This is a genomic window from Leifsonia sp. PARNA 1/14 (assembly GCF_055720965.1).
Window position 1 is genome coordinate 65083 of sequence record NZ_JBVQSP010000001.1, and the last position, 86383, is coordinate 151465.

Genomic DNA, 86383 nt, shown 5'->3' on the forward strand with positions numbered 1-86383 from the left:
ATCGCTTCACGAGGCGCGACGGGTCCTGGAACATCCGCCACACCCACTCCAGCCCCATCCGGCGCATCAGGTGGGGTGCACGGGGGAAGTGCCCCGTGTTCATCTGCGCGGCGGCCCCTGCCCCGATGAAGACGATGCCGTCGCTGTGCCGTCTGCGCAGCTCCAGGATCAGACGCTCCTGCTTCGGAAAGCCCAGGCAGACGAACAGCAGCTGGGGCCGGACTCGCTCGATGAATGCACTCGCGGCGTCGATCAAGGCCGGGCTGCCCGGTTCGGCGAACGGGAGGTCGGCCCCGTGCACGTGCTCGTGGCCGCGCGCGCGGTAGTACATCTGTGCCTCGGCCGCGGCCGCGCCGACGATGCCGACGCGCAGGTCCGCCGCCGCGGGGTGCTCGATGACGGCGTTCATGAGGTCCGTCCCGGTGACGCGCGGGAACCGTCCCTTTCCGGCGATCCGCAGCAGCCAGGTGAGCGGGACACCGTCCACCGTCCAGAATGATGTCTCCCTCTCGAGCTCGGGGAGGCCGACCGTGCGCAGGTGCCGCGAGATCGATACGTTCGAGGTGACGACGATCCCGCCGTCGGCGCGGGCGAGGTCGATGATGTGGCGGCTGGACTCGTCGAGGTCGGCCCGATCGAGTTTGAGGCCGCCGAGGACAGCGCGTTCGAAAGTCTGCACCCGGTCAGGGTGGCATATGTATAGTGAATGTCAGATGCCGGTAGCGGCCTGACCGCCTCCGGCGCCGCACATCGCGTCCGCAAGCATCACCCGGGACTTCACCGGGGGTCGGTGCCGCCGGGCACGATCGCCGATCACACCGGGATCTGCACGCGGGTGAACGACCCCTTGTGGATGTACATCCCACGCCCGGGCGGGAACTCCGACCGGTTCAAGCGCGGCAGCGGCGTCTTGAGCAGCAGGTCGCCCTCGATCGAGTCCGGCTGGAGGAGGAGGCCTCGCCTGCCGTTCTTGACCTCGCCGAGGAGCGGCCAGGACGATCCCCAGGCGCTGGTCTCGGCCTCGGCGACGACCAGGTGATCGCTGCGTCGGGCGGCGCGGACGAGTTCGACGATCGCGGAGTCCGCCGGGGTCTGCAGGAAGTCGCCGATGCTCTCCACGAACACCGCGATCCGGCCCTCGGTGTCGGGGTCGGCCACCGCGACGGCCAGATCCTTGGCCAGCTCCGCGGCGCTCGCCGGCGTCACGGCGGTGTCGGTCCACAGGGGAGACGATGCCAGCGCAGATCGCGCCGAACCGAGGTAGTACAGCCGCGTCTCCGGGTCGAAACGCGCCAGCGATGCGGCGAGCGAGGCGAGAGCAGTGCTCCGGCCGCTCGCGGGAGGCCCGGCGACGAGGAGCGTCCCGCTCGGTTCGAAGCCGTACGGCCCGAGGTCGATGTCGCTGACGCCGAGCACCGGCGCGTCGGCGTGCGCCTCGGGGAGCGCGCTCAGTGCCACCTCCTTGGGAAGCGAGCCGATCATGGGGGCCGCCAGCACGTTCGCCCGCAACATCGCCTCCGCGAGCCTGCGCACGGCCTCGGACTGGTCCGCCACCGCCCGCGATCCGCCCAGCACGGCGATCTGCGTCTCGAACCCGTCGACGATCGCGCGTCCGGGAGGCGACGCCGGCGAGAGGATGTCGCTCGGCACGTCGAGCATCCCGTAGCCGTCCTCCGCGAGGCGCAGCACGACTCGGCGCTGCACGAGCGAGCCGATCGCGGTGGGCACGGCGCCGGCGCGGTCGCCGGTGAGCGCGATGTGCATCCCGAGCCGTCGGCCGTCGGCCAGGATGTCGCGGAAGACGTCGTACCACTGCGAGCGTCCTGCGGGGATCTCGAAGTCCTCGCGGAAGCTCGGGAACCCGTCGATCAGCAGCAGGATGCGCGGCTCGTCCAGCCGACCGGTCAGCGCGCGGTACTCGCTGATGCTGGAGGCGTTCGCCTCCGCGTAGCGCGGACCGCGGTCTTCGAGCGTCTGCTTCAGCGTGCGGAACAACCGGATGATCCGCTCCGCGTCGTCGCCCGGGATGATCGAGCCGACATGGGGAAGCTTCTCCAGCATCCGGAGGCTGCCCGCCCCGAAGTCGAGTCCGTAGACGTGCACCGGTCCGCCGCGCGGGGTGATCGCTGCGGCCGATGCGAGCGTGCGGAGCACCGTGGACTTACCCGAGCCTCCCGTGCCGTAGATTGCGAGGTTCCCGTCGATGTCCGGCCGGAAGTAGACCGGCCGCTGCTCCTGGCGGTCGGGAATGTCGGAGACGCCGAGCAGCAACTCGGCGTCGGTCCGCTGCCGGAGGAGCCCCAGATCGTAACCCGCCGCCAGCTCGTCGAGCCACGGCCGTCGCGGCGCGGGGATCCGCGCCGACGTCTGCGCCTGCACGATCGCGGCCACGAGCCGCTGCTGGTCGGTCGGACCCAGGTCGCGCTCCGGCTCCTGCCGACCGCTGCGCTCCTCCTCCCAGCGCACCTCGCCGCCGAATCGCAGCTCCGCCACCTCGATGCCGGCGCGCTCCGGTTCGCGCGTGGTCCAGCCGCCTCCGTATGCCGACTGGAACGTCATCAGACGCCCGGGGCCCGTCTTCGCCAGGCCGCGCCCGGGCAGGCCGGGATCGAAGTGCGCCGCGTCCGCGACGCCCACCACGTCCTGGCTGTCCGACTCGTCGGCCATGCGCAGTGCGATCCGCAGGTTGGTGTTCGCGCGGAGGTTGTCCTTGATGACACCTGCGGGGCGTTGCGTCGCCATGATGAGGTGGATGCCGAGCGACCGGCCGCGCTGCGCGATGTCGACGACACCGTCGACGAACTCCGGCACCTCGCCGACGAGCGCGGCGAACTCGTCGATGACGAGCACCAGGGCGGGCGGGCTCTCCGGGTCGCCGCGCTTCTCGAGCTCGAGGAGGTCCTTCGCCTTCTTCCGGTTGAGCAGGTGCTCGCGGTGGTGAAGTTCCGCGCGCAGGCTCGTCAGCGCCCGGCGGACGAGGTGCGGCGAGAGGTCGGTCACGAGGCCGACGCAGTGCGGGAGGCTGACGCAGTCCGCGAACGCCGAACCGCCCTTGTAGTCGACGAAGAGGAACGTGACCCGGTCCGGGCTGTACTCGGCCGCCATCCCGAGCACCCACGCCTGGAGGAACTCGCTCTTGCCCGCGCCGGTCGTGCCGCCGACCAGGGCGTGGGGGCCCTGGGTGCGCAGATCGAGGTGCATCGGGTCGACGCCCGACGAGCCGACGGTGGCGCGCAGCGTGCCGGGGCGCCGCTTGGCGGGCCGGGCCCCCGCGGCTCGATCGTGGATGGAGGCGTTCTGCCGCCAGCGGTCGACCACGGCGGACGACGACTCGGCGAGATCGTGGCCGAGCAGCGTCACCAGCGAGACGGCGCGCGGGAGGTCGCTCGCGTCGGCGACGAGAGCACCGGCGTCGATCACCGGCGCCATCCTCCGGGCGAAGTCGAGCGCGGTCGCGGACGACACCGGCTCGGTCACGACGTCTGCGACCATCTCGCCGGTGCGCACGAACCCGGCGCTCGCTCGGTGCGGCTGGTCGGTGTGCTCGAGGTACGTGCGGCAGACAGCCGGCAGACCCGCGAGATCGTCCGCGATCCAGACCGGGAAGACGCCGGCGTCGGCGGCGACCTCGGCGAACTGCACGAGGCGTGCGCGGTCGAGAGCCACGTCGGCGGAGATCACGACCACCACCGCGGGCAGCGGCGACGGCGTCCCCTCGCCGGTCCGGCCGTCGCCGACCGCCGAACCGCGCTCCTGTGCTGCGCGCTCCTGCGCCATCGCGCCGCGGCGTTGCGCGCCTTTCCTGCTCGCCGCGAGCCGCTCCTCCACGAGGCCTTCGAGTGCGCTGAGCACCGCGGCGGCGCTGGAGGCGCTGTCGGCCAGGTGGCCTCCGGTGACCGGGCTGTGCGGCGACGACGTGTGCGGCATCCATTTGAGCCATCCCAGCTCGGCCGACCAGCGCGGCGACACCAGTGCCGCGATGACGAGTTCGGCGGGCGAGTGCAGGGCGGTCAGTTGCACGAGCACCGAGTTCACGGAACCGGCGGCGAATTCGGCCGGCCCGGCGATCCCGAGCGCGCCCGACTCGTACAGGTTGTCGAGCACGGGCACGTCCTCGACGCGCTCGTGCGCGCGCATGACCGCGTCGAGGCGTTCCTGGAACTCGGGGATCAATTCGCCGCGTTCGGTCGCCTGCACACTGGTGCGCGACGTCATCGATCCGCGACCGAGCTGGAGGTTGAGGAACGACCAGTGCTCGGGCCGGCGCGTCCACAGCAGCGGCTCACGACGCACCGCCTGCGCGAGCGCGTCCGCCGTCGTCGGCGTCTCGGCCCGGCGGAGCTCGCCCTCGAGCCGGCCCTCCTCGTCGAGCCGGGAGCTCAGCGCGTCGAGCCGCTGCTCGAACACCGCGATCTGCTTCGCGAGCTTGCGCTTGCCGCGGGTGCGGTTGGCGAAGAAGTTGCCGGCGAGCATCACGGGGGAGAGCAGGACGAACAGCAGCGTCGTCGGCTGGCGGGTGAGCGCGAACATCGCGCCGCCGAGCAGCAGGGGAGTGATCATCGCGAGCAGCGGGAAGGGCGGGTCGTCCTTCTCCGCCGGCACCTCCGGAGCCTGGAGCACCTGCCCCGCGTAGCGCCGCTCCACCCGCGGCGACCGGTTGAAGAACACCGGCCCCGCCGTCGGCGCCGCCGCCGGCAGCGTCTCCGAGCCGGCCGCGACGGACAGCTCCACCTCGGTGTCGCCGATCAGGAGGGTCTCCGAGCGTCGCACCGTGAACCGGGTGACCAGGCCGCCGTCGACGACGACGCCGTTCGCCGAGCCGAGGTCGACGACTTCGACGCCGTCGCCCGCCTCGAAGCGCACGTGCCGCTTCGACACCAGGGGGTCCCGCAGCACGATGTCGCACTCCTCGTCGCGCCCGAGCACCGTGGAACCGGAACGCAGTGCGAACTCGCGTCCGGCCTCCGGCCCGCTCAGCACCCGGAGCGTGGCGAGCACGGGTGCCTCGCCGAGCTCCGGGGGCGCGTAGTGCAGCCCGGCGTCGGCCAGCGCGACCGTCGCGCCGCTGCCGATCCACGCTTCGCCGACCGGCGCGTCCGGTGGGAGGATCAGCGGCTCCGCCTGCCCGGGCAGCTGCGCTCGCAACGTGAGCGAGTCGCTGTCCGCCACCGGCCCGGTGCGCTTCGGGTCGATCCGGGCGATCGTCGCGGCGACCTCCGAGATGCTCGCGGCCGCGTCGGCGGTGACGACGATGTCGTCGGTGGTCCCCGCGGAGCGGGCGAGGGTCAGTTTCAGGCGCACGATACGCACCCTACCCACGCGCGCGAGCGCGGCCGATGGGGACCGCTCCCCATCGTCCCCCGCGCGGCCCGGCGGTAGCGTGCAGAACGCCCGACCAGAATGACTGCCCGCGAAGGGGGAGACGTGTCCGACCTCGTTCTCAAACTGGATGAGCTCATCCGGCTGCGCGACGACCTCGACGCCGTGGTGCGCGAGTTCCACGACGCCGACGACTTCAGCGACTCGGTCGCAGCCGCCACCGGCCATGACGGCCTCGAGGGTCACGTGCGCGACTTCGCGCACAAGTGGAACGAGAAGCGCAAGAGCATGACCGAGAACGTGGAGAACGTCCAGAAGGTCATCGCGGCCGTCGCCGACAACTTCACCAAGGTCGACGGCGACCTGGCGAAGGCCGTGGAGGGCAAGAAGTGAGCGACAAGGAGTTCCAGCCACTGGCGGGCGACCCCGACCTGCTCGAGACGAAGGCCAAGCACTACCAGGCGATCGGGGAGGCCATCCAGCGCGCCTCGAAGGAGCTGAACAAGATCCACGACCTCGACGGTTACACGTCGCAGGCCGTCTCCAAGCTCCAGGAGATGTCGAAGGACACCGCCGACGACATCTCCAAGGCGAAGGACCGCTACGCCAAGACGGCGACTGCGCTGCTCGCCTACGCCTCCACTCTGCGGGAGGCCAAGGACGACGCCGACAAGGCCATCACGCTCATCCACCAGAAACAGGGCGACGCCGACGCCGCGGCCAAGGCGGCGACGACCGCGCACACCACCGCCCAGGACGCCAAGCCCGAGGACGCGTCGACGGCGAACAAGTCCGCGAGCGATGCAGACGACGCCTCCCGCAGTGCGAACGCCGCCCTCCACGCCGCCCACCAGGCGTGGTACGACGCACGGGACAAGAAGGATGCCGCGGCGCAGAAGGCCATCGATGCGATCGTCGATGTCGTCGACCACCACAACAACGGCCTCAAGAATCCAGGTTTCTGGGACAAGGTGATGGACGTCATCAGCACGATCGGCGACATCGCCGGCGTCCTGGCGATCTTCCTGGCCTGGGTGCCCATCCTCGGGCAGGTCCTGGTGGTGATCGCGCTGGTGGCCTCGGTGATCAAACTCGTGGACTCCATCGTCAAGTTCGCCAACGGCGAGGGCAGCTTCCTCGACATCGTCGGCGCGGCCGTCGGCGTCGCGCTCAGCCTGTTCGGCGGCCGGATCTTCGCCTTCCTCGGCAAGGCGGCCCGCATCAAGGCGCTGGCCCGCGTGCCGCGCCTTGTCGGCGGTGTCCGCACGAGCCCCAACGCGATGCTCAAGATGCAGATCGGCAAGCGCCTCATGAGGTCCGCCACCACGAAGCTCTTCGACAAGCCGCTGAACGACGTCAACCCCCTCAAGATCTGGCAGGCGGCGGGCGATTCCGCAGCGGGCCAGCGGGCGGCGTACAAGGCTCTGTTCACCGACGGCGCCGACAAGATGAAGGCCATGCGCACGCTTCTCGGGGTCGATCAGAACATCACCAAGGCCATTTCGCACGACCTCCGCGCCAAGGAGTTCAACCCGCTGACAGCCGTCGCCGCGTACCATCAGGGCAGCGCGCTCTTCAACAAGGGCGTCGACCTGGTGAACGCGCCGGGCAAGGTCGACGGCCTGGTCGACAAGGTCACGGGAGGCCCGAGCCACTCCGACCTCCCGAAGCTGCCGAGTCTCGACCTGACGAAGTTCGCGCTCGACAACGCCGACAAGTACGCGCCCACTTACAAGAGCAACAACGTCTGGGGAGGCTGAGCACCGTGTCCCTGCTCGGACCGCGCGACATCGTCGACATCGCGTTCGACGCGCCCGACGGCTGGTACGACGTCGAGCTGCTGGGCGAGCCCGGCTCCGACGACTGGCCGGAGCGGCTGGCCGGCACCGTGGACGCCGGGCCGATCGTCCCGCAGCTGCGCGTCCTGCAGCAGGTGCTGCACGCGGAGGACCCCACAGGGGCGACCCGGGCCCGGGTCTTCGTGCCCGTGCCGTCGGCGGGCGTGATCAACGCCTACCAGACCTACGAGCTGCTGCAGCTGGAGGTCGACGACACCCCCGAGAGCTACCTCGCCGCGACCGATGCCGAGTCGGGCCACCGCGTGCCGGGTTACGAGGTGATCGGCTACCGCTCCTGGCGCACCGCGCATCCGCTGGGCGAGCTCGTCGGCTTCACGCACCTCACCGCGCTCGCCGAAGACGGCGACGACGACGCACTCCTCGAGCAGCGTGTGGTGTTCGCGATCTTCCCCGTCGGCTCCGCGCAGGTGTTCCACACGGTGTTCCGCTCCGGCTTCATCGGCGGCTTCGACGACATGGTCGCCGACACCCAGGCGATCGCCGACTCGGTGCGCGTGACGCTGGGGGAGGCCGCATGAACGACGTGCGCTTCGTGCGGATCGAGGACGAGCTCACCATCGTCTTCCCCGGCACCTGGGCGATGATCCCGCTGCACGACGAGGCCGCCGCCGCGAAGCGGATCAACCGCCTGGTGGCCGAACGCGTGGGGCGCGCCGACCGGCTGGCCCGCGTGCGGCGGACGGCCAAGTCCGAGCTCGAGAAGCTGGTGGCCCTCGCCGACGCGTCCGACGCGTTCGCGCTGGCGATGTCGATGGAGATCCTGCCCGGGGTGCCGTTTCCGGCCTCCATCGTGATGGCGCGGGAGCCGCTGCCGGCCGCACAGGGCCACGACGGCATCGCAGAACGACTCGAACGCGCCTTCCCCGACGGGGACCCGCTGACGTTCTCGTTCGGCCCGGTCCGCCGCCGTTCCGCCGTGCGCCGGACGACGTACGACGAGGAGTCCGCTCCCGAGCTCGTCGTCGACTACCGGTTCGCCGCGCCCGACGGTGATCGGCTCCTCCACCTGCGGGTGAACGCGCCGATGGCCACCGATCCGGAGCTCTACCTGGAGCTCTTCGACGCGATCGTCGACTCGATCACCTTCCGCCTTTCGCTGCCGCAGCCGTAGGGCTCTGGAAGGCGCGCACCACGAAGAACACCGTGAGCGCGACCAGGGCGAGCGTCACGACCGACCAGACGACGGCGGCGACGGCGCCGACGGGCCAGAGCAGCCAGCCCGCGAGCAGGAACGACGCGAGCCCGTACGGGATGCCCGCGAGCAGGACGGCCCTGCTGGGCCGCCAGCCGAGGAACATCAGCCGCACCCAGAACTCCGTCCACGGCGTGAGCCGCGCAGGCAGCAGCGACATCGCCGTCGGCGCGACCGTGATCGGACCCATGACATCGCGCGACCAGCCCGTGCTCGAGAGGCGCTCGCCGGCGTACCGCGGCGAGAGGCTCCGCACGACGTACGTCCACGACAGCACCGCGAGCGGTACGGTGCCCAGCGCCAGCGCCACGAAGGCGTACCCGAGCAGGGGCACGAGCACGATGTCCGCGAACGCGAGGAAGAGGATCAGGACACCGACGTCCGACCCCCGGAAGAAGCCCGCGGTGGTGAAGTCCGGGTTGGAGGTCGCCAGCCCGACCGTCAGAGCGAGCGGCAGCGCGAGGACCACCGTTGCGAGCACTGTCCACACCGCCGCGACCAGCAGATAGCCGAACGGTCGGCACACCCGTTCGGCTCCGGAGGGCGGGGTGCCCGCGCGATCCGAGCGGGAGCGGGAGCGGGACGCGGCACGGGCAGCGGGTGAGGCCGAGTTGGGCTTCATCGGGCTGTAGGAGGGCATGCGACTCAGGCTAGACCGCCGGGTCTGCTCGGGCCAGGCGAGGGCATGGGGAGTCCTCCCCATTCCGTCCTCGCCGGGCCGCTGGTTAGGTGGGAGTCACACACCGAAGGGACACCACACTCATGGCCAACATGAACGTCACGTACGGCGAGATGACCGATGCGGCCAACCGCCTCACCGCGGGCAAGGACGACATCACCGCCAAGCTGCACGAGCTCCAGAACCTCGTGAACGGCCTCGTCAACGGCGGGTTCGTCACAGACCAGGCGTCGGGCGCGTTCCACACCTCGTACGAGCAGTTCACCAAGGGCACGACCGACGCGGTCAACGGCCTCGACGGGATGTCGCAGTTCCTGACCAAGGCTGCGGACGCCCTTCAGAACGTCGACAGCGAGCTCGCCAAGGGCATCGGCGGCTGAGGCTCCCGGCTTCGTTTCAGGGGCGGCATCCCGGTTCGGGAGGCCGCCCTTTCGCTGTGCGCGGAAACCGGCCTAGCACGCCTTCGTTCATTTGACCCCCTACCGCGCGGACGATAGTATTTATCGGGTGTGCGCTCTGTCGCGCGCTTGTTCCATGCCTGGTGACAGGCACCCTCACGGGGAAACAGGCGAGCCGGCACGTACTCATCCGATGGGCAAGGGAACCGCACGGAACCCTGGCCCCCACGGCATATCGGCCATCGGTCCGATACTCCTCACTTCCCGAGCGACCCGCGGAGCGGGTGGATCGGGGTGCGGGGAAAAAGCTACAACTGTCACCGTGCAGTCCATAAAAGGAGAAGTTCAGTGCCAACCATTCAGCAGTTGGTTCGGAAGGGCCGGACGCCGAAGGTCACCAAGACCAAGGCTCCCGCTCTGAAGTCCAACCCCCAGCAGCGCGGCGTGTGCACCCGTGTCTACACCACCACCCCCAAGAAGCCGAACTCGGCGCTCCGCAAGGTCGCGCGTGTCAAGCTCTCGAACGGGACCGAGGTCACCGCGTACATCCCCGGTGAGGGCCACAACCTGCAGGAGCACTCGATGGTGCTCGTCCGCGGCGGCCGTGTGAAGGACCTGCCCGGCGTCCGCTACAAGATCGTCCGCGGCGCCCTCGACACCCAGGCCGTCAAGAACCGCAAGCAGGCTCGCAGCCGCTACGGCGCGAAGATGGAGAAGAAGTAATGCCTCGCAAGGGTCCCGCTCCGAAGCGCCCCGTCGTCGCCGACCCGGTGTACGGCGCGCCGGTCGTCAGCCAGCTCGTCAACAAGATCCTCCTCGACGGCAAGAAGGGTCTCGCCGAGCGCATCGTCTACGACGCGCTCGAGGGCGTCGCCTCCAAGTCCGGCCAGGACGCGGTCGTCACGCTCAAGAAGGCGCTCGACAACATCCGCCCGACCCTCGAGGTCCGCAGCCGCCGCGTCGGCGGCTCGACCTACCAGGTTCCGGTCGAGGTCAAGCCGCACCGCGCGAACACCCTCGCGCTGCGCTGGCTCACCAGCTACGCCAAGGGTCGTCGCGAGAAGACGATGACCGAGCGTCTCACCAACGAGATCCTCGACGCGTCGAACGGTCTGGGCGCCGCGGTCAAGCGCCGCGAGGACACCCACAAGATGGCTGAGTCGAACAAGGCCTTCGCCCACTACCGCTGGTAACACTTTTCGTCGTCCGGGCGTTGCACTCCTCAGGAGTGCTCCGCCCGGGCGGCACCCCTTCCACTCTCTACTTTTCGGAGGAACCCCTGTGGCACAGGACGTGCTCACCGACCTCAAGAAGGTCCGCAACATCGGCATCATGGCCCACATCGATGCCGGCAAGACCACCACGACCGAGCGCATCCTGTTCTACACGGGCGTCAACCACAAGATCGGTGAGACCCACGACGGTGCGTCGACCACCGACTGGATGGAGCAGGAGAAGGAGCGCGGCATCACCATCACGTCCGCGGCCGTGACCTGCTTCTGGAACAAGAACCAGATCAACATCATCGACACCCCCGGACACGTCGACTTCACCGTCGAGGTGGAGCGCTCGCTCCGCGTGCTCGACGGTGCCGTCGCGGTCTTCGACGCGAAGGAGGGCGTCGAGCCCCAGTCGGAGACCGTGTGGCGTCAGGCCGACAAGTACGTCGTCCCGCGCATCTGCTTCGTCAACAAGATGGACAAGCTGGGCGCCGACTTCTACTTCACCGTCGACACCATCGTCTCCCGCCTCGGCGCCAAGCCGCTGGTGATGCAGCTCCCGATCGGTTCCGAGTCCGACTTCGTCGGCGTCGTCGACCTGATCGAGATGCGCGCGCTGGTCTGGCCGGGCGACGCCAAGGGCGACGTGACCATGGGCGCCAAGTACGAGGTCCAGGAGATCCCCGCCGACCTTCAGGAGAAGGCCGAGGAGTACCGCAACCGTCTCCTCGAGACCGTCGCCGAGACCGACGACGTCCTGCTCGAGAAGTTCTTCGGCGGCGAGGAGATCACCGTTCCGGAGATCAAGGCGGCCATCCGCAAGCTCACCGTGAACAACGAGATCTACCCGGTCCTCTGCGGTTCCGCGTTCAAGAACCGTGGCGTGCAGCCGATGCTCGACGCCGTGATCGACTACCTCCCGTCGCCGCTCGACGTGCCGGCCATCGAGGCGCACAACCCGCGCGACGAGGAGCAGGTCATCCTCCGTCACGCCGACGCCACCGAGCCGTTCTCGGCTCTCGCGTTCAAGGTCGCCGTCCACCCGTTCTTCGGTCGTCTGACCTACGTGCGCGTGTACTCGGGCCGTGTCGACTCCGGTGCCGCGGTCGTGAACTCGACCAAGGGCAAGAAGGAGCGCATCGGCAAGATCTTCCAGATGCACGCCAACAAGGAGAACCCGGTCGACTACGTCACCGCCGGCAACATCTACGCGGTGATCGGCCTCAAGGACACCACCACCGGTGACACCCTGAGCGACCCGGACAACCAGGTCGTGCTCGAGTCGATGACCTTCCCGGAGCCCGTGATCGAGGTGGCCATCGAGCCGAAGACCAAGGCCGACCAGGAGAAGCTGGGCACCGCGATCCAGAAGCTGGCCGAAGAGGACCCGACGTTCCGCACCGAGCAGAACCAGGAGACCGGCCAGACCGTCATCAAGGGAATGGGCGAGCTCCACCTCGACATCCTCGTCGACCGCATGAAGCGCGAGTTCAACGTCGAGGCCAACGTGGGCAAGCCCCAGGTGGCCTACCGCGAGACGATCCGCCGCACGGTCGAGAAGTACGACTACACCCACAAGAAGCAGACCGGTGGTTCCGGTCAGTTCGCAAAGGTGCAGATCAGCCTGGAGCCGATGGAGGTCACCCCGGAGACCTCGTACGAGTTCGTGAACGCCGTCACCGGTGGTCGCGTTCCGCGCGAGTACATCCCCTCGGTCGACGCCGGAATCCAGGACGCGATGCAGGTCGGCGTGCTCGCCGGCTTCCCGACGGTGGGCGTCAAGGCGACGCTCGTCGACGGTGCCTCGCACGACGTCGACTCCTCGGAGATGGCGTTCAAGATCGCCGGCTCGATGGCCTACAAGGAGGCTGCTCGCAAGGCGAACCCGGTGCTCCTCGAGCCGCTCATGGCGGTGGAGGTGCGTACGCCGGAGGAGTACATGGGCGACGTCATCGGCGACCTCAACTCCCGCCGTGGACAGATCCAGTCCATGGAGGACGCGAGCGGCGTCAAGGTCGTGCGCGCCAACGTCCCGCTGTCCGAGATGTTCGGCTACATCGGTGACCTGCGGTCCAAGACCTCGGGTCGCGCGGTGTACTCGATGCAGTTCGACAGCTACGCGGAGGTCCCGAAGGCTGTCGCCGACGAGATCGTCCAGAAGAGCAAGGGCGAGTGACCTCGGTCACTGCTCCCAGGCAACATCCCGTAACATAAGAAACCAATCCCGTAGACCCTCCGGTCGAAATCCGTCGACCGGGGTGTCTGCACGAGAGTCCTGAGGAGGACCACAGTGGCTAAGGCCAAGTTCGAGCGGACTAAGCCGCACGTGAACATCGGAACCATCGGTCACGTCGACCACGGCAAGACGACGCTCACCGCGGCGATCTCCAAGGTGCTTGCTGACAAGTACCCGTCGGCGACCAACGTGCAGCGCGACTTCGCGTCGATCGACTCGGCTCCGGAAGAGCGTCAGCGTGGTATCACGATCAACATCTCGCACGTCGAGTACGAGACGCCGAAGCGCCACTACGCGCACGTCGACGCCCCGGGTCACGCCGACTACATCAAGAACATGATCACCGGTGCTGCCCAGATGGACGGCGCGATCCTCGTGGTCGCCGCCACCGACGGCCCGATGGCTCAGACCCGCGAGCACGTGCTGCTGGCCAAGCAGGTCGGCGTGCCGTACCTGCTCGTCGCGCTGAACAAGTCCGACATGGTCGACGACGAGGAGATCCTGGAGCTCGTCGAGCTCGAGGTCCGTGAGCTGCTCTCCAGCCAGGACTTCGACGGCGACAACGCCCCGGTCGTGCGCGTCTCGGGCCTCAAGGCTCTCGAGGGTGACGAGAAGTGGGTCCAGTCGGTCCTCGACCTCATGGACGCCGTCGACGAGTCCATCCCGGACCCGGTGCGCGACAAGGACAAGCCGTTCCTGATGCCGATCGAGGACGTCTTCACGATCACCGGTCGTGGCACCGTCGTCACCGGTCGCGCCGAGCGTGGAACCCTCGCCATCAACTCCGAGGTCGAGATCGTCGGCATCCGCCCGACGCAGAAGACCACGGTCACGGGTATCGAGATGTTCCACAAGCAGCTCGACGAGGCCTGGGCCGGCGAGAACTGTGGTCTGCTCCTCCGTGGCACCAAGCGCGAGGACGTGGAGCGCGGCCAGGTCGTCGTGAAGCCGGGTTCGGTTACGCCGCACACCAACTTCGAGGGCACCGCCTACATCCTCTCGAAGGAGGAGGGTGGCCGTCACAACCCCTTCTACACGAACTACCGTCCGCAGTTCTACTTCCGTACCACCGACGTCACCGGCGTCATCTCGCTGCCCGAGGGCACCGAGATGGTCATGCCCGGCGACACCACCGACATGTCGGTCGAGCTCATCCAGCCGATCGCCATGGAGGAGGGCCTCGGCTTCGCCATCCGTGAGGGTGGCCGCACCGTGGGCGCCGGTACGGTGACCAAGATCAACAAGTAAGTCATCCGCTCGGGCTACCGAGCAGACTCACTCGGCAGGGGCCGGATCCGCAAGGATCCGGCCCTTCGTCGTTCGCCCTCATGCGAGCGGATGATGCTCGAGGGGTTTACCTCTCGGCCGGTCGGGCGCAGAATTGTCCCACCGTTTCAACCGAACGGATCCGTCGACGAAGGGAGAGTGCCTATGGTGAGCATGGACCTCGCAAACCAGACCAAGCCGCTGACCGGATCACGGATGAATAGTTCGGACACCGCGTAAGCGGACTTGGAACCACGAGAGCGGCGGCGCGAGGCGCCGTTCGGGGCGGGATCGGTTACTCCGGTCCCGCTTTTCCGTGCGCGCGACCGCGCCTCGCCGGTACGTCTGCGCCTGCTCGAGCAGGCGCACACGTACCAGCGGGGCGCACTCGCTCGGCGCGTGGGAAGCCTCCACAGGGTGGGCGGCGCTGGCGCGGTATCCACAGAACGCGGCTGGTGTCCGGGCACGGGTGAGCGCGCAGGTAGATCTGGGTGCATGTTCATCGACCGTGCGGTTCCCGAAGTCACCATCGTCAGCGAGTTGAGAGATCGCTCGAACACCCGCCACCAGCACGCTCGTGCCGCGGTGCGCGGCAGCGAGGTGCGCATCGGTCGAGGCGCCTACGTCGACCGTGCCGCCTGGCAGTCGCTCGACGACCTCGCGCGACACCGCACCCGGATGGCGGCGTTCGCGCGCACGCGCGAGGTCTCCCCGGTCTTCTCGCACTGGTCCGCCGCCATCTGGCACAGGCTGCCGATCGTCGGCCCACTGCCCGATGTCGTGCACATCACTGTGGGCCGGACGCGTGGAGGCCGTTCGGGCTCTGAGGTGCGCGCCCACTCGACGAGAGTGCCGTCGGCAGACATCGTCGAGCTCGACGGGCTTCGGGTCACGTCGGCGGCGCGCACCATCGTGGACATCGCGGCCGTCGCTCCGGCACCGGCCGCCGTCGCGATGGCCGACCACCTGCTGCGTGCGGGCATTCCACGCAGAGGCACGACCGGCAGCGAGCCGGATCGGGACGCCCTCCACGCTGCCTGGGACCGCGCGCTGCCGTTCCGTGGGCATCAGCGCGCTCGAGAGGTGGTGGAGTTCGCTGACGGTCGTGCGGACTCGCCGTTGGAATCCATCAGCCGGGTCGCGATGCGCTCCGCCGGCTTCCCGTGCCCTGACCTCCAGGCTCCGTACTTCGACCGCGACGGGCTCATCGGATACGTGGACTTCGCCTGGCCTGACCATGGCGTGGTCGGGGAGGCCGACGGCGACGCCAAGTACCTCGACGAGAGCGTCAGGGGAGCCCGCTCGGCGCAGCAGGTGGTGCTCGACGAGAAGGTCCGGGAGGACCGGCTCCGAGCGCTCGGCCTCCGCGTCGTGCGCTGGCGATGGGATGTCGCATCCGACCCCCGAAGACTCGCGCGCGCGCTGGTCGACGCCGGTATCCTGCCCTCACGATCACATGTTTGACGACGTGCGATGCGTGTGCGCCTGCGCGAGCACGCGCACACGTACCGAGGGGGTGCAGACGCGTTCACGGGAGGCGCGACACGCCCGGGTTGCAGCATTGCCGCGCATCTGGCAAACTTGTCTAGTTCAACATTTCGGAACGAGCGCGTTCACGTGCGCTCCGAACGGATCACTGCCAGGCAGTGCATAACCCACCGCGGGAGTCTTCGGACCGGCGGTCGTGGGGTTAGGCCGCAGGTAGCAGGACATGCTCACAATCGACATCCTCGAGAAACAGGCCACAGGTCTGTGCTCAGGGCGGTGCGTGAGTTGACAGAAGAATAGTGGCGTTCCCCACGCGTACGTCGCACTGCGTCCAATGCGAGGAACGGTTCGTGAGAACCGTCTCGTACGACGCCATAACAAGAGAGAGAGTCAGACATGGCGGGACAGAAGATCCGCATTCGGCTTAAGTCGTATGACCACGAGGTCATCGACACCTCGGCGCGCAAGATCGTCGACACGGTGACCCGTGCCGGCGCGACCGTCGTCGGCCCGGTGCCGCTTCCCACCGAGAAGAACGTGGTGTGCGTCATCCGTTCGCCCCACAAGTACAAGGACAGCCGCGAGCACTTCGAGATGCGCACGCACAAGCGGCTGATCGACATCATCGACCCGACGCCGAAGGCCGTCGACTCGCTCATGCGTCTCGACCTGCCCGCCGACGTCAACATCGAGATCAAGCTCTAAGGGGGAGTGCCGCTATGTCCAACATCGACACCAAGACCTCCAAGGGCCTCCTGGGCAAGAAGCTCGGCATGACCCAGGTCTGGGACGAGAACAACAAGCTCATCCCCGTGACCGTCATCGAGATCACTCCGAACGTCGTGACCCAGGTCCGCACCCCCGAGGTCGACGGCTACAACGCCGTCCAGATCGCGTACGGCCAGATCGACCCGCGCAAGGTGAACAAGCCGGCCGCCGGCCACTTCGACAAGGCGGGCGTCACGCCGCGCCGTCACCTCACCGAGGTCCGCACCGCCGACGCCGCCGAGTACTCGGCCGGGCAGGAGCTCACCGTGGACGCCACCTTCGAGGCCGGCCAGCTGGTCGACGTCGTCGGCACCTCCAAGGGCAAGGGCTTCGCCGGTGTCATGAAGCGCCACAACTTCCAGGGTGTCTCCGCTTCGCACGGTGCGCACCGCAACCACCGCAAGCCGGGTTCCATCGGTGCCTCCTCGACCCCGAGCCGTGTCTTCAAGGGCATGCGCATGGCCGGTCGCATGGGTGGCGAGCGCGTGACCGTCCTGAACCTCAAGGTCCAGGCCGTCGACGCCGAGAAGGGCCTGCTGCTCGTCAAGGGTGCCGTTCCCGGCGCTCGTGGCCGCATCGTTTTCGTCCGCAACGCAGTGAAGGGGGCCTAAGTAAATGGCTACCTCGATTGACGTCGTCGACCTCAAGGGCAAGAAGGCCGGCTCCGTTGAGCTTCCCGACTCCCTGTTCGACGTTCAGACCAACATTCCGCTGATCCACCAGGTCGTCACCGCCCAGCTCGCCGCCGCGCGTCAGGGCACCCACAAGACGAAGAACCGTGGTGAGGTCTCCGGTGCCGGTCGCAAGCCGTTCAAGCAGAAGGGAACCGGCCGCGCTCGTCAGGGCTCGATCCGCGCCCCTCAGATGACCGGTGGTGGCATCGTCCACGGACCGACCCCGCGCGACTACTCGCAGCGCACCCCGAAGAAGATGATCGCCGCTGCCCTGCTCGGCGCTCTCTCGGACCGCGCCCGCGGCAGCCGCATCCACGCCGTGCAGGCGTTCACCGCAGGCGAGGCCCCCTCGACCAAGGCCGTCGTCGACCTGCTCTCGGGTGTCGCGACCTCCCGGCACGTCCTCGTCGTGCTCGAGCGCGACGACGAGCTGGCCTTCAAGAGCGTGCGCAACGTCCCGTCCGTGCACGTGCTGACCTACGACCAGCTGAACGCCTACGACGTCCTGGTGAGCGACGACATCGTCTTCTCGCAGGCCGCCCTCGAGGGCTTCATCGAGTCCAAGTCCAAGAAGGAAGAGGTGTCTGCCTGATGGCCGCCGTCAACAAGGACCCGCGCGACATCATCATCGCTCCGGTCGTCTCCGAGAAGAGCTACGGCCTGATCGACGAAGGCAAGTACACCTTCCTCGTCGACACCCGCTCGAACAAGACCGAGATCAAGCTCGCCATCGAGTCGATCTTCAAGGTCGAGGTCGCGTCGGTGAACACCCTGAACCGTCAGGGCAAGACCCGCCGCACCAAGTTCGGCACCGGCAAGCGCAAGGACACGAAGCGTGCCATCGTCACGCTGAAGTCCGGTTCCATCGACATCTTCACGGCCGTCGGCTGAGCGAAGGACTAGAGGAAAACAGACATGGCTATTCGTAATTACAAGCCCACGACCCCCGGTCGTCGCGGCTCCTCGGTCGCCGACTTCGCCGAGATCACCCGTTCGACGCCGGAGAAGTCCCTTCTCCGTCCGCTGTCGAAGACCGGTGGCCGCAACAACCAGGGCCGCATCACGACCCGTCACATCGGTGGTGGCCACAAGCGCCAGTACCGCGTGATCGACTTCCGTCGCAACGACAAGGACGGCGTCAACGCCAAGGTCGCGCACATCGAGTACGACCCCAACCGCACCGCGCGCATCGCGCTGCTCCACTTCGTGGACGGCACCAAGCGCTACATCCTGGCTCCGGCCGGGCTGAAGCAGGGCGACGTGGTCGAGTCGGGCGCCGGCTCGGACATCAAGCCCGGCAACAACCTGCCGCTGCGCAACATCCCGACCGGTACCGTCGTGCACGCCATCGAGCTGAAGCCGGGTGGAGGCGCCAAGCTGGCGCGTTCCGCCGGCGCCTCGGTGCGTCTCGTCGCGAAGGACGGCCCGTACGCCCAGCTGCGCCTCCCCTCGGGCGAGGTCCGCAACGTCGACGCGCGCTGCCGCGCGACGATCGGCGAGGTCGGCAACGCCGAGCAGTCGAACATCAACTGGGGCAAGGCCGGCCGCATGCGCTGGAAGGGCGTCCGCCCGACTGTCCGCGGTGTCGCGATGAACCCGATCGACCACCCGCACGGTGGTGGTGAGGGCAAGACATCCGGTGGTCGTCACCCGGTCAGCCCGTGGGGTCAGAAGGAAGGCCGTACGCGCCACCCCAACAAGGAAAGCGACAAGCTCATCGTCCGCCGCCGTAACGCCGGCAAGAAGCGTAAGTAGGAGTTCGAGAAGATGCCACGCAGTCTCAAGAAGGGCCCCTTCGTCGACGAGCACCTGTTTCGCAAGGTGGTCGCCGCGAACGAGGCCAACAGCAAGAACGTGATCAAGACCTGGTCGCGCCGCTCGATGATCGTCCCGGCCATGCTGGGTCACACCATCGCGGTGCACGACGGTCGCAAGCACATCCCGGTGTTCGTCACCGAGACCATGGTCGGTCACAAGCTGGGCGAGTTCGCGCCCACCCGCACCTTCCGTGGTCACGTGAAGGACGACAAGAAGGGTCGCCGCCGCTAACGCGGTGGCGTAAGGAGGAGAGAAATGGTGGAGTCGATCGCACGCGTGCGTCACATCCGCGTCACCCCCATGAAGGCCCGCCGCGTCGTCAACCTGATCCGCGGCAAGCAGGCCCAGGAGGCTCTGGCCATCCTGAAGTTCGCCCCGCAGAGCGCGAGCGAGCCGGTCTACAAGCTCGTCGCCTCGGCGATCGCCAACGCGCGCGTCAAGGCCGACCAGAGCAACACCTACCTGGACGAGCAGGACCTGTACGTGAGCCGCGCCTTCGTGGACGAGGGTACGACCCTCAAGCGGTTCCAGCCGCGTGCACAGGGCCGAGCCTTCCGCATCAATAAGCGCACCAGCCACATCACGATCGTCCTCGCGACGCCGGATGAGGTTCAGGACGCCAAGGCTACGAAGAAGGCGAGCAACTAATGGGTCAGAAAGTCAACCCGTACGGCTTCCGTCTGGGAATCACCACCGACCACGTGTCGCGCTGGTTCTCCGACAGCACGAAGAAGGGTCAGCGTTACAGCGACTACCTCGCTGAGGACGTCAAGATCCGCACGCTGCTGAAGACGTCGCTCGACCGCGCGGGAGTGTCCCGCATCGAGATCGAGCGCACCCGCGACCGCGTCCGCGTCGACATCCACACCGCCCGCCCGGGCATCGTGATCGGTCGTCGTGGCGCCGAGGCCGAGCGCATCCGCGCCGACCTCGAGAAGCTCTCGGGCAAGCAGATCCAGCTGAACATCCTCGAGGTCAAGAACCCCGAGGCAGACGCCCAGCTCGTCGCGCAGGGCATCGCCGAGCAGCTCGCTGCCCGCGTGGCGTTCCGACGCGCGATGCGCAAGGGCCTGCAGGGCGCTCAGCGCGCCGGTGCCAAGGGTGTCCGCATCCAGGTGTCCGGCCGTCTCGGCGGCGCCGAGATGAGCCGCTCGGAGTTCTACCGCGAGGGCCGTGTGCCGCTGCACACGCTTCGCGCCAACATCGACTACGGCTTCTACGAGGCCAAGACCACCTTCGGTCGCATCGGTGTCAAGGTGTGGATCTACAAGGGCGACATCACGAACAAGGAGCTTGCCCGCGAGCAGGCCAACCAGAAGCCGTCGCGCGAGCGCAACGACCGTGACCGTCCGCGTCGCGGCGGTGGCCGGGGCAACGCTCCCGCCGCCGAGTCCGCGCCGGCCGCAGCAGGAGTTGAGGCATAACCATGTTGATCCCACGCAGAGTCAAGCACCGCAAGCAGCACCACCCCGGCCGTAGCGGCCAGGCGACCGGTGGCACGAAGGTCTCGTTCGGCGAGTTCGGAATCCAGGCCCTGACCCCCGCTTATGTGACCAACCGTCAGATCGAGTCCGCTCGTATCGCCATGACGCGTCACATCAAGCGCGGCGGCAAGGTGTGGATCAACATCTACCCGGACCGTCCGCTCACGAAGAAGCCCGCCGAGACCCGAATGGGTTCCGGTAAGGGTTCCCCCGAGTGGTGGGTCGCCAACGTCAAGCCGGGTCGGGTCCTCTTCGAGGTCTCCGGCGTCTCCGAGGAACTCGCTCGCGAGGCCATGACCCGTGCAATCCACAAGCTGCCCCTCAAGGCACGCATCATCAAGCGCGAGGAGGGCGACGCGTAATGGCGATCGGCACCAAGGAGCTCGCTCCCAGCGAGCTCGACACCTTTGAAGACGAGCGTCTGATCGACGAGCTGAAGAAGGCCAAGGAAGAGCTGTTCAACCTGCGCTTCCAGTCGGCCACCGGTCAGCTCGAGAGCCACGGCCGCCTGCGTGCGGTCAAGCGCGACATCGCTCGTATCTACACCGTGATCCGTGAGCGCGAGCTCGGGATCCGGGCGACCCCGGCTCCGGCCGAGGTGGCGCCTGCCAAGGCAGAGAAGAAGAGCAAGGCGAAGAAGGAGGCCCCCGAGGCCGCCGAGGTCGCCGAGACCGAGACTGAGGAGGCCAAGTAATGGCTGAGACCACCAAGGCTGCGGCCGCGGAGTCGGCGGCCGACGAGGCCATCGTCCGTGGTTACCGCAAGGCCCGTCGCGGGTACGTCGTCAGCGACAAGATGGACAAGACCATCGTCGTCGAGGTCGAGGACCGCGTGAAGCACCCCCTGTACGGCAAGGTCCTCCGCCGCACCTCCAAGGTGAAGGCGCACGATGAGAACAACACCGCCGGCATCGGCGACCTCGTTCTCATCAACGAGACCCGTCCGCTGAGCGCCTCCAAGCGGTGGCGCCTGGTTGAGATTCTGGAGAAGGCCAAGTGATTCAGCAGGAATCCCGACTCAAGGTCGCCGACAACACCGGCGCCAAGGAGCTTCTCGCCATCCGCGTCCTCGGCGGCTCGAGCCGTCGTTACGCCGGCCTCGGTGACGTGATCGTCGCCACGGTCAAGGACGCGATCCCCGGCGGCAACGTCAAGAAGGGCGATGTCGTCAAGGCCGTCGTCGTGCGCGTGCGGAAGAACACCCGCCGCCCGGACGGCTCCTACATCAAGTTCGACGAGAACGCCGCCGTGATCCTGAAGAACGACGGTGACCCCCGTGGCACCCGTATCTTCGGCCCGGTCGGCCGTGAGCTTCGCGACAAGAAGTTCATGAAGATCATCTCGCTGGCCCCGGAGGTGCTGTAACCCATGGCGAACATCAAGAAGGGCGACCTGGTCCAGGTCATCTCGGGCCGTTCGCAGGCCCGCGGTGGCGACCGTGGCAAGCAGGGTCGCGTCATCGAGGTCCTCGTCGAGAAGAACCGCGTGATCGTCGAGGGCGTCAACTTCGTGACCAAGCACGTGCGCGTCGGCCAGACGCAGCGTGGCACGAAGACCGGCGGTATCGAGACGCACGAGGCTCCGATCCACGTGTCCAACGTGGCGCTCGTCGACCCCGAGACCAAGAAGCCGACCCGCGTCGGCTTCCGCAACGAGACCGTTACGAAGGACGGCGTCACCAAGACGGTCCGCGTTCGTTACGCCAAGAAGTCTGGTAAGGACCTGTAATGACGGACACTGCAACGAGTGCTGGCAAAATCCAGCCTCGCCTGAAGCAGAAGTACAAGACCGAGATCTCGGCCCAGCTCAAGGACGACTTCGGCTTCACGAACGTGCACCAGGTGCCCGGTCTCGTGAAGATCGTGGTCAACATGGGTGTCGGCGAGGCTGCTCGTGACGGCAAGGTGATCGACGGGGCCGTCAACGACCTCACCCTGATCACCGGCCAGAAGCCGCAGGTCACCAAGGCCCGCAAGTCCATCGCGCAGTTCAAGCTGCGCGAGGGTCAGCCGATCGGCGCACACGTCACGCTGCGAGGCGACCGCATGTGGGAGTTCCTCGACCGCCTGCTCTCGCTCGCGCTGCCCCGTATCCGGGACTTCCGCGGCCTGAGCGACAAGCAGTTCGACGGCAACGGCAACTACACCTTCGGTCTCACGGAGCAGTCGATGTTCCACGAGATCAACCAGGACCGGATCGACCGTGTCCGCGGTATGGACATCACGGTCGTGACCACCGCCAAGAACGACGACGAGGGCCGCGCGCTGCTCAAGCAGCTCGGCTTCCCGTTCCGTTCGAACGAGACGACCAACTGAACCTAGTAGTCTTGTCTCTTTGTGGGCCGGCCACCCGGCCGGCCCACTTCCACCACAGGTCGTCAGTCGTGTAACGGCTGAACGAAACCTGGTGAACAAAGGAAAACCGCAATGACGATGACAGATCCGGTCGCAGACATGCTGACCAGACTGCGCAACGCGAACTCGGCGCACCACGACACCGTGTCGATGCCGCACTCCAAGCTCAAGGCCCACATCGCCGAGATCCTCACCTCTGAGGGCTACATCTCCGGCTGGGAGGTCTCGGACGCCCGTGTCGGACAGACCCTGACGCTCAACCTCAAGTTCGGTCCGAACCGTGAGCGCTCCATCGCCGGCATCAAGCGCGTCTCCAAGCCCGGCCTCCGCGTCTACGCGAAGTCCACGGAGCTCCCCAAGGTCCTCGGCGGCCTCGGTGTCGCCATCCTGTCCACCTCCTCGGGGCTCCTCACGGACCGCCAGGCTGAGAAGAAGGGCGTGGGTGGGGAAGTCCTCGCCTACGTGTGGTGACCCTGCCATGTCGCGTATTGGAAGACTGCCCATCGACATCCCCGCTGGGGTCGATGTGAAGATCGACGGCCAGACCGTCACTGTCAAGGGCCCGAAGGGCGAGCTCACGCTCACCGTCGCGAGCCCGATCGAGGCGAAGCTGGAGGAGGGCCAGGTCCTGGTCACCCGTCCGGACGACGAGCGCGCATCGCGTTCGCTCCACGGCCTCACCCGCACGCTCATCAACAACAACATCATCGGCGTCACCCAGGGCTATTCGAAGGGCCTGGAGATCGTCGGCACCGGTTACCGCGTCGCACAGAAGGGCGCGGGCGTCGAGTTCGCACTCGGCTTCTCGCACCCGGTCAACGTCGAGCCGCCGGCCGGCATCACCTTCACGGTGGAGGGCAACAACAAGGTCACCGTGAGCGGGATCGACAAGCAGGCTGTGGGCGAGGTCGCCGCGAACATCCGCAAGATCCGCAAGCCCGAGCCGTACAAGGGCAAGGGCGTGCGTTACGCCGGCGAGGTCGTTCGTCGCAAGGCCGGAAAGGCTGGTAAGTAATCATGGCTCTGGGTACCAGAGGAAAGAGCAAGGCGGCCGCTCGCGACCGTCGTCACACCCGACTTCGCAAGAAGATCGAGGGCACCGCGCTTCGTCCGCGCCTGGTCGTCACCCGGTCGGCCCGTCACGTCTTCGTGCAGGTCGTCGACGACGCCCAGGGTCACACCGTGGCCTCCGCGTCGACCATGGAGGCCGACCTCCGCAGCTTCGACGGCGACAAGACCGCCAAGGCCCGCAAGGTCGGTGAGCTGGTCGCCGAGCGCGCGAAGAGCGCCGGCGTCGAGGCCGTGGTCTTCGACCGTGGCGGCAGCAAGTACGCCGGTCGCGTTGCGGCCGTCGCCGAAGGCGCTCGTGAAGGTGGGCTGAACCTGTGAGCGACGAGAACAACAAGGAGCAGACCGTGGCCGCTGAGGTAACGGAGACCGCGCAGCCGGTCGAGACCGCTGCGTCGACCGACAACAACCGTGAGCGCGAGCCGCGCCGCGGTGGCCGGGAGCGCAACCCCAACCGCGATCGCGGCAGCCGTGACGCCGACAAGAGCCAGTTCCTGGAGCGCGTCGTCACCATCAACCGCGTCTCCAAGGTCGTGAAGGGTGGTCGTCGCTTCAGCTTCACCGCTCTCGTGGTCGTCGGTGACGGCAACGGCCTGGTGGGCGTCGGCTACGGCAAGGCCCGCGAGGTGCCGCTGGCGATCTCGAAGGGCGTCGAGGAGGCGAAGAAGAACTTCTTCCGCGTCCCGCGCGTCGGAAACACCATCCCGCACCCGGTGCAGGGTGAGGCCGCCGCCGGCGTCGTCCTCCTGCGTCCGGCTGCCGCCGGTACCGGTGTCATCGCCGGTGGTCCGGTGCGCGCCGTCCTGGAGTGCGCCGGTATCCACGACGTGCTGAGCAAGTCGCTCGGCTCGTCCAACACGATCAACATCGTGCACGCGACCGTCGAGGCGCTGCAGCAGCTCGAGGAGCCCCGCGCCGTCGCAGCTCGCCGTGGTCTCGACTACGACCAGGTCGCGCCTGCGCGCCTGCTGCGTGCCGAGGCCGAGGCGGCCGAGGCCGCTGCTGCCGCCAAGAAGGCAGAGAAGGTAGGTGCCTGATGGCCGCGCGCCTGAAGATCACGCAGATCAAGTCGAAAGTGAGCGAGAAGCAGTACCAGCGCGACACGCTGCGCAGTCTGGGACTGAAGCGGATCGGTGACGTCGTCGTCCGCGACGACAACTCGCAGAACCGCGGGTACGTCAAGACCGTCGCTCACCTGGTGAAGGTTGAGGAGATCGACTAATGGCTGACGACAAGCCCACTACTGAGGTTGCCGACAAGCCGGCCGCCGCCAAGAAGCCCGCCTCGAAGGCTGCCGCCGACAAGCCGGCCGCCGAGAAGAAGGCTCCGGCCAAGAAGGCTCCGGCGAAGGCCGCTGCCGACAAGGCCGCCGCTTCAACGAAGGACGAGACCGTCGCCGCCCCGGCGAAGAAGTCCTCGGCCAAGAAGGACGTCGCGGAGCCCCGCGAGCAGGTCCTGAAGGTGCACCACCTCCGTCCCGCCGCGGGCGCCAAGAAGGACCGGACCCGCGTCGGACGCGGTGAGGGTTCCAAGGGCAAGACCGCGGGCCGTGGCACGAAGGGCACCAAGGCCCGCTACCAGGTCCGCCCGGGCTTCCAGGGTGGTCAGCTGCCTTTCCACATGCGCTCCCCGAAGCTGCGCGGGTTCAAGAACCCGTTCCGCGTCGAGTACCAGGTGGTCAACCTCGAGAAGCTGGCCGAGCTGTACCCGGCCGGTGGCGATGTCACCATCGCCGACCTCGTCGCCAAGGGCGCCGTTCGCAAGAACGAGAAGGTCAAGGTTCTCGGTAACGGTGACATTGCGGTTAAGCTGAACGTTGCGGTCGACAAGGTCTCCGGCTCTGCCGAGCAGAAGATCGTCGCCGCTGGTGGCTCCGTCAAGTAGCCGCCCGTAAAGCAGCGCAGTCGGGTGGCCGGGCAACCGGTCACCCGACTGACTCTTACAGGAAAGCAGGACGCACTTTTGTTTAGCGCCGTCGCGCGGATCTTCCGCACCCCGGACCTCCGCCGGAAGATCTTCTTCACGCTGGGGATCATCGCCCTGTTCCGGCTGGGCTCCTTCATCCCCGCGCCGTTCGTCGACTTCGGCAACGTGCAGACCTGTCTGAACGCCAACCAGGACACGTCCGGCCTCTACTCGCTGGTCAACCTGTTCTCCGGCGGCGCACTCCTCAAGCTCTCGATCTTCGCACTCGGCATCATGCCGTACATCACCGCGTCGATCATCGTGCAGCTCCTCCGCGTGGTCATCCCGCGTTTCGAGACCCTCTACAAAGAGGGCCAGGCGGGCCAGGCGAAGCTCACGCAGTACACGCGCTATCTCACGATCGCGCTGGGCGTCCTCCAGTCGACGACCCTCATCACCGTCGCCCGTTCGGGCGCCCTCTTCGGCACCACGGCCGTCTCGCAGTGCACGCAGCTGATCACGGACGACTCCTGGTACGCCATCATGCTCATGGTCATCACGATGACCGCCGGCACCGGCCTCATCATGTGGATGGGCGAGCTCGTCACCGAGCGCGGCATCGGCAACGGCATGTCCCTCCTGATCTTCACCTCGATCGCGGCGCAGTTCCCGAGCTCGCTCTGGGCCATCGGCCAGTCGCAGAGCATCGAGATCATGCTGGTCGTCATCGCCATCGGACTGCTGATCGTGGCCGCCGTCGTGTTCGTCGAGCAGTCGCAACGTCGCATCCCGGTGCAGTACGCCAAACGAATGGTCGGTCGCCGCACGTACGGCGGCAACAACACGTACATCCCGATCAAGGTGAACATGGCGGGTGTCGTGCCGGTCATCTTCGCGTCCTCGCTGCTGTACCTGCCTGCTCTGATCGCGCAGTTCAACCAGCCGGCCGCGGGCAAGGCCCCCGCGCCCTGGGTGACCTGGATCACGAACTATCTGACCAAGGGCGACCACCCGCTCTACATGCTCCTGTACTTCCTCCTGATCGTCGGCTTCACGTACTTCTACGTGGCCATCACGTTCAACCCCGAGGAAGTCGCGGACAACATGAAGAAGTACGGTGGCTTCATCCCCGGCATCCGCGCCGGTCGCCCGACGGCGGAGTACCTCGACTACGTCCTGACGCGCGTGACACTGCCGGGCTCGATCTACCTCGGTATCATCGCGCTGATCCCCTTGGTCGCCTTCGCGTTGCTCGGCGCCAGTCAGAACTTCATGTTCGGCGGCACGTCCATCCTCATCATCGTCGGTGTCGGACTGGAGACGGTCAAGCAGATCGACTCGCAGCTCCAGCAGCGTCACTACGAAGGGCTTCTGCGTTGACCCGTATGTTGATCGTCGGACCTCCCGGGGCGGGCAAGGGCACTCAGGCCTCCCGCATCACCACCGCGTACGGGATCCCCGACATCTCCACGGGCGACATCTTCCGGGCGAACATCAAGAACGAGACTCCGCTCGGCAAAGAGGTCAAGGCGATCGTCGATGCAGGCGACTACGTGCCGGACAGCCTGACCAACAAGCTGGTCACCGACCGTCTGGCCGAGGAAGACGCCCAGGGCGGCTTTCTGCTCGACGGTTACCCCCGCACGCTCGACCAGGTGACGTACCTCGACGAGATGCTCGCCTCGCACGGCCAGGAGCTCGCTGCGGTGATCCAGCTGGTCGCCGACCAGGACGAGATCGTGGCCCGGCTCACGAAGCGCGCACAGGAGCAGGGTCGCGCCGACGACTCCGAGGAAGCCATCCGGCACCGCCAGGAGGTCTACGTGCGCGAGACGTCTCCGCTCATCGACGTGTACCGCGATCGCGGTCTGCTGGTCGAGGTCGACGGCCTCGGGGCTGTGGACGATGTGGCGGCCCGCATCCGTTCGGCTCTCGCCGAGCGCGGCATCCACCCCCTCGCCGGGGCCGACGAGCCCGTCGCGTAACGACCGTGGCCTTCAAGCGGACGATCTACAAGACGCCCGCCCAGTTGCGCCAGATGGTCGCGCCCGGGCGAGCGACCGCGGCGTCTCTGGACGCCGTGGCGGAGGCCGTGTCCGCGGGCATGTCCACGCTTCAGCTCGACGAGATCGCCGAGGCGGCGATCGAGCGGGCGGGCGGCCGTTCGAACTTCAAGCTCGAGGCGGGTTACCATCACACCATCTGCGCGTCGGTGAACGACGAGGTCGTCCATGGCATCCCGGGGTCTCGCATCCTGCTGCCCGGTGACATCGTGTCGATCGACAGCGGCGCGATCGTCACGGGCGCCGACGGCGCCGGCTGGAACGGCGACGCTGCGCGCTCGTTCGTCCTGCCCGACCCCGCCCATCCGGAGCGGGTGGCCGAGCGGCAGAAGCTCTCCGACGTGACCGAGCAATCGCTCTGGCACGGTATCGCCCGTCTCGCGACCGCCCGCCACCTCAACGAGGTCGGCGAGGCGATCGAGGACCACATCCTCTCGCAGGGCGACTACGACATCCTCACCGACTACATCGGTCACGGGATCGGGCGTCGGATGCACGAGGAGCCGCCGGTGTTCAACTACCGTGTGCGCTCGAAGGGCCCGGAGGTCCGCCCCGGCCTGGTGGTCGCGATCGAGCCGATGGTGGTTCTGGGCGACCAGGACACCTATGTGAAGGACGACGGCTGGACGGTCGCGACCGAGGACGGCTCCGCCGCCGCGCACTGGGAGCACAGCGTCGCCGTACACGCGGGCGGCATCTGGGTGCTGACCGCGGTCGACGGGGGAGCGGCAGGGCTCGCACCCTTCGGTATCACGCCGACCCCGATCCCGTGAGCGCTCACCGCTGTTCGCTCACAGCGGGCGCAGATGATAGCCCAGAATTGGCGAAATGGCTCGGCATCCCATAAGATTGATCCTTGGTGTCTTAGGCGTGCTCGATGCATGCCTATCGCCGGTGTAAACGCACGACCAGCAAACCACTACGACTAGCGACAGTGAGGCTATGGCCAAAAAAGACGGTGTCATCGAGATCGAAGGATCTGTGATCGAGGCGCTCCCCAACGCGATGTTCCGCGTCGAGCTCACCAACGGTCACAAGGTTCTTGCCCATATCTCCGGCAAGATGCGCCAGCACTACATCCGCATCCTCCCCGAGGACCGCGTGATCGTGGAGCTGAGCCCCTACGATCTGACCCGCGGCCGGATCGTCTACCGCTACAAGTAACGGGTTGCTGTAAGTAACGGCCACGCCACCGGGTAGCCCCTGGCGAGGTACGAGGACAGCGAACAAAGGTAACAGCACAATGAAGGTCAACCCCTCCGTGAAGAAGATCTGCGACAAGTGCAAGGTCATCCGTCGCAACGGCCGGGTCATGGTCATCTGCGAGAACCCGCGCCACAAGCAGCGCCAGGGCTGATCGCAGCAACGCCCAACTGACAGTACTTACAAATAAATAAGGCGAAGCGATCCCAGAACCCGCGTCCATCCAGGATGGGCGCGGGGGACACCCTCGGAGGAGGCCGGGGCACCGGGACCGCTGAAGACCTCCACTCATCAACAGGAGAAGCCACACCATGGCACGTCTAGCAGGCGTCGACATCCCGCGCGAGAAGCGCGTGGAGGTCGCACTCACCTACATCTACGGCGTCGGGCGCACGCGTGCGCTCCAGACCCTTCGCGAGACCGGGATCTCCGGCGACATCCGCGTCAAGGACCTGACCGACGACCAGCTCGTCGCACTGCGCGACTTCATCGAAGGCAACTTCAAGGTCGAGGGCGACCTCCGCCGCGAGGTCGCCGCCGACATCCGCCGCAAGGTCGAGATCGGTAGCTACGAGGGCATCCGCCACCGCAAGGGCCTCCCGGTCCGCGGCCAGCGAACCAAGACGAACGCGCGTACCCGCAAGGGCCCGAAGCGGACCGTCGCCGGTAAGAAGAAGGCTCGCTAGGCCGACTACAGGACTGAAGGAGAAAGAAAATGGCAGCACCCAAGTCGGCCGCTCGCAAGCCGCGCAAGAAGGAAAAGAAGAACATCGCTGTGGGCCAGGCCCACATCAAGAGCACCTTCAACAACACCATCGTCTCGATCACCGACACCACCGGTGCGGTCATCTCGTGGGCGTCCTCTGGTGGAGTTGGCTTCAAGGGCTCGCGCAAGTCCACCCCGTTCGCCGCTCAGCTGGCCGCCGAGTCGGCCGCCCGCCAGGCGCAGGAGCACGGGATGAAGAAGGTCGACGTCTTCGTCAAGGGTCCGGGTTCGGGCCGCGAGACCGCGATCCGCTCGCTGCAGGCCGCCGGCCTCGAGGTGGGCTCGATCAACGACGTCACCCCGCAGGCGCACAACGGTTGCCGCCCGCCGAAGCGTCGTCGCGTCTAGTTCTCTTCCACGTCCGCCCAGGCGGCGGTCCTCATCGGGCCGCCGCCTGACGGCGTGACGAACCCCACCTCACTCACGCGAGTGTCATATAGCGGACACTCAGCCGAAAGGAATCAACAGTGCTCATTGCACAGCGTCCTACGCTCACCGAAGAGAACATCTCCGAGTTCCGTTCGCGGTTCGTCATCGAGCCGCTCGAGCCGGGCTTCGGCTACACCCTCGGAAACTCGCTGCGCCGCACCCTGCTCTCGTCCATCCCGGGCGCGGCCGTCACCAGCATCCGCATCGACGGCGTGCTGCACGAGTTCAGCACGGTTCCCGGTGTCAAGGAGGATGTCACCGAGATCATCCTGAACATCAAGGGACTGGTCGTCTCGAGCGAGCACGACGAGCCGATCACCGCCTACCTGCGCAAGACGGGTGCCGGCCAGGTCACGGCCGCCGACATCTCGGCTCCGGCGGGCGTGGAGATCCACAACCCCGAGCTCGTCATCGCCACCCTGAACGACAAGGCGAAGTTCGAGGTCGAGCTGACCATCGAGCGCGGCCGCGGCTACGTGTCGGCCCAGCAGAACCGCAACGAGTACAGCGAGGCGGGCCAGATCCCGATCGACTCGATCTACTCCCCGGTCCTCAAGGTCACCTACCGCGTCGAGGCCACCCGTGCCGGTGAGCGCACGGACTTCGACCGCCTCGTCGTCGACGTCGAGACCAAGCCGGCGATCAGCCCGCGCGACGCCATCGCGTCGGCAGGCCGCACGCTCGTCGAGCTGTTCGGTCTGGCCCGCGAGCTCAACAGCGCCGCCGAGGGCATCGAGATCGGCCCGGCGCCGGTCGACCAGGTGCTCAGCTCCGAGCTGTCGATGCCGATCGAGGACCTCGACCTGTCGGTGCGCTCGTACAACTGCCTCAAGCGTGAGGGCATCAACACGGTCAGCGAGCTCGTCTCGCTGTCCGAGACGCAGCTCATGAACATCCGCAACTTCGGTCAGAAGTCGGTGGATGAGGTCAAGGACAAGCTGACCGAGATGGGTCTGTCGCTCAAGGACTCGGTCCCCGGCTTCGACGGCGCCCACTTCTACAGCGGGTACGAAGAAGACGAGTCCACCATCTGAGGCCGCGTCAGCGAAGCCTTCGACTTTTCACTACTGGAGATAACCGATCATGCCTAAGCCCACGAAGGGCCCCCGCCTCGGAGGCGGTCCCGCGCACGAGCGTCTGATGCTCGCCAACCTGGCCGCCGCGCTGTTCACGCACAAGAGCATCAAGACGACCGAGACGAAGGCCAAGCGTCTGCGTCCCTACGCCGAGCGTCTGATCACGTTCGCGAAGCGCGGCGACCTGCACGCGCGCCGCCGCGTGCTCGCCGTCATCGGCGACAAGAGCGTCGTGCACGAGCTCTTCACCGAGATCGCGCCGCTGGTCGCCGAGCGTGAGGGCGGCTACACCCGCATCACCAAGCTCGGCTTCCGCAAGGGCGACAACGCGCCGATGGCGCAGATCGAGCTCGTGCTCGAGCCCGTCGCCCCGAAGGCCAAGCCCGCCAAGAAGGCGGAGGCCCCGAAGGCCGCTCCCGCCGAGGAGCCGGTCGTCGAGGAGGAGACCTCCGCTGAGGAGGCCGCCACCGAGGACGCCGCCACCGAGGAGACCACCGCTGCCGAGGCAGAGGTCGTCGAGGAGGCCACCGGCGACGCCGAGGCCGCCGGCGAGACGACCGCAGAGGACGAGGCCGAGAAGGCCTGAGCCTCCCGCTTCATCGACGAGACGCCCCGCATCCATCCGGATGCGGGGCGTCTTGCCGTTCCGGCACGAGGGTCCGCACGCCGCTAGGCTGGCGGGATGCCGGGGCCAGAATCCATCGAGACGACCCTTCCGCCGCTGAACGAGCGCGTGGAGGCGCCTCCGACGTACCGGCCGCAGCATCCAGCGGTCGCCGAGTGGCGACCGATCACGAAAGACGACGTCGACGCGGTCCACGCCGTGCTGAAGGCGAGCGACGCAGTCGACCATCCCAACTACCTCACCACGCGAGAAGAGGTGGAGGACGACCTCGGGTTCAGCTTCGTCGACCTCGAGCGCGATACGTTGCTCGCGGTCGGGCACGACGGCGCCGTGGTGGCGGTCGGTTCGATCCTGGAGCCGCCGCGGCAGATCACGCTGGTGCGCGAGTTCCTGAACGGGGCGGTGCACCCCGACCACCGTGGCATCGGCATCGGGCGGGAGCTGGTCGCCTGGCAACGGGCGCGGGGTGAGCAGAAGCTCGCCGCCCTGGACAAGCGCCTCCCCGGCTGGCTGGTCGGATACGCGGACACCCGCGCTCCCGATCGCGAGCAGTTGCTGACGGCCGCCGGCTTCAAGGCGGTGCGCTGGTTCCACACGATGGAGCGCGACCTCGCCGCGCCGATCCCGGACGTCGTGCCCACCGAGGCCGTGCGGATCGTCCCCTATGCGGCGGAGCTGGCGGAGGCCGTGCACGCCGCCCGCGACGAGGCCTTCCTCGACCATTGGGGAAGCCAGCCGTTGAGCGACGAGCAGTGGGCCAGCCTGATCGGCGGCACGTTCGCCCCCGAGGTGTCGTTCGTGGCGTTCGCGGGTGAGGAGGTCGCCGGCGTCATCCTCAGCGACGTCAACGAGGACGACTGGGAGGCGCAGGGCTTCTCCGGCCCCTACATCTCGACCGTCGCGGTCACGCGCGGGCACCGCGGGCGCCGGATCGCGCCCGCGTTGCTCGGCGCTGTGCTGAACGAGAGCGCGCGGCGCGGCTGGCAGAAGGCGGTGCTCGACGTCGACGCGGACAACCCCAGCGGCGCGCTCGGGCTCTACACCGGGATGGGGTTCGTGACGACCTTCTCTGAGACCGGGCTGGTGCGGGAGTACTGATGACCGACGAGGCGACCCGATTCCGGCTCGACATCGCCTACCAGGGCACCGATTTCAACGGCTGGGGGCGGCAGCCCGCCCTCCGCACCGTCCAGGGCGAGCTGGAGGCGGCACTGGCGACGATCTTCCGGCGTGCGGGGGAGCCTCCGCTGCTCACCGTCGCCGGCCGCACGGACGCGGGCGTCCACGCGCGCGGCCAGGTGGCGCACGTCGACCTCTCGGCCGAGCAGGTCGCGGTGCTCCGGAAGCCGCACGGCAAGCGTCCGCCGCTGGCGGCGCAGGATGCGCTCGCCCGACGTGTGAACGGGGTCCTCGGCCCGGTCTCCGACGTCGTCGTGCTGCGGGCGAGCGAGGCGCCGACCGGGTTCGACGCCCGGTTCTCCGCGGTATGGCGACGCTACGAGTACCGGGTCGCCGACCGGATCGCCTTGCGCGACCCGCTGCAGCGGCACCGCACCGCGTGGGTCTCCGCCGATCTGGACGCGCGGGCGATGGACGTTGCTGCGCACGGCCTCCTCGGCCTCCACGACTTCGCGAGCTACTGCAAAGCGCGGGAGGGCGCCACGACCATCCGCACGCTTCTCGACTTCTCGTGGCGCCGCGACGACGACGGAGTGCTCGTGGGCGAGGTGCTCGCGGACGCGTTCTGCCACAGCATGGTGCGCGCGCTGGTCGGGGCATGCGTCGAAGTGGGGGAGGGGTCGCTGGCCCCCGGCGACCTCGTCGAGTTGCGCGATGCGCGGCTGCGGACCAGCGCCTTCAAGGTGATGCCCGCGCGGGGGCTCACGCTGATGGAGGTCGGCTACCCGGGCGACGCCGAGCTGGCGTTGCGGGCGGAGCAGACCCGCGGGCTGCGAACGCTCTGAGGGCGCACGATGCGGGCGCGTCAGCGCACGAGCCCGTTCTCGTGCGCGAAGGCCACGACCTGGACGCGCGAGGTCAGCCCCAGTTTTTGCAGGATGCTGCGCATGTGGCTCTTCACGGTCGCCTCGGAAATGAACGCCGCCTGACCTGCCTCGGCGTTGCTGAGCCCGCGCGCCGCGAGGAGGAAGACCTCCTTCTCGCGTGCGGAGAGCGCGGCGATGGCCTCCGGCCGGGCGGGGTGCATACCGTCGCGCAGCAGCGCCGCCGTGTCCTTCGGTGCGACCACGGCGTGCCCGGCGTGGACGGTGCGGATGGCGGCGAGGACGAACTCCGGTGTCGTGTCCTTCATGATGAAGCCGTCGGCGCCGGCGCGCAGGGCCGCGGCGACGGCATGATCGCGTTCGAAGGTGGTGAGGACGACGATCTTCGGTCCGCCGCCCGGCAGTTCGGAGCGGATGCGCCGTGTCGCGCCGATGCCATCGAGTCGGGGCATGCGCACATCCATGAGCATCACATCCGGTCTCAGGTCGCGTGCGAGTTCGAGGCCGGTGAGGCCGTCGTCGGCGGACCCTGCGAACTCCAGGTCCGGCTGGGACTCGATGAGCATCCCCATCCCGGAGCAGAACAGGGGCTGATCATCGACAACGGCGACGCGGATCGCGCTCACGCCGGCACCCCTGCCGGGATATACCCGGTCACGAGGTAGCCGCCCGGGGCATCGTCCTCGCCCGCCTCGAGCCAGCCGCCGGCCAACCTGGCGCGTTCGCGCATGCCGTGAAGGCCGCGTCCGCCGGGCTGCGCGGCGACGACGCGCCGGCCGGTCGAGGAGATGCTCAGCGCGAGCCCGGGTGCGCGCGCGTCGAGGACGACCCGGGCCGCCGCTCCCCGGCCGCCGTGCTTCAGCGCGTTCGTCAGGCTCTCCTGCACGATGCGGTAGGCGGCCAGCTCCTGCGCCGTCGTGAGGCCGTCCGCCTCGCCGAACCGCTCCGCCTCGACGCCGAGACCCGCATCGCGGAGGCGCTGTACGAGCTCGTCGAGGTCGCTGAGAGCCGGTGTGGAGTGGCCCTGCGGCTCGGAGACGAGCGTCTCGATCAGCACCCTGACCTCGGTGAGCGAGGTGCGCGCGGTCTCCGCGATGGTGGCGAGCGATGCCGGGACCGCGTCGGGACGCTCGTCGGCCAGGAACCGTGCGCCGTCCGCCTGCGCGAGGATGACGGAGAGCGAGTGCGCCATGATGTCGTGCACATCCTGGGCGATGCGCTCGCGTTCCTCCGACACGGTCGCGTCCACCTCGACGCGTTCTAGCTCCGCCGTCGTCCGCCCGAGCGCCCACTGGTCCGCGACGGCTCGCGCACGGAGGCCGATGTACGTGCCGGTCAGCCAGAGGAAGGCGCCGACGAAGGGGAGCGCGATGAAGAGGGTCGGGCGGAGCGCCGGTTCGCTGCGGTCGACTCCGTAGATGTAGCAGAGGAGCCCCGCGATCGAGACACCGGCGCCCACGGCGAATGCGAGTGCCACAGCCGACCAGCGACCGCGCACCGTCGCCGAGACGATCAGCACCACGACACCGAAGCCGAGGAAGATCTCCGGCGCCGGCGCATTCGGCAGGATGAGCTGACCGAGCAGCGCGGCGGTGGCGGCCGACATCGCGACGACGGGTTGGAGCCGTGCGCATCCGATCGCCACCGAGAGCAGCAGGAGGAACGCCCAGAACGGCAGGACCGAGCGCAACATGCCAGGGAGGATCTGGTGCGTACCGACCGAGGCGAACGCCCAGAGAACGAAGAACACGATGGCCGCGACGGGCTCAGCCAGCCAGCGGCCGCGGTTCAGGAGGTCTCTCATGCTGATCACGCTAGGGTGAGCGCCGGCTCTCGAAGGCCAGGCGGCCTGCGATTTCAGCCTGAGGGCGGAGGCCGACCCTCCCATCGGCTGCCCGGTTTGACCGCCTCCGGGCGTGTCGCGTAGTATTGACCCTTGGTGTCTGCGCCTCCTGCGGCGCGGCACGCGAACGTGAGCCCTCCACCGGCCCCGGTTCCCCTCCCCTCGGGAGGGCAACCCCCATCGGAGCGGGATTCACGAACTCCTCCGTTCGATACAGAAAGCAGCCACTACTGTGACGCGCACTTACACCCCGAAGGCAGACGAGATCCAGCACGACTGGGTCGTCATCGACGCGACCGATGTCGTGCTCGGCCGTCTCGCCAGCCACACCGCCGCCCTCCTCCGCGGCAAGCACAAGCCGACGTTCGCTCCGCACATGGACAGCGGCGACTTCGTGATCATCGTCAACGCCGACAAGGTGGCCCTCACCGGTCAGAAGGCGGCTCAGAAGAAGGCCTACCGCCACTCGGGCTACCCGGGCGGCCTCAAGGCCACCACCTACTCCGAGCTGCTCGAGAAGAACCCGGTTCGCGCCGTCGAGAAGGCCGTCCGCGGCATGCTGCCGAAGAACTCCCTCGGCCGCGCCCAGCTCCGCAAGCTGAAGGTCTACACCGGAAGCGAGCACCCGCACGCCGCCCAGCAGCCGAAGCAGTACACGCTCGGCCAGGTCGCCCAGTAAGCGATCCACGACCTTCACGACTGACTTAAGACAAAGGATTATCACCACCGTGGCGAAGATCGCAGACAGCATCGACTCGGCTCAGGTCGAGAACGTCGAGTCCTACTCGACCGAGACCCCCGAGAGCGCGGCCCCCGCGGCCCCGCGTCCCGTCCTCTCCGTTCCCGGCGCGGCCGTGGGCCGTCGCAAGGAGGCCATCGCGCGCGTGCGCCTGGTCCCGGGCTCCGGAACCATCACGGTCAACGGCCGTGAGTTCGCGGACTACTTCCCGAACAAGCTGCACCAGCAGCTGATCACCGATCCCTTCAAGGTCCTCGACCTCATCGGCGCTTACGACGTCGTCGCCCGCATCACCGGCGGCGGCCCCTCGGGCCAGGCCGGCGCGCTGCGCCTCGCCATCGCCCGTGCGCTGAACGAGATCGACCGCGAGAACAACCGTCCGACCCTCAAGAAGGCCGGCTTCCTCACTCGTGACGCTCGCGTCACCGAGCGCAAGAAGGCCGGGCTCAAGAAGGCGCGCAAGGCTTCGCAGTTCTCCAAGCGCTGATCCCCGTCAGCGCTTAGGCTTCGGTTCATGCCCCGCCTTTTCGGAACCGACGGAGTCCGCGGACTCGCGAACGGTACGCTCACCGCCGACCTCGCGCTCGGTCTCGCTCAGGCAGCTGCGGCTGTCCTGACGCGAGGCCGCAGCGCGGAGGCTCGGCGCGCCGCGGGCAAGCGCCCGCTGGCGATCGTCGCCCGCGACCCCCGGGTCTCCGGCGAATTCCTCTCGGCCGCTGTCGCGGCCGGGCTGGCCAGCTCCGGCATCGACGTCTACGACGCCGGTGTCATCCCCACGCCGGCCACGGCCTTCCTCATCGCCGACTTCGACGCCGACTTCGGTGTGATGGTCTCGGCCTCGCACAACCCCGCCCCCGACAACGGGATCAAGATCTTCGCCCGCGGCGGCACCAAGCTCCCCGACGTCGTCGAGGACCGCATCGAGCAGCACCTCGACATGGAGAAGCTCACGCCGACCGGCGCGGAGGTCGGCCGCATCCGCCGTTTCGCGGACGCGGAGGACCGCTACGTCGTGCATCTTCTCGCGAGCCTCCCGCATCGCCTCGACGGCATCCACGTCGTGCTCGACTGCGCTCACGGCGCCGCCGCCGGCATCTCGCCCGAGGTGTTCACCGATGCCGGTGCACGAGTGACCGTCATCGGCGACTCGCCCGATGGGATGAACATCAACGACGGTGTCGGCTCGACGCACCTCGACAAGCTCGCCGAGGCCGTTCTCGCCGCGGGCGCCGACGTCGGCATCGCGCACGACGGCGACGCCGACCGCTGCCTGGCGATCGACGCCGACGGCAACATCGTCGACGGCGACCAGATCATGGCGATCCTCGCTGTCGGAATGAAGGAGCGCGGCAAGCTCACCGACGACACGCTCGTGGCGACCGTGATGAGCAACCTCGGCCTCAAGATCGCCATGCGCGAGCACGGCATCCGCATCGTCGAGACCGCGGTCGGCGACCGTTATGTGCTCGAGGAGATGAACCGGAACGACTTCGCCCTCGGCGGCGAGCAGTCGGGACACGTCATCATGCGCGAGTTCGCGACCACCGGCGACGGCATCCTCACTGGTCTGCACCTCCTCAGCGAGATGGCGCGCCAGCGCAAGTCACTTGCGGAGCTGGCGAAGGTCATGACGGTCTACCCGCAGGTCATGGTGAACGTGAAGGGCGTCGATCACCACGCGGTGCACACCGATGAGCCCCTCCAGCTGGCCGTTCAGACGGCGGAGGCTGCGCTCGGCGACAGCGGCCGCGTGCTGCTCCGTCCTTCCGGTACCGAGCCGCTGGTGCGGGTCATGGTGGAGGCGGCCGACCAGCACACCGCCGAGCGCCTTGCCAACGAGCTCGCCGACGTGGTGCGGGAGCGGCTCAGCGTCTGAAGCCCGGGCGCTCGGGTGTTCGGGCCGGACGTGCCCTCAGCTGTTCGGCCGGTTGTGGTGTTCCTTGGCCGTGCGGTACTCCGTCACGGTGAACGGCCTGATGTCGTCCGGGAAGAGGTCGCGATCGGCGAGGCCCGCCAGAGCGGTCCCCGGTCGCATGTCCAGGGTCACGAAGAGGCGCAGGAGCGTCAACAGGGTCGGATTGCCGATCCCGCGTTCGAGCTTGCCGTAATTGGCGAGATCGGCGGCGCTCTCGTGCGCGACGGTGTACTGGGTCAGGCCGAGGTCGGTCCTCCGGTCGCGCAGACGGCTGCCGAGGATGCGGGTGGCTTCGGACGTGGGAGGAGTGGCGGCGGGCACCTGGTCACCCCTTCCCGTCGGGTCGCTCACGAAGTCTGAGCTGCTCCTGGACGAAATCGGAGGGCGAGAACGCATGCTCCGGCTCCGGAAGGAGCTCGAGGTCGGCCAGCCCTTCCAGGAGTTCGCTCGGGTCGATCTCTAGCGTCACAGCGAGCTGCAAGAGCGTCTGGAAGGTCGGGTTGCCGATGCCGCGCTCGACGCGACCGTAATTGGCGAGGTCGACCTGGCTCAAGGCTGCGACGTCGGCCTGCGAGATCTGCAGCTGCATGCGTCGCCGGCGCAGCCGTTCGCCGAGCATCCGTGAGGCTTCGAAACGTGTCGGCGACATACATCCACACTGTTTCCCGCCGGGTTGCCATCCCAGAGTGCGCGGACATCATGTGTTCAATCCCTATGCGTGAGATACGGATTCGCATCGAGATTCGCGATCCCCGCGCCACCCGGACCTGACGGACGCCCCTAGAGCTTGCGCAGCAGCACCGAGCTCACGGTGTGGTCGGCGTCCTTCCGCAGGACGAGCTTCGCACGCGAGCGCGTGGGCCGGATGTTCTGGACGAGGTTGGGCTCGTTGATCGCCGACCAGATGGAGGCCGCGCGCTCCCGGGCCTGGCCCTCGCTGAGCTGCGAATACCGGTGGAAGTACGACTTGGGGTTCGCGAACGCGCCGCGCTGCAGCTTGAGGAAGCGCTCCTCGTACCAGTGGGCGATGTCGCGGGTGCGGGCGTCGACGTAGACGCTGAAGTCGAACAGGTCGCTCACCGCGAGCCTGTTGCCGCCGCCGGCAGGCTGGAGAACGTTGAGGCCCTCGACGATGAGGACGTCCGGCCGCCGCACCACGATCTCGGCGTCGGGCACGATGTCGTAGCTGAGGTGCGAGTAGAACGGTGCACGGACCTCCGGTGCTCCGCTCTTCACCTCGGTGACGAAGCGGAGCAGCGCGCGACGGTCGTACGACTCGGGGAAGCCCTTGCGCTCCATCAGTCCGCGGCGCTCCAGTTCGGCGTTCGGCAGAAGGAAGCCGTCGGTCGTGACCAGCTCGACGCGAGGGGTGTCGTCCCACCGCGAGAGCAACTCGCGCATGAGTCGGGCGATGCTCGACTTGCCCACCGCGACCGAGCCGGCGACACCGATCACGAACGGCGTGGGTTGCGCTCGCTCGCCGAGGAAGTCGCTGGTGACCCGATGCAGCTGCTTGGTGCCGCCCACGTAGAGGTTGAGCAGTCGGCTGAGGGGGAGGTAGACCTCCTCGACCTCCCGGAGGTCGAGCGGGTCGCCCAGGCCCCGCAACTGGACGATCTCGGTCTCCAGGAGCGGCAGCCGCGTGTTCTGCGCGAGCTCGGCCCAGTCGGCGCGGCTCAGCTCCACATAGGGAGTGCTGGACTCGCCGTTCGCCGTGGATCCGCCGCGAGCGGCGCCGTTCTCAGCCATAGGCGACAAGTCTAAGGTGCGCCCACGATAGACTCGGGCGTATGTGTGGAATCGTTGGGTACGTCGGTACCGACCGGAGTCTGGAGGTGCTGCTCGGCGGCCTGAAGCGTCTGGAGTACCGCGGATACGACTCCGCGGGCATCGCGGTCATCGACCCTGACGGGCGCCTGGGTACCGCCAAGAAGGCGGGCAAGCTCGCCGTGCTCTCCGACGATCTGGGCGTGCACCCGATCCCGAACGGCGGCACCGGCATCGGCCACACCCGCTGGGCGACCCACGGGGGCCCCACCGACCGCAACGCGCACCCGCACCTCGGCGACGAGGGCCGGCTGGCCGTCATCCACAACGGGATCATCGAGAACTTCGCCACGCTGAAGGACGAGCTCCTCGCCGACGGCTTCGCGTTCGAATCCGAGACCGACACCGAGGTCGCCGCCGTGCTCCTCGGCCGCGAGTACCGCGCCACCGGCGACCTGAGCGAGGCGTTCCAGCGCGTCGTGTCGCGCCTCGAGGGCGCCTTCACGCTGCTGGCGCTCCACCAGGACCAGCCGCACGTCGTCGTCGGCGCCCGCCGCAACTCGCCGCTCGTGATCGGGCTCGGCGAGGGTGAGAACTTCCTCGGTTCCGACGTCGCGGCGTTCGTCGAGCACACCCGTCGCGCCGTCGCGATCGGCCAGGACCAGATCGTGACGATCACCCCCGACTCCGTCACCGTGACCGACTTCGAGGGCGCGCCCGTCGAGGTCGAGCCCTTCGAGGTGGCGTGGGACGCCTCCGCCGCCGAGAAGGGCGGCTGGTCCTCCTTCATGGCGAAGGAGATCGCCGAGGAGCCCGACGCGGTCGCGAACACGCTGCGTCAGCGCATCGTCGACGGCACGGTGCACATCCCCGAGCTCGATGCGGTGGGCGACGACTTCCTCGCCGGGATCGACCGCATCACGATCGTGGCCTGCGGCACCGCCGCCTACGCCGGTCTGGTCGGCAGCTACGCGATCGAGAAGTGGGCGCGGGTTCCCGTGACGGTGGAACTCAGCCACGAGTTCCGCTACCGCGAACCGGTCATCACCGACGGAACGCTCGTGATCTCGATCAGCCAGTCCGGCGAGACGATGGACACGCTGATGGCCGTCAAGTACGCCCGCGAGGCCGGCGCGAAGGCCATCTCGGTCTGCAACACGCAGGGTGCGACCATCCCGCGTGAGTCGGACGCGGCGCTGTATACGCACGCAGGCCCGGAGGTCGCGGTCGCTTCCACCAAGGCGTTCGTGGCCCAGATCACGGCGCTGTACCTCTTCGGCCTCCACCTCGCCCGGGTGCGCGGCACGCTGTCGGCCGCGCAGCAGCGCGATGCCGTCGAGGAGCTGCTGGCCGTGCCGGAGAAGATCGCCACCGTGCTCGAGTCGCACGCCACGATCGCCCAGCTCGCGCACTGGATGTCCGACACCAGGTCCGTGCTGTTCCTCGGCCGTCACGTCGGCTACCCGATCGCGCTGGAGGGTGCGCTGAAGCTCAAGGAGCTGGCGTACATCCACGCGGAGGGCTTCGCCGCCGGCGAGCTCAAGCACGGCCCGATCGCCCTCATCGAGCCGGGTCAGCCCGTCTTCGTGGTCGTCCCGAGCCCGCGCTGGTCCGACGAGCTGCACAAGAAGGTCGTCTCCAACATCCAGGAGATCCGTGCCCGCGGCGCCCGCGTCATCGCGATCGCCGAGGCCGGTGATGCCGCGGTGCTGCCGTTCGCCGACGAGGTCATCCGCATCCCGCTCGCCGCTCCGCTGTTCGAGCCGCTGCTGTCGGTCGTGCCGCTGCAGATCTTCGCGATGGAGCTCTCGGCTGCCAAGGGCCTCGACGTCGACCAGCCGCGCAACCTGGCCAAGTCCGTCACCGTCGAGTAGGAGCGTCGTGATCGCCGGCATCGGGGTCGACGTCGTCGACCTGGCGCGCTTCGCCCGATCGCTGGAACGCACGCCCAAACTGCGTGAGCGCCTGTTCACGGAGGCCGAGCGCGGCCTGCCCGTGCACTCGCTCGCGGCGCGGTTCGCGGCGAAGGAGGCGCTGATCAAGGCGCTCGGCGGCTCCGAGGGCGTGCGCTGGCACGACATGGAGATCGTGCCGGACGAAGAGAGGAACCCGGGGTTCGTGCTGCACAACGTGGTCGGTCGTCAGGTCGCCGAACGCGGGATCGCCCGCATCCACGTCTCGATGTCGCACGACGCCGGAATCGCGACCGCGTTCGTGGTACTGGAGCGCGCATGAGTGCCGGGTTCCGCGAGGCGGTCATCGATCTCGACGCCATCACCGCCAACGTGCGGCGCCTGCGTGAGATCGTGGGGACCCCGCACGCGATGGCCGTCGTCAAGGCGAACGCCTACGGTCACGGCGCGGTCGAGTGCGCAAGGGCGGCGCTCGCCGGGGGCGCGGACTGGCTCGGCGTCGCCGAGATCGCCGAGGCGCTCCAGCTGCGGGCCTCCGGCATCGACGCACCCGTGCTGGCGTGGCTGCACGACCCGGACGAGGACTTCGTCGAGGCCGTCGCGGCAGGCGTCGACGTGGGCATCTCGTCGCTGGCGCAGCTGGAGGCTGCAGCGGCGGCGGGAACTCCCGAGGTTCCGGCGTTCGTCCAGCTGAAGATCGAGACCGGGCTCAGCCGCAACGGCATCCCCGCCTCGGTGTGGGAGGTCGCGGTCGCCCGCGCTCGCGAGTTCGAGAAGACCGGCGACCTGGTGGTGCGCGGTGTCTTCAGCCACCTCTCCAACGCGTCGCCCGACGACGACCGCGCGGCGATCGCCGTGTTCGAACGCGGACTGGAACAGGCCGAGGCGGCCGGCCTGCGGCCCGAGCTGCGCCACATCGCCGCCAGCGCTGCGGCATTGAGCCTGCCGGAGTCGCGATTCGACCTGGTCCGCCTCGGCCTGGCCGTCTACGGTCTCAGCCCGTTCGGGCCGGAGTCGGCTGTCGAACTCGGGCTGCGGCCCGCGATGACCCTGCGCGGGCAGGTGGCCGCGGTACGCCGGGTGCCGGCCGACACCGGCGTGTCGTACGACTACACCTATCGGACCGTCGGCGAGACGACACTGGTGCTGGTTCCCTTGGGCTACGCCGAGGGCATCCCGCGGCACGCCTCCGGGCGCGGTCCGGTGTCGATCGCGGGAGAGCGGTACCGCATCGCCGGCCGGGTGGCGATGGACCAGTTCGTCGTCGACGTGGGCGACGCGGAGGTCGCGGTGGGCGACGAGGTCGTGCTGTTCGGCGATCCCGCCACCGGTGTGCCGGGCGCGGACGACTGGGCGGATGCCGCCGACACGATCAGCTACGAGATCGTCACGCGGCTGGGCGGCCGGCTGCGACGCAGCTATCGCGGGGCGAGGGCGTGAGCGGGCGGGTGCTCGTCGACCGCACGGTCGCGACCGGTGACGACATGCACGCGCTCGGTGTCGAGCTGGCGCGGCTGCTGCGCGCGGGCGACCTCCTGGTGCTGACCGGCCCGCTGGGCGCGGGCAAGACCACCCTCACGCGCGGTATCGGCGACGGCCTGGAGGTGCGCGGACCGGTCACCAGCCCGACGTTCGTCCTGGCGCGGACGCACCCCAGCCTCGTCGGAGGGGTTCCGCTGGTCCACGTCGACGCCTACCGGCTCTCCGGCGCCCTCGAGCTCGATGACCTGGACATCGACTTCGCACGTTCGGTCGTCGTGGTCGAGTGGGGCGGCGGCATGCTCGACGGCGTCGCGGAGTCCTGGCTCGAAATCGACATCGTTCGGCCGACCGGCGCCTCGCAGGGCGGCGCCGACCCGGAGTCCGACGCGGACGAGCCGCGGACGGTGACCGTCACCGGCTTCGGGCCGCGCTGGCTGTCCTGACCACCGCCTAGGCTGGAGTCATGCTCCTCGCCATCGACACCTCCGCCGGAACGAGTGTCGCCGTCGTCGACCGCGACGGCGGGATCCTGGCCGAGGTCGGGGAGACGGACACCATGCGGCACGCCGAGGTCGTCGGCGACCTCATCCGGGCGGCGCTCGACGCCTCCGGCACGGGTGTCGGCGCGCTGTCCGGCGTCGTGGCGGGCATGGGTCCGGGCCCTTTCACCGGCCTGCGGGTCGGCATCGCCGCGGCCACCGCGTTCGCCTTCGGGGCGGGCCGGCCGCTCGTGCCGGTCGTCAGCCACGACGCGGTCGCCTACGGGCGTTACCTCGCGGGGCACACCGGCCCGCTGCTCGTGGTCACCGACGCCCGGCGGCGCGAGCGGTACTGGACCGCGTACGCCGGCGTCGACGAGCACGGCCTCCCCGTGCGGCTCGACGGCCCAGGCCTCGCGAAGCCCGACGACCTCCCGCACACCGACCTGCCGCGCAAGGACGCCGTCGAGGTCTCGGCCGGGCTGCTCGGGATGATCGCGGAGCTGCGGTTCGCGGCCGGCCTCCCTTTCGACCGGAACGAGCCTCTGTACCTGCGTTCTCCCGACGTCACGCTGTCGTCCGGTCCCAAGCGGGTGAGCGCGTGACGGAGCAGTCCTCTGCTCATGCGGGCCCCGAGGCTGACGCGTCGTGGCAGCTGCGCCGCGCCACCGAGCGCGACCTCGACGCGATCATGAAGATCGAGCGCTCGACATTCGTCACCGATGCCTGGTCGGCCGACACCATGCGCGCCGAGCTCACCGGCCCGCACGGGTACTACCTCGTGGCGGTCCCGGTCGACGGAACCGATCGCGTCGACGGCTACGGCGGGCTGCTCGCCCCGCGCGGCGCAGGCGAGGGTGACATCCAGACCATCGCCGTCGTGCCGGGCGCGCGCCGGCACGGGCTCGGGCGGGCGCTCATGCTGGCCCTGATCGGCGAGGCGCGGCAGCGCGGCGCCACCGAGGTCTTCCTCGAGGTGCGGGCCGACAATCCCGGCGCGCAGACCCTCTACCGCTCCCTCGGCTTCGAGGAGATCGGCGTGCGCCCCCACTACTACCAGCCCGACGGGGTGGATGCGATCGTCATGCGCCTCACCGTTCCGACACCGGAGACCACGATCGCATGAACGGCACCCCTTCCCACGCCCGCGCGGACGGTGCCGGGCCCCTCGTCCTCGGCATCGAGACCTCCTGCGACGAGACCGGCGTCGGCATCGTGCGCGGAACCACGCTGCTCTCCAACACGATCGCGTCGTCGATGGAAGAGCACGCGCGCTACGGCGGCGTCGTACCGGAGGTCGCGGCGCGCGCGCACCTCGAGGCGCTGACGCCGACCCTCCGCACCGCTGTGGACGACGCCGGCATCGAGCTCGCCGACGTTGACGCGATCGCCGTCACGAGCGGCCCCGGCCTGTCGGGCGCACTGATGGTCGGCGTCGGCGCCGCCAAGGCTCTTGCTCTCTCGCTCGGCAAACCGCTGTACGCGGTCAACCACCTCGTCGGCCATGTCGGGGCCGACGTCCTCGACGCGGCCGGGGGTCCCGGGCACCCCGTCGAGGTGCCGACGGTCGCCCTGCTGGTCTCGGGAGGGCACACCTCGCTGCTGCTCGTCCGCGACCTGGTCTCGGATGTGGAGCTGCTCGGCGAGACGATCGACGACGCGGCAGGTGAGGCGTTCGACAAGGTCGCGCGTGTGCTCGGCCTCCCGTACCCCGGCGGCCCGCAGATCGACCGCGTCGCCGCGGACGGCGACCCGCGCGCCATCCGCTTCCCGCGCGGGCTCACCAAGCCCAAAGACCTGGAGCGGCACCGCTACGACTTCTCGTTCTCCGGACTCAAGACCGCCGTGGCCCGCTGGGTGGAGCAGCGACAGGACGCCGGCGAGGAGGTGCCCGTCGCCGATGTCGCGGCCTCGTTCCGCGAGGCGGTCGCCGACGTGCTCCTCACCAAGGCGATCGCGGCGTGCCTCGACCACGGGGTGCCGCGCCTCCTGCTCGGCGGCGGGGTCGTCGCGAACGCACGGGTGCGGCAACTCGCCGTGCAGCGCGCGGCGGAGGCCGGCGTGACCCTGCGGATCCCCGCGCTGTCGCTGTGCACCGACAATGGAGCCATGATCGCGGCGCTCGGCGCCCAGCTCATCATGGCGGGCCGGGAGCCCAGCCGACTCGACTTCGGCGCTGACTCGACCCTGCCCGTGACAGACATCCAGGTGGCCGCAGGGGGCGGAGTAGCCGCCTGACACCCCGTGTGCCAGGCTTCACGCGGAATGTTGACACGCCGGTGGCCCACTGCGACGATTGACTCAGTACAGCATTTTCTCAGGAAGCCACCAGAGAGGGAGATGGGCAGAATGTCCGATCCGAATACCCCGTCAGGCGCAACAGAGCCCGAAGGAACGGAAGGAACGCCCGCTCAGCCGGTTCCGCCGTCGTCCGACATCCCGGCACCGGCCCCGGACGGAGTGCCGCCGGTTCCTCCGGTCGCGCCGCCGGCGCCTCCCGTGCCTCCGGCCGCGCCCGGGTACGGCGCTCCGCAGCAGCCGTACGGCCAGCAGCCGCCGCAGGCCCAGCAGCCGTACGGGCAGCAGCCGCAACAGCCATACGGACAGCAGCAGCAGCCCTACGGGCAGCAGCCGCAGCAGCCCTACGGTCAGCAGCCTCCCGCGCCCGGCTACGGGCAGCCCGCCTACGGGCAGCCCGCGCCCGGCTACGCGCAGCCGTATGCGCAGCCGGCCGCGAAGTCGCCGATCCTCAGCATCCTGTCGCTCGTCGGCGGCATCGTCGGCATCGTCCTGACGTTCGCGTGGGGCATCGGCTTCCTGTTCGGCGTCGCCGCGATCGTGCTCGGCTTCATCGGGCGCAGCAAGGAGCCCCACGCCAAGGGGTTCTGGCTGACCGGCATCATCCTCGGCTTCGTCAGCGTGGTCATCGCGATCATCTTCTGGATCGTCCTGGGCATCATCCTCGCGAACTTCAACGCGACCTACCGGTACTGACCTGGCACGGCGCTCGCCGGGCGGCTCTCAGAGCCGTTCGGCGAGCAGCGCCGTGTGCTTGCCGCCGACGCGGGTCAGGATGACCGTCGCCGGACGGCCGCCGGAGAGCTTGAGCCGGGTGCGCAGCGCCGCCGGGTCGACATCCACCCCGCGCTTCTTGATCTCGAGTGTGCCGATATCGCGCGCCCGCAGCGCCTTCTTGAGGTCCTTCTCGGCGAACGGCAGGGTCTCCAGGATGCGGAATCCCGCAGCGAAGGGCGTCTCTCTGGCGACGTCCGCCGTGATGTAGGCGATCCCGTCGCCGAGCATCCGGCCGTCGAGTCGGCGTGCCAGGTCTCCGATCAGGCGCGCGCGGATGACAGCGCCGTCGGGCTCGTACAGGTACTCGCCCAGCTCGCCCGTCTCGGCGTCTTCGCTGTCCGCCTCCCCGGTCAACTCGTGACCGTCGTCGCCCCGCAGAACCAGGGCCGAGCGCCGGATGCCCGAGCGTGCAAGCGCACCGAACCACAGCCCGAGCTCCACCACTTGGCCGTCGGCAGACACCCACTGCGCTTCGGCCGTGGAGGGGATGAGGTCCCTGTCGAACCCGGGTCCGAGCTTCAACCCGACCGAACGACCGGTCGCCAGTTCGTAGGCGAAGCCGAGAGACGGGGTGTAGTCGTCGGGGTCGGTGAGCCTGTCGGTGTCGGTGTGCCCGGCGGTCCGTCGCGCCGGGTCGAGGTAGACACCGTCGATCGAGCGCAGGTTCACGTCCTCCGCCCGCCGGTGTTCGACCGTCGCGGAGGGGAACGGGGCCAGGTTGAAGGCGGCGATCGCGGCGGTGACCTCGTCGGCGTCGACCGCCGTGACTTCCAGGTCGAGTGCGGCGATGGCCAGGGCGTCGCCGCCGATCCCGCAGCCGAGGTCGGCGATGCGGGTCAGCCCGGCCGCTCGGAAGCGTCCGGCGTGGCGCGCAGCGACCGACAGGCGTGTCGCCTGTTCGAGCCCGGCCTCCGTGAAGAGCATCCGGGAGGCGAACTCGCCGAACTTGCCCGCGGCCTTCTTGCGGAGCTTCGCCTGGGTGAGAACGGCGGCCACGAGCGCGGGGGAGTGGCCCTGCTTGCGCAGGGACGTGACCATGCTCAGCACGTCCGTCTCGGACCGGTACGGGGGCAGCGAGTCGAGCAAGCGCAGCCCTTCGGGGCTCAGCAGTTCGACGAGTTCGGACCGGTCCATGTGGACCACGGTACCTTCTGGCACTCACGTTGCGGGACTGCTAACGCACCCCCTAGACTCGTGGTTAGCACTCTCCGTGCGAGTTTGCTAACGCAAGCCGCACACCACCTGAGTTCGCAAAGACTGAGTTCACCAAAGAAAGAGGTCAACCGTGTCGGTCTCCATCAAGCCGCTCGAAGATCGCATCGTCATCAAGCAGGTCGAGGCTGAGCAGACCACTGCTTCCGGTCTGGTCATCCCCGACACCGCCAAGGAGAAGCCCCAGGAGGGCGAGGTCGTCGCCGTCGGACCGGGCCGCATCGACGACAACGGCAACCGCGTGCCGCTCGACGTCGCCGTCGGCGACAAGGTGATCTACTCCAAGTACGGGGGCACCGAGGTCAAGTTCGGCGGCGAGGACTTCCTGGTCCTCTCGGCTCGCGACGTGCTCGCGGTCGTCGTCCGCTGACGAACCCCTTCACGAAAGGCCCGGGTGCTGAGCACCCGGGCCTTTCGTCATCTTCAGCGCTGCTGCCGGGCCGCTGATGTCCCCGGCACGGAGTAGTGTCGTGGAAGTGCCGCAGCCCCTCACCGAACACCGCCGATCCGGCCTGATCTATGCGATTTCCGCGTACGTCCTCTGGGGCATCCTCCCCATCTACTTCCTCGCGCTCGCGCCGGCCACCGCGTGGGAGATCGTCGCCTGGCGCGTGATCTTCTCGCTGGCCTTCTGCGCCATCGCGATCGCCGTCACCCGGTCGTGGCGCACGTTCGGCTCGCTGCTGAAAGACCGGCGCGTGCTCTTCACGATGGGCCTCGCCGGCGCCCTCATCTACGTCAACTGGCAGACCTACGTGCTGGCGACCGTGAGCGGGCACGTGGTGGAGGCCGCCCTCGGCTACTTCATCAATCCGATCGTCACCGTGTTCCTCGGGGTCGTCGTGCAGCGGGAGAGGCTGCGCGTCGCCCAGTGGGTGGCGGTCGGCGTGAGCATCGTGGCGGTGATCGTGCTCGGCGTCGGGTACGGACAGATCCCGTGGATCGCGCTGATCCTCGCGTTCTCGTTCGGCTTCTACGGTCTCATCAAGAAGCGCGTGGGCGGCCGCGTCGACGCCGTCTCCGGGCTCACCCTCGAGACGATGTGGCTGACTCCGGTGGCCATCGTCCAGCTCATCGTGGTCTCGTTCACCGCCGGGCTGACCATCGGCAGCAACGGCCCGTGGCACACGGTGCTGCTCGTCGGCGCCGGCGTCATCACCGCGGTGCCGCTGCTGTTCTTCGCCGCGGCCTCCCGGAGACTGCCGCTGGTCTACATGGGCTTCATCCAGTACTTCGCGCCGTTCATCCAGTTCCTGGTGGGCGTGGTCGTACTGAACGAGGCGATGCCGCCGGAGCGCTGGATCGGATTCGCGATCGTCTGGCTCGCGCTGCTCATCCTGAGCGTCGACATGATCGTCGCCGCCCGGCAGGGCCGCAAGCAGGCCGAACTCGACCTCGCCACGATGGAGTGAGCGGCCGCTGAGCGGTCGGCGGGCGGAATAGACCCCCAGGTTCTGCCGTTACCATTGGACATCCACACTCGCGCGACCTTGATAGGGGTGAAATGGACCAGGCGGATCCGTTCGGATTCATCGGTTTGACCTACGACGACGTCATGCTCCTCCCCGGGCACACCGACGTCATCCCGAGCGAGGCGGACACCTCGACTCGCCTGACCAAGCGGATCACCATGGCGACACCGCTGCTGTCCAGCGCCATGGACACCGTGACCGAGTCGCGCATGGCCGTGGCCATGGCCCGTCACGGCGGCATCGGCATCATCCATCGCAACCTCTCCATCGAAGACCAGGCGACCAACGTCGACAAGGTCAAGCGCTCCGAGTCGGGCATGATCACCAACCCGGTGACCACCACTCCCGAGGCGACGGTCGAAGAGGTCGACGCCCTGTGCGGTCAGTTCCGCGTGTCCGGCCTCCCCGTGGTGGAGGGCGACGGCAAGCTCGTCGGCATCATCACGAACCGCGACATGCGCTTCGTGTCGCCGTTCGAGCGCTCGACGACGCTCGTCCGCGACGTGATGACGCGCATGCCGCTCATCACCGCCCCGGTCGGCATCGACCCGGACGCCGCCGTCGCGATCTTCGCCGAGCACAAGATCGAGAAGCTTCCACTCGTCGACGCCGACGGCAATCTCCGCGGTCTCATCACCGTCAAGGACTTCGACAAGAGCGAGAAGTACCCCGACGCCACCAAGGACGACGAGGGCCGCCTGCGGGTCGGCGCCGCTATCGGCTTCTTCGGCGATGCCTGGGACCGCGCGATGACCCTGGTCGACGCGGGTGTCGACGTCATCGTCGTCGACACCGCCAACGGCGACTCGGCCGGCGTGCTCGACATCATCAGCCGCCTCAAGCACGAGCCGCGCGCGTCGCACGTCGACGTGATCGGCGGCAACGTCGCCACCCGCGCCGGCGCGCAGGCGCTCATCGACGCGGGTGCCGACGCCATCAAGGTGGGCGTCGGCCCCGGCTCCATCTGCACCACCCGCGTCGTCGCGGGCGTCGGCGTGCCGCAGGTGACCGCCGTGTACGAGGCGTCGCTCGCCGCCCGCGCGGCGAACGTCCCCCTCATCGCGGACGGCGGCCTCCAGTACTCGGGCGACATCGCCAAGGCTCTCGTCGCAGGAGCGGACAGCGTCATGCTGGGCTCGCTGCTGGCCGGCACGGCGGAGTCTCCAGGCGACCTCGTGTTCGTCAACGGCAAGCAGTTCAAGAACTACCGCGGCATGGGCTCCCTGGGCGCCCTCCAGACCCGCGGCAAGAAGACCTCATACTCGCGCGACCGCTACTTCCAGGCGGATGTGCCGAGCGACGAGCAGCTGATCGCCGAGGGCATCGAGGGTCAGGTCCCGTACCGCGGCCCGCTCGCGGCTGTGGCCTACCAGCTCGTCGGCGGCCTGCGCCAGTCGATGTTCTACGTCGGTGCGCGCACGATCCCGGAGCTGAAGGAGCGCGGCCGGTTCGTCCGCATCACCGCGGCCGGGCTCAAGGAGTCGCACCCGCACGACATCCAGATGGTCGTGGAGGCGCCGAACTACCGTCGCTGACCGACGCACCCGTGCGAAACCGCCGTCCGCATTCCCGCGCACGGCGGTTTCGTCTATGCTGGAAGGCTTTGCTCGCCGGACGACAGGAAGCCGACCATGGGTCACATCGACGTATCGGGCGTCTCGTACGCGCTCGCCGACGGCCGACCTCTGCTGGACGACGTGTCGTTCCGGGTCGGGGAGGGCAGCGTCTCGGCGCTGATCGGCGCCAACGGCGCAGGCAAGTCGACCCTGCTGCGGATCATCCGCGGCGACCTGCGGCCCGACAGCGGAGGCGTCGTCATCGACGGAGGCCTCGGAGTGATGGACCAGTTCGTCGGGCACGTGCGCGACGATCGCACCGTCCGCGACCTCTTGGTCCTCGTGGCGCCCGCCGCCGTCCGGCGCGCGGCGGAGGCGCTCGCCGCGGCCGAGGAGTCCCTCATCGAGCGCGACGAGACGGCGACCCAGATGCGTTATGCCACCGCGCTCACCGACTACGCCGACGCGGGCGGATACGACCAGGAGGTCGTCTGGGATCATTGCACGACGGCGGCGCTCGGCATCCCGTTCGAGCGCGCCCAATACCGCAGCGTGCGCTCGCTGTCCGGCGGCGAGCAGAAGCGGCTCGTGCTGGAGGCGCTCCTTCGCGGTCCGGAGCAGGTGCTCCTCCTCGACGAGCCGGACAACTACCTCGACGTGCCCGCCAAGCGCTGGCTCGAGGAGCAGCTCCGCGCCACGCCCAAGACGGTGCTGCTGGTCTCCCACGACCGGGAGCTGCTGGCTCGTGCCGCCGACCGCATCGTCACCCTCGAGCTCGGAGGCGCCGGCAACACCACGTGGACGCACGGAGGCGGGTTCGGCGGCTACCACGAAGCGCGCGAGGAGCGGATGGCCCGGCTGGAGGAGCTCCGTCGCCGCTGGGACGAAGAGCAGGCCAAGCTGAAGGCTCTCGTGCTGCGCTTCAAAGAGAAGGCCAAGTACAACAGCGACCTGGCGTCTGCTTATCAGGCGGCGCAGACCCGCCTCGCGAGGTTCGAGGCGGCCGGCCCGCCGCAGGAGCGGCCGCGTGAGCAGAATGTGCGCATGCGTCTCACCGGTGCGCGCACGGGGCGCCGCGTGATCGAGTGCGACGGCCTGGAGTTGACCGGACTGATGCGGCCGTTCGACCTGGAGGTCTGGTTCGGGGAACGCATCGCCGTGCTCGGCTCGAACGGCTCGGGCAAGTCGCACTTCCTGCGCCTCCTGGCCGCGGGAGGCACCGACCCGGACCCGGCGGCCGGGCACCTGGCGTCGGCGGACGCCGCCGCTGCTCCGGTGCCGCACACGGGCGTTGCGAAGCTGGGCGCTCGGGTGGCCCCCGGCCTGTTCGCGCAGGCGCACGAGCATCCCGAGCTGGTGGGGAGGACGCTGCTCGACATCCTGCACCGCGGCGACGACCGCCGGGCGGGCATGCCGCGCGAGGCCGCCAGCCGCGTGCTCGACCGCTACGGTCTGGCAGCGTCGGCCGAGCAGACGTTCGAGTCGCTGTCGGGTGGGCAGCAGGCGCGCCTCCAGATCCTCCTCCTCGAGCTGTCCGGCGCGACGCTGCTGCTGCTCGACGAGCCGACCGACAACCTCGACCTGGTCTCGGCAGAAGCGCTCGAGGACGGCCTCGCGGAGTACGAGGGCACGGTAGTCGCCGTCACCCACGACCGCTGGTTCGCGCGCGGCTTCGACCGCTACCTCGTGTTCGGCGCCGATGGCCTGGTCTACGAGTCCGACGAGCCGGTGTGGGACGAAGCACGGGTGGTGCGGGGGAGGTGACCCAACTGCCAGGGGCTGCTAGTGCAGCGCCGCGACGCGCTCGATCGCCTCGACCAGCACCTCCGGCGAGCATGCCAGGTTGACGCGTACGAAGCCGCGGCCTTCGCGGCCGAAGGCAGGACCGTTCGCGAAGGCGACGCGCGCGTTCTCGAGGATGTGCGCGGCCGGGTCGTCGCCCCAGCCGAACGCGCGGAGGTCGACCCAGGCCAGGTAGCTCGCCTGCGGCTCGTGGTACACCGCCTCGGGGAGGTGCTCGGCGAGCAGACGCGCGAGCAGAGCGCGGTTCGACTCGATCGCGTCGAGCACGCCCTCCAGCCACGGGCCTCCTTCACGGTAGGCCGTCTCGGTCGCGATGCGTCCGAACAGGCTCGTGCGCTCCTCGATCTCGATCGGGAGCGCGCGCACGCGGTCGATCATCTCTGAGCCGGTCGCCACGAAGAACGCGCACTTGAGGCCGGCGAGGTTCCAGGCTTTGCTCGCGGCGTGCGCGGCGACACCGACGCGGCGGGCGTCGTCGGAGACCGACAGGAACGGCGTGAACTGCGCGTCGCGGTGGGTGAGCGAGGCATGCACCTCGTCACTCACGACGTGGGCTCCGTAGTGCGCGGCGAGCGAGGCGATCGCCGCGAGGTGCTCGGGAGGGTGCACCAGCCCGAGCGGGTTGTGCGGGTTGCAGAGCAGCAGGGCGCGCGCGCCCGAGGCGAAGGCGGCCTCGATCCCGGCCAGGTCGAGGGACCAGCCCGCCCCGTCGACGCCGGTCAGCAGCGGCACCTCCTCGACGACACCGCCCGCCTCCGTCACGTACGAGAAGAACGGCGGGTACACGGGCGGCGTGATGACGACCCGGTCGCCGGGAGCGATCAGGCGGCGGAGCGCCTCCACCACGACGACGCCGATGTCGGTGGAGGTGCGCACCCCGGCCTCGTCGACCTCCCAGCCCCAGGCGTCACCCGCGTACGCGGCGAACGCCGTCTCCAGACCGCGCTCGGGGCCGACGTAGCCCGTGTCGCTGCGGTCGACCGCCGCATGCAGCGCCGCCGCGATCGGCGGGGCCAGCGGGTAGTCCATCTCGGCGACGAAGAGCGGCAGCACGTCGTCGGGATATGCCCGCCATTTCTCGCTCGTGCGCTGGCGGAGACGGGCGAGGGGCTCTGCGTCGACGGTCACCCTGCCTACTCTGCCAGTGCCGCGCCATAGACTGAACCTGTGAGTATGGAGATTGAGATCGGGCGCGCCAAGCGCGCACGCCGCGTGTACGCCTTCGACGACGTCGCGGTGGTGCCCAGCCGTCGCACCCGCGATCCCGAGGACGTCTCGGTCTCCTGGACGATCGACGCGTACCAGTTCGCCATCCCGTTCCTCGCCGCCCCGATGGACTCCGTCGTCTCACCGACGACGGCGATCATGATGGGCCAGCTGGGCGGCCTCGGCGTGCTCGACCTCGAGGGCGTCTGGACCCGCTACGAAGACCCGGAGCCGCTGCTCGCCGAGATCCGTGAGCTGCCGGCCGAGAAGGCGACGCGGCGCATGCAGGAGATCTACGCGGAGCCGATCAAGCCCGAGCTGGTCACGCGACGGCTCGCCGAGATCCGGGAGGGTGGGGTCACCGTCGCCGGTGCGCTCTCGCCGCAGCGCACCCAGGAGCTCTACCAGACGGTCGTGGAGGCCGGTGTCGACCTGTTCGTCATCCGCGGCACGACGGTCTCGGCCGAGCACGTCTCGAAGAGCGTCGAGCCCCTCAACCTCAAGAAGTTCATCTATGAGCTCGACGTCCCGGTGATCGTCGGCGGCGCCGCCACGTACACCGCGGCGCTGCACCTCATGCGCACAGGCGCGGCCGGTGTGCTCGTGGGCTTCGGCGGAGGCGCGGCCTCCACGACGCGGTCCACCCTCGGCATCCACGCCCCGATGGCGACGGCCGTGGCCGACGTCGCCGGTGCGCGCCGCGACTACATGGACGAGTCGGGCGGCCGTTACGTGCACGTCATCGCCGACGGCGGCCTCGGCAGCTCCGGAGACATCGTCAAGGCGATCGCCTGCGGCGCCGACGCTGTCATGCTCGGCACCACGCTCGCCCGCGCGACCGACGCACCCGGGGGCGGCTGGCACTGGGGCGCAGAGGCCCACCACCAGCAGCTGCCCCGCGGCAACCGCGTCGAGGTCGGCCAGGTCGCTCCGCTCGAAGAGATCCTGTACGGTCCCGCACCGGTGGCCGAGGGAACTGCGAATCTCGTGGGGGCCTTGCGCAGGAGCATGGCAACGACGGGATACTCGGACTTGAAGGAGTTCCAGCGCGTCGAGGTCGTGGTCGCGCCGTACTTGACCCAGTAACACAGTCAGACGCACTAAGGTCCCGGCCGAAGGCGGCCGGGGGAGGAGGAAACGATGGCGACGACATCCCCGTCCGGCTCCACTGCCCTGTCTTCGGAGGCAGGATCCGCAGCGGTGGCCTATCCTTCACGACTCGGCCCGGCCGAGCGTGCCGCTGCGATCCAGGCCCTCAAAGACACCGAACTCGACATCCTCGTCGTCGGCGCCGGCATCGTCGGCACCGGTGCGGCCGTCGACGCCGTGACCCGCGGCCTCAGCGTCGGACTGGTGGAGGCCCGCGACTTCGCGTCGGGAACCTCCAGCCGCTCCTCCAAACTCGTACACGGCGGCATCCGCTACCTCGAGCAGCTCGACTTCGGCCTGGTGCGGGAGGCGCTCATCGAGCGCGGCCTGCTGCTGCAGCGCATCGCACCGCACCTGGTCAAGCCCGTGCGCTTCCTCTACCCGCTGCACAAGCGCGTGTTCGAGCGGTTCTACATCGGCGCCGGCATGATGTTGTACGACATCTTCTCCTACAGCGGAGGCCGCCCGCCCGGGGTGCCGCACCACCGCCACCTCAGCAGGCGGCAGGTGCTGAAGGCGATCCCGAGCATGTCACCGAGCGCACTGGTCGGCGGGATCACCTACTACGACGCGCAGGTCGACGACGCCCGTTACACGGCGACGCTCGCGCGCACGGCCGCGCACTACGGCGCGCACGTCGCGACGCGCGTGCGGGTGGAGGGCTTCCTCAAGGTCGGCGAGCGGGTCGTCGGCGTGCAGGCGCTCGACCAGGAGACCGGCGAGCGCTTCGAGATCCGTGCCAAGCAGGTCGTCAACGCGACCGGTGTGTGGACCGACGACACCCAGGCGATGGTCGGGGAGCGCGGCCAGTTCAAGGTGCGCGCATCCAAGGGCATCCACCTCGTCGTGCCGCGCGACCGGTTCCAGTCGAAGATGGGCCTGATCCTGCGCACCGAGAAGAGTGTGCTCTTCGTCATCCCGTGGGGGCGCCACTGGCTCATTGGCACGACGGACACCGACTGGCATCTCGACAAGGCCCACCCGGCGGCGACGGCGGCCGACATCGACTACCTGCTCGCCCACGTGAACCAGGTGCTCAACGTGCCGCTCACCCGGGAGGACGTGGAGGGCGTCTACGCTGGCCTCCGACCCCTGCTCGCCGGCGAGTCGGAGGAGACCTCGAAGCTGTCCCGTGAGCACCTCGTCGCGCACTCCGTGCCCGGCCTGGTCGTGATCGCCGGAGGCAAGTGGACGACGTACCGGGTCATGGCGAAGGACGCGATCGACGCGGCCGTCGACGCGCTGGACGGCAAGATCCCGGCGAGCACGACGATGGAGATCCCACTGGTCGGCGCCGAGGGCTATCAGGCGGCCTGGAACCGCCGCGGCCGGATCGCCGGCGAGTCCGGCCTCCATCCGGCCCGCGTCGAGCACCTGCTGAACCGCTACGGCACGATGACGGAGGACATCCTGGCCCTGGTGCGCCACGATCCGTCGCTGGCGTCGCCGCTGCCGGGGGCCGACGACTACATCGGGGCGGAGGTCGTGTACGCGGCCAGCCACGAGGGCGCCCTCCACCTGGAGGACGTGCTCGCCCGCCGCACGCGCATCTCCATCGAGGCGTGGGACCGCGGCGTCTCGGCGGCGCCGGTGGCCGCCTCGCTGATGGCCGGCGTGCTCGGCTGGGACGCGGCTCGCGAGGAGCGCGAGGTGCAGACCTACCTGAAGCGCGTGGCCGCCGAACGCGAGAGCCAGCTGCAGCCCGACGACGCCTCGGCCGACCGGGTGCGGCTGGAGGCCCCCGACATCGTCGACGTGGACGCGGCGGCGGCGAAGGCGGCCGAGGTCACGCGCACGGCGAACGGTGGCGCGGGCACAGCGGGCGCCAAGCGGGCGCCGCGCGCCAAGGCCGCCGAGAAGCCCCTACCGGAGGGGGCGCAGCCGCCGACGGACGAGTGAGGCATCAGTCGGCCGCTTATCAGAAGTCGTTGATCGAGCGAAAAGAGTCCGAAATCCCCCTCCGGTAAACTGGGACCCAGTGCCCGCGACGGATGGAGACGGATAAATGGTTGACGTTCGACGGGTCAAACTGCCCGGGGTCGGGGTGTTGCACACCTTCGTCACGGACGACGGGGGCAAAGTCGGCGTCATCGCGCATCGCTCCGGGCACAGCGACCTGGTGACCTTCTCAGACCACGAAGACGGCGCCGACGTGACCAAGGTCTCGCTGCGCCTCAACGAAGACGAGGCGCACACGCTCGCCGAGCTCCTCGGCGGCACGCAGATCACCGAGTCGCTCACCGCGCTCGACCAGATCCCCGGCCTCAGCATCGACTGGTTCACGGTCGACTACGAGGACTACATCGCAGGGCAGCAGCTCGGCGCGCCCGGCGACCGCGGCTTCGTCGGCCTGACCGTCGTCGCCGTCGTGCGCGGCGACTCCGCCAACCCGGCGCCCGCACCCGACTTCAAGGTCTTCCCCGGTGACACTCTCGTCGTCGCCGGCACGCCCGAGAAGGTCGCCAAGGCCTTCGCCTTCTTCCGCACGGGTGAGACCACGGTCCGCGCCACTGCCGACGCGCCGCCGGGAGGCTGATCCATGCATCTCGGAGAAGACCTCATCATTCTCGGCATCCTCCTGCTCGTCGCGTACGTGCTGGGACGCCTCGGCAAGCTGGTGGGTCTCCCCGCGATCCCCATCTACATGCTCGTCGGTCTGCTGGCCAGCCCGCACACCGGCTGGTTCCCGCTGAACTTCGAGAGCAACTACATCGAGCTCATCGCGATCTTCGGGCTCATCCTGCTGCTGTTCAATCTCGGCCTGGAGTTCGACCAGGACGAGTTCTTCGGCAACTTCGGCAAGCTCATCGTGTCGGGCGGCTCCTACATCCTCATCAACATGGGCGTCGGGCTCGCGTTCGGGTTCTGGGTCGGCTGGGGCACGCGGGAGGCCCTGATCATCGCCGGGATGACGGCCACCTCGTCCTCCGCGATCGTGACGAAGCTGCTGATCGAGCTGCGCCGCCTGCCCAACACCGAGACGCCGATGATCCTGGGCGTCACCGTGGTGGAGGACATCTTCATCGCGATCTACCTCGCCATCGTGTCGGTCGTCCTGAGCGGCGAGACCGAGCTCTGGCCCGTTGTGGGAAAGCTCGGGGTGGCGTTCCTCTTCCTCGTGGTGATGTTCACGCTCGCGCGATTCGGCGGGAGATACGTCTCGCGCCTCTTCCGCACGAAGGACGACGAGCTCTTCACCATCCTCTTCTTCGGCCTGGCGGTGCTGTTCGCGGGGATCGGCGAGATCCTCGGTGTCACCGACGCGATCGGCGCGTTCCTCATCGGGCTCGTGCTCGGCGCGACGAAGTACCGCAACAAGATCGAGCACATCGCGATCCCGTTGCGCGATGTGTTCGCGGCGTTCTTCTTCCTCAACTTCGGGCTCGAGCTCGACCCGGCGAAGTTCCCGTCCGTGCTCGGGCCGGTGCTCATCGCCGTGGCCATGACGATCGTGCTGAACATCCTCGCCGGGCAGTTCGTGGCGTGGATCAACGGCTTCGGTCCGCAGGCCGGGATCAACACCACCGTCATCCTCCAGAACCGGGGCGAGTTCGCGCTCATCCTCGCGACCCTGTCGATCAGCGCGGGGCTCGACCCGCGGATCGTGCCTTTCGCGGGACTGTATGTGCTGATCATGGCCGTGCTCGGGCCGATCCTCGCAGCGAACTCCGAGAAGATCGGTGGGATGATTCTCCGGTCCGGATCGTCCAAGCGGCGCGACCGGCGGAAGAAGCGCGATCCCATGCTCGACGAGGAGATCGCACTCGTCGAGGCGGCGACCGCCGATCTCGACTCCGACACGCGCCGCGACGACAGGAGCGCAGGCGACACGCGCGACGCTGTGGGCCGGATCGTCGAGCAGGCCATGCAGCAGCAGGACACGACCGTCGAACGAAAGCGGGACTGACCCATCGACACCACCCCCGGCAGCCCGAGCGCCGGCACGCCGGCGCAGGCGGGCGGCACCACGATGCTCCAGATGATGCTGCGTCCGCGCTGGATCGGAGCGCTGATCTTCGCGCTGGCGCTCGCCGCCGGGTTCGCGGCCCTCGGGCAGTGGCAGCTGGAGCGCGCGATCGAGTCGGGCAAGGCGGTGGAGGCTCCGACTGAGACGGTCCTCCCGCTTACTCGGGTCGCGAAGCCGGGCGGCCCGCTCACGAGCAAGGCGGTCGGCCAGCTCGTCTCGTTCACCGGCACCGCGATCTCCGGCGACGACCAGTTGCTGTACGACCGGCTCAACTACGGCAAGGCCGGGTGGTGGGTCGTCTCGCACGTGAACGTGGACGCGGGGGGACGCCGCACGATCGCGCTCGCCGTGGCCCGCGGCTGGGCGCCCAGCGAGGCGGCGGCCGAGGCGGCGATGGCGAAGCTCGCGGCGCAGCCCGAGGCTCCGCAGCGCATGGTGGGGCGGATCCTCCCCGACGAGCAGCCCCAGGTTCCCGGCGACAAGAAGAACCCGACGGCGATGACATCCCTCGGCGTCGGCCAGCTCTACAACCTGTGGACCGGTGTCGACGGCATGGACGTCTACAACGCCTACGCCGTCGAGCAGACGCCTCCAGCCGGACTGGTGAAGATCGACTCTCCGCCGCCGATCCAGCAGACCGAGCTCAACTGGCTCAACATCTTCTACGCGGCCGAGTGGATCATCTTCGCCGGGTTCGCGATCTTCCTCTGGTACCGGCTCGTGCGCGACGCGAAGCAGCGCGAGGACGAGGAGCGCGAGCTGGAGGCCGAGGCGGCGGCCGGATCGGCAGGATCTGCCGGTACGGCCGACGGCTCCGTGGACGGCGCCAGCGCCCGCGCCGGGAAAGTAGAATAGCCCCATGCCCCTCGCTCCCAAGCTCGAAGACTTCCCGAAGATCCGCGGGGCGCTGAAGTTCTACCAGGTGTTCGCCTACGTCACCGGCATCATGCTCCTGCTGCTCTGCGTGGAGATGGTCGTGAAGTACGGTCTCGGCTACCAGCTCTTCGCGTTCAGCAACTACGGCGCCCTCACTCTCGTGCCCGTCAAGACCGCGGTCGCGCCGACCGGCGTCGATCTCAGCACGGGCATCCTGATCGCCCACGGCTGGCTCTACGTCGTCTATCTCTTCTCCGACTTCCGCCTGTGGAGTCTGATGCGCTGGCCGTTCACGAAGTTCGTGCTGATCGCCCTCGGTGGCGTCGTGCCGTTCCTCTCGTTCTTCGTGGAGGCCAGGATCACCAAGCAGGTCAAGACCTATCTGGCCGGCCGGGAGGCCGAGGCAGCGACTCTCGTGGAGGCCACAAATTAGCACCGACGCAGCGTTCTCGGACATCCTCGGAGGGGCCGATGCGGCCGCACCCGCCGGCCCCGTCCTCGTCGTCGACTTCGGCGCGCAGTACGCCCAGCTGATCGCGCGCCGCGTGCGTGAGGCGAACGTCTACTCCGAGATCGTGCCGCACACGGTCACGGCGGCCGAAGTCGCCGCCAAGCACCCCGCGGGCATCGTGCTCTCGGGAGGCCCGTCGAGCGTGTACGAAGACGGCGCACCCCAGCTCGACGAGGCGATCTTCGAGCTCGGTGTACCGGTGCTCGGCATCTGCTACGGCTTCCAGGTCATGGCCACCGCCCTCGGCGGCGAGGTCGCCAAGACCGGTCGCCGCGAGTACGGCTCGACCGCGGTGCGCGTCTCGGACGCCGCCGCCGGTGGGGCGGGCAGTCTCCTCGACGGTCAGCCCGAGCAGCAGACAGCGTGGATGAGCCACGGCGACTCGGTCGCGCGCGCGCCGGAAGGCTTCGAGGTGCTCGCCACCACCGAGGACACCCCGGTGGCCGCGTTCGCCAACGAGGAGCGCAAGCTCTACGGAGTGCAGTGGCACCCCGAGGTCAAGCACTCGCAGTACGGCCAGGCGGTGCTCGAGAACTTCCTCCACCGCGCCGCAGGCATCCCCGCCGATTGGAACAGCGGCAACGTCATCGCCGACCAGGTGGCGGCGATCCGCGCCCAGGTCGGCAGCGGACGCGTGCTGTGCGCGCTGTCTGGAGGCGTCGACTCGGCCGTCGCGGCCGCCCTCGTGCACAAGGCCGTCGGTGACCAGCTCGTCTGCGTGTTCGTCGACCATGGCCTGCTTCGCAAAGACGAGGCGCGCCAGGTCGAGGAGGACTACGTCGCCGCCACCGGCGTGCGGCTCGTCACGGTGAACGCGCAGGAGCAGTTCCTGTCCGCGCTCGCAGGCGTCTCCGACCCCGAGACCAAGCGCAAGATCATCGGCCGCGAGTTCATCCGGGTGTTCGAGAAGGCCCAGGCCGATCTGATCGCCGAGGCCGCGAACGACGGCGACCCGATCCGCTTCCTGGTGCAGGGCACCCTCTACCCCGACGTGGTGGAGTCGGGCGGCGGCACCGGCACGGCCAACATCAAGAGCCACCACAACGTCGGCGGCCTCCCGGAGGACCTCCAGTTCGAGCTCGTCGAGCCGCTGCGCACCCTGTTCAAAGACGAGGTGCGTGCGATCGGCCGCGAGCTGGGTCTGCCGGAGGTCATCGTCGGCCGCCAGCCTTTCCCCGGCCCGGGCCTCGGCATCCGGATCGTCGGAGAGGTGACGCAGGAGCGCCTCGACCTGCTGCGCGACGCGGATGCGATCGTGCGCGCGGAGCTGACCGCCGCCGGCCTCGACGCCGAGATCTGGCAGTGCCCCGTGGTGCTGCTGGCCGACGTGCGCTCGGTGGGCGTGCAGGGCGACGGCCGCACCTACGGCCACCCGATCGTGCTGCGCCCGGTCTCCAGCGAGGACGCGATGACGGCCGACTGGACCCGCCTGCCGTACGACCTGCTGGCCACGATCTCCAACCGCATCACCAACGAGGTGGACGGCGTCAACCGCGTCGTGCTCGACGTCACGTCGAAGCCGCCGGGGACGATCGAATGGGAGTGACTCCCCGAAATGTGAGAAGGGCCGGGATGCTGATGCATCCCGGCCCTTCTGCGTGTAGTGGCCTCAGTTGCGCGAGATCGCGAGGAGTCGCAGGATCTCGAGGTACAGCCAGATGACCGTGACCATGATGCCGAACGCGCCCGACCAGCCGTAGATGCGCGGCGCGCGGTTCTTGACGCCTCGCTGGATGAAGTCGAAGTCGAGCACCAAGGAGTACGCGCCCATGATGACGACGAGGACGCCGATCAGGACACCGAGCGGGATACCGAAGAGCTTGACGTCTCCGCTCAGCCCGAACGGGCTGCTGGTGACACCGGTCCACACGAGGATGACGTTCACGATCGAATACGCCAGGTAGCCGAACATGGCGATCAGGAAGATCTTGGTCGCCTTCGCGGAGGCGCGGATCTTGCCCGACGCGAAGAGCGCCAGGGTCACGCCGACGACCGCGAGGGTCCCGATGACCGCCTGGATGACGATGCCCGGGTAGATGGACTCGAACACTGCCGAGATGCCGCCCACGAAGATGCCCTGCACGCCGGCGTAGCTCAGAATGAGCGCGGGTGACGGCTTCTTCTTGAAGATGTTCACCAACGCGAGCACGAAGCCGACGATCGCGGCCGGAAGAACGAGCGCCGGGACCAACCAGCCGACGACGGCGCCGGCGACCAGCAGGGCGAACGAGATCGCGCTCTTGTTGATGGTGTCTTCGACCGTCATCCGGTCGGTGTCGGCGGACGTCGCCGACGGCGCCTGGTACATCTGCTCGAGGTTCTCGGCGCTCGGAGCGACGGCCGTCGCGGTCTGGCCGTTGTTCTGGAACGCCGGGTTCGTCGAGAACGCCGGGTTGTTGAGTGCCATGGGTTCCTCGCTTTGTCGGGGACCGCTTACGGTCTCGGTTCGTCAAACCTATCGGGTTGTTTTCTGAGAGTTCTGACAGATTGCCATGAATCCAGTGCGATCGCGCCTCCGCGTGCGAGCCACGCCGACGCGACGATCACCACGGTGCTGACCAGGATCGTGATCCAGCCCTGCTCGTAGGTGGTGACGAACTGCGGCAGCACGAGGCTCGACGCGATCGGGAGCACCAGCACGGCGAAGGTCGGGAGGGGGCGCAGGCGCACCAGCAACCAGGCCGCCAGCACGATCGCGTAGCACCAGGCGAAGCCCGACCCTCCGAGCATGAGCCAGGTGAAGCCCAGAACGGGAACGACGACCGCCACGCGCCGACCGATCGTCGAGGGCAGCACGGCCCAGCCCGCGGGCTGCAGGAGCGACCCGACGAGCAGGAACGGCAGGCTGTACGCGGTCGTCACGAGGATGCAGGCGGTCCCGACCACGATCATGGCGAGACCGGCGAGCCAGCGGGCGCGGTAGGTGCCCCAGCGCAGGCGGAGATCGCGCGTCGGCTCATGCCAGACGCGACGCGATCGCGGCGCCTCCGGAGCCGTGCCGGAGGTCGCCGGTGCGCGGGTCGGGAGACCGTCGGGGGCGGGCACACCCCGATTGTGTCACCTCGTGCCGGCACGCAGGTGAATCCGTGTCGACGTGCATCGGATCGTTTCGACCTCCCGGCTAGGATCACCACATGCGCGCCCGTTCGACTCCCTCTGTGATCGGTCACAGGGGCGCGCCCGGCTACCGCCCCGAGCACACCCGGGCGGCCTACGAGTTGGCGTTCGCCCTCGGCGCCGACGCGGTGGAGCCCGACATCGTCGCCACGAAGGACGGCGTTCTGGTGGTGCGTCACGAGAACGAGATCTCGGGGACCACCAACGTCGCCGACCATCCCGAGTACGCCGACCGTCGAACCACCAAGGAGGTCGACGGCATCCCGTTGACCGGATGGTTCACGGAGGACTTCACGTGGGCCGAGCTGTCGGTGCTGCGCGCGAGGGAGCGGCTCCCGCAGCTGCGCCAGGCCAGCGCCACGTTCGACGACCGCTATCCGATCCTCCGGCTCTCCGACGTGCTGGAGACCATCGACGCGGCCTCCGACGCCGCGAGCCGTGCGCTGGGCCTGGTCGCCGAGCTCAAGCACGCCACCTACTTCGAGGCCGCCGGCCTCCCGCTCGACGAGCTGTTCGTCGAGGCGCTCGCGGACGCCGGCTGGACCGATCACCCGGGACTCGTCGCCGAGAGCTTCGAGAAGACCGTGCTCGGGCGGCTGCAGCTGCGAGGCTTTCGCGGGCGACGCGTGTACCTCGTGGAGGCGGAGGGGGCGCCCGCCGATCGGGTCGCTGCGCTCGGCGCCGCCGCTCCCGGCTACGCCACCGACGTGACGCTCCGCGGTCTCTACGCGCTCGGGTCGGCGGCGTCGCCCGCCGACCGGGTCGACGGGATCAGCGTCGATGTGGCGCAGATCCTGCACTCGGGCTCGGTGTCCGTCGGCCTGTTCGGCGAGGACGAAGGGGGTGTGGACATCGGTGCGGTGACCTCCGACCTGGTAGACCTCGCGCACTCCGCCGGCCTCTCGGTGTACTGCTGGACGCTGCGACCCGAGAACGGCATGCTCCCGCGGGAGTTCCGCAGCGGCGGACGCGATGACGAGTGGGGCGACTGGAGGCGGTTGTTCGCGATCCTGCTGCACTCGGGGGTCGATGGTGTCTTCGCCGATCATCCCGACCTGGCCGTCGCCGTGCGCGACGGTCGCTGAGCAGGAGGCGGACGTCCGGGCTCTCGGCGGCGATGACGGTGGCGGCGGCTAAAATGGCTGGAGACATGACGAGCCTTCCCGACGCCCCACCTCCCGCCTCCGCCGCACCCTCCTCTGTGCCGATCATCCTCGACGGCTGGGAGGGCGACGAGCGCTCCGGTGGAGGCTCGGCGACCGGCGGAGCAGGAGGCCGCAGCGGCCGCGGGCCGTCCGACCGGCTGTTCGCCGGGCTCAACCCGCAGCAGCGCGTAGCGGCGGAGTACCGCGGGGCCGCACTGCTCATCGTGGCGGGCGCGGGGTCGGGCAAGACGAGCGTGCTCACCCGCCGCATCGCCGGTCTCATCGAGAGCCGGGAGGCATGGCCGAGCGAGATCCTCGCGATCACGTTCACGAACAAGGCCGCGAACGAGATGCGCGAGCGGGTCGAGCAGCTCCTGGGCGGTCGCGCGCAGGGCATGTGGATCTCGACATTCCACTCGGCGTGCGTGCGCATTCTCCGTCGCGAGGCCGAGACGATCGGCAAGACGCAGAGCTTCACGATCTACGACTCGGGCGACACACGAGCCCTGCTCAAGCGGATCATCAAGGAGCTCGACGCCGACACCCTCGGCTTCACCGTGGCGGGCACGGCGGGCCGCATCTCCAAGCTCAAGAACGAGCTGACCGACATCGAGACGTTCGCGCGCTCGGCCAACCTGAGCGACCCGCAAGAGGTGATGTTCCTCGAGATCTTCCGTCAGTACACCCGCGCACTGCGGCGGGCGAACGCGTTCGACTTCGACGACCTCATCGCCGAGACGGTGTTCCTGTTCCGGGCCTTCCCGAAGGTCGCGGCGCTGTACCAGACGCGGTTCCGCCACATCCTGGTCGACGAGTACCAGGACACCAACCACGCCCAGTACTCCCTCATCCGCGAGCTGACGATGCCCGTCGCGCCCGACATCGCCGAGGAGATGGAGCAGCACGGCCGCAACGTCAGCAAGCTGCGCGATGTCGTCGGCGCCATCCCGGGCGCCTCGCTCACCGTGGTCGGCGACTCCGACCAGTCGATCTACGCCTTCCGCGGGGCGGATATCCGCAACATCGTGGAGTTCGAGCGCGACTTCCCCGGAGCCAAGGTGGTGCTGCTGGAGCAGAACTACCGTTCGACGCAGAACATTCTGAGCGCCGCGAACGCCGTGATCGCCAACAACTTCGACCGCAAAGACAAGAAGCTGTGGACCGCGGTCGGGGACGGCGACAAGATCGTCGGCTACACCGGGTACTCGGGCCACGACGAGGCGCAGTTCGTCGCCGACGAGATCGAAAAGCTCCATGCCGCCGGAATGGACTACAAAGACATCGCCGTGTTCTACCGAACCAATGCGCAGACGCGGGCGCTGGAGGAGATCTTCATCAGGTCCGCGCTGCCCTACAAGGTGATGGGCGGCACCAAGTTCTACGAGCGCGCCGAGATCAAGGACGCCATGGCGTACCTGATCACGGTCGCCAACCCCGACGACACCCTCGCGCTGCGCCGCATCCTGAACACTCCGAAGCGTGGCATCGGGCCGGCCACCGAGACCCAGCTGGCGAGCTATGCGGAGGACAACGGTTTCACCTTCCGCGACGCGATGCGCGATGCCGGTTCGCTCGGGCTCGGCCCCAAGGTCACCGGCGCCATCCTCCAGCTCTCCTCGATGCTCGACGAGGCGGCGGCGAAGATCAATCCGGACAACCCGGCCGGGGTTTCGCCGGTGGCCGACGTCCTCACCTTCCTGCTCGACAGCAGCGGCTACCTCGAGGTGCTCCGCAACAGCCGCGACCCGCAAGACGAGGCGCGCGCCGAGAACGTCGACGAGCTCGTCGCCGTGACCCGCGAGTTCGCGCGGAACAACCCGGACGGCACGCTCGTCGACTTCCTCACCGAGGTGTCGCTGGTGGCCGCGGCCGACGAGATCGACGACTCGAGCGGCTCGGTGTCGCTGATGACCCTCCACACGGCCAAGGGCCTGGAGTACGACGCGGTGTTCCTCACCGGCATCGAAGAGGACCTCCTCCCGCACCGGATGTCGGCGAACGAGCCGGGAGGCCCCGCCGAGGAGCGCCGGCTGTTCTACGTCGGCATCACCCGCGCGAAGAAGCGGCTCTTCCTGTCGCTGGCGATGACGCGTGCGCAGTTCGGCGAGACCGCGGTCGCGATGCCGAGCCGCTACCTCCAGGAGATCCCCGCCGATCTGATCGACTGGAAGCAGTCTCCCGGCGCCGCGAACGGCCGGAGCGGCTCGCAGTCGCGCGCCCTCAACGCGCGCCGGCCGGGGCTCGGCGGTGGTACTGCCGGCCGTTGGAACGAGAGCTATCCCGTGGGCGGCAGCGCTCCCGCCGAGCGGCCGAAGGCGGAGTGGCCGAACCGGGTGACGGGCAAGGTGCGCGACAACGGCGACCTCGAGCTGGCTCCCGGCGATCGCATCAGTCATGCGGACTTCGGCGAGGGCCGGGTCACGAACGTGACCGGTGAGGGAGCCAAGCGAGTCGCCCACGTGCAGTTCGAGAAAGTGGGGGCGAAGAAGCTCCTCATCAAGATCGCGCCGATCGACAAACTGTGAGGCAGCGGCTCGCCACAATGAGCGTCGAGGTCGGCTTCCGGGCGGCCGCGGCGGTTGCGGTGCCGCTGCTCATCCTGTGGGCGGTCGGGCGTCTGGATCTCGCCGCGTATGCGACGTTCGGCGCGTTCACCGCGCTCTACGGCCGCAACGAGCCGTACCGGCTGCGGTTGCGCAGTGTGTCGATCGCGGCGGTGGCGATGCTGGTGAGCATCTCCCTCGGAGTGCTCGTCGCCGTCGCGGGCGAGCCGCTCTGGCTCGTGGCCGTGCTGCTCGTGTTCATCGTCGTCGCCGGCACGCTGCTGGCGACCGCGTTCCAGCTCCTGCCGACTCAGCCGCTGTTCTTCGTCTTCGCCCTCCTCGTGTGCGCCGCCGTGCCGACGACCGCTCAGGACGCCCTCCCGCGGATCGGATTGGCGGCCGCCGTCGCCGCGTTCTCGTGGGTGCTCACGCTGTCCGGCTGGGTGGTCCGTCGTTGGGCGGGCGATCGCGCCGCCCGGACTGGAGCGGTGCTCCTCAAGAAGCTCCACCGTCGTCCTGGCGTCGACACCACCGTCTTCGGCGATGGGCGTGTCTGGCTCACGGCGGCGCAGAACGCCGTCGGCGTCTTGATCGCGGGTGGGGTGGCCCTGTCGTTGGGGCTGGGCCACGCGTACTGGGCGGTGGTGAGCCTGGTCGCGGTCATCCCCCCGGCGCGAGGGGCGCACTCGATCTCGCGCTCGCTCCACCGGATCCTGGGCACGATCGGCGGCGTCGTCGTGGCCGCAGCCGTGTTGTTCTGGTCTCCTCCGCCGGTCGTGGTGATCGTCGCGATCGTCGTCTGTCAGTTCTTCGCCGAGATGCTCGTCGGGCGGCACTACGGCTACGCACTTCTCTTCATCACGCCGATGGCGCTCGCGGTCTCCCATCTCGCGGCACCGGCCCCACTCGGGACGCTGCTCGTCGACCGGATCATCGAGACGGTGCTGGGCGCCGGCGTGGGAATCGCGCTCGTACTGGTCGCTCGCATGATCCAGCGGCCCCGTCGGCTTCACGGCTAAGGCCGCTGCTCCAGCCGACGCAGGTATACCTCCCGAGGCCGATGCCGCAATGCGGCGGGCAGACGCGGGTACACCGCCGCGGCCCAGCGCATCCGCCGCTCGAAGCGTCTCTCGACCGAACGGTCCCACGGCAATCCGAACTGTTCCCGAACGCTGGCGGGCAGCAGTCCGGTCGTGACGAGCCGGCTGGCCGGCAGCACGCCCCGCAGCGCCACCGGCATGCCGTTCGGACGGAGGATCTGCTCGGCGAGTCCGCGCGTCGTCTCCGTCACGACGAGCTGCGGGAGCATCCCGTCCCAATACCGCTGGAACTCTGCGGTGTCGCGCGGCCAGGCCTCCGGGCGTAACTGGAGGTTCAGCCCGAGCTGCCGGAAGTCTCGGTACACCTGCTCGCGCGCTGCATCGGCGAGTGGGCCGTAGACGCGCTCGTTCAGATCGATCATGGTCGCATAGAGCGTGGAGGAGACCCAGAGCTGCAGCTCGGGTGCGAACGCGTTGTAGGCGGGCAGGCCACCACTGCGGGCGGCATGCACCGGCCGGTGAGCGCGGTCGACCTGGCGGCGGACCCGGTCGAACGCGTCGGGTGACGCATACACGGCGGCGTAGACGAATGTCATCGTGGCGTGGAACCGGTCCACCAGCCGGATGGCGAAGTCGCTGTGCTCGGCCACGCCGCGTCCGATCGCCGGGTGTGCGATCTGCAGCAGCAACGCCCGGCCGGCGCCGGCGAGGGAGAGCGCCTCGCCGGCGATCGAACGGAGCTCGGCGTGCCGCGCTGGTGGGACGGCCATTTGCCCATGATCCACCCGACCGGCCCCACCGCGCGGCTGCGATCATCGCCGTGAGCCCCGACGGTCGGCGCGGTGCACTCCGCGGCGGGTGAAGCGCGCGATCAGTATCGACGCGATCCCGAGCCCGACCAGAGTCACGGCGAACGCCGTGGGTCCGGTCTCGACGCGACCTCCCGTCGCTGCGAGCCGAGCCGGTTCGACCTCGGCCGGTGGAACCTCGACCGGGGCCGAGACCTGCGTGATCTCGGACGCGATGCCGAAGGCCGATTGCCAGGGGCGGATCCGTGCACCGCCCGCGTCCGGGTCCACCGCCGTGGGATCGATGCGCTCCGTCCAGACGTAGTGCCCCGCCGCGGGCAGCGTGCACTCCGGTGTGTCGTATTCGCCCGTGCCGTTGACGGTCGTCTCGACGACGCACACGACAGGGGAACCCTCTGGAATGGTGTCGGATTGCACGATCGGGTCGCTGAACGGACCATGGAGAGTGCTCTCGACGATCGCCTCCACCGGTTCGAAACCCTCGTCGGTCGCGCGCACGCCCCAGGACGGCAGCAGCCCGTCTGCGGTGTCGACGCCCACGGTGAGGCGGTCGTGGACGGTGGCGCCGGGCGTCGCCTCGGCGGTACTGGTCACCGTCGCGACGAGCGGTTGGAACGGCAGCGGAGACGGACCAGTGGCCGAGGCCTCCGCGTGCGCCTCCGCCGTGGCGAACACGGCGATCAGAACGGCTTGGGCATCGTCATGCGGCACCGCGACCAGCATCCGATCTCCGTAGGGGAGGGCGCCGAGCTCGGCGCGCGCCATCACCGCCACGCTGGTGTCGGTTCCGGTGGGGGTGATCTCGATGTCGGTGCCGGTCGGGATCTCCGCGGCCGTACTCCCGTCGGCGAAGCTGGCTCCGTCAAGAGTCACCCGGGCGAGGTGGACTCCCGGAGCGACGAGTTCGGGGCCGGACGGCCGCTCGACGGTGAGCTCGACGCGCACCCTGCCCGGCCCGGTCTCGGCCAGTTCGACCACGGCGTCCGCCCGCACCGCGTTGGATCCCAGCCGACCGGCTTCATCCACCATCTCGTACGCGCGGGCGAGGACGCGCCCGGCGTCGGCTCCCGCGCGTGACGCGACCTCCTCGGGAGTGTGGCCGTTCAAACCGGCGACGAGCCAGGTGGCGATCTGGCCGGCGGCGGCCGTCAACTGGTCGCCGGTGCCTGCCCAGGTGCGCGAGATATAGGCGAGCGAGGCAGCCTGCGGCGGCGTGTACCACCCGAGTTCCGCCGCTTCGGCGTAGTCGAGGCCGTGGCCGGTCGGGCTCGGTTTGCCGACGTTGAGGCAGAACCCCTGCTCACCGTCGTCCATGCGGTATGTGCCGAGCCACCAGCCATCGCGCGACAGATAGCCCGGTCCGTGTCCGGCCCCCGCGAGCGCTCGCGCCTCAGGCGCGACGACGAGGACCTGCAGGATGCCGAGGAAGACGGCGAGGCCGGCGAGGACGAAGGCGGTCACGAAGGTCGATATGCGATGTGTCATGCCCTCCACGCTCGCCGTCGCGAACCCGATCCGGGCCTGGCGCGACGGGATCAGTGGAGTACTCGTCCGCGCGTTCTGCTGTGGAGGACGAACGGATTCGGGCTGTTCAGTCGAACGCGCTAAAGTTCTCACTGGCGAATTTATCTCGGCGTCGAGCTATTCTCCCGCCGGACCGCCCAGGAGATATCAGCCGGAGCGTCACGAGCGCGCCGGGCATCAGCGGATTGGATAACCGTGGATCTATTCGAGTACCAGGCCAGAGACCTGTTTGAGAAGTACGGCGTCCCGGTCCTTCCGGGCATCGTCGCCGACACTCCGGAGGAGGTCCGTGCGGCCGCCGAGAAGCTGGGCGGCGTCACCGTCGTCAAGGCGCAGGTCAAGGTCGGAGGCCGTGGCAAGGCGGGTGGCGTCAAGGTCGCCAAGACGCCGGATGACGCGGAGGAGGCCGCGAAGGCCATTCTGGGCCTGGACATCAAGGGCCACGTCGTGCGCCGTGTCATGGTCGCCGGCGGCGCCCGCATCGCCCGCGAGTTCTACTTCTCGGTGCTCCTCGACCGGGCCAACCGCTCCTACCTGTCGCTGACCAGCGTCGAGGGCGGCATGGAGATCGAGCAGCTCGCGGTCGAGAAGCCCGAGGCGCTGGCGCGCATCGAGGTCGACCCGCGTGGCGGCATCGATACCGCGAAGGCCACCGAGATCGCCAAGGCGGCCGGCTTCCCGGACGAGCTGGTGGCCAAGGTCGCCGACGTGTTCGTGAAGCTCTACGAGGTCTACACCGGCGAAGACGCGACGTTGGTCGAGGTCAACCCGCTGGTCCTCACCGAGGAGGGCGACATCATCGCCCTCGACGGCAAGGTCACCCTCGACGAGAACGCCGACTTCCGTCACCCCGAGCACGAGACGCTCGAGGACGCTGACGCCGCCGACCCGCTGGAGGCCAAGGCCAAGAAGGCAGGCCTGAACTACGTCAAGCTCGACGGTCAGGTCGGCATCATCGGCAACGGCGCGGGTCTGGTCATGTCCACGCTCGACGTCGTCGCCTACGCGGGTGAGAAGCACAAGGGCGTCGAGCCGGCGAACTTCCTCGACATCGGCGGCGGCGCGTCCGCCGAGGTCATGGCCGCGGGCCTGGACGTCATCCTGAACGACCCGCAGGTGAAGAGCGTGTTCGTCAACGTCTTCGGCGGCATCACCGCGTGCGACGCGGTCGCGAACGGCATCGTCACGGCGCTGCAGATCCTCGGCGACGAGGCGAACAAGCCGCTGGTCGTGCGTCTCGATGGCAACAAGGTCGAGGAGGGCCGCCGCATCCTCACCGAGGCGAACCACCCGCTGGTCACCCTCGCACTCACCATGGACGAAGGCGCCGACAAGGCCGCCGAGCTGGCCGCGAAGTAAGCAAGGACGAATCAGAGAATGTCTATCTTCCTCAACAAGGACTCCAAGGTCATCGTCCAGGGCATCACCGGCGGCGAGGGCACCAAGCACACCGCGCTCATGCTGAAGGCCGGCACCCAGGTCGTGGGAGGCGTCAACGCCCGCAAGGCCGGCACCACCGTGACGCACGGCGACGTCGAGCTCCCCGTCTTCGGCACCGTCGTGGAGGCGATCGAGAAGACCGGCGCCGACGTGTCGATCATCTTCGTGCCGCCGGCGTTCGCCAAGGACGCGATGGTCGAGGCCATCGACGCCGAGATCCCGCTGCTGGTCGTCATCACCGAGGGCATCCCGGTGCAGGACTCGGCCGAGGCGTGGGCCTATGCCAAGGAGAAGGGCAACAAGACCCGGATCATCGGCCCGAACTGCCCCGGCATCATCACCCCCGGCGAGTCGCTCGTCGGCATCACGCCGGCCACCATCACCGGCAAGGGCCCGATCGGCCTGGTCTCCAAGTCGGGCACGCTGACGTACCAGATGATGTACGAGCTGCGCGACCTCGGTTTCTCCACCGCCATCGGCATCGGCGGCGACCCGGTCATCGGCACGACCCACATCGACGCGCTCGCCGCGTTCGAGGCCGACCCCGAGACCAAGGCGATCGTCATGATCGGCGAGATCGGAGGCGACGCCGAGGAGCGCGCCGCAGACTTCATCAAGGCCAACGTCACCAAGCCGGTCGTCGGCTATGTGGCCGGTTTCACCGCACCCGAGGGCAAGACCATGGGTCACGCCGGTGCGATCGTCTCGGGCTCGGCCGGAACGGCCCAGGCCAAGAAGGAGGCGCTGGAGGCCGCGGGCGTGAAGGTCGGCAAGACCCCGTCCGAGACCGCGGAACTTCTCCGCGAGGTCTACGCGGCGCTATAGACCGCGGCTCCCGCACTACCGAACAGGGCCGGACTCCTCCACGGGGTCCGGCCCTGCGCCCTTCGTCCACGACCTCGTTTCCGGGCCTGCCCGCGCCACCCGCGCCGGCGTTACAGTGAGCCATCACCGCCCGGAAGGGGATGCGCCGATGCCCAAGATGACGAACGCCGAGCTCGCTCGCCGGGTCGCAGCGCTCGAAGCCGAGAACACAGCGCTGAGGAGTCGGCTCGACGAGAACGCGACCGAACCGCTCCCTGAGATCGCGGTCGTCGTGGAACCGAAGCACAAGCGCGGCTGGGGCTGGACGCTGCTCGCCGTCGTGCTCATCGTGATCGGCGCGATCCTCGCCCCGGTCGCCGTCGTCGCGTCGTGGGCGAAAGTGCAACTGACGAACACCGACACGTTCGTCGCCACATATGCACCGCTCGCAGACGACCCCGGCGTGCAGGCGTACGTGACCGACGAGGCCGTCAAGGTGATCCAGGAGCACGTCGACATCCCGCAGCTCACCTCGCAGGTGATCGACGGCATCACCGGCCTCGGCACCGGTCCGGTGGCCACGAAGGCGCTGGAGGCGCTCAAGGCGCCGCTCGCGCAGGGCATCGTGTCGTTGATCCAGACCACAGTGGGTCGGTTCGTGTCCTCCGACGCGTTCGCCCAGGTCTGGCAAGACGCCCTCCGCGCGAGCCACACCCAGCTGGTCGCGACGATGCAGGGCGATCCGAAGGCGGCGATCGCGATCGGCGCGGACGGCTCGGTCGGGGTGCAACTCGGTCCGATCATCGACCGGGTCAAACAGCTGCTCGAAGACCAGGGCCTGTCGTTCGCGTCGCAGATCCCGACGATCGACAAGACGATCACGGTGGCGCAGAACTCGTCCATCCCGACGCTGCAGGTGTTCTACAACCTGGCCATCGTCGCGGGCGCGTGGCTGCCCTGGGTCTCGATCGGCCTGCTCGCGCTCGGCGTGATCGTCGCCAGGCGCCGTTCGCTCGCCCTGATCGGCGCGGCCTGTGCTCTGGGGGTCGCCATGATCGTGGTGGTCGCGGGCATCGGCATCGGCCAGGTCGTGTTCATCGCCTCGGCCTCCCCGTCCTTGGTTCCGGCCGGAGTCGCGAGGACGCTGTACACCACCGTCTCGACGGCCATGAAAGACACCGGCGTCGCAGTGCTGGTCCTCGCGATCGTCGTCGCGATCGTCGCTTGGTACTCGGGCCCCTTCGGGGTCTCTCGGCGGCTGCGGGGCTTCTTCGGCTCCGGGGTGACCTGGGTGCGGGAGGCCGCGGAGCGTCACGGCATCACCACCGGGAGGGTCGGCGAGTGGATCTACGCGCAACGGGTACTGCTGCGCAGTGCGGTCGCCGTGATCGCGGCTGCGGTGGTGCTCTTGGTGCGGCCGCTCACCCCCGCGCTCATCATCTGGACGCTGGTCATCGCCGCCGTGGTCATCGCGATCCTCGAGCTCGTGCAGCGACCGGTGATCACCATCCCGGAGGACGCCGACGACGACACGCCTGTGATGACCGTGTCCTGAGCGGGCGAAGTGTCGGCCCGGAAGACGCCCCAGCGACCGGTAGGCTCCCTCCGGACATGAATCGCACAACCGTCGCCCTGCTCGCCGCGCTGGAGGCGGTCATCGTCGCGGCAATCGGCATCGGGATCTGCGTGGTCCCGCTGACAGTCCTCTGGGCGGCGCAATACCATCTGACCGGGGACTTCGCCGTCGTCTGGAAGGCCGCGGTCGATGTCTGGCTGGTGGGCCACGGCGTCAACCTGACGGTGGTGCTCGATCCGCAGACCGTCGGCTCGCTCGGGCTGCCCGCGGCCGCGGCCCCGTTCCAGGTGACCATCGCCCTACTGGGGTTCGCGGTCCTCACCGCCGCACTCGGGGTGCGTACCGGTTCGCGCGCCGCCGAGACGCCCTTCCGCAGCACCGGCGCCCTGTCGGCGCTCGCCGTGTTCCTCGTGATCTCCGTGCTGGTGACCCTGACTGCGGGAAGCGCGGTGGTGACGCCGTCGGTGTGGCAGGGAATCGTGCTGCCGCCGTTCGTGTACGCACTGGGCATCGGAATCGGTTTCGCGTTCGCGACCCTCCGAGAGAGCGGGTCGCGTACTTCGTCCCGGGCAGGCGACGGGGCATCAGACCGGCCCGACGTCCGCGCCGACGGCCCCTCGCCCGACTCGCGGGGAGGCGCGACCCCGGTCGCCCTCGATGTGCGCGCACGGGTCGACACCATCCCTGCGCCGGTTCGCTCCGCCGTGCTCGGCGCGCTCCGGGCCGGGAGCGCGGCGACGGCCATCGTCATCGGTGTCTCGGCGCTCATCCTCACGCTGCTGATCTTCGGCAACTACGGCGCGATCATCAGTCTCTACGAACAGCTGCAGACCGGTGTCGCGGGCGGCGTCGCCCTCACGATCGCGCAGCTGGCGTTCCTGCCCAACCTGATCATCTGGCTGATGTCGTGGCTCGTCGGCCCGGGCTTCGCGATCGGCGCCGGCTCCGCCGTGAGCCCGATCGGCACCGCCCTCGGGCCGCTGCCGGGTGTGCCGCTCTTCGGCGTCATCCCGGCCCACGGCTACACCTTCGGCCTCGTCGGCGTGCTCGTGCCGGTGCTCGCGGGCTTCGTGGCCGCTGCGCTGCTGCGCGCCACGAGAAAGACCCAGGTCGACGGCCCACTCGCCCTGTCACTCACGGCGGTGGGGATCGGCGTCGTGGCGGGGATCCAACTCGGCCTTCTTGCCTGGTGGTCGTCGGGAGCCCTCGGGCCGGGCCGCCTGCACGACGTCGGCCCGAATCCGTGGCTGGTCGGCGTGTTCGCGGCGGTGGAGGTCGCCGTCGCGGCGATCATCGGGCTGCTGGCCGGAGGTCGCGCCCGACGATGAGAGCGCCAGCCCCGCGACTGCACCTGCCGAGGTTCACCCTCCGGCGCAGGTCGACGGAGGCCGAGCAGCTCGTCGAGAGCCCCTCCGCGCAGCTCCAGGAATTCCTCGTCCGGCTGGGCAGCGCGCTCCTCGCGATCGGCACCGCGTCGCGCGACATCCAGGGCACCCTGAAGCGCGTCGCGACCGCGCTCGGGTCACCGCGGGCGACGCTGATCGTGTTCCCCACTCTGATCTTCGTCGGGCTGCCGGGGGAGGCGCAGACGCGGTTCGACGTCGCGGAGGCCTCCGGAGGAGAGGTGCGGTTCGACCGCGCCGCGCACGTCTACGCGGTGGTCGACCGCGCCCTGGCGGGGAAGATCACCGCGGTCGAGGGCATCGAGGCGCTGCAGGCGACCACCGACGCCCGGCCGCGCTTCAACCGCCTCGTGCGGATGGTGGGTCATGGCTTCGCCTCCGCCGGCGTGGCCCTCGTGCTTCTCGGCGCCGAGACGACGAGCATGCTCTACGCGTTCGCACTCGGGATGCTGGTCGGCGCTGCGAAGCTGTTCGTGCGCCCCGGCACGTACGCCGCGATCCTCCTGCCGGTCGCGACCGCGTTCGCGCTGTCGCTGCTCGTCTTCCTGCTCGGACGCACGGTGCTCATCGACGAGCCGCTCCAGGTGCTCGTCCCTCCGCTGGTCACACTGCTGCCCGGCGCTGTGTTGACCACCGGCATCCAGGAGCTCGCGGCGGGCGACATGGTCGCGGGCTCCAGCCGGCTGGTCTCCGGCATCGCCCAACTGGGCTTCCTCGCCATCGGGATCCTCGCCGCCATGACGATCACGGGCGTTCCCGCCTCCACCGCGCTGCTGTCGACCCAGCCGCCGCTCGGCGCGTTCCAGCCGTGGCTCGGCGTCCTGCTGTTCTCGGTCGGCATCTTTCTCTACTACTGCGGGCCGAAGCGGTCGCTCTACTTCCTCACGCTCGTGCTGCTCGTCGCCTACGGCGGGCAGCTCGTCGGCGCGCTGATCATGGGCAACGTCTTCAGCGGCTTCTTCGGCGCGTTCGCGCTCACGGTGCTCGCGTACCTCGTCCAGTCGGTGCGCGGAGCGCCGCCCGCAGTCGTCTGCTTCCTTCCCGCGTTCTGGCTGCTCGTGCCGGGCGCGACGGGGCTCATCCGCCTGACGCAGACGGCGACAGGGGTGGACTTCGACGCAGGCAGCATCCCGAACCTGCTCGGCTCCATCGTCTCGATCGCCCTCGGCGTGCTGGTGGGGACGGCGCTCTACCGTCAGCTGTACACGATCGCCCCGTCGCGCTGGGGCCTGCGCCTGGTCTGAGGCGACACGCCCCTATGGGTAGGCTTGTCGCGTGCTCTCGATTGTCGTGCTGATCTCCGGCGGTGGCTCCAATCTGCGCGCTCTGCTCGAGGCGGCGTCCGACGCCGAGTTCCCGGCCCGGGTGGTCGCGGTCGGCGCCGACCGGGAGGCCGACGGGCTCGATCACGCGGAGGAGTTCGGCATCCCGTCGTTCACGGTGCCGTTCACCTCGTACGACAGCCGGGAGGAGTGGGGCGACGCCCTGCTCGAGCAGCTCCGGCTCTGGGAGCCCGACCTGGTCATCCTCTCGGGCTTCATGCGCCTGGTGCCGCCGCGCGTCGTGCACGCGTTCTCGCCGAACCTCATCAACACACACCCCGCCTACCTGCCTGAGTTCCCGGGCGCGCACGGCGTGCGCGACGCCCTGGCCGCCGGGGCCACCCAGACCGGCGCCAGCCTCATCGTGGTCGACGACGGCGTCGACGCCGGGCCGGTGATCAGCCAGGAGCGCGTTCCGATCGTGCCGGGCGACACCGAGGCCAGCCTGCACGAACGCATCAAACCCGTCGAGCGGCGCCTCCTCATCGACGCCGTCCTCGACATCGCCAACGGACACATCGACCTCAAGGAGCTCTCCCGAGTATGAGCGGACCCCGTCACGACGCCAGCCTCTACCGCGAACGGGACGTCGTCCCGATCCGCCGCGCGCTGATCTCGGTCAGCGACAAGACGGGCCTCCTCGAACTCGCTGCGACGCTGGCGGAGGCCGGGGTCGAGATCGTTTCGACGGGCTCCACCGCGCAGACCATCCGCGACGCCGGCCACGCGGTGACCGACGTCGCGTCGGTGACCGGGTTCCCCGAGTCGCTCGACGGGCGCGTCAAGACGCTGCACCCGGCCATCCACTCGGGACTGCTCGCCGACCTGCGACTGGCCTCCCACGAGGACCAGCTGAAGGACCTCGGCATCGAGCCGTTCGAGCTCGTCGTCGTCAACCTTTATCCGTTCGTCGAGACGGTCGCGTCCGGAGCAGTCGGCAACGACGTCGTCGAGCAGATCGACATCGGCGGCCCCGCCATGGTGCGTGCGTCGGCCAAGAACCACGCCAACGTCGCCATCGTCGTCTCGCCCGACGACTACGCGGAGGTCGGGGCCGCGATCGCCGCCGGTGGCACCGGCTTCGACCAGCGCCGTGCGCTCGCCGCGAAGGCGTTCGCGCACACGGCCTCGTACGACGGCGCCGTCGCTGCGTGGTTCGCAGGGGAGGCGCCCTCTACCGACGACTTCGCTGAGCGCTTCGAGGTGCGCGCCGAGCTGCAGCAGACCCTCCGCTACGGCGAGAACTCGCACCAGGCCGCTGCGCTCTACGCGGACCCGGCGGGCCACGGTATCGCGCAGGCGACCCAGCTCGGCGGCAAGGAGATGTCGTACAACAACTACGTGGACGCCGACGCGGCCCTGCGCAGCGCCTACGACTTCGCCGAGCCGGCCGTCGCGATCATCAAGCACGCCAACCCGTGCGGCATCGCGGTCGCCGACGATATCGCGGACGCGCACCGCAAGGCGCACGAGTGCGACCCGGTGTCGGCGTACGGCGGCGTCATCGCAGCGAACCGCACGGTGACGCTCGCGATGGCCGAGACGGTCAAGGGCATCTTCACCGAGGTCCTCATCGCCCCGGGCTTCGAGCCGGAGGCGCTGGAGCTGCTGCAGACGAAGAAGAACCTCCGCATCCTGCAGCTGCCCGAGAACTACAGCCGCGCCACGACCGAGTTCCGCCAGATCTCCGGCGGCGTGCTCGTGCAGGACAGCGACCGCTTCGATGAGTTCGATTCCGCCGGCTGGACGCTCGTCTCCGGCGAGGAGGCCGACGCGGCCACCCGCGCCGACCTCGAGTTCGCCTGGAAGGCGTGCCGTGCTGTCAAGTCCAACGCGATCCTGTTGGCCAAGGACGGCGCGTCCGTCGGCGTCGGCATGGGTCAGGTGAACCGCGTCGACTCGTGCAACCTGGCGGTCAGCCGTGCGGGGGAGCGGGCGGCCGGATCCGTGGCCGCCTCCGACGCGTTCTTCCCGTTCGCCGACGGCCCCGAGATCCTCATCGCCGCAGGCGTCTCCGCGATCGTGCAGCCGGGCGGCTCCATCCGTGACGAGGACGTCATCGCGGCTGCGAAGGCCGCGGGCGTCACGATGTACTTCACCGGAGAGCGCCACTTCTTCCACTGAACCGCACGCCCGGAGCCGCGTGCTCACCGAGCCACGTGCTCATCCGGGCGTCGCGTTGCGTCCGCTCGCGGGGTCGGGCGAGAATAGACGACGGTCCACAAGACCCTCAGCATTCACCGCGATCCCACGAGGAGACACCGATGTCCGTCCTGCCCGCAGACCTTCCGCACGAAACACTGCACGTCGTGAAGGGGAGGCGGAGCGGCCTCACCATCAGCATCGCGGTGCACTCCACCGTCCTCGGTCCCGCCCTCGGCGGCTGCCGCGTGTGGAACTACGACTCCTGGCAGGAGGCTGTCGCCGATTCGCTCCGCCTGGCGGAGGGCATGACCTACAAGAACGCCGCCGCCGGGCTCAACCGCGGCGGCGGCAAGGCCGTCGTCTATCTGCCGCACGGACACCAGCTCACCCCCACCGAGCGGTACGAGGTCATGCTCGACCTGGGCGACGCCGTCGAGAGTCTGGGCGGCAGCTACATGACCGCGGAGGACGTCGGGACGAGCGCCGAGGACATGTCGGTCGTCGCGACCCGCACGGCCAACGTGTGCGGCCTCCCGCCCGCCGAGGGCGGCGTCGGCGAGCCGAGCGACGCGACCGCGGCCGGCGTCTACGCCGGTCTGCTGGCGACGCTCGAGCGCGCCACCGGCAGCCGCGACGTCGCCGGTCGCCGTGTGACCGTACTGGGGCTCGGGCACGTGGGCTCGATCATCGCCATGCGCCTCGCCAGCGAGGGCGCGGTGCTCACGGTCACCGACGTGAACCCGGCCAAGCGCGCCCTCGCCGACGCGATCGGCGCTTCCTGGGTCGAACCGGGCGACGCGCACCGCGTGGAGGGCGACCTGTTCGTTCCTGCGGGCGTCGGCGGCGTGCTCACCGACGCGGTCATCGACGAACTGCGCGTCAAGGCCGTCGTCGGCCCGGCCAACAACCAGCTGGCCGAGCGGGCAGGCGCAGAGCGGCTGGCAGCCCGTGGCATCCTCTGGGCGCCCGACTTCGTCGTGAACGCCGGAGGCGTGATCTTCCTCTCGATGATGAACGAGGAGACGCCGTCCGCCGAGGCCACCCGCGAGCGCGTGGAGGCGATCGGCGACACTGTCGCCCGTGTGTTCGACGTCGCCGCCGAGCGCGGCATCACCACGCTGGAGGCCGCCGACGAGATCGCGATGGCCCGCCTCCGCGAGCCCGCGCACGCCTGATCCGACCATGCGTCCCACCGTCGGCCTGCCGTGGCCGGCGGTGGGATGCCTCCGTATGCCAGCAATCCCATAGGAACCGGTCGGATAGGCTTGGGCCTCATGACTTCCTCGTGGGCCCGCCGGCTCGTCGCCTCCCTCGTGTCCGCCGTCGCCGTGGCCGCAATCGGCCTCGTCGCGGCCGCGTTCGTTCTGCTGGTGGCCAACCAGCTCAACTCGCAGGCGCTCGGGAGCGTCGCCCAGTACGTCGGCTGGAATGCGCTCGCCGCGTTCGTCCTGACGGCGATCGCCGCACTGCTCGGAGCGTATGAGCGCCGCTGGGTCGCCGTCATCGCGGGTATCCTCGTGGCCCTCGTCAGCACCGCCATCGGCATGCTCGTGCTCTTCTCGACGCTGAATGTGACACTGACCGCAGCGGTGTGGGGCCAGCTCGCGCTGTCGTTCATCGGCGTGAACCTGCCGTTCTGGCTGGCCGTCGCCGTCGCCTTCCCGACCGCCGGTTTCGCCGTGTTCCGAGTGATCGAGGCGCAGGGAGGGGCGACCGCTCGCAAGGTCGCCCTGGTCCGCATCCCGGCCGCGAACCTGGCCGACGGCCTCGTGACCCACATCGACCGCGAGGCCATCGACAACGAGCTCGCCGACAAGCAGTGGGACGACTACGTCGCCGCGCTGTCCGCCGCCGGCTGGCAGACGGTGGAGGTCGCCAGCGCCGACAAACTCGCCGATTCCGTCTTCGTGGAGGACACCGCGATCGTCTTCGGCGACACCGCCGTCATCTCGCGCCCCGGCGCGGACTCCCGCCGCCCCGAGATCGTCGGCACCGAGGCCGCGCTGCGCGCCCAGGGCCTCCGGCTCGAGCGCATCGAGGAGCCGGGCACCCTCGACGGAGGCGACGTGCTCAAGGTCGGCGACACGGTCTACGTCGGACGTGGCGGCCGTACGAACGCGGAGGGCATCCGCCAGCTGCGCGCGCTCGTGGCGCCCCTCGGCTACACCGTGGTCGCGGTGCCGGTCACCAAGGCCCTCCACCTCAAGACCGCGGTCACCGCTCTCCCGGACGGCACCGTGATCGGCTACGAGCCGATCGTGGACGACCCGCGGATCTTCGGCCGCTTCCTGCCGGTTCCGGAGGCCCACGGCACCGCCGTCGTCGTGCTCGACGACGAGACCGTGCTCATGTCGTCGTCCGCTCCCGGCTCCGTCGCACTGGTGGAGGACCTCGGCTACACGGTCGTGCAGGTCGACATCTCCGAGTTCGAGAAGCTCGAGGGCTGCGTCACCTGCCTCTCGATCCGCATCCGCTGAGGTAGCCGACCCTCGGCTCAGTCGCCTGACGTGTCCTCGGTGCACGGGATGCTCCCGGACAACCGGGCGGTCGTCGGGGTGCCTCCGTCGAACACGTCCAGGAACTGCCCGATCGTGCCGTCGTAGCGCACGCTGCCGCCTTCGAGCCGGAACGTCTCCGTCGAGTAGAACGTGCTGCCTTCGCCGGTGGTGAGGTTCGTGCTGAAGACGCCGTTGCGGAGGTCCGCGACGATCTGTGCCGCTTCGCGCACCGACGGATCGTTGCGCACCACGACGCGGCCGTTCGACCGCACGACGCACGTCGCGTGGAGCAGGGAGACGTGCATCGTCCGCGAGTGAGCGCCCTGAACCTGGAGTTCGACGGAGGCGTGGGTCAACGATCGAGCCGTGTTCCCGGCCATGGCGACGCTCGCGAACATCCCGGCGACCAGCACGACGAAGACGCCGAAGGCCCCGATCACCGACCAGAACGGGAGCGAGCGCCAGACCATCCCAGCAGCCTAGCGGGCACCGCCGGGTGCGAGAGGCGACACGAATGCCAGAATTCGCTCTTGCGCTTGGAGTGATGCTGGGAATATCCTGTAGGGCTGCCTTGTCGCAGCATTCGGATGACGCATCGGGCCTGGGAGGACGCCATGACAACGATTGAGAAGACACGAACCGTGACCGTGTTCGGGCTCGTCGCTGCCGCGACCGCGTCCTCGGAGCCGGCCCCCGCCTGGTAGGTCCCAGGCAGGTACGCGCTTCCGGCTGACCGTCGCCGGCACACCCCCGGGCATCCGTGGCCCGGGTTCGTCGCGCCCAAGCGAGCGACTCCTTCGGCGACCTCTCAGCACATCTCACCGGGTCGGAGCCGACCCATCCAAGAAATCGAATTCACGTAACGCACAACAGAGAAGACGGAACTCATGTCCATCGCTGGAACCCATCAGCACCCACCCCAAAGAGAAGACAAGAAGCGGTTCGGAACCTTCCGCACGCTTCTCCGGATCCTCCCGTTCGCCAAGTCGGCGGCACCGCGGATCGTGCTGGGCATGGTCGCCGCTCTGCTGGCGAGCCTGGTCGCGCTGCTGATCCCGCAGGTGCTGCGCTGGCTGGTCGACGGCCCGCTGTCCACCGGCGACGCGTCCGCGGTCTGGCCGGCCGCACTGCTGGTCGTCGGGCTCGGCGCCGCGGAGGCCGTGTTCATCTCGCTCCGCCGCTGGTTCGTGCTCACCCCGGGCACCCACGTCGAGGCGCGGATGCGCAACGCGCTCTACGAGAAGCTGCAGGACCTCCCTGTCGCGTTCCACGACCGCTGGCCGAGCGGCCAGCTGCTCTCGCGCGCCGTCAGCGACCTGAGCCTGATCCGCCGTTGGCTGTCGTTCGGCATCGTGCTGCTCGTCGTCAACGTCGTGACCATCATCGTCGGTTTCGCGATCCTGATCGGCTGGAACTGGATCCTCGGCCTGATCTTCCTCGTGCTGTCGGTTCCGCTGTGGATCTACGGGTTCGCGTTCGAGAAGAAGTACTCGGTCGTCGCCCGCCGCAGCCAGGACCAGGCGGGCGACCTTGCTACTGCCGTCGAGGAGTCGGTGCACGGCATCCGCGTGCTCAAGGCGTTCGGGCGCGGCAAGCACGCGCTGCAGAAGTTCGAGTCGCAGGCGGAGGAGCTGCGCGGCACCGAGATCGAGAAGGCGAAGGCGGTCGCCGGTCTCTGGCTGTGGCTGCTGCTGATCCCGGACGTCGCGTTCGGCATCTGCCTGGTCGTCGGCGTGTGGCTGGCCGCTCAGGGCCAGCTGTCGGTCGGCGAGCTGGTCGCGTTCTTCGCGACCGCGACCGTGCTGCGGTTCCCGATCGAGTCGATCGGCTTCCTGCTCTCGATGACGTTCGACACGCGCACCGCCGCCGACCGCTTCTTCGAGGTCATGGACGAGACGAACGCGATCACCGACCCGGCCGAGCCGAAGCGCATCACCGATCCGCGCGGCGAGCTCGTCTTCGACGACGTGCACTTCCGCTACCAGGACTCGCCGGAGCGCTTCCCCGACCTCCTGAACGGCATCGATCTCACGGTGCTGCCGGGGGAGACGATGGCGCTCGTGGGCCTCACCGGAAGCGGCAAGTCCACGTTGACCGCACTGACCACCCGCCTGTACGACGTGACGGGAGGCTCGGTGCGCGTCGACGGCGTCGACGTGCGCGACCTCACCAGGTACGACCTCCGCAAGGCGATCGCGATGGCGTTCGAGGACGCCACGCTGTTCTCGGCCTCGGTGCGCGAGAACGTGCTCCTGGGCCGCGACGGGCTCGACCCGGCTTCGGCGGAGGCCGACCGGGTCCTCACGGAGGCGCTCGAGATCGCCCAGGCCGGCTTCGCGTACGAGCTGCCGGACGGACTCGAGACGAAGGTCGGCGAGGAGGGGCTGAGCCTCTCCGGCGGTCAGCGTCAGCGGCTCGCGCTCGCGCGAGCGGTGGCTGCGGCACCGAGCATCCTGGTGCTCGACGACCCGCTGTCGGCGCTCGATGTCGACACCGAGGCGCTGGTGGAGGCCGCCCTTCGCCGGGTGCTCGCCTCCACGACCGCCCTGGTCGTCGCGCACCGTCCGTCGACGGTCACGCTCGCCGACCGGGTGGCGCTGCTGGAGGACGGCCGCATCACGGCCGTCGGCACCCACCACGACCTGCTCGCGACCAACGAGCACTACCGTTTCGTCCTCTCCTCCCTCGAAGAGGAACAGGACGAGGAGTTCCTTCAGGAGGTGAATCTGTGAGCACCGCGACAGTACTGGGCGTCGAAGGCGAAGAGCGCAACGACCTCAGCAAAGAGGAGAGCCGGCAGGTCCGTCGGCGCTCGCTGCGCCTGCTCGGCTCGCTGCTGCACCCGCTGCGTCTGCGGCTGGTGCTGACCGCGATCGTCGTCGTGGTCAGCACGGCCGGCCAGGTGGCGGGGCCGGCGATCATCGCGTTCGGCATCGACAACGGGATCACGGCTCTGCACTCGCAGAACTGGCTCCCGGTCGCCGCCGCCGGTGTCGCCTACCTGTTCACCGGCATCATCGGCGCCGTGCTCATCTCGTGGTACACGGTGCTGAGCGCGCGCATCAGCCAGGCGATCCTGATCGATCTGCGCAAGCGGGTCTTCCTGCACACGCAGAAGCTCTCACTCGAGTTCCACGAGTCGTACACGTCCGGCCGCATCATCTCGCGTCAGACGAGCGACCTGGACTCGATCCGCGAGCTGCTCGACTCCGGCATCAACCAGCTGGTGCAGGGCTTCCTGTACATGCTGTTCATCGCCATCGCGCTGTTCTGGCTCGACTGGCTGAGCGGTGTCGTGCTGCTGTGCTCGCTGGTGCCGCTGTACCTGCTCACGCGCTGGTTCCAGAAGCGCTCGCAGAAGCTGTTCCGCATCTCGCGGGTGGCGTCGGCGAAGTTGATCGTGCACTTCGTGGAGACCATGACAGGCATCCGCGCCGTCAAGGCGTTCCGCAAGGAGAAGCGCAACGAGAAGGAGTTCGGCGGCCTCGTCGAGGACTACCGCGACGTCAACGCGCGGGTCATCCAGCTGTTCGGGATCTTCGACCCCGGGCTGGTGATGATCGGCAATCTGACGGTCGGCGTCGTGCTGCTCGTCGGCGGCTTCCGGGTCGCGGACGGCCAGCTCGCCATCGGTGTGCTGCTCGCCGCGCTGCTGTACACCCGCCGGTTCTTCGACCCGATGGAGGAGATGGCGATGTTCTACAACTCGTACCAGTCGGCTGCGGCCGCGCTCGAGAAGATCTCGGGGGTGCTGGAGGAGGAGCCGAGCGTTCCCGACCCGCTGAAGCCGGTCGACCTGTGGACGGCGGAAGGCCATGTCCGCTTCGACGACGTGACCTTCGCCTACAAGCGCGACCGCGTCATCCTGCCGGAGTTCAGCCTGGACATCCCGGCGGGGCAGACGATCGCGCTGGTCGGCTCGACCGGTGCGGGCAAGTCGACGCTCGCGAAGCTGATCTCGCGGTTCTACGACCCGAGCGAGGGCTCCGTCACGCTCGACGATGTGGATCTGCGCGACATGCACCCGAAGGACCTGCGCCGGGCGATCGTCATGGTCACCCAGGAGGCGTATCTGTTCAGCGGGTCGGTCGCCGACAACATCGCGCTCGGCAAGCCGGATGCGACGAGGGACGAGGTGGTGGAGGCCGCGAAGGCGGTCT

The 86383-nt window shown here is 68.9% G+C and carries 92 protein-coding genes; 77 read left to right on the plus strand and 15 right to left on the minus strand.

Annotated features, from left to right (window positions below; genetic code table 11):
• Positions 1–679 (minus strand): WecB/TagA/CpsF family glycosyltransferase (locus AC0HS0_RS00305; RefSeq protein ID WP_472960860.1); only part of this gene is annotated, 679 nt, incomplete at its 3' end.
• A 134-nt stretch (positions 680–813) separates the two neighbouring features.
• Positions 814–5301, minus strand: a complete 4488-nt coding sequence (locus AC0HS0_RS00310) for an FtsK/SpoIIIE domain-containing protein (RefSeq protein WP_472960862.1) — start codon at positions 5299–5301, stop codon at positions 814–816.
• Between the two features lie 123 nt (positions 5302–5424).
• Between AC0HS0_RS00310 and AC0HS0_RS00315 the strand changes: the two genes are divergently transcribed.
• Genes AC0HS0_RS00315 through AC0HS0_RS00330 form a run of 4 tightly spaced genes read left to right on the plus strand, consistent with a single transcriptional unit; the run spans position 5425 to position 8289 of the window.
• Positions 5425–5712 (plus strand): hypothetical protein, encoded by a 288-nt coding sequence (locus AC0HS0_RS00315; protein WP_472960864.1) that lies wholly within the window; start codon positions 5425–5427, stop codon positions 5710–5712.
• Positions 5709–7079: a putative T7SS-secreted protein gene (locus AC0HS0_RS00320; protein ID WP_472960866.1), complete on the plus strand. Its 1371-nt coding sequence runs from the start codon at positions 5709–5711 to the stop codon at positions 7077–7079. The genes AC0HS0_RS00315 and AC0HS0_RS00320 overlap by 4 nt, the downstream gene beginning before the upstream one ends.
• A 5-nt stretch (positions 7080–7084) precedes the next feature.
• Entirely contained in the window at positions 7085–7696 is a 612-nt protein-coding gene (locus AC0HS0_RS00325; RefSeq protein ID WP_472960868.1) for a hypothetical protein, read from the plus strand.
• Positions 7693–8289, plus strand: coding sequence for a hypothetical protein (locus tag AC0HS0_RS00330; RefSeq protein WP_472960870.1), 597 nt, complete (start codon positions 7693–7695; stop codon positions 8287–8289). Before AC0HS0_RS00325 ends, AC0HS0_RS00330 begins: the two co-directional genes overlap by 4 nt.
• Here the strand turns inward: AC0HS0_RS00330 and AC0HS0_RS00335 are convergent.
• A complete protein-coding gene (locus AC0HS0_RS00335) occupies positions 8258–9010 on the minus strand; it encodes a hypothetical protein (protein ID WP_472960872.1) in 753 nt (250 codons plus the stop codon). The two genes, AC0HS0_RS00330 and AC0HS0_RS00335, sit on opposite strands and share 32 nt — an antisense overlap.
• Positions 9011–9132: 122 nt before the next feature.
• Between AC0HS0_RS00335 and AC0HS0_RS00340 the strand changes: the two genes are divergently transcribed.
• The 37 genes from AC0HS0_RS00340 (at position 9133) to AC0HS0_RS00520 (ending at position 33853) form a co-directional block, all read left to right on the plus strand.
• Entirely contained in the window at positions 9133–9429 is a 297-nt protein-coding gene (locus tag AC0HS0_RS00340) for a WXG100 family type VII secretion target (RefSeq protein ID WP_175337701.1), read from the plus strand.
• 366 nt (positions 9430–9795) lie between these two features.
• A complete protein-coding gene (gene rpsL, locus AC0HS0_RS00345) occupies positions 9796–10170 on the plus strand; it encodes a 30S ribosomal protein S12 (RefSeq protein ID WP_055913929.1) in 375 nt (124 codons plus the stop codon).
• The gene (gene rpsG, locus AC0HS0_RS00350; protein ID WP_055913932.1) at positions 10170–10640 is read left to right on the plus strand and encodes a 30S ribosomal protein S7; all 471 of its coding nucleotides are present in this window, start codon (positions 10170–10172) and stop codon (positions 10638–10640) included. The genes rpsL and rpsG overlap by 1 nt, the downstream gene beginning before the upstream one ends.
• Positions 10641–10728: 88 nt before the next feature.
• Entirely contained in the window at positions 10729–12843 is a 2115-nt protein-coding gene (fusA, locus tag AC0HS0_RS00355) for an elongation factor G (protein WP_472960875.1), read from the plus strand.
• A gap of 114 nt (positions 12844–12957) precedes the next feature.
• A complete protein-coding gene (gene tuf, locus AC0HS0_RS00360) occupies positions 12958–14151 on the plus strand; it encodes an elongation factor Tu (protein ID WP_055913937.1) in 1194 nt (397 codons plus the stop codon).
• A gap of 513 nt (positions 14152–14664) precedes the next feature.
• Positions 14665–15633, plus strand: a complete 969-nt coding sequence (locus AC0HS0_RS00365) for a hypothetical protein (protein ID WP_472960877.1) — start codon at positions 14665–14667, stop codon at positions 15631–15633.
• A gap of 420 nt (positions 15634–16053) precedes the next feature.
• The gene (gene rpsJ, locus AC0HS0_RS00370) at positions 16054–16362 is read left to right on the plus strand and encodes a 30S ribosomal protein S10 (RefSeq protein ID WP_005050520.1); all 309 of its coding nucleotides are present in this window, start codon (positions 16054–16056) and stop codon (positions 16360–16362) included.
• A gap of 14 nt (positions 16363–16376) precedes the next feature.
• Positions 16377–17036 carry a 50S ribosomal protein L3 gene (rplC, locus tag AC0HS0_RS00375; RefSeq protein ID WP_472960884.1) on the plus strand — a complete coding sequence of 220 codons (660 nt, stop codon included), beginning with the start codon at positions 16377–16379 and terminating at the stop codon, positions 17034–17036.
• 4 nt (positions 17037–17040) lie between these two features.
• A complete protein-coding gene (gene rplD / locus AC0HS0_RS00380; RefSeq protein WP_472960886.1) occupies positions 17041–17691 on the plus strand; it encodes a 50S ribosomal protein L4 in 651 nt (216 codons plus the stop codon).
• The gene (gene rplW / locus AC0HS0_RS00385; protein ID WP_179604999.1) at positions 17691–17990 is read left to right on the plus strand and encodes a 50S ribosomal protein L23; all 300 of its coding nucleotides are present in this window, start codon (positions 17691–17693) and stop codon (positions 17988–17990) included. The genes rplD and rplW overlap by 1 nt, the downstream gene beginning before the upstream one ends.
• Before the next feature lie 24 nt (positions 17991–18014).
• Positions 18015–18854, plus strand: coding sequence for a 50S ribosomal protein L2 (rplB, locus tag AC0HS0_RS00390; RefSeq protein ID WP_055913962.1), 840 nt, complete (start codon positions 18015–18017; stop codon positions 18852–18854).
• Between the two features lie 12 nt (positions 18855–18866).
• The gene (gene rpsS, locus AC0HS0_RS00395) at positions 18867–19148 is read left to right on the plus strand and encodes a 30S ribosomal protein S19 (RefSeq protein WP_018191964.1); all 282 of its coding nucleotides are present in this window, start codon (positions 18867–18869) and stop codon (positions 19146–19148) included.
• Between the two features lie 24 nt (positions 19149–19172).
• Positions 19173–19565, plus strand: coding sequence for a 50S ribosomal protein L22 (gene rplV, locus AC0HS0_RS00400; RefSeq protein ID WP_179605001.1), 393 nt, complete (start codon positions 19173–19175; stop codon positions 19563–19565).
• Complete coding sequence (rpsC, locus tag AC0HS0_RS00405) at positions 19565–20341, plus strand: 30S ribosomal protein S3 (RefSeq protein ID WP_179605002.1); 777 nt, start codon at positions 19565–19567, stop codon at positions 20339–20341. The genes rplV and rpsC overlap by 1 nt, the downstream gene beginning before the upstream one ends.
• Before the next feature lie 2 nt (positions 20342–20343).
• Positions 20344–20763: a 50S ribosomal protein L16 gene (gene rplP / locus AC0HS0_RS00410; protein ID WP_055894786.1), complete on the plus strand. Its 420-nt coding sequence runs from the start codon at positions 20344–20346 to the stop codon at positions 20761–20763.
• A complete protein-coding gene (rpmC, locus tag AC0HS0_RS00415; protein WP_278046607.1) occupies positions 20763–21095 on the plus strand; it encodes a 50S ribosomal protein L29 in 333 nt (110 codons plus the stop codon). Before rplP ends, rpmC begins: the two co-directional genes overlap by 1 nt.
• Positions 21095–21400: a 30S ribosomal protein S17 gene (gene rpsQ, locus AC0HS0_RS00420; protein ID WP_055913973.1), complete on the plus strand. Its 306-nt coding sequence runs from the start codon at positions 21095–21097 to the stop codon at positions 21398–21400. Before rpmC ends, rpsQ begins: the two co-directional genes overlap by 1 nt.
• Positions 21397–21765 carry a 50S ribosomal protein L14 gene (rplN, locus tag AC0HS0_RS00425; RefSeq protein WP_018191958.1) on the plus strand — a complete coding sequence of 123 codons (369 nt, stop codon included), beginning with the start codon at positions 21397–21399 and terminating at the stop codon, positions 21763–21765. The genes rpsQ and rplN overlap by 4 nt, the downstream gene beginning before the upstream one ends.
• 3 nt (positions 21766–21768) lie before the next feature.
• Positions 21769–22128 carry a 50S ribosomal protein L24 gene (rplX, locus tag AC0HS0_RS00430; protein WP_208041274.1) on the plus strand — a complete coding sequence of 120 codons (360 nt, stop codon included), beginning with the start codon at positions 21769–21771 and terminating at the stop codon, positions 22126–22128.
• The gene (gene rplE / locus AC0HS0_RS00435) at positions 22128–22715 is read left to right on the plus strand and encodes a 50S ribosomal protein L5 (RefSeq protein WP_472960891.1); all 588 of its coding nucleotides are present in this window, start codon (positions 22128–22130) and stop codon (positions 22713–22715) included. The genes rplX and rplE overlap by 1 nt, the downstream gene beginning before the upstream one ends.
• 111 nt (positions 22716–22826) lie before the next feature.
• Complete coding sequence (rpsH, locus tag AC0HS0_RS00440; RefSeq protein ID WP_426625139.1) at positions 22827–23225, plus strand: 30S ribosomal protein S8; 399 nt, start codon at positions 22827–22829, stop codon at positions 23223–23225.
• A 7-nt stretch (positions 23226–23232) separates the two neighbouring features.
• Positions 23233–23769: a 50S ribosomal protein L6 gene (gene rplF, locus AC0HS0_RS00445; RefSeq protein WP_431348842.1), complete on the plus strand. Its 537-nt coding sequence runs from the start codon at positions 23233–23235 to the stop codon at positions 23767–23769.
• 2 nt (positions 23770–23771) lie between these two features.
• Entirely contained in the window at positions 23772–24143 is a 372-nt protein-coding gene (rplR, locus tag AC0HS0_RS00450; protein WP_472960892.1) for a 50S ribosomal protein L18, read from the plus strand.
• Entirely contained in the window at positions 24140–24859 is a 720-nt protein-coding gene (gene rpsE, locus AC0HS0_RS00455) for a 30S ribosomal protein S5 (RefSeq protein ID WP_179605009.1), read from the plus strand. Before rplR ends, rpsE begins: the two co-directional genes overlap by 4 nt.
• Positions 24859–25044 carry a 50S ribosomal protein L30 gene (gene rpmD / locus AC0HS0_RS00460; protein ID WP_055913994.1) on the plus strand — a complete coding sequence of 62 codons (186 nt, stop codon included), beginning with the start codon at positions 24859–24861 and terminating at the stop codon, positions 25042–25044. Before rpsE ends, rpmD begins: the two co-directional genes overlap by 1 nt.
• Positions 25044–25706: a 50S ribosomal protein L15 gene (gene rplO, locus AC0HS0_RS00465; protein ID WP_472960894.1), complete on the plus strand. Its 663-nt coding sequence runs from the start codon at positions 25044–25046 to the stop codon at positions 25704–25706. The genes rpmD and rplO overlap by 1 nt, the downstream gene beginning before the upstream one ends.
• Before the next feature lie 78 nt (positions 25707–25784).
• On the plus strand, positions 25785–27107 hold the full coding sequence (gene secY / locus AC0HS0_RS00470; protein ID WP_472962070.1) for a preprotein translocase subunit SecY: 1323 nt from the start codon (positions 25785–25787) through the stop codon (positions 27105–27107).
• On the plus strand, positions 27104–27712 hold the full coding sequence (locus AC0HS0_RS00475; protein ID WP_472960896.1) for an adenylate kinase: 609 nt from the start codon (positions 27104–27106) through the stop codon (positions 27710–27712). The genes secY and AC0HS0_RS00475 overlap by 4 nt, the downstream gene beginning before the upstream one ends.
• Positions 27713–27717: 5 nt before the next feature.
• Entirely contained in the window at positions 27718–28563 is an 846-nt protein-coding gene (gene map / locus AC0HS0_RS00480; protein ID WP_472960898.1) for a type I methionyl aminopeptidase, read from the plus strand.
• A 169-nt stretch (positions 28564–28732) separates the two neighbouring features.
• Positions 28733–28954, plus strand: a complete 222-nt coding sequence (gene infA, locus AC0HS0_RS00485; protein WP_011186713.1) for a translation initiation factor IF-1 — start codon at positions 28733–28735, stop codon at positions 28952–28954.
• Positions 28955–29033: 79 nt separating this feature from the next.
• Positions 29034–29147, plus strand: coding sequence for a 50S ribosomal protein L36 (gene rpmJ / locus AC0HS0_RS00490; RefSeq protein WP_011186712.1), 114 nt, complete (start codon positions 29034–29036; stop codon positions 29145–29147).
• Positions 29148–29304: 157 nt separating this feature from the next.
• Positions 29305–29679: a 30S ribosomal protein S13 gene (gene rpsM / locus AC0HS0_RS00495; RefSeq protein ID WP_179605016.1), complete on the plus strand. Its 375-nt coding sequence runs from the start codon at positions 29305–29307 to the stop codon at positions 29677–29679.
• 29 nt (positions 29680–29708) lie between these two features.
• Positions 29709–30107, plus strand: a complete 399-nt coding sequence (gene rpsK, locus AC0HS0_RS00500; protein ID WP_018191944.1) for a 30S ribosomal protein S11 — start codon at positions 29709–29711, stop codon at positions 30105–30107.
• Positions 30108–30226: 119 nt separating this feature from the next.
• Positions 30227–31222 (plus strand): DNA-directed RNA polymerase subunit alpha, encoded by a 996-nt coding sequence (locus AC0HS0_RS00505; protein WP_021755754.1) that lies wholly within the window; start codon positions 30227–30229, stop codon positions 31220–31222.
• 49 nt (positions 31223–31271) lie between these two features.
• Positions 31272–31850: a 50S ribosomal protein L17 gene (gene rplQ / locus AC0HS0_RS00510; RefSeq protein ID WP_472960899.1), complete on the plus strand. Its 579-nt coding sequence runs from the start codon at positions 31272–31274 to the stop codon at positions 31848–31850.
• A gap of 96 nt (positions 31851–31946) precedes the next feature.
• Positions 31947–32987, plus strand: coding sequence for a GNAT family N-acetyltransferase (locus AC0HS0_RS00515; RefSeq protein ID WP_472960900.1), 1041 nt, complete (start codon positions 31947–31949; stop codon positions 32985–32987).
• Complete coding sequence (locus tag AC0HS0_RS00520; protein WP_472960901.1) at positions 32987–33853, plus strand: tRNA pseudouridine synthase A; 867 nt, start codon at positions 32987–32989, stop codon at positions 33851–33853. Before AC0HS0_RS00515 ends, AC0HS0_RS00520 begins: the two co-directional genes overlap by 1 nt.
• A gap of 20 nt (positions 33854–33873) precedes the next feature.
• Here AC0HS0_RS00520 and AC0HS0_RS00525 read toward each other — a convergent pair whose 3' ends face one another.
• Positions 33874–34518 carry a response regulator gene (locus AC0HS0_RS00525; RefSeq protein WP_472960904.1) on the minus strand — a complete coding sequence of 215 codons (645 nt, stop codon included), beginning with the start codon at positions 34516–34518 and terminating at the stop codon, positions 33874–33876.
• Entirely contained in the window at positions 34515–35696 is a 1182-nt protein-coding gene (locus tag AC0HS0_RS00530) for a sensor histidine kinase (RefSeq protein WP_472960905.1), read from the minus strand. Before AC0HS0_RS00530 ends, AC0HS0_RS00525 begins: the two co-directional genes overlap by 4 nt.
• Before the next feature lie 271 nt (positions 35697–35967).
• On the opposite strand from AC0HS0_RS00530, the gene rplM reads away from it, so the two are divergent.
• Genes rplM through glmM form a run of 3 tightly spaced genes read left to right on the plus strand, consistent with a single transcriptional unit; the run spans position 35968 to position 38350 of the window.
• The gene (gene rplM, locus AC0HS0_RS00535; protein WP_472960907.1) at positions 35968–36414 is read left to right on the plus strand and encodes a 50S ribosomal protein L13; all 447 of its coding nucleotides are present in this window, start codon (positions 35968–35970) and stop codon (positions 36412–36414) included.
• Between the two features lie 49 nt (positions 36415–36463).
• On the plus strand, positions 36464–36961 hold the full coding sequence (rpsI, locus tag AC0HS0_RS00540; protein ID WP_472960909.1) for a 30S ribosomal protein S9: 498 nt from the start codon (positions 36464–36466) through the stop codon (positions 36959–36961).
• Between the two features lie 27 nt (positions 36962–36988).
• A complete protein-coding gene (glmM, locus tag AC0HS0_RS00545) occupies positions 36989–38350 on the plus strand; it encodes a phosphoglucosamine mutase (protein WP_472960910.1) in 1362 nt (453 codons plus the stop codon).
• A 36-nt stretch (positions 38351–38386) separates the two neighbouring features.
• Here glmM and AC0HS0_RS00550 read toward each other — a convergent pair whose 3' ends face one another.
• The 3 genes from AC0HS0_RS00550 to coaA all read right to left on the minus strand — a co-directional run bounded on the left by AC0HS0_RS00550 (position 38387) and on the right by coaA (position 40138).
• On the minus strand, positions 38387–38710 hold the full coding sequence (locus AC0HS0_RS00550; protein ID WP_472960911.1) for a helix-turn-helix domain-containing protein: 324 nt from the start codon (positions 38708–38710) through the stop codon (positions 38387–38389).
• Positions 38711–38714: 4 nt separating this feature from the next.
• Entirely contained in the window at positions 38715–39038 is a 324-nt protein-coding gene (locus AC0HS0_RS00555) for a helix-turn-helix domain-containing protein (protein ID WP_472960913.1), read from the minus strand.
• A 131-nt stretch (positions 39039–39169) separates the two neighbouring features.
• The gene (gene coaA, locus AC0HS0_RS00560) at positions 39170–40138 is read right to left on the minus strand and encodes a type I pantothenate kinase (protein WP_472960915.1); all 969 of its coding nucleotides are present in this window, start codon (positions 40136–40138) and stop codon (positions 39170–39172) included.
• A gap of 41 nt (positions 40139–40179) precedes the next feature.
• Between coaA and glmS the strand changes: the two genes are divergently transcribed.
• The 8 genes from glmS (at position 40180) to AC0HS0_RS00600 (ending at position 47024) form a co-directional block, all read left to right on the plus strand.
• Positions 40180–42030, plus strand: a complete 1851-nt coding sequence (gene glmS / locus AC0HS0_RS00565) for a glutamine--fructose-6-phosphate transaminase (isomerizing) (RefSeq protein WP_472960918.1) — start codon at positions 40180–40182, stop codon at positions 42028–42030.
• Between the two features lie 7 nt (positions 42031–42037).
• The gene (locus AC0HS0_RS00570; protein WP_472960919.1) at positions 42038–42391 is read left to right on the plus strand and encodes a holo-ACP synthase; all 354 of its coding nucleotides are present in this window, start codon (positions 42038–42040) and stop codon (positions 42389–42391) included.
• Positions 42388–43509, plus strand: coding sequence for an alanine racemase (gene alr, locus AC0HS0_RS00575; RefSeq protein ID WP_472960921.1), 1122 nt, complete (start codon positions 42388–42390; stop codon positions 43507–43509). The genes AC0HS0_RS00570 and alr overlap by 4 nt, the downstream gene beginning before the upstream one ends.
• A 44-nt stretch (positions 43510–43553) precedes the next feature.
• A complete protein-coding gene (gene tsaE, locus AC0HS0_RS00580; protein ID WP_472962071.1) occupies positions 43554–43994 on the plus strand; it encodes a tRNA (adenosine(37)-N6)-threonylcarbamoyltransferase complex ATPase subunit type 1 TsaE in 441 nt (146 codons plus the stop codon).
• Positions 43995–44014: 20 nt separating this feature from the next.
• A complete protein-coding gene (gene tsaB, locus AC0HS0_RS00585; protein ID WP_472960923.1) occupies positions 44015–44635 on the plus strand; it encodes a tRNA (adenosine(37)-N6)-threonylcarbamoyltransferase complex dimerization subunit type 1 TsaB in 621 nt (206 codons plus the stop codon).
• 86 nt (positions 44636–44721) lie between these two features.
• On the plus strand, positions 44722–45156 hold the full coding sequence (gene rimI / locus AC0HS0_RS00590; RefSeq protein WP_472962073.1) for a ribosomal protein S18-alanine N-acetyltransferase: 435 nt from the start codon (positions 44722–44724) through the stop codon (positions 45154–45156).
• On the plus strand, positions 45153–46268 hold the full coding sequence (gene tsaD, locus AC0HS0_RS00595; RefSeq protein ID WP_472960924.1) for a tRNA (adenosine(37)-N6)-threonylcarbamoyltransferase complex transferase subunit TsaD: 1116 nt from the start codon (positions 45153–45155) through the stop codon (positions 46266–46268). Before rimI ends, tsaD begins: the two co-directional genes overlap by 4 nt.
• Positions 46269–46379: 111 nt before the next feature.
• Positions 46380–47024, plus strand: coding sequence for a DUF4190 domain-containing protein (locus tag AC0HS0_RS00600; RefSeq protein ID WP_472960926.1), 645 nt, complete (start codon positions 46380–46382; stop codon positions 47022–47024).
• Between the two features lie 27 nt (positions 47025–47051).
• Here AC0HS0_RS00600 and AC0HS0_RS00605 read toward each other — a convergent pair whose 3' ends face one another.
• The gene (locus AC0HS0_RS00605) at positions 47052–48239 is read right to left on the minus strand and encodes a THUMP-like domain-containing protein (RefSeq protein WP_472960927.1); all 1188 of its coding nucleotides are present in this window, start codon (positions 48237–48239) and stop codon (positions 47052–47054) included.
• A 151-nt stretch (positions 48240–48390) separates the two neighbouring features.
• Here AC0HS0_RS00605 and groES point away from each other — a divergent pair, with 151 nt between their 5' ends.
• The 4 genes from groES (at position 48391) to AC0HS0_RS00625 (ending at position 53109) form a co-directional block, all read left to right on the plus strand.
• Positions 48391–48687, plus strand: coding sequence for a co-chaperone GroES (gene groES / locus AC0HS0_RS00610; RefSeq protein ID WP_022889766.1), 297 nt, complete (start codon positions 48391–48393; stop codon positions 48685–48687).
• A gap of 76 nt (positions 48688–48763) precedes the next feature.
• The gene (rarD, locus tag AC0HS0_RS00615; protein ID WP_472960928.1) at positions 48764–49729 is read left to right on the plus strand and encodes an EamA family transporter RarD; all 966 of its coding nucleotides are present in this window, start codon (positions 48764–48766) and stop codon (positions 49727–49729) included.
• A 92-nt stretch (positions 49730–49821) separates the two neighbouring features.
• Positions 49822–51324 (plus strand): IMP dehydrogenase, encoded by a 1503-nt coding sequence (gene guaB / locus AC0HS0_RS00620; protein WP_472960930.1) that lies wholly within the window; start codon positions 49822–49824, stop codon positions 51322–51324.
• Between the two features lie 96 nt (positions 51325–51420).
• A complete protein-coding gene (locus AC0HS0_RS00625; RefSeq protein ID WP_472960931.1) occupies positions 51421–53109 on the plus strand; it encodes an ABC-F family ATP-binding cassette domain-containing protein in 1689 nt (562 codons plus the stop codon).
• A gap of 18 nt (positions 53110–53127) precedes the next feature.
• Here AC0HS0_RS00625 and AC0HS0_RS00630 read toward each other — a convergent pair whose 3' ends face one another.
• A complete protein-coding gene (locus AC0HS0_RS00630) occupies positions 53128–54276 on the minus strand; it encodes a MalY/PatB family protein (RefSeq protein WP_472960933.1) in 1149 nt (382 codons plus the stop codon).
• Between the two features lie 45 nt (positions 54277–54321).
• On the opposite strand from AC0HS0_RS00630, the gene AC0HS0_RS00635 reads away from it, so the two are divergent.
• The 7 genes from AC0HS0_RS00635 (at position 54322) to guaA (ending at position 62403) form a co-directional block, all read left to right on the plus strand.
• Positions 54322–55440 (plus strand): GuaB3 family IMP dehydrogenase-related protein, encoded by a 1119-nt coding sequence (locus AC0HS0_RS00635; protein ID WP_472962075.1) that lies wholly within the window; start codon positions 54322–54324, stop codon positions 55438–55440.
• Between the two features lie 54 nt (positions 55441–55494).
• The gene (locus AC0HS0_RS00640; RefSeq protein WP_472960935.1) at positions 55495–57402 is read left to right on the plus strand and encodes a glycerol-3-phosphate dehydrogenase/oxidase; all 1908 of its coding nucleotides are present in this window, start codon (positions 55495–55497) and stop codon (positions 57400–57402) included.
• Positions 57403–57508: 106 nt separating this feature from the next.
• Positions 57509–58039 (plus strand): cation:proton antiporter regulatory subunit, encoded by a 531-nt coding sequence (locus AC0HS0_RS00645; protein ID WP_472960936.1) that lies wholly within the window; start codon positions 57509–57511, stop codon positions 58037–58039.
• A gap of 3 nt (positions 58040–58042) precedes the next feature.
• Positions 58043–59410: a cation:proton antiporter gene (locus AC0HS0_RS00650; protein WP_472960937.1), complete on the plus strand. Its 1368-nt coding sequence runs from the start codon at positions 58043–58045 to the stop codon at positions 59408–59410.
• Positions 59411–59482: 72 nt separating this feature from the next.
• Positions 59483–60325 (plus strand): SURF1 family cytochrome oxidase biogenesis protein, encoded by an 843-nt coding sequence (locus tag AC0HS0_RS00655; RefSeq protein ID WP_472960938.1) that lies wholly within the window; start codon positions 59483–59485, stop codon positions 60323–60325.
• A 4-nt stretch (positions 60326–60329) separates the two neighbouring features.
• Positions 60330–60779 (plus strand): DUF3817 domain-containing protein, encoded by a 450-nt coding sequence (locus AC0HS0_RS00660; RefSeq protein ID WP_055914105.1) that lies wholly within the window; start codon positions 60330–60332, stop codon positions 60777–60779.
• Positions 60780–60801: 22 nt separating this feature from the next.
• Positions 60802–62403 (plus strand): glutamine-hydrolyzing GMP synthase, encoded by a 1602-nt coding sequence (gene guaA / locus AC0HS0_RS00665; protein ID WP_472962078.1) that lies wholly within the window; start codon positions 60802–60804, stop codon positions 62401–62403.
• Between the two features lie 63 nt (positions 62404–62466).
• On the opposite strand, the gene AC0HS0_RS00670 is transcribed toward guaA, so the two are convergent.
• The gene (locus AC0HS0_RS00670; protein ID WP_472960941.1) at positions 62467–63264 is read right to left on the minus strand and encodes a Bax inhibitor-1/YccA family protein; all 798 of its coding nucleotides are present in this window, start codon (positions 63262–63264) and stop codon (positions 62467–62469) included.
• A 26-nt stretch (positions 63265–63290) separates the two neighbouring features.
• The gene (locus tag AC0HS0_RS00675; RefSeq protein WP_472960943.1) at positions 63291–63902 is read right to left on the minus strand and encodes a hypothetical protein; all 612 of its coding nucleotides are present in this window, start codon (positions 63900–63902) and stop codon (positions 63291–63293) included.
• A gap of 89 nt (positions 63903–63991) precedes the next feature.
• On the opposite strand from AC0HS0_RS00675, the gene AC0HS0_RS00680 reads away from it, so the two are divergent.
• The 3 genes from AC0HS0_RS00680 (at position 63992) to AC0HS0_RS00690 (ending at position 68681) form a co-directional block, all read left to right on the plus strand.
• Positions 63992–65059 carry a glycerophosphodiester phosphodiesterase family protein gene (locus AC0HS0_RS00680; protein ID WP_472960944.1) on the plus strand — a complete coding sequence of 356 codons (1068 nt, stop codon included), beginning with the start codon at positions 63992–63994 and terminating at the stop codon, positions 65057–65059.
• A gap of 65 nt (positions 65060–65124) precedes the next feature.
• Positions 65125–67644 carry an ATP-dependent helicase gene (locus AC0HS0_RS00685; protein ID WP_472960945.1) on the plus strand — a complete coding sequence of 840 codons (2520 nt, stop codon included), beginning with the start codon at positions 65125–65127 and terminating at the stop codon, positions 67642–67644.
• A 17-nt stretch (positions 67645–67661) separates the two neighbouring features.
• A complete protein-coding gene (locus AC0HS0_RS00690; protein ID WP_472960947.1) occupies positions 67662–68681 on the plus strand; it encodes an FUSC family protein in 1020 nt (339 codons plus the stop codon).
• Here AC0HS0_RS00690 and AC0HS0_RS00695 read toward each other — a convergent pair.
• Positions 68678–69472: an oxygenase MpaB family protein gene (locus tag AC0HS0_RS00695; RefSeq protein ID WP_472960949.1), complete on the minus strand. Its 795-nt coding sequence runs from the start codon at positions 69470–69472 to the stop codon at positions 68678–68680. The genes AC0HS0_RS00690 and AC0HS0_RS00695 overlap by 4 nt on opposite strands.
• A gap of 42 nt (positions 69473–69514) precedes the next feature.
• On the minus strand, positions 69515–70996 hold the full coding sequence (locus tag AC0HS0_RS00700; RefSeq protein ID WP_472960952.1) for a hypothetical protein: 1482 nt from the start codon (positions 70994–70996) through the stop codon (positions 69515–69517).
• Between the two features lie 234 nt (positions 70997–71230).
• Here AC0HS0_RS00700 and sucC point away from each other — a divergent pair, with 234 nt between their 5' ends.
• From sucC to ddaH, 9 genes are all read left to right on the plus strand, one after another.
• Positions 71231–72394 carry an ADP-forming succinate--CoA ligase subunit beta gene (gene sucC / locus AC0HS0_RS00705; RefSeq protein WP_472960953.1) on the plus strand — a complete coding sequence of 388 codons (1164 nt, stop codon included), beginning with the start codon at positions 71231–71233 and terminating at the stop codon, positions 72392–72394.
• 18 nt (positions 72395–72412) lie between these two features.
• Positions 72413–73300, plus strand: coding sequence for a succinate--CoA ligase subunit alpha (gene sucD, locus AC0HS0_RS00710; protein ID WP_018191900.1), 888 nt, complete (start codon positions 72413–72415; stop codon positions 73298–73300).
• Positions 73301–73448: 148 nt separating this feature from the next.
• A complete protein-coding gene (locus AC0HS0_RS00715) occupies positions 73449–74834 on the plus strand; it encodes a hypothetical protein (protein WP_472960954.1) in 1386 nt (461 codons plus the stop codon).
• A gap of 56 nt (positions 74835–74890) precedes the next feature.
• Positions 74891–76183, plus strand: coding sequence for a cell division protein PerM (locus AC0HS0_RS00720; RefSeq protein WP_472960956.1), 1293 nt, complete (start codon positions 74891–74893; stop codon positions 76181–76183).
• Positions 76180–77502 (plus strand): threonine/serine exporter family protein, encoded by a 1323-nt coding sequence (locus AC0HS0_RS00725; RefSeq protein WP_472960957.1) that lies wholly within the window; start codon positions 76180–76182, stop codon positions 77500–77502. Before AC0HS0_RS00720 ends, AC0HS0_RS00725 begins: the two co-directional genes overlap by 4 nt.
• A gap of 31 nt (positions 77503–77533) precedes the next feature.
• The gene (gene purN, locus AC0HS0_RS00730) at positions 77534–78127 is read left to right on the plus strand and encodes a phosphoribosylglycinamide formyltransferase (protein ID WP_472960959.1); all 594 of its coding nucleotides are present in this window, start codon (positions 77534–77536) and stop codon (positions 78125–78127) included.
• Positions 78124–79704: a bifunctional phosphoribosylaminoimidazolecarboxamide formyltransferase/IMP cyclohydrolase gene (gene purH, locus AC0HS0_RS00735; protein ID WP_472960961.1), complete on the plus strand. Its 1581-nt coding sequence runs from the start codon at positions 78124–78126 to the stop codon at positions 79702–79704. Before purN ends, purH begins: the two co-directional genes overlap by 4 nt.
• 140 nt (positions 79705–79844) lie before the next feature.
• Positions 79845–80900 (plus strand): Glu/Leu/Phe/Val dehydrogenase family protein, encoded by a 1056-nt coding sequence (locus AC0HS0_RS00740; protein ID WP_472960963.1) that lies wholly within the window; start codon positions 79845–79847, stop codon positions 80898–80900.
• A gap of 99 nt (positions 80901–80999) precedes the next feature.
• Positions 81000–82202, plus strand: coding sequence for a dimethylargininase (ddaH, locus tag AC0HS0_RS00745; protein ID WP_472960965.1), 1203 nt, complete (start codon positions 81000–81002; stop codon positions 82200–82202).
• A 17-nt stretch (positions 82203–82219) separates the two neighbouring features.
• Here the strand turns inward: ddaH and AC0HS0_RS00750 are convergent, their stop codons facing one another.
• Positions 82220–82693 carry a hypothetical protein gene (locus AC0HS0_RS00750; protein WP_472960966.1) on the minus strand — a complete coding sequence of 158 codons (474 nt, stop codon included), beginning with the start codon at positions 82691–82693 and terminating at the stop codon, positions 82220–82222.
• Between the two features lie 417 nt (positions 82694–83110).
• Here AC0HS0_RS00750 and AC0HS0_RS00755 point away from each other — a divergent pair, with 417 nt between their 5' ends.
• Together AC0HS0_RS00755 and AC0HS0_RS00760 are read left to right on the plus strand one after the other, a co-directional pair.
• Complete coding sequence (locus tag AC0HS0_RS00755; protein ID WP_472960967.1) at positions 83111–84955, plus strand: ABC transporter ATP-binding protein; 1845 nt, start codon at positions 83111–83113, stop codon at positions 84953–84955.
• Positions 84952–86383 (plus strand): ABC transporter ATP-binding protein (locus tag AC0HS0_RS00760; protein ID WP_472960968.1); only part of this gene is annotated, 1432 nt, incomplete at its 3' end. The genes AC0HS0_RS00755 and AC0HS0_RS00760, both read left to right, overlap by 4 nt.

What these genes read in the sequence shown, in the direction of transcription:
- AC0HS0_RS00670 (WP_472960941.1), bottom strand. Translation starts at nt 63,264, where the DNA reads ATGGCACTCAACAACCCGGCGTTCTCGACGAACCCGGCGTTCCAGAAC.
- rpsQ (WP_055913973.1), top strand. Translation starts at nt 21,095, where the DNA reads ATGGCTGAGACCACCAAGGCTGCGGCCGCGGAGTCGGCGGCCGACGAG.
- AC0HS0_RS00530 (WP_472960905.1), bottom strand. Translation starts at nt 35,696, where the DNA reads ATGAGAGACCTCCTGAACCGCGGCCGCTGGCTGGCTGAGCCCGTCGCG.
- AC0HS0_RS00605 (WP_472960927.1), bottom strand. Translation starts at nt 48,239, where the DNA reads ATGGACCGGTCCGAACTCGTCGAACTGCTGAGCCCCGAAGGGCTGCGC.
- AC0HS0_RS00330 (WP_472960870.1), top strand. Translation starts at nt 7,693, where the DNA reads ATGAACGACGTGCGCTTCGTGCGGATCGAGGACGAGCTCACCATCGTC.
- rplC (WP_472960884.1), top strand. Translation starts at nt 16,377, where the DNA reads ATGTCCAACATCGACACCAAGACCTCCAAGGGCCTCCTGGGCAAGAAG.
- rarD (WP_472960928.1), top strand. Translation starts at nt 48,764, where the DNA reads ATGTCCCCGGCACGGAGTAGTGTCGTGGAAGTGCCGCAGCCCCTCACC.
- rpmD (WP_055913994.1), top strand. Translation starts at nt 24,859, where the DNA reads ATGGCCGCGCGCCTGAAGATCACGCAGATCAAGTCGAAAGTGAGCGAG.
- rplR (WP_472960892.1), top strand. Translation starts at nt 23,772, where the DNA reads ATGGCTCTGGGTACCAGAGGAAAGAGCAAGGCGGCCGCTCGCGACCGT.
- rplX (WP_208041274.1), top strand. Translation starts at nt 21,769, where the DNA reads ATGGCGAACATCAAGAAGGGCGACCTGGTCCAGGTCATCTCGGGCCGT.
- AC0HS0_RS00660 (WP_055914105.1), top strand. Translation starts at nt 60,330, where the DNA reads ATGCCCCTCGCTCCCAAGCTCGAAGACTTCCCGAAGATCCGCGGGGCG.
- rplO (WP_472960894.1), top strand. Translation starts at nt 25,044, where the DNA reads ATGGCTGACGACAAGCCCACTACTGAGGTTGCCGACAAGCCGGCCGCC.
- AC0HS0_RS00715 (WP_472960954.1), top strand. Translation starts at nt 73,449, where the DNA reads ATGCCCAAGATGACGAACGCCGAGCTCGCTCGCCGGGTCGCAGCGCTC.
- rplP (WP_055894786.1), top strand. Translation starts at nt 20,344, where the DNA reads ATGTTGATCCCACGCAGAGTCAAGCACCGCAAGCAGCACCACCCCGGC.
- purH (WP_472960961.1), top strand. Translation starts at nt 78,124, where the DNA reads ATGAGCGGACCCCGTCACGACGCCAGCCTCTACCGCGAACGGGACGTC.
- rpsM (WP_179605016.1), top strand. Translation starts at nt 29,305, where the DNA reads ATGGCACGTCTAGCAGGCGTCGACATCCCGCGCGAGAAGCGCGTGGAG.
- rpsJ (WP_005050520.1), top strand. Translation starts at nt 16,054, where the DNA reads ATGGCGGGACAGAAGATCCGCATTCGGCTTAAGTCGTATGACCACGAG.
- rpsG (WP_055913932.1), top strand. Translation starts at nt 10,170, where the DNA reads ATGCCTCGCAAGGGTCCCGCTCCGAAGCGCCCCGTCGTCGCCGACCCG.
- rplD (WP_472960886.1), top strand. Translation starts at nt 17,041, where the DNA reads ATGGCTACCTCGATTGACGTCGTCGACCTCAAGGGCAAGAAGGCCGGC.
- AC0HS0_RS00640 (WP_472960935.1), top strand. Translation starts at nt 55,495, where the DNA reads ATGGCGACGACATCCCCGTCCGGCTCCACTGCCCTGTCTTCGGAGGCA.
- AC0HS0_RS00725 (WP_472960957.1), top strand. Translation starts at nt 76,180, where the DNA reads ATGAGAGCGCCAGCCCCGCGACTGCACCTGCCGAGGTTCACCCTCCGG.
- AC0HS0_RS00755 (WP_472960967.1), top strand. Translation starts at nt 83,111, where the DNA reads ATGTCCATCGCTGGAACCCATCAGCACCCACCCCAAAGAGAAGACAAG.
- sucD (WP_018191900.1), top strand. Translation starts at nt 72,413, where the DNA reads ATGTCTATCTTCCTCAACAAGGACTCCAAGGTCATCGTCCAGGGCATC.
- AC0HS0_RS00635 (WP_472962075.1), top strand. Translation starts at nt 54,322, where the DNA reads ATGGAGATTGAGATCGGGCGCGCCAAGCGCGCACGCCGCGTGTACGCC.
- AC0HS0_RS00520 (WP_472960901.1), top strand. Translation starts at nt 32,987, where the DNA reads ATGACCGACGAGGCGACCCGATTCCGGCTCGACATCGCCTACCAGGGC.
- rpsS (WP_018191964.1), top strand. Translation starts at nt 18,867, where the DNA reads ATGCCACGCAGTCTCAAGAAGGGCCCCTTCGTCGACGAGCACCTGTTT.
- AC0HS0_RS00690 (WP_472960947.1), top strand. Translation starts at nt 67,662, where the DNA reads ATGAGCGTCGAGGTCGGCTTCCGGGCGGCCGCGGCGGTTGCGGTGCCG.
- AC0HS0_RS00740 (WP_472960963.1), top strand. Translation starts at nt 79,845, where the DNA reads ATGTCCGTCCTGCCCGCAGACCTTCCGCACGAAACACTGCACGTCGTG.
- rpsK (WP_018191944.1), top strand. Translation starts at nt 29,709, where the DNA reads ATGGCAGCACCCAAGTCGGCCGCTCGCAAGCCGCGCAAGAAGGAAAAG.
- rplW (WP_179604999.1), top strand. Translation starts at nt 17,691, where the DNA reads ATGGCCGCCGTCAACAAGGACCCGCGCGACATCATCATCGCTCCGGTC.
- rpmJ (WP_011186712.1), top strand. Translation starts at nt 29,034, where the DNA reads ATGAAGGTCAACCCCTCCGTGAAGAAGATCTGCGACAAGTGCAAGGTC.
- rplB (WP_055913962.1), top strand. Translation starts at nt 18,015, where the DNA reads ATGGCTATTCGTAATTACAAGCCCACGACCCCCGGTCGTCGCGGCTCC.
- AC0HS0_RS00685 (WP_472960945.1), top strand. Translation starts at nt 65,125, where the DNA reads ATGACGAGCCTTCCCGACGCCCCACCTCCCGCCTCCGCCGCACCCTCC.
- rpsC (WP_179605002.1), top strand. Translation starts at nt 19,565, where the DNA reads ATGGGTCAGAAAGTCAACCCGTACGGCTTCCGTCTGGGAATCACCACC.
- alr (WP_472960921.1), top strand. Translation starts at nt 42,388, where the DNA reads ATGAGTGCCGGGTTCCGCGAGGCGGTCATCGATCTCGACGCCATCACC.
- rpmC (WP_278046607.1), top strand. Translation starts at nt 20,763, where the DNA reads ATGGCGATCGGCACCAAGGAGCTCGCTCCCAGCGAGCTCGACACCTTT.
- AC0HS0_RS00655 (WP_472960938.1), top strand. Translation starts at nt 59,483, where the DNA reads ATGATGCTGCGTCCGCGCTGGATCGGAGCGCTGATCTTCGCGCTGGCG.
- glmS (WP_472960918.1), top strand. Translation starts at nt 40,180, where the DNA reads ATGTGTGGAATCGTTGGGTACGTCGGTACCGACCGGAGTCTGGAGGTG.
- tsaE (WP_472962071.1), top strand. Translation starts at nt 43,554, where the DNA reads ATGCACGCGCTCGGTGTCGAGCTGGCGCGGCTGCTGCGCGCGGGCGAC.
- rpsH (WP_426625139.1), top strand. Translation starts at nt 22,827, where the DNA reads ATGACGATGACAGATCCGGTCGCAGACATGCTGACCAGACTGCGCAAC.
- AC0HS0_RS00335 (WP_472960872.1), bottom strand. Translation starts at nt 9,010, where the DNA reads ATGCCCTCCTACAGCCCGATGAAGCCCAACTCGGCCTCACCCGCTGCC.
- AC0HS0_RS00700 (WP_472960952.1), bottom strand. Translation starts at nt 70,996, where the DNA reads ATGACACATCGCATATCGACCTTCGTGACCGCCTTCGTCCTCGCCGGC.
- infA (WP_011186713.1), top strand. Translation starts at nt 28,733, where the DNA reads ATGGCCAAAAAAGACGGTGTCATCGAGATCGAAGGATCTGTGATCGAG.
- AC0HS0_RS00650 (WP_472960937.1), top strand. Translation starts at nt 58,043, where the DNA reads ATGCATCTCGGAGAAGACCTCATCATTCTCGGCATCCTCCTGCTCGTC.
- AC0HS0_RS00625 (WP_472960931.1), top strand. Translation starts at nt 51,421, where the DNA reads ATGGGTCACATCGACGTATCGGGCGTCTCGTACGCGCTCGCCGACGGC.
- AC0HS0_RS00680 (WP_472960944.1), top strand. Translation starts at nt 63,992, where the DNA reads ATGCGCGCCCGTTCGACTCCCTCTGTGATCGGTCACAGGGGCGCGCCC.
- AC0HS0_RS00515 (WP_472960900.1), top strand. Translation starts at nt 31,947, where the DNA reads ATGCCGGGGCCAGAATCCATCGAGACGACCCTTCCGCCGCTGAACGAG.
- tsaD (WP_472960924.1), top strand. Translation starts at nt 45,153, where the DNA reads ATGAACGGCACCCCTTCCCACGCCCGCGCGGACGGTGCCGGGCCCCTC.
- AC0HS0_RS00600 (WP_472960926.1), top strand. Translation starts at nt 46,380, where the DNA reads ATGTCCGATCCGAATACCCCGTCAGGCGCAACAGAGCCCGAAGGAACG.
- coaA (WP_472960915.1), bottom strand. Translation starts at nt 40,138, where the DNA reads ATGGCTGAGAACGGCGCCGCTCGCGGCGGATCCACGGCGAACGGCGAG.
- rimI (WP_472962073.1), top strand. Translation starts at nt 44,722, where the DNA reads ATGAAGATCGAGCGCTCGACATTCGTCACCGATGCCTGGTCGGCCGAC.
- rplF (WP_431348842.1), top strand. Translation starts at nt 23,233, where the DNA reads ATGTCGCGTATTGGAAGACTGCCCATCGACATCCCCGCTGGGGTCGAT.
- AC0HS0_RS00695 (WP_472960949.1), bottom strand. Translation starts at nt 69,472, where the DNA reads ATGGCCGTCCCACCAGCGCGGCACGCCGAGCTCCGTTCGATCGCCGGC.
- AC0HS0_RS00365 (WP_472960877.1), top strand. Translation starts at nt 14,665, where the DNA reads ATGTTCATCGACCGTGCGGTTCCCGAAGTCACCATCGTCAGCGAGTTG.
- AC0HS0_RS00645 (WP_472960936.1), top strand. Translation starts at nt 57,509, where the DNA reads ATGGTTGACGTTCGACGGGTCAAACTGCCCGGGGTCGGGGTGTTGCAC.
- AC0HS0_RS00720 (WP_472960956.1), top strand. Translation starts at nt 74,891, where the DNA reads ATGAATCGCACAACCGTCGCCCTGCTCGCCGCGCTGGAGGCGGTCATC.
- rplV (WP_179605001.1), top strand. Translation starts at nt 19,173, where the DNA reads ATGGTGGAGTCGATCGCACGCGTGCGTCACATCCGCGTCACCCCCATG.
- AC0HS0_RS00555 (WP_472960913.1), bottom strand. Translation starts at nt 39,038, where the DNA reads ATGTCGCCGACACGTTTCGAAGCCTCACGGATGCTCGGCGAACGGCTG.
- ddaH (WP_472960965.1), top strand. Translation starts at nt 81,000, where the DNA reads ATGACTTCCTCGTGGGCCCGCCGGCTCGTCGCCTCCCTCGTGTCCGCC.
- guaB (WP_472960930.1), top strand. Translation starts at nt 49,822, where the DNA reads ATGGACCAGGCGGATCCGTTCGGATTCATCGGTTTGACCTACGACGAC.
- rplQ (WP_472960899.1), top strand. Translation starts at nt 31,272, where the DNA reads ATGCCTAAGCCCACGAAGGGCCCCCGCCTCGGAGGCGGTCCCGCGCAC.
- AC0HS0_RS00340 (WP_175337701.1), top strand. Translation starts at nt 9,133, where the DNA reads ATGGCCAACATGAACGTCACGTACGGCGAGATGACCGATGCGGCCAAC.
- rplE (WP_472960891.1), top strand. Translation starts at nt 22,128, where the DNA reads ATGACGGACACTGCAACGAGTGCTGGCAAAATCCAGCCTCGCCTGAAG.
- glmM (WP_472960910.1), top strand. Translation starts at nt 36,989, where the DNA reads ATGCCCCGCCTTTTCGGAACCGACGGAGTCCGCGGACTCGCGAACGGT.
- tsaB (WP_472960923.1), top strand. Translation starts at nt 44,015, where the DNA reads ATGCTCCTCGCCATCGACACCTCCGCCGGAACGAGTGTCGCCGTCGTC.
- AC0HS0_RS00750 (WP_472960966.1), bottom strand. Translation starts at nt 82,693, where the DNA reads ATGGTCTGGCGCTCGCTCCCGTTCTGGTCGGTGATCGGGGCCTTCGGC.